Source organism: Corallococcus sp. bb12-1 (genome assembly GCF_026626765.1).
GTDB lineage: Bacteria > Myxococcota > Myxococcia > Myxococcales > Myxococcaceae > Corallococcus > Corallococcus terminator.
Map to the genome: position 1 here is coordinate 115344 of NZ_JAPNJZ010000036.1, position 99333 is coordinate 214676.

At 70.0% G+C, this 99333-nt stretch carries 54 protein-coding genes, 1 tRNA gene and 1 pseudogene (1 of these 56 cut by a window edge); 27 read left to right on the forward strand and 29 right to left on the reverse strand.

The features are described from left to right. Window positions 1-7014, reverse strand: the 5' portion of a protein-coding gene (locus tag OV208_RS40265; RefSeq protein ID WP_267579291.1) for a non-ribosomal peptide synthase/polyketide synthase. It extends 17040 nt beyond the left edge of the window; only the first 7014 of its 24054 coding nucleotides appear in the window; the start codon lies at window positions 7012-7014; its stop codon lies off the left edge, out of view. A 397-nt stretch (window positions 7015-7411) separates the two neighbouring features. Between OV208_RS40265 and OV208_RS40270 the strand changes: the two genes are divergently transcribed. Then, complete coding sequence (locus tag OV208_RS40270; RefSeq protein WP_267579292.1) at window positions 7412-9001, forward strand: MBL fold metallo-hydrolase; 1590 nt, start codon at window positions 7412-7414, stop codon at window positions 8999-9001. Window positions 9002-9069: 68 nt separating this feature from the next. On the opposite strand, the gene OV208_RS40275 is transcribed toward OV208_RS40270, so the two are convergent. Next, window positions 9070-10659, reverse strand: coding sequence for a S53 family peptidase (locus tag OV208_RS40275; RefSeq protein ID WP_267579293.1), 1590 nt, complete (start codon window positions 10657-10659; stop codon window positions 9070-9072). A 173-nt stretch (window positions 10660-10832) separates the two neighbouring features. Here OV208_RS40275 and OV208_RS40280 point away from each other — a divergent pair, with 173 nt between their 5' ends. From OV208_RS40280 to OV208_RS40295, 4 genes are read left to right on the forward strand one after another with little or no spacing between them, the layout of a single operon-like run. Next, window positions 10833-13019, forward strand: coding sequence for a TOMM precursor leader peptide-binding protein (locus tag OV208_RS40280; protein ID WP_267579294.1), 2187 nt, complete (start codon window positions 10833-10835; stop codon window positions 13017-13019). Between the two features lie 12 nt (window positions 13020-13031). Then, a complete protein-coding gene (locus tag OV208_RS40285; protein WP_267579295.1) occupies window positions 13032-14981 on the forward strand; it encodes a radical SAM protein in 1950 nt (649 codons plus the stop codon). A gap of 3 nt (window positions 14982-14984) precedes the next feature. After that, window positions 14985-16142: an amidohydrolase family protein gene (locus tag OV208_RS40290; RefSeq protein ID WP_267579296.1), complete on the forward strand. Its 1158-nt coding sequence runs from the start codon at window positions 14985-14987 to the stop codon at window positions 16140-16142. A 10-nt stretch (window positions 16143-16152) separates the two neighbouring features. Beyond that, window positions 16153-17547, forward strand: coding sequence for a SagB family peptide dehydrogenase (locus OV208_RS40295; RefSeq protein WP_267579297.1), 1395 nt, complete (start codon window positions 16153-16155; stop codon window positions 17545-17547). Window positions 17548-17587: 40 nt separating this feature from the next. Here OV208_RS40295 and OV208_RS40300 read toward each other — a convergent pair whose 3' ends face one another. From OV208_RS40300 to cysD, 8 genes are all read right to left on the reverse strand, one after another. Next, a complete protein-coding gene (locus OV208_RS40300; RefSeq protein ID WP_267579298.1) occupies window positions 17588-18004 on the reverse strand; it encodes a BMA_0021/BMA_0022 family TOMM bacteriocin in 417 nt (138 codons plus the stop codon). A 1-nt stretch (window position 18005) separates the two neighbouring features. After that, window positions 18006-22097: a TOMM system kinase/cyclase fusion protein gene (locus OV208_RS40305; RefSeq protein WP_267579299.1), complete on the reverse strand. Its 4092-nt coding sequence runs from the start codon at window positions 22095-22097 to the stop codon at window positions 18006-18008. A 48-nt stretch (window positions 22098-22145) separates the two neighbouring features. Continuing rightward, the gene (locus OV208_RS40310; protein WP_267579339.1) at window positions 22146-23942 is read right to left on the reverse strand and encodes an FHA domain-containing protein; all 1797 of its coding nucleotides are present in this window, start codon (window positions 23940-23942) and stop codon (window positions 22146-22148) included. A 60-nt stretch (window positions 23943-24002) separates the two neighbouring features. Then, window positions 24003-25088: an alpha-hydroxy acid oxidase gene (locus tag OV208_RS40315; RefSeq protein WP_267579300.1), complete on the reverse strand. Its 1086-nt coding sequence runs from the start codon at window positions 25086-25088 to the stop codon at window positions 24003-24005. Between the two features lie 25 nt (window positions 25089-25113). Then, window positions 25114-26184 carry a 4-hydroxyphenylpyruvate dioxygenase gene (gene hppD, locus OV208_RS40320; RefSeq protein WP_267579301.1) on the reverse strand — a complete coding sequence of 357 codons (1071 nt, stop codon included), beginning with the start codon at window positions 26182-26184 and terminating at the stop codon, window positions 25114-25116. 115 nt (window positions 26185-26299) lie between these two features. Next, window positions 26300-26851: an adenylyl-sulfate kinase gene (cysC, locus tag OV208_RS40325; RefSeq protein ID WP_267579302.1), complete on the reverse strand. Its 552-nt coding sequence runs from the start codon at window positions 26849-26851 to the stop codon at window positions 26300-26302. A 7-nt stretch (window positions 26852-26858) separates the two neighbouring features. Then, window positions 26859-28124, reverse strand: a complete 1266-nt coding sequence (locus OV208_RS40330) for a sulfate adenylyltransferase subunit 1 (protein WP_267579303.1) — start codon at window positions 28122-28124, stop codon at window positions 26859-26861. Then, window positions 28124-29029, reverse strand: a complete 906-nt coding sequence (cysD, locus tag OV208_RS40335) for a sulfate adenylyltransferase subunit CysD (protein WP_267579304.1) — start codon at window positions 29027-29029, stop codon at window positions 28124-28126. Before cysD ends, OV208_RS40330 begins: the two co-directional genes overlap by 1 nt. Window positions 29030-29246: 217 nt before the next feature. Here cysD and OV208_RS40340 point away from each other — a divergent pair, with 217 nt between their 5' ends. After that, entirely contained in the window at window positions 29247-30029 is a 783-nt protein-coding gene (locus OV208_RS40340; RefSeq protein ID WP_267579305.1) for a thioesterase II family protein, read from the forward strand. Here the strand turns inward: OV208_RS40340 and OV208_RS40345 are convergent. After that, complete coding sequence (locus tag OV208_RS40345; protein ID WP_267579306.1) at window positions 30026-30808, reverse strand: 4'-phosphopantetheinyl transferase family protein; 783 nt, start codon at window positions 30806-30808, stop codon at window positions 30026-30028. The two genes, OV208_RS40340 and OV208_RS40345, sit on opposite strands and share 4 nt — an antisense overlap. Window positions 30809-30899: 91 nt before the next feature. Here OV208_RS40345 and OV208_RS40350 point away from each other — a divergent pair, with 91 nt between their 5' ends. Both OV208_RS40350 and OV208_RS40355 read left to right on the forward strand, forming a co-directional pair. Next, window positions 30900-32105 (forward strand): phosphatase domain-containing protein, encoded by a 1206-nt coding sequence (locus OV208_RS40350; RefSeq protein ID WP_267579307.1) that lies wholly within the window; start codon window positions 30900-30902, stop codon window positions 32103-32105. Between the two features lie 73 nt (window positions 32106-32178). Then, complete coding sequence (locus OV208_RS40355) at window positions 32179-32694, forward strand: hypothetical protein (RefSeq protein ID WP_267579308.1); 516 nt, start codon at window positions 32179-32181, stop codon at window positions 32692-32694. A 521-nt stretch (window positions 32695-33215) separates the two neighbouring features. On the opposite strand, the gene OV208_RS40360 is transcribed toward OV208_RS40355, so the two are convergent. Further along, a complete protein-coding gene (locus tag OV208_RS40360) occupies window positions 33216-35696 on the reverse strand; it encodes a WD40 repeat domain-containing protein (protein WP_267579309.1) in 2481 nt (826 codons plus the stop codon). A gap of 280 nt (window positions 35697-35976) precedes the next feature. Continuing rightward, on the reverse strand, window positions 35977-37338 hold the full coding sequence (locus tag OV208_RS40365) for an IS701 family transposase (protein WP_267579310.1): 1362 nt from the start codon (window positions 37336-37338) through the stop codon (window positions 35977-35979). 183 nt (window positions 37339-37521) lie between these two features. On the opposite strand from OV208_RS40365, the gene OV208_RS40370 reads away from it, so the two are divergent. The 10 genes from OV208_RS40370 (at window position 37522) to uraH (ending at window position 53932) form a co-directional block, all read left to right on the forward strand. After that, the gene (locus tag OV208_RS40370; RefSeq protein ID WP_267579311.1) at window positions 37522-44673 is read left to right on the forward strand and encodes an RHS repeat-associated core domain-containing protein; all 7152 of its coding nucleotides are present in this window, start codon (window positions 37522-37524) and stop codon (window positions 44671-44673) included. Between the two features lie 208 nt (window positions 44674-44881). After that, window positions 44882-46129 carry a glycosyltransferase gene (locus tag OV208_RS40375; protein WP_267579312.1) on the forward strand — a complete coding sequence of 416 codons (1248 nt, stop codon included), beginning with the start codon at window positions 44882-44884 and terminating at the stop codon, window positions 46127-46129. Next, complete coding sequence (locus OV208_RS40380) at window positions 46126-47226, forward strand: hypothetical protein (protein ID WP_267579313.1); 1101 nt, start codon at window positions 46126-46128, stop codon at window positions 47224-47226. Before OV208_RS40375 ends, OV208_RS40380 begins: the two co-directional genes overlap by 4 nt. Before the next feature lie 32 nt (window positions 47227-47258). Further along, entirely contained in the window at window positions 47259-48383 is a 1125-nt protein-coding gene (locus tag OV208_RS40385; protein WP_267579314.1) for a hypothetical protein, read from the forward strand. Next, window positions 48380-49156, forward strand: a complete 777-nt coding sequence (locus tag OV208_RS40390) for a hypothetical protein (protein WP_267579315.1) — start codon at window positions 48380-48382, stop codon at window positions 49154-49156. The genes OV208_RS40385 and OV208_RS40390 overlap by 4 nt, the downstream gene beginning before the upstream one ends. Before the next feature lie 90 nt (window positions 49157-49246). After that, window positions 49247-50689, forward strand: coding sequence for an FAD/NAD(P)-binding protein (locus OV208_RS40395; RefSeq protein ID WP_267579316.1), 1443 nt, complete (start codon window positions 49247-49249; stop codon window positions 50687-50689). Continuing rightward, the gene (allB, locus tag OV208_RS40400) at window positions 50686-52032 is read left to right on the forward strand and encodes an allantoinase AllB (protein ID WP_267579317.1); all 1347 of its coding nucleotides are present in this window, start codon (window positions 50686-50688) and stop codon (window positions 52030-52032) included. The genes OV208_RS40395 and allB overlap by 4 nt, the downstream gene beginning before the upstream one ends. A gap of 27 nt (window positions 52033-52059) precedes the next feature. Further along, a complete protein-coding gene (gene alc, locus OV208_RS40405) occupies window positions 52060-53082 on the forward strand; it encodes an allantoicase (protein ID WP_267579318.1) in 1023 nt (340 codons plus the stop codon). Then, window positions 53079-53591: a 2-oxo-4-hydroxy-4-carboxy-5-ureidoimidazoline decarboxylase gene (gene uraD, locus OV208_RS40410; RefSeq protein ID WP_267579319.1), complete on the forward strand. Its 513-nt coding sequence runs from the start codon at window positions 53079-53081 to the stop codon at window positions 53589-53591. The genes alc and uraD overlap by 4 nt, the downstream gene beginning before the upstream one ends. After that, window positions 53588-53932, forward strand: coding sequence for a hydroxyisourate hydrolase (uraH, locus tag OV208_RS40415; RefSeq protein WP_267579320.1), 345 nt, complete (start codon window positions 53588-53590; stop codon window positions 53930-53932). The genes uraD and uraH overlap by 4 nt, the downstream gene beginning before the upstream one ends. An 18-nt stretch (window positions 53933-53950) precedes the next feature. On the opposite strand, the gene OV208_RS40420 is transcribed toward uraH, so the two are convergent. Both OV208_RS40420 and OV208_RS40425 read right to left on the reverse strand, forming a co-directional pair. Next, entirely contained in the window at window positions 53951-55600 is a 1650-nt protein-coding gene (locus OV208_RS40420; protein WP_267579321.1) for a Rieske 2Fe-2S domain-containing protein, read from the reverse strand. 247 nt (window positions 55601-55847) lie between these two features. Beyond that, window positions 55848-56909 carry a carbohydrate-binding protein gene (locus tag OV208_RS40425; RefSeq protein ID WP_267579340.1) on the reverse strand — a complete coding sequence of 354 codons (1062 nt, stop codon included), beginning with the start codon at window positions 56907-56909 and terminating at the stop codon, window positions 55848-55850. Window positions 56910-57313: 404 nt separating this feature from the next. On the opposite strand from OV208_RS40425, the gene OV208_RS40430 reads away from it, so the two are divergent. Continuing rightward, window positions 57314-58264, forward strand: a complete 951-nt coding sequence (locus OV208_RS40430) for a TerC family protein (protein WP_420715102.1) — start codon at window positions 57314-57316, stop codon at window positions 58262-58264. Between the two features lie 112 nt (window positions 58265-58376). Here the strand turns inward: OV208_RS40430 and OV208_RS40435 are convergent, their stop codons facing one another. The 7 genes from OV208_RS40435 to OV208_RS40465 form a co-directional block, all read right to left on the reverse strand. Next, the gene (locus tag OV208_RS40435; protein WP_267579323.1) at window positions 58377-58667 is read right to left on the reverse strand and encodes a hypothetical protein; all 291 of its coding nucleotides are present in this window, start codon (window positions 58665-58667) and stop codon (window positions 58377-58379) included. A 244-nt stretch (window positions 58668-58911) separates the two neighbouring features. Further along, window positions 58912-58983 (reverse strand) — tRNA-Val (locus OV208_RS40440). Between the two features lie 85 nt (window positions 58984-59068). Continuing rightward, window positions 59069-59353, reverse strand: coding sequence for a hypothetical protein (locus tag OV208_RS40445; protein ID WP_267579324.1), 285 nt, complete (start codon window positions 59351-59353; stop codon window positions 59069-59071). A gap of 19 nt (window positions 59354-59372) precedes the next feature. Beyond that, window positions 59373-59798: an SCP2 sterol-binding domain-containing protein gene (locus tag OV208_RS40450; RefSeq protein WP_120545340.1), complete on the reverse strand. Its 426-nt coding sequence runs from the start codon at window positions 59796-59798 to the stop codon at window positions 59373-59375. Between the two features lie 8 nt (window positions 59799-59806). Continuing rightward, the gene (locus OV208_RS40455) at window positions 59807-61429 is read right to left on the reverse strand and encodes an Hsp70 family protein (protein ID WP_267579325.1); all 1623 of its coding nucleotides are present in this window, start codon (window positions 61427-61429) and stop codon (window positions 59807-59809) included. Window positions 61430-61636: 207 nt separating this feature from the next. Further along, a complete protein-coding gene (locus OV208_RS40460; protein WP_267579326.1) occupies window positions 61637-63688 on the reverse strand; it encodes an ATP-dependent helicase in 2052 nt (683 codons plus the stop codon). 45 nt (window positions 63689-63733) lie between these two features. Then, on the reverse strand, window positions 63734-65419 hold the full coding sequence (locus OV208_RS40465) for a HEAT repeat domain-containing protein (RefSeq protein WP_267579327.1): 1686 nt from the start codon (window positions 65417-65419) through the stop codon (window positions 63734-63736). Between the two features lie 133 nt (window positions 65420-65552). Between OV208_RS40465 and OV208_RS40470 the strand changes: the two genes are divergently transcribed. Beyond that, window positions 65553-66428, forward strand: coding sequence for a CHAP domain-containing protein (locus tag OV208_RS40470; protein ID WP_267579328.1), 876 nt, complete (start codon window positions 65553-65555; stop codon window positions 66426-66428). 123 nt (window positions 66429-66551) lie between these two features. Here OV208_RS40470 and OV208_RS40475 read toward each other — a convergent pair whose 3' ends face one another. After that, a complete protein-coding gene (locus tag OV208_RS40475; protein WP_267579341.1) occupies window positions 66552-67742 on the reverse strand; it encodes a glycosyltransferase family 2 protein in 1191 nt (396 codons plus the stop codon). A gap of 155 nt (window positions 67743-67897) precedes the next feature. Next, the gene (locus tag OV208_RS40480; RefSeq protein WP_267579329.1) at window positions 67898-69040 is read right to left on the reverse strand and encodes a hypothetical protein; all 1143 of its coding nucleotides are present in this window, start codon (window positions 69038-69040) and stop codon (window positions 67898-67900) included. 385 nt (window positions 69041-69425) lie between these two features. Between OV208_RS40480 and OV208_RS40485 the strand changes: the two genes are divergently transcribed. After that, the gene (locus OV208_RS40485; protein ID WP_267579330.1) at window positions 69426-69953 is read left to right on the forward strand and encodes a hypothetical protein; all 528 of its coding nucleotides are present in this window, start codon (window positions 69426-69428) and stop codon (window positions 69951-69953) included. Window positions 69954-70057: 104 nt separating this feature from the next. Here the strand turns inward: OV208_RS40485 and OV208_RS40490 are convergent, their stop codons facing one another. Together OV208_RS40490 and OV208_RS40495 are read right to left on the reverse strand one after the other, a co-directional pair. Continuing rightward, window positions 70058-70444 carry a ComEA family DNA-binding protein gene (locus OV208_RS40490; RefSeq protein ID WP_267579331.1) on the reverse strand — a complete coding sequence of 129 codons (387 nt, stop codon included), beginning with the start codon at window positions 70442-70444 and terminating at the stop codon, window positions 70058-70060. A gap of 32 nt (window positions 70445-70476) precedes the next feature. Then, the gene (locus OV208_RS40495; RefSeq protein WP_120544862.1) at window positions 70477-71754 is read right to left on the reverse strand and encodes an aspartate kinase; all 1278 of its coding nucleotides are present in this window, start codon (window positions 71752-71754) and stop codon (window positions 70477-70479) included. 144 nt (window positions 71755-71898) lie between these two features. Here OV208_RS40495 and hutH point away from each other — a divergent pair, with 144 nt between their 5' ends. From hutH to OV208_RS40515, 4 genes are all read left to right on the forward strand, one after another. Then, entirely contained in the window at window positions 71899-73425 is a 1527-nt protein-coding gene (gene hutH, locus OV208_RS40500; RefSeq protein ID WP_267579332.1) for a histidine ammonia-lyase, read from the forward strand. Between the two features lie 254 nt (window positions 73426-73679). Then, the gene (locus tag OV208_RS40505; protein ID WP_267579342.1) at window positions 73680-74297 is read left to right on the forward strand and encodes a DUF4145 domain-containing protein; all 618 of its coding nucleotides are present in this window, start codon (window positions 73680-73682) and stop codon (window positions 74295-74297) included. 653 nt (window positions 74298-74950) lie between these two features. Further along, window positions 74951-75760 carry a DUF4276 family protein gene (locus OV208_RS40510; protein WP_267579333.1) on the forward strand — a complete coding sequence of 270 codons (810 nt, stop codon included), beginning with the start codon at window positions 74951-74953 and terminating at the stop codon, window positions 75758-75760. Continuing rightward, complete coding sequence (locus OV208_RS40515; protein ID WP_267579334.1) at window positions 75757-76461, forward strand: hypothetical protein; 705 nt, start codon at window positions 75757-75759, stop codon at window positions 76459-76461. Before OV208_RS40510 ends, OV208_RS40515 begins: the two co-directional genes overlap by 4 nt. Before the next feature lie 300 nt (window positions 76462-76761). On the opposite strand, the gene OV208_RS40520 is transcribed toward OV208_RS40515, so the two are convergent. From OV208_RS40520 to OV208_RS40530, 3 genes are read right to left on the reverse strand one after another with little or no spacing between them, the layout of a single operon-like run. Continuing rightward, window positions 76762-78102, reverse strand: a complete 1341-nt coding sequence (locus OV208_RS40520) for a hypothetical protein (RefSeq protein WP_267579335.1) — start codon at window positions 78100-78102, stop codon at window positions 76762-76764. Then, the gene (locus tag OV208_RS40525) at window positions 78099-80246 is read right to left on the reverse strand and encodes a hypothetical protein (protein ID WP_267579336.1); all 2148 of its coding nucleotides are present in this window, start codon (window positions 80244-80246) and stop codon (window positions 78099-78101) included. The genes OV208_RS40520 and OV208_RS40525 overlap by 4 nt, the downstream gene beginning before the upstream one ends. Next, window positions 80236-81642, reverse strand: a complete 1407-nt coding sequence (locus OV208_RS40530) for a hypothetical protein (RefSeq protein WP_267579337.1) — start codon at window positions 81640-81642, stop codon at window positions 80236-80238. The genes OV208_RS40525 and OV208_RS40530 overlap by 11 nt, the downstream gene beginning before the upstream one ends. Before the next feature lie 54 nt (window positions 81643-81696). On the opposite strand from OV208_RS40530, the pseudogene OV208_RS40535 reads away from it, so the two are divergent. Beyond that, window positions 81697-82001, forward strand: a pseudogene (locus tag OV208_RS40535) (DDE-type integrase/transposase/recombinase); the annotation flags it as partial. Window positions 82002-82388: 387 nt separating this feature from the next. Next, the coding region (locus OV208_RS40540; protein WP_267579338.1) for a non-ribosomal peptide synthase/polyketide synthase at window positions 82389-99333 on the forward strand (16945 nt) is incomplete at its 3' end.

Genomic DNA, 99333 nt, shown 5'->3' on the forward strand with positions numbered 1-99333 from the left:
CGCCGAGTCCTCCACCTGATACGTCAGGCGATCCGCCGGAGCCGACGGATCGATGGGCACGTACGCGCCACCGGCCTTGAGCACGCCCAGGAGCGCGACCACCATCTCCAGCGAGCGCTCCGCGCAGACGCCCACGCGCACCTCGGGCCCCACGCCGCGCTCCCGCAGGTGATGCGCGAGCTGATTGGCCCGGGCATCCAGCTCCCGGTACGTGAGCCGCAGGCCCTCGAAGTCCACCGCCACCGCGTCCGGCGTGCGCGCGACCTGGGCCTCCACCAGCCCGTGCAGCGTGGCGTCGGTCGGGTAGTCGCGGTGCGTGGCGTTCCAGTCCACCAGCAGCAGGTGGCGCTCCGCGACCGACATCAGCGGCAGCGACTTCACCCGCGTCTCCGGGTGGGCCACCGCGGCCGTCAGGAGCACGTCCAGGTGCTCCGCCCACCGCGCCACCGTCGCCGCGTCGAAGAGGTCGGTGTTGTACTCCAGCGTGCCGGTGAAGCCGGAGGCCGCGTCGGTGAGCGACAGCTTCAGGTCGAACTGCGCGCCCGCGCCCTCCTCCTCCAGCATCCGCAGCGACAGCCCGGGCAAGCGCAGCTCCGGCAGCGGATCCTCCTGGAGCGCCAGCATCACCTGGAACAGCGGCGACCGGCTCAGGTCGCGCTGGGGCTGCAACGCGTCCACCAGCTTCTCGAACGGCACCGCCTGATGCGCGTACGCGCCCAGCGTCGTCTCACGCACCTGCTGGAGCAGGTCCCGGAACGACGGGTTTTCCCCCAGCCGCGCCCGCAGCACGAGCGTGTTCACGAACAGGCCGATGAGCCCGTCCAGCTCCGCGCGGTCCCGCCCCGCGACCGGCGAGCCCACGAGCACGTCGTCCTGCCCCGCGTGGCGCGCCATCAACACCTGCCACGCCGCCAGCAGCACCATGAAGGGCGTCACGCCCTCGCGCCGGGCCAGCGCGCGCACGGCGTCCGTCAGGCCGGGCGACAGGTGCACCGGAAGGGTCGCCCCCGCGGCCGTCTGGACCACCGGACGCGGCCGGTCCGTCGGCAGCGCGAGCACGTGCGGCGCGCCTTCAAGCTTCGAGCGCCACCACGAGAGCTGCGCCTCCAGGGTCTCACCCTGGAGCCACGCCCGCTGCCACGCCGCATGGTCCGCGGGCTGGAGCGACAGCGGAGGCAGCGGCGACGCGTGCCCGGATACGAAGGCTTCGTAGAGCGCGGCCACGTCCCGCACCATCACCAGCATGGAGCCGCCGTCGGAGACGACGTGGTGCATGGTGAGCAGCAGCACGTGCCGCGTGGGCGCGCACTTCAGGAGCGTGAGGCGCAAGAGCGGCCCACGCGCCAGGTCGAACGGACGCCGCGCCTCCTCCGCCATCAGCCGCCGCACCTCCGCGCCCGCGTCTTCCAGCGCGGACAAGTCCTTGCCCACGAGCGGCATGCGCGAAGGCGCGGCCACCACCTGGAACGGCTGGCCTTCCGGCGCCACCAGCGTCGTGCGCAGCGATTCGTGCCGCTGCACCAACGCCTCGAACGCGCGCTCCAATGCGGCCACATCCAGCGCGCCGTCCAGCTCCACGGCCACGGGGATGTGGTACGCGGGATTGCCCGGCTCCAACTGTTCCAAGAACCACAGGCGCTGCTGCGCGAAGGACGCCACGAGCGCACCGTCGCGGGAGACGGCGCTCAGCGCGGGCCCCAGCACCCCGGCCTGCCCCAGAAGAAGGGCGTCGATGCGCGCCGCCAGCGCGCCCAGCGTGGACGCGTCGAACAGCTCGCGCACGGGGAGCTCGACCTGGAAGGCGGCGCGGACCGCGGACGACAGCCGCGTGGCCAGCAGCGAGTGGCCTCCGAGCGCGAAGAAGTCGTCGCGCAGCCCCACCGACTCCACGCGCAGCAACTGGCTCCACAGCCCCGCGAGCAGCACTTCCGTGGGCGTGCCCGGGGCGACGAAGCCGCGCTCCGCGCGCGGGGCCTCCGGTGCCGGCAACGCGGCGCGGTCCACCTTTCCGTTGGGCGTGAGCGGCAGCGCGGCCAGCACCATCACGGACGACGGCACCATCGACTCCGGCAGCAGACGCCGCGCGTGCTCCCGGAGCGAGGCCTCCGCCAGCGTCTGGCCCGGCTTCGCGACCACGTAGGCCACCAGCCGCGCGTCGCCCGGCACGTCCTCGCGCGCGACGACCACCGAGGCCGCGACGCCCGCGTGCCGCGCGAGGACGGACTCCACCTCGCCCGGTTCGATGCGGAAGCCCCGCACCTTCACCTGGTGATCCACGCGGCCCAGGAACTCCAGCGTGCCGTCCGTCCGCCACCGCGCGCGGTCGCCCGTGCGGTACAGCCGAGAGCCCGGTGCCCCGCCGAACGCATCCGGCACGAAGCGCTCCGCCGTCAGGTCCGGACGCCCCAGGTAGCCGCGCACCACACCGTCGCCCCCGATGAAAAGCTCACCGGGTACTCCCATCGGCACCGGCCGCAGGTGCGCGTCCAACAGGTGCAGGCCTGTGTTCGCCAGCGGCCGTCCCAACGACACCGTGCCGGAGCGCTCCGCCTCCACGCGATGCGTCGAGGACCACACCGTTGTCTCGGTGGGTCCGTACATATTGAGTAATACTGGAACCCGTGCCCGCAGGCGTGCCGCGAGCACGCCCGGAAGGGCTTCACCGCCCACCAGCATCTGCCCCAGCACGCCGAGCGCCTCCAGCGCACGGGGTTCCTCCACGAGCGCGCGCGCATACGACGGCGTGCATTGCAGGTGCGTGGCGGCGTGACGCTCCAGCGCCTGGGCGAGCGCGACAGGCTCCAGCCCCACCGGCGCGAGCACCACCTGGAAGCCGCGCGTCCACGTCCAGAGCAGCTCCAGCACGGAGATGTCGAACGAGATGCTCGTCACCGCGAGCCAGGTGCCCGAACGCGGCGACACGTGCGCGTCCATCGCGCGGAAGAAGTTCATCACCGTCCGGTGCGGCACCAGCACGCCCTTGGGGCGCCCCGTCGAACCGGACGTGTAGAGCACGTACGCGAGCGTCCCCGAGTCCGTCTCCCGAGGGGCTGCGTCCGGGAAGTCTCCGGCCGGCGACACACCCGCGTCCGAAGCCACGTCCAACACCAGCCGCTGACCCTCCGGCACGGGGAGCACGCCGTCCAGATGGCGCGGCCCCACCAGCACCCGCGCACCCGAGTCCTGCCACATGGACGCAAGCCGCTCCGCCGGGTACCCGGGATCCAACGGCAGGTAGGCCGCGCCCGCCTCCAGGATGCCGAGCAGTCCCACCGCCAGCTCCACCGAGCGGTCCACGCACAGGCCCACCACCGACTCCGGGCCCACGCCGCGCGCGCGAAGCTCCCGCGCCACGGCACGCGCCCGCTGTCGCAGTTCGCGGTACGTCAGCCGGGTGTCCCCGACGATGAGCGCCACCGCGTCCGGCGTGCGGAGCACCTGCACCGCGAACAGCGACGCGACAGTGGCCTCCGCCGGGAAGTCGGTGACGGGCCCCTGCGCCAGCGCCGACAGGTGCTTCGCCTCCGCCGCATCCAGGAGCGGCAACGCATCCACGCGGCGCGACGGATCCGCGACCGCGACCTGGAGCAGCACGCGCAGGTGTCCGGCCAGCCGGGTCACGGTGTCCGCGTCGAACAGGTCGCTGGCGTACTCCAGCCAGCCCTCCAGGCCCCGCGCGGACTCGGCCAGCGACAGCGTCAGGTCGAACATCGCCGTGCCGGTGTGGACCTCCAGCAGGCGCGACTGGAGGCCGGGCAGCACCGGCGCCCCCACCTGCGCGCCCTGCAGGATGAACATCACCTGGAACAGCGGCGTGTGGCCCCGGTCGCGCGCGGGCTGGAGCGCTTCCACCAGCTTCTCGAAGGGCACGTCCTGGTGCGCGTATGCCCCCAGCGCCGTCTCCCGCACCCGGCCCAGCAACTGCTGGAACGTGGGCGCGCCGGACAGCCGGGTGCGCATCACCAGCGTGTTGACGAAGAAGCCCACCAGCCCCTGGAACTCCGCGCGGCCGCGCCCCGCGATGGCCGTGCCCACGCTGACGTCGTCCTGCCCCGCGTGGCGCGCGAGGACGGCCTGGAAGCCCGCGAGCAGCACCATGAAGGGCGTCACCCCTTCGCGCACCGCCAGCGTCTTCACCGCGTCCGTCAGCGCCTTGTCCAACACCACCGGCAGGCGCTCACCGCGAACCTCCCGGACGACGGAGCGCGGCCGGTCCGTGGGCAGCTCCAGGAGCCGGGGTGCCCCCGTGAGCTGCTGCTTCCAGTACTTCAGCCGCGCGTCCAGCACCTCCCCGTCCAGCCCCTCCCGCTGCCAGTCCGCGAAGTCGGCGTAGCGCAGCGGCAGCGCGGGCAGGGGCGACGGCCGGCCCTCGCGTCGCGCCGCGTACAGCGCGGACAGCTCGCGCACGAGCACCGCCATCGACGCGCCATCCGACACCGCATGGTGCATCACCAGCACCAGCACGTGCGTGCTTGGATCCAGCGTCAGCAGCGTGGCGCGCACCAACGGGCCTCGCGCCAGGTCGAACGGACGGCGGGCTTCTTCCTGGGCCCGCAATGCCGCCGCCGACTCCCCTTCCGACACCGACAGGGACTCGAACGACACGCGCTCCAGCGGCAGCGCCGCATGCGGGGCGATGACCTGGAGCGGACGGCCGTCCTCCGCGCGGAACGTGGTCCGCAGCGCTTCATGCCGCTCGGCGAGCGCCGTGAGGCTCTCCTCCAGCGCGACCACGTCGAGCGCCCCTTCCAGCCGCACCGCCGCCGGCAGGTTGTAGGCCACGTCGCCCGGCGCGTACTGATCCAGGAACCACAGCCGCGCCTGGGAGAAGGACACCTCCCGGTCGCCCGTCACGTCCCGCCGACGCGGCGCGGTCCGTCCCGGACCCTGCGCTTCCCGGAGCGCGACAAGCTGCCGCGCCAGGGTCGCGATGCTCGGTCCCTGGAGCATCATCTCCATGGGCACCGTCAGGCCCGTGCCGGTCGCCACCGCGTCCGCCAGCTCCACCGCCGCCAGCGAATCCAGCCCGTAGCGCGTCACCGGCGCCTGGAGGTCCAGCTCCTCGCGCCGCACTCGCAGGTGCCGCGCCACCACGTCGCGCAGCCACGCCTCCAGCGCCTCCGCCGTTTCTGCGCCCGCCTTCGTCACCGGCGCCGAGGCCGGCGCGGTGCTCGCGCCCGACGAGGACCCGGAGCCTGTCGAACCGGGGCCAGGGCCAGAGCCCGGACCGGAGCCGGAGGGCGGCTCGGGCGGCGGCTCCTTCCACGCCATCACCTCCTGCAGCGTCCCGGTGAGGAACGCGGCGCGGCACGCATGCCGCTGCACCTTGCCACTGGACGTCTTGGGCAGGCTCCCCGGTTCGATGAGGACCACCGCGTACGCCTGCACCTCGTGCAGCTCCGAAAGCCGCTGCCGGATGACGCCGATCGCCGCGTCCGCCGCCTCGAACTGCTGGCGCAGACCGCCCAGCTTGCGCACGTCGATCTCCTGCACGACGACCGCGCGCTCCTCGCCCCCCACGTCCACCGAGAACACCGCGCCGCCCCCGGGCCGCAGCGCCGGGTGGCCCACCTCCACCGTCGCCTCCATGTCCTGGGGGTAGTGGTTGCGGCCGCGCAGGATGATCAGGTCCTTGCGCCGGCCGGTGACGTACAGCTCGCCGTCGGGCCGCAGGAAGCCCAGGTCGCCCGTGCGCAGGTACGGCGGGGAATCCTCATGGGCGATGCGCGCCTGGAACGTCTCGTGGCTGGAATCCTCACGGCCCCAATAGCCCGTGGCCACGCTCGGGCCGGACACCCAGATTTCGCCCACCCGCCCGGGCTCACGCCGCTCTCGCGTCTCCGGATCCACGATGGCGATGCGCTGATCCAGGATCGTCTGCCCACAGCTCACCAGCGTCCGGGCCCCCGCGTCGTCCGCGCGGGCCTCCTCCGCGCGGTGCTGCTCCAGCGCGCTGGCCGACAAGGTCATCGACAGCGGCGGCGCCGACTTCTGGCCTCCGGAGGCGATGAGCGTCCCTTCCGCCAGCCCGTAGCAGGGGTAGAACGCCTCGCGCTTGAAGCCGCTGGGGCCGAACGCTTCCATGAAGCGATCCAGCGTCTCCGGGCGGATGGGCTCCGCTCCGGTGAAGGCGACCTCCCAGCGGCTCAAGTCCAGCGCCTGCCGCTGTTCGGGCGTGCTCTTCCTCACGCACAGGTCGAAGGCGAAGTTGGGTCCTCCGCTGACGGTGCCCCCGTAGCGGCTCACCGCCTCCATCCACGCCATGGGCCGCTTGAGGAAGCTCAAGGGCGACATCAGCACCGCGGGGTAGTTCCCGAACAGCGGCTGCATGATGCCGCCGATGAGCCCCATGTCGTGGTACGGCGGCAGCCAGATGACGGCCACGCTGTCGTTGCGCGTCTCGAAGGCGTGGTGGATGAGCCCCAGGTTGTGGAGCAGGTTCCCGTGCGTGAGCATCACCCCCTTGGGGGTGCCCGTGGAGCCGGACGTGTACTGGAGGAACGCCAGCGAGTCGGACTTCAGCTCCGGCGCCTTCCAGGAGCCCGCCGCGTCCGCGGGCAGCGCGTCCGTCGCCAGCCACTTCACGCCCCGCAGCTCCGGGGCCTGCTCGAACAGGAACTCCGCCATCGACAGCACGAACGACGTCGTCAACACCACCGTCGCGCGCGCATCCTGGATGATGGCCCGGAGCCTGGGCAGCGTGCGCTCCAGCCGCGACGGATCCGGCGGATACGCGGGCACCGCCACCGCCCCAGCGGCCAGGCACCCGAAGAACCCCGCCACGTAGTCCAGCCCGGGCGGATACAGCAGCACCACCCGCTCCCCGGCCCCACCGTGCTCCTGCAACAAGGCGCCAATCGCCCGGGCCCGCTCGCGCAACCCCGCGAACGTCAGCACCGTCTCCTCACCCTCCTCCACGAAGGTGTAGAGCCGCCTCTCCTCCCCCTGCCGGGCCCTCTCATCAATGAGGTCCAGCAAGGTCGCGAAGGCCGGCCTGTGGCTCGCCAAAAGCATGATGGACTTCCTCTGGGTGATTGGCGGTGCTGGACCTGAACCGGGGGGGCACGGTCCGACCCACGCACAATGCGTCGAATTGTATCCGCAAAAAAACTCGGCGAGAAATGCGATGCCGGTGCTTCTTGATTTTCTCTAGGAACCTGTCTGCGAACTCAGAGACAACCCCGCGTTCCCCGGAAATGGATGATAGAAATCCCCCGCGTGAAACAGGAAAACAGAGAAGTCGTTGAGCCTGGCGGGCGGTTACCGCCTTGAAGTCACCGAGGGAATCATCAACATTGGCGGGACGCGAGCGCCTCCGGAGGAAGCCGGGTGCCTGCTCCCCCTCACTGGCAGCAACATCCCATCCGCTCCGGGTCAGGAAGTCCCTGGGCGGCACCCGCGAGACCTCTTCATGCTCGAGCGTCCCATGTACCTGAAGCCTGATGTCGCCATCGAGCCACTGTTCAACCAGTGGTACGTCTGGTGGTACCTGCTGTCGCCCGCGACGGCGCCGCTGTTCGTCTCCCGCCTGCACCTGAAGCTGATGCAGTCGTTCGTGGCGAACCCGGACGTGCACGTGGCCGCGCTCCAGAACCCGGCGCTGATGGGCGGCCCCTTCATCAACCACCCCGTGTCGCGCGTGGGGGACGTGAAGGCGCTGTTGGATCGCACCACGAAGGACCACGCGGACTTCCTGGCCTACACCAAGGCCCTGGCGGACCTGGAGCAGCTGCTCGCCAGCTCCAAGGGTGAGTCGCTGGAGCCGCTCTACGCGAAGGTGCCGGACATGCTCCGGGGCTACGTGGAGCTCACGTACGACCTGGCCCACCGGGCCAACGCCCGCATCATGGAGCCGCTGCTCTACCGCAGCAGCCTCTACAAGGAATCGTCGCAGAGCGTGTCGCTGATGCGCGTCACGGGAGATGCGCGCAAGTACGTCTTCAGCACGCCCCGGCTCGAAGGGGACACGCCGCTGTGGCTCCAGGTGCCCTTCCGGCACGAGGGCCTGGACGCCCTCTTCCGCATGCGCCACACGCCGGGCAACCCCGGGCAGGTGGCGGAGATGCTGGGCGTGCCGTCCTCCGCGGCGGACGCGTTCGCGGACCTCTTCACGGAAGTGGCGCCCCGCAAGCCGGAGCCCTACACCGGCCCGGGCGTGCGCGTGCGCTACTTCGGCCACGCGTGCGTGCTGATGGAGACGCGCGAGGTGTCCGTCCTCACCGACCCCGTCATCAGCTACGAGTTCCCCACCGAGCAGCCGCGCTTCACCCACGCGGACCTGCCGGAGAAGATTGACTACGTCCTCATCACCCACGGCCACGCCGACCACCTGATGATGGAGACGCTCATCCAGTTGCGTCACCGCATCGGGACCATCGTCGTGCCCCGCTCCAACGCGTTCTCGCTGGCGGATCCGTCGCTGCGCCTGATGCTGGAGAAGACGGGCTTCCGCAACGTCATCGAAATCGATGATCTGCAGGAGATCCGCATCCCCGGCGGGTCGCTGATGGGCATCCCCTTCATCGGCGAGCACAGCGACCTGTCCGTGCAGGCGAAGACGGCGCACCTGGTGAAACTGGGCGGCCGCGCGATGCTGATGGCCGCGGACTCCAACGCGCTGGAGCCCCGGATGTACGAACACCTCCAGGAGCTGGTGGGCCCGCTGGACGCGCTCTACCTGGGCATGGAGTGCGAGGGCGGCCCGATGAGCTGGATGTACGGCCCGCTGCTCAGCAATCCGCTGCCGCGCAAGATGGACCAGTCGCGCCGGCTCAACGGCTCCGACTCCGCGCGCGCCACGGAGATCCTCAACCACCTGAAGCCGCGCGAATCCTTCGTCTACGCCATGGGCCAGGAGCCCTGGCTGCGCCACGTCATGGTGCTCCAGTACGACGAGACGGCGCCCCAGATGATCGAATCCAACAAGTTCCTGGAGGTCTGCCGCGGCCGGAACATCCCCGCCGAGCGGCCCTTCCTGCGCATGGAGCGGATCCTCGAGTAGCACCGGGAGTCAGCCGGGAGGGGGCAGCCCGCGAAAAACCGCCGCCCCCTTCCGACGGCTCGCGTCCGTCAGGCCTCGCGGCCCTGGAGCTTGCGCAGGCCCGCGAGCAGCGCCTCGCCGTCCGGCGTGCCCAGGCCGGTGCAGGCGTTCCACACGGCCCCCTCGCTGGCGAAGTACGCGCCATTGCCGCCCTGGGTGATGCGGTTGACGACGCGCTCCCCCTGGCCGACCAGCGCGTACAGGCGGGGGTTGAGGAAGCCCACGCGCGTCCCCAGCCCTTCGTTGATGAGGGTGAGGAGCGCGGCCCACATCGGTGAGGCGGCGCTGGTGCCCGCGGCGACACCGCGCTGCCCCTTGAAGACGATCTGATAGCCGGTGTGCAGGTCGGCGTTGGCCGCCACGTCGGGCACGCCTCGCCCCGGCGTCCTCGACACCATCTTGAACACTCCGCTCTGCCAGGAGGTGTGCACCTGCACGGGCACGTTCATTCCGCTCTGGTACGCAGGCAGCGCGTTCATCGTGCTCACCCCGCCGCTGCTCGCGCCGGCCGACACCGTGAAGCCCAGGGCGCCCATGGACATGGCTTCCCCCAGGCGGTTCCACACCTGCTCGTGGACGATGCGGTCCCCGTCGGACTGGAGGGTCGTGCCGCCGCAGCCCAGCACCAGCGCGCTCGCGGCGGGATAGCTGGGGGCGGCCACGGTGATGGCGTCCGTGGGTGAACCGCCCTGCACGGGCACCTGCGAGCCCAGGTCCCCGGAGGCCGCGCACACGGTGATGCCCAGGAGCGCCGCTTCCTTGAAGAGCCGCTCGAAGGGTGCCTCCTCTTCCGGCTGGATGAGGGAGCCTTCGTAGAAGGACCAGCTGCTGGTCAGCACCGACGGCCGGTTCGTCCGGTCGCTGATCGCCATGGCGAAGACGCGATGGTAGTCGTCCAGCGAGTAGTCCTTGGAGCCCGCGTTGTAGACGACGACGCGCGCCTGGGGACACACCGCGGACACCAGCTCCACGTCCAGGGTGACCTCCGCGTTGGCGCTGACGCCCGCGCCAGGCGTGTTGGGCCCCACGTTCACCGGCGCCTCGCGCGTCACGCCCATCCAGGAGAGGTAGTCGGTGAGGTCCGAGGTCCGGTAGCCGCCCGTCAGTTCGATGATGCCCACGCACTGGCCCGCGCCCTGCGTCGGGGGATAGCGGTAGAGGCGCGCCACCTGCGCTGCCGGATACGAGCGCAGCCCGGACTGCGCCGGCTGCTCCACGGGGACGGGCAGGGACGCCGAGCTGTGGGTGACCCGGGGGCGCGTGTCCAGGCCGAACACCCACTCCACCACGCCGCGCAGGGAGCGCGGCAGCACCAGGCGCTTCGTGTGGAACAGGAACGACAGCTTGCCCTGCTGGTAGTGCTTGAGGTCCACACCGAAGGCCTTGCGGATCGCGGCGGGCGAGCCTTCCAGGCGCACGAAGCCCCGGTCGCGCTGCACGGAGAGCACACGCAGGCGGAAGGCCTTCGCGAAGCGCTCCACGGCGGCCAGGTCCTTCTTCGCCGTGCCGTACTTCGCCTCGAACTCCTCATGGGTGAGCGGACGGCTCGGGGGCACCGCGCACAACTGCTCCACCGTCGGCAGGGGCACGCCAGGGCGCAGCAGCAGCGTGACCTTCACGGGGCCCTCGAGGGCACGGACCCGGAGGGGAAGGGGCAAGGGGAAGGGAGACGCTCGCTCGCGCTGCGCCGGGGGAGGACGGGCCATGCGCGATTTTCTACCACGCACCTCTCCACGCCCCCCGCGGGTCGTATCCACCGCCACGCGTGACAGGTAGGCTCGCGTGCCCGCCCATGAACCGAGTCCTCCGCCTCAAGCCCCACCTGCGCGCCGAGGCGCTCGATGCGCGGCGCGTCTTCCTCGTCGGGGAGCGCGCCCAGTTCCTGCTGGAGGGCGTGGCGCACGCGAGCGTCGTGCCCCTGCTGGACGGCGAGCGCACCGTGGCCCAGGTCGTCGCCGCGCTGGAGGGCCAGGTCTCCGCGCCGGAGGTGCTCTACGTGCTGTCGCTCCTGGAGGAGCGTGGACACGTGGAGGAGGCGGAGGACGTGTTCGACGCGGAGGTCGCCGGCTTCTGGGAGTCGCTGGGCATCGACGCGGCGCACGCGGCCCGACGGCTGCTGGACACACCCGTCGCCGTGCGCGCCGTCGCGGGTGAGGACGCCGAGCGGCTGGTGGACGCCCTGCGCGACACCGGCCTGGACGTGCGCGAGGACGCGGCCCGCCACGTCCTGCTGGTGGACGACTACCTGTCACCTGAGGCGCTCGCACTCGCGCGAGCGGCCCGGAGCGCCGGGGCCGCGTTCCTTCCCGTGAAGGTCGTGGGCACCGCCTGCCATGCGGGCCCGGTGTTCGCCCCCGGAGATGGCGCGTGCTGGACGTGCCTCACCTCGCGACTGCGCGGCAACCGCCCCATCGAGCAGTACCTCGCGCGACGGAGCGCGGGGACACGACCCGCTCGGACCGGACTGCCGACGACGGCGCAGGCGGGGCTGTCCTTCGCGGCGACGCTGGTGGCGCGCTGGGTGGTGGAGGCAGACACGCAGGAGGCGCGGCACACGCGGCTGTGGACGCTCGACTTCGCCACCTGGAAGCTGGACTCGCACGCGGTGACGCGGCGTCCCCAGTGCCCGGACTGCGGCGACCCCACCTGGATGGCGACGCGTGCCCATCAGCCCCTGGAGCTGGCCTCGCGCCCCAAGCGCTTCACCGACGATGGCGGGCACCGCGTCCTCACTCCCGAGGAGACCTGGGAGCGCCACCGCCACCTCGTGAGCCCGGTGACGGGCGTGGTGAGCGACCTGCGCGCGGTGCCGGGGGACGCGCCGCTGGGCCACATCCAGTCCGCCCTCTTCCGCGTGTGTCCCTGGACGGACGCGCCGGCCTCCGACGACTTCCACCGCGTGGCCAGCGGCAAGGGCCGCACCGAGGCCCAGGCCCGCGCGGGCGCGCTGGGCGAGGCCCTGGAGCGCTACAGCGCCGTGTTCCAGGGCGACGAGCCCCGCGTCCACGCCACCGCTTCGTCCCTGGGAACGCAGGCCGTGCTCCCGGACGTACTCCAGCACTTCAGCGCCGCGCAGTTCGCGAAGCGGCCCGACGGAGCAACACCCCACCGCGACGCGCGCACCGCGGTGCCCCGGCCCTACGCGGATCAACCGATGGACTGGAGCCCCGCGTGGTCGCTCACGCACGGCGCGCGCCGGTACGTGCCCACGTCGTTCGCGTACCTCTTCGCGCCCACGCCCGCGCAGGGCCCCTTCTGCTTCTTCAACTCCAACGGGAACGCGGCCGGCAACTGCGTGGAGGAGGCCATCCTCCAGGGGTTCCTGGAGCTGGTGGAGCGCGATGCGGTGGCGCTCTGGTGGTACAACCGCCTGCGCCGTCCGCGGGTGGAGCTGCAAAGCTTCGACGAGCCCTGGTTCACGTCGGTGGAGGCGCACTACCGGACGCTGGGGCTGCGGCTGTGGGTGCTCGACCTCACGCAGGATCTGGGCATCCCGGTGTTCGCCGCGCTCGCGTGGTCCCCGGAGCGCGGGCGGGCCTGGGCCGGGTGCGGCTGTCACTTCGACGCGAAGCTCGCCGTGCAGCGCGCGCTCACGGAAGTGGCCCAGTGCTACGACCCGAAGGACACGTCCGCGTCGCCCTGGGACATGGGCGCGCACGCGGACCCCACGTGGCTCTTCCCCGACGAAGCGGCCCCGGTGCGCGTCCGCTCCGACTTCCCACGCGTGTGGCATGACGACCTGCGTGAGGACGTGACGGAGTGCGTCGCGCGTGCGGCACGCGCGGGCCTGGAGGTGTTGGTGGTGGACCAGGGGCGTCCGGATGTGGGCATGTCGGCGGTGAAGGTCATCGTGCCGGGCCTGCGACACTTCTGGCCCCGCCTGGGCCCCGGCCGGCTGTATGACGTGCCGGTGCGGATGGGCTGGTTGTCCGCGCCACTGACCGAAGCGCAGCTCAACCCCGTGCCCTTCTACTTCTGAGCGCTCCCCCGCGTGTCGCCCTCCCCTCCCAAGCCCCGCATCCTGCTCGTCCAGTGCGGACCGGACCGACGCCACGTCGACCGGGAGACGGAGGACTTCGACCCCGAGCGCGGACTGGTGAAGCGCGCGACGATGACGCCGCTGGCCTGCGCGACGCTCGCGGCGCTCACGCCCGACACCTTCACCGTGGACATCTGGGACGAGGAGCTGCACGGACAGCTCCGCGTGGACACGGAGCTTGAGGACTACGACATCGTCGGCGTGTCGGTGATGTACTCCGCGCTCACCTACCAGGCGCGCTTCCTGGGCGGCTTCTTCCGCGACCGGGGCGCCACCGTCGTCGCCGGAGGCCCCGCCGTATCCGCCGCGCCGGAGGACTACCGGGGCTTCTTCGACGCGCTCTTCGTCAACGAAGCGGAGCGCACCTGGCCGCGCTTCCTCGCGGACTACCTCCAGGGCGAATACGCGCCCGAGTACCGGCAGATCGACAAGCCCGCGATGAGCGAGAGCCCTCCGCCGCGCTGGGACGGCATCGCGGCGGACTTCCCGCGCTACGCCTGGGGCTCCGTGCAGACGACGCGCGGCTGCCCCTTCGACTGCTCCTTCTGCGACGTCATCTACCTGTACGGCCGCAAGCAGCGGCACAAGCCGGTGGCCCAGGTGCTGGACGAGGTGCGCGGCCACGCGGCGCTCGGCGCGCAGGGCGTGTTCTTCGCGGACGATGAGTTCATCGGCGACGCGGGCTACGCGAAGGAGGTGCTCGCGGGGCTGGTGCCCCTCAACCGCGCCCTGCCCCGCCCGCTGCGCTTCTTCACCCAGGTGACGATGAACCTGAGCCGTGACGCGGCGCTGCTGGAAGGCATGGCGGACGCCAACTTCTACACCGTCGTGCTCGGCATCGAATCCTTCGACCCCGCCGCGCTCAAGGAAGCACAGAAGCACCAGAACGTGCGCGCGGACCTCATCGGCGACCTGCTGAAGATCCAAGCGTACGGCATCGGTCCCCGGGGCAGCTTCATCGTCGGGTTCGACCACGACACGCCCGCGGTGTTCGACTCGCTGCACGCCAACATCCAACGCTCGCACCTGCCGTGGGTGGTGGTCGCGCCCCTCCAGGCGCCGCGCGGCACCAAGCTGTGGACGCGGCTGCGCGCGGAAGGCCGGCTCGCCACGCCCCGCAAAGCGCCCTCGCGAGACCGGGGCGCCATCGTGCTCAACGTGATGCCCCTGGGCATGACGCGGCCCCAACTGCTCGAAGGGTTCCGCGACCTGGTGGAGCGGCTGTCCACGTGGGATGCGGCCTGCGAGCGCATCCGGGGCTTCATCGCCGGCATCCAGCGTCCGCCCCAGGTGGTGGAGCCGGAGTGGCCGGAGGCCGTCACCGACCGCTTCCTGCGCGAGGCCACCGACGCGTGGGCCCTGAGCACCGACGAGCGCACGGCCGTGGGCGACACGCTGCGGGAGGTGCGCCGCACCGCGCCCACGATGCTGCCGCGCACGGTGTTCTTCCTCGCGCGCAACCAGAACGAGCGCCGCCGGCACGAGCGCCTCTTCACCGACTTCGACGCCGTGCTGGACGCGGAGCGCAAGGGCGACTTCATCCCGGACACGCAGCCCGTCTACGTGCCCGCCACCTTCGCCACCGCGATGCGCGACGTGTTCCCGGACCTGTACGTGCGCTTGAGCCGCGACCTGCCCGACCGCCGCGACGTGCCCGAGGCGTCACGCGAGGTGCTGGTGGACTTCGTCTCCCGCTGGGGCGAGGGCTTCCAGACGATTGAGCCGCAGCACCACGAGTTCCTGCGCGAGCTGTGCGACGCGGCGGTGGCGGCGCGCGGCGGACATCCCGGCGCCATGGAGGCCGACGAGGACCAGGCCCTGCGCGCCCAGGCCCGCCGCACGGGCCTGCTGGAAGCACTGCTCAAGGACGTTCGCGACGAGCTCGCGAGTTGGGGACGGTGAGCGATGCGTGACGGCCTTCCCATCTTCGACGCGGATCGTCACGTGGTGGAACCGCTCAGCCTGTGGGCGGAGCACCTGGAGCCCGCGCTGCGCAAGCACGCGCCCCGGCCGGGACGCCTCCCGGACGAGTCCCTCCAGGAGCGGCTGGAGCGGCTGGGCCCCCAGGGCCTGTTGCCCGTGCAGCCCCTGCCGGAGGTGGACGGCAAGCCGCTGTGGAACCACATGCCGGAGCGCGCCTGGTTGCAGTTCTCCGCGCGCTCGTACCAGCAGTTGGGCCGCAATGAACTCCTGGCGCGGCCGGACGTGTACCTGGCGGAGATGAACCGCACGGGCGTGGACCGGGCGGCGCTCTTCCCCACCTACGCGCTGCTGCTGGAGGGCTTCTGGCCGCTGGAGCCGCGCGTGGCCTCCGCCTTCGCGTCCGTCTACAACACGTGGCTGCACGGCTTCTGCGCGCTGAACCCCGAGCGCCTGCGCGGCGTGGGCCTCATCAGCCGGCACGAACCGGAGGCCATGGTGGCGGAGGTGCGGCGCGTGGCGGGCTTCGGCTGGGGCGCGGTGATGGTGCGGCCCAACCCCATTGGCGGCCGGCTCCTGTCCGACGCGGCCTATGCGCCGTTCTGGGCCGAGTGCGAGGCCCGCTCCATCGCCGTGGTGCTGCACGGAAGTGGACATGTCTACGTGCCGTCCGCGGGCGCGGACCGCTTCGACACGCGCTTCGCCAACCACGCCTGCGCCCACCCGATGGAGCTGATGATGGGGCTGCTCGCGCTCCTCCAGGGCGGCGTGCTGGAGCGCCACCCCGCCCTGCGCATCGGCGCGATGGAGGCCGGATGTGGCTGGTTGCCCTACTGGTCCTGGCGCCTGGACGAGGAGTACCGCGCCGTGGGTGCCGAAGTTTCCGCCACCATCCGACAACCTCCATCCGCCTACCTGCGCCAACACTGCTTCGTTACCCTGGAGCCGGATGAGCCCTACCTGCCTGACATGATGCGACATCTTCCGGAAGAGCGACTGTTGTTCGGAAGCGACTTCCCACATCTGGACCATGAGGAGGACGTGTTGGGTTCCCTGCTGTCCTTGCGTGACCGGATACCCGAAAGTCGTCTACGAAAGGTTCTCTGGGAAAACCCGACCCGGTTCTACGGTGGGGAACCGTGAGGCCGCTCGAATGAGATTGTCGCTCGCCGAAGGCGTCACGCTGCGTTGCCTCGAAGCGGAGGACGCGCGCGTGGAAGGTCAAGGTCGCTCACTGCGGCTGGGCCTGCTGGCCCCGGGTGTGCGCGCCGTCTTCGAATCGCTCGCGGACGGAGGCATCCAGGAGACGGAGGTGCCGGCCGCCGCGGGCTCGGATGCGTCGCTCGCGTGGTACTGGCTGGACCTGGCCGGGGATGGCGGCCTGCTGTCGTGGACGGTGGAGGAGCGCGGCAACCTGCTCATGACGCTGACGCCCGCCTCCGCGTCCTTCCTGCGGCGCCGTGCGACGTTCGACGCGCTGGTGCCGCTGCAGTTGTCCCGCTTCGCGCACACGCGCATGGCGGCGGGACACGCGGTGCTGGACTGTCCCACCGTGCACGCGACGGCGGTGCTGCATGACCGGCGCGTGGTGTCGCTCCTGTTCGACATGGCGCGCCCCACGCAGCTGGCGCGGCTCAACCAGTTCAACACCGGCATCGAAGCCGTGACGCTGCGGGAGCTGGTGCGCCTCTTGGCGGAGACGGGCATCCTGGTGCCGGACGGACTGGACGTGCCGGCGTCGGAGGCCACGCTCACCGCCCTGCGCCAGTGGGAGCCGCACGACCTGCTCTTCCACCTGCGCTCACGCGGCTGGGGCCACCAGACGCGCGCGGGCGCCACCTACCGCTTCCGGGGGGAATTGCCCAACCCGCCCGCCCTCAAGCCGTCCGTCGCGCAGGAGTCGGTGGAGCTGTACCGCCCGGACATGGAGGCGCTGCGCACCGGGGACATGTCCTTCACCGAGGTGCTGGAGAACCGGCGCAGCCTCCGGGGCCGGGGCGCCACCCCGCTCACGGTGCGGCAGTTGGGGGAGATGCTCTACCGCGCCGCGCGCGTGCGCGACGTGAGGAGCACGCTCGACGGCGACATCACCGACCGGCCCTACCCCGGCGCGGGCGCGGCGTACGCGCTGGAGCTGTACCCGCTCGTCGGCGAGTGCCAGGGCCTGCCTCCGGGCGTGTACCACTACGAGCCGCTGGGCCACCGGCTGGAGAAGCTGAGCGGCCCCACGCAGGAGTTCCAGGCGCTGCTGGACGAAGCGCGCTCGCCGGTGGAGCCCTTCGACAGGCCGGAGGTGTTGATGGTGGTGGCCGCGCGCGTGCCCCGGCTCGCGTGGAAGTACGAAACGCTGGCGTACTCGCTGGTGTTGCAGGACACCGGAGCGCTGGTGCAGACGCTCTACCTGGTGTCCACCGCGCTGGGCTTGCGGCCCTATGCGCTGGGACGCAGCGACCCGGACCTTTTCCAGCGCGTGGCCGGAGTGGACGGCTTCGCGGAGGCGTCCGTGGGCGCCTTCGCGGTGTCCGGAGGCTCGACGCCGGCCCCCTGAGCCCTTCAAGGGGCCAGGGGACGCGGGCGCCGGGCCGGGCTCAGCAGCAGGGGCTGCCGCAGCAGTGCGAACGGTTGTACGTGTCCGTGAGGCTGGACAGGGCGACGGCATGGTCCGCCACGTTGGCCGGCTTCTTCGGCAGGGGCAGCTCCACCTCCGCGCCGCCGAGCTTCCATTCGTTGGAGGCGGCCGCATCCGTGCCGGTGGCGGGGACGACCTTGAGCTGGATGGCGGCGGGCATCTCGAAGTCGAAGCGCTCCTTGAGCGCCCGACGGGGGTCGGCCAGCAGGGCCTTCTCGAAGGAAGGCTCCTTCCACGCCAGGGCGACGGCGCGCATCCACACCGACTGCCAGTCATTCACCGTGGCCTTCGCACTCATCCCCGGCGAGGACGGCTTGCGCGCCACGGGGCGGGCCTTGGTGGGCGCGGCCTTCGACTCCGGCTTCTTCTTGCTCATGTCAGCAGTCTCCACCCAGCGCCTCCAGCAGCGCGCGGGCCTCCATGACGGGCGGCGTTCCCAGCCCCTCGGTGAAGGTACTGTAGATTATCTGGAGCCGCTGCCGTGCCTCTTCCTGCCGACCCGACGTCTGGAGTAGGCGCGCCAGCGCGGTGACGGCCTGCAGCTCCAGCATCCGCGCGCCCTGCGCGTGAGCCACTTCCGCCGCCTGCCGGAAGCACGCCTCCGCGGACAGGGCCGTGCCCCCATCGCGCGCGAGCAGCACCCGGCCCTTGACCCGCAGCATCCTGGACTCGTGGTAGCCCTCACCCAGGGCCCGCGCGCGCTCCCGTCCGCGCTCCACCGAAGCGAGCGCCGCGTCCACGTGGCCCAGCTCCAGCTCCAGCTCCGCGAGCATGCCGTAGTACACCGGCTGATCCATCTCCGTGCCGAACGCCTCGCGCATCGCCACGCTCCGTCGCATGGCCTCCAGGTCCTTCGCCGCCCACCCGCGCAGGATGCCCACGTACGCGGACTGCTCCGCGAGCCCGTAGCGGTGCGACAGCTCCGCGTGCCGCGAGATGAGCCGCGTCACCTCCGCGCGGTCGCCGTGCTCCTGCGCCATGATCAGCAGGTAGATGAACGACAGGCCAATGCTGGTGCCGTGGTTCAGCTCCCGCCCCCACGCCACCGCCGCCTCGCCGTGCGCCTTCGCCTGGTCCGCGAAGCCCAGCAGCCATAGCGCCCGGCACAGCACCACCTCACCGCCCACGCGCGTGTCCTGCCCGTAGAGGATGCGGTGCATTCGGTGCGCGACCGGGTCGAACAGCGCGACGCACCGGTCCGCCTTCGCCTTGGCCTCGCCCAGGCGGCCTTCCAACAGCTCGATGTTGGACAGGATGGTGAGCGCCACCGCCTCCTGTCCCGCGTCCCCGGACGCCTGCGCCAGCGCCACCAACCTGTCCAACAGGCCGCGCACCCGGCGCTGGTCGCCGCCCAGGTGGTAGTAGATGGACAGCACCCACAGCGTCGGGGCCGCGTACGGGCTCTCCCCCACGGTGAAGAGCAGCTCCAGCGACCGCTCCGCCACGGTGCGCAGGTCCTGCGAGCGCCAGCCCTGCGTGGACATCAGCGCGGGTGCGAGCACGCCGTTGAGGCCCAGCTCCAACTGCGCGCGCTCCAACGGGTCGTCGATCGCGTCCAGCCACGACAGGCCCAGCCGGGAGAACAGGATGGCCTCCACGTAGGCGGAGCGGATGAGCGCGGCGAAGGCGGCCTTCTGCGCGTAGACGATGGCCTTGCGCTTGAGGTTGGCGCTCGCGAAATGGTGCGCGAGCAGGTCCGGCCGCTCGTTCACCACCTCCGGGAAGTGCTCCTCCAGCGCCACCGCCGCCTTCGCGTGCACCTGCTGCCGGTGCCGCTTGAGCATGGAGTCGTAGGCCGCGTCGCGCACCAGCGCATGCTTGAAGAGGTACACGGGCCCCTTGGGCCGACGCTTGCGGTGCAGCAGGCCCGCGCCCACCAGCCGCTCCAGGTCCGCGTCCAGCGCCTCGGGCGTCAGCGGGCTGAGGTGGCGCAAGAGCTCATGCGACAGCTCGCGGCCCAGCACCGACGCCACCTGCGCCGTCTCCTTGCTTCGGCCCAGCCGGTCCAACCGCGCGACGAGCAGGTCGCGCAGCGTGCCCGGCACCACGGGGCTGCCCTTGCCCACCTCCAACGCGAAGCGGCCCTCGCGCTGGACCAGCGCGCCGGACTCCAGCAACGTGCGCACCAGCTCCTCGATGAACAGCGGGATGCCGTCCGTGCGCGAGGCGATCTCCTCCAGCGCCTCGGCGGAGAGCGGACCGCCCGCGGCGGCGGCGGCCAGTCGCTCCACCTCCGCGCGCGCGAGGGCGCCCAGTTGCACCTGCATCACCGACGACGAGGGCCAGGGCGGCTCGAACTCCGGACGCGCGCTGAACACCGCGAACAGGCGCGACGACGACACCTCCGCCACCAGCTCCTTCAACAGCTCCAGCGTGGATGGGTCCGCCCAGTGCAAATCCTCCAGCGCCAGCACCACCGGCTGACGCTCCGAAAGCGCGGCGAGGAACGCGAGCAGCGCGTTGCGCGTCAGCTCCCGGTGCTTCAGCGGCGACACGTCCAGCGGGGCCCAGCGCTCCGGCGGCAGCGGCAGGGACAACAGCGGCGCGAACAGCGGCATCGCCTCCGCCAGATCGAAGCTGTAGCCGGACAGCAGCGCCTCCAGGCCCGTCAGCCGGCCCTCGGGCGACAGGTCGCGGTTCGGGTCCACCATCCGCGAGAGCAGGTCCACCACCGGGAAGTACGCCTGGCTTGCGCTGTCCGCCGTGCAGCGGGCCTCCAGCCACGTGTGGGGATCCACGCCCAGCTTGTCGCCCAGCTCACGCGTGAGGCGCGACTTGCCGATGCCCGGCTCGCCGGTGACGAGCACCGCCTGCCCCTGCCCCGTGCGCACCTGCTCCCAGCGCGACAGGAGCAGATCCAACTCCCGGGCGCGGCCCACCAGCGAGAGGGCGACCTCCGTGCCGCTCCACGTCGCGTCCGCGCCCTGGAGTACGAACGTCTCCAGGCCGGGGGGCAGCAGGTCATGGACGGGCGTGGGCCCGGGCTCCAGCGGGAAGTGCTTGCGCACGAGCTGCTGCGTGTCGCCGGTGAGGAGGATGGCGCCCGGGGGCGCGGACGTGCTCAGGCGGAAGGCCAGCTTCGGCGTGGTGCCCACCACGAAGCCCAGCCCGGACAGCGTCGGGTCCCGCTGCTCGCGCGACACCACGAGTCCCGTGTGCAGGCCCACGCGGATCTCCACCCGCGTGCCGCGCTCGGTTTCAATCGCGCGGCCCCGGCGCTGCACCTCCGCCACCATGTCCAGCGCCGCCTGCGCCGCGCGGCGGGCGTCGTCCTCCCGCGCCGCCGGATAGCCGAAGTAGAAGAGGACGATGTCGCCCAGCGCGCTGGCGATGTGGCCGTTGTAGCGCCGGGCGATTTCGATGCAGACCTCCTGCTGGGCGCCCAGCACATGGTCCAGCTCTTCGATGTCCACCGGGCCCGGCGCCGTCGCCGTGGCGGACAGCGTGCAGCACACCACCGTGAGCTGCCGGCGCTCGCCTTCCGCCCACCGGCGCGCGCGCGTGGACAGGGCGTTGGGCGTGCGGCTGCTCAGCTCCACCGTCGCCGTCTCCGCGTTGGGGGACGCGGGCTGGATGCGCACGGGCGCGGCCCGACGCGGCAGGTTGGACAGGTCCACCGCCTCCAGTTGGCGCAGCAGCACCTCCGCGGAGACGGTGCGCTGCGCGGGGTCCTTGGCCGTGGCGCGCTGGAGCAGCTTGCCCACCGGGTGCGCCGCGAGGAACGCGGGGAGGGGCACCGGCTCCGAGGACAGTTGCTGGAAGATGACCTCCGCGACGGTGGCGCCCTCGAAGACGCGCTTGCCGGTGAGGCACTCCAGGAACACCAACCCCCAGGCGTACAGGTCCGAGCGCGGCGTGGGCGCCTGGCCGCGAAGCTGCTCCGGCGCCGCGTACGACGGCGTGCCCAGCGATTCGTTGGTGGAGGTGATGCGCGGCTGCGGCTCCGCGCGCGTCAGCTCATCCGTCACCGACCCGATGCCGAAGTCCAGCACCAGCGCATTGCGGCGCGCGCCGGTGGGCACGACCATGATGTTCGCGGGCTTCAGGTCGCGGTGCACCACGTTCTGCGCGTGCGCGCACGCCAGCGCGTCCAGCAGTTGCAGCATCAGGTGGCGCACCTCCACCGGATCCAGCACGCCCTCTTCGGCCAGCACCTGCGCCAGGTTCTTGCCCGGCACGAACTCGAAGATGGAGTAGACAGCGCCGCCCTGCGCCCGCCCGGAGTCGATGAGCCGCACGATGTTCGGGTGGTGCATCTGCGCGCACAGCTTCATCTCCCGCTCGAAGCGCGCGCTGCGGCGCTCCACCGACTCCGGCGTCGCGCCCTCCGTCAGCCGCAGCAGCTTCACCGCCACGTTCTGGCCGGTGGTCACCTGCCGGGCCTTGTAGACGCGGCCGAAGCCACCTTCCCCCAGCTCCGACAAGAGCTCGTAGCGGCCCTCGAAGGCCTCCAGCAAGTTGGGATCCATGGGGTTCTTCATCGCGCTCCCGTGCCACGCACTGTTGCCCACCGCGTCTCAACCGCGTGCCGCGCCGGCCCCCTGCGAGGGCGCCAGCCGGACGACCTGTCCCCCCCGCCGAGGCAGGGTGATGACGAACTCCGTGAACTCGCCCGGCACCGTCTCCATGCGGAAGGTGCCCTGGTGTCCCTGCGCGATGATGTCATGGCTGAGTGACAACCCGAGCCCCGTCCCCTGCCCCGGGGGCTTCGTCGTGAAGAAGGGGTCGAAGATTCTCTGCGCGCTCGCCGCGGGGATGCCCGGACCATTGTCGCGCAAACGCACCTCCACCTGCTCCGGCCGGGCCAGGGTACGGACCTTGAGCACCGGCACGTACCCCGCCCCCTGTGCGGCCCACTTCTGGCGCATGGCGTAGAGCGCGTTGTCCACGACGTTGATGATGACGCGGCCCACATCCGCGCGCACCAGCTCCACGCTCGCCACGGCGGGGTCGTACTCCACGTCCAGCCGGACGGGCATGGGCTCGCCGCGCACGCCGCCCTGCCCCAGGGCGATGCTCTCAGCGACCAGCGCGTTCAGGTCCACCGACTCGCGAGGCCCTGGTGAGCGCCGCGCATGCTGGAGCATCCCCTGGATGAGCGAGTCCGCGCGCCGGCCGTGCTCGTTGATCTTCTTCGCGTTGGTGCGCAGGCAGTCCAGGGCTTCGTCCACGTCGCGTACGGAGGCAGCGTCCAGCGTCTCGCGCTGGGGCGCCATCACCTGGGCCAGGTCCTCCGTGAGGCCCACCGACAGGCCGGCGAAGTTGCTGATGAAGTTGAGCGGGTTGCGCAGCTCGTGCGCCATGCCGCCCACCATCGACGCGAGCGAGGCCAGCTTCGCGTCCATGATGAGCTGCATGCGCTGCACCGTCTCCTGCTCGATGCGGCGGTAGAGCCGGGCATTCTCCAGCGCGAGCGCCGCCTGTCCCGCGAACGCGACGAGGAAGTCCAGGTCGTCCTCGGAGAAGCGGTTGGGCGTGGAGAGGTTGTCCACGTACAGCACGCCCATCACCTCGTCCCGGGGCTTGAGCGGCACGCACATGGACGCGCGGATGGAGCTGAAGATGATGGACTCGGTCGCGTCCAGGCGGGGGTCGTTCACCGCGTCGGAGAACAGCGCGGCCACGCTGCGGCGCAGGACGAAGTCCACGATGTTCTGGCTGAAGATGGGCCCGCGCACGGGCGTGCCCTCCGCCGTCTTCGACACGCGCGGCTCCAGCTTCCCGCTCTGCTCATCCAGGAGCAGGATGACGCCCCGGTCCACGTGGAGGATTTGAAAGGCGAGGTCCAACACCTTGCCCAGCAGCGTGTCGAAGTCGTCCGTGACGGACAGCAGCTTCGCCACCTCCTGGAGGATGCGCAGCCGCTCCCTGGCGCGGGTGGCCGCGATCGCCGCCTCCGACGCGGACTGCTCCGGGCCAGGCACCGCCTGCACCAGCGTCTTCAACGGCACGCGGGTGAGCGCGCGCGTGAGCTGGGGACGCGGCTCGTCGGAGGAGGCCTCCCCCGGGGTGCCCGGCGCCACGGCCGGGGGCGCGTCGCGGGTGAGAAGGAAGACGAGCTCGCCCAGGGTCAGCGTGTCACCGGGGCGCAGCTCCTTGCGGCGGATCTGCTCGCCGTTGACGAAGGTGCCGTTCTTGCTCTGGAGGTCGGTGACGAAGAAGCGCCCGTCGGTGCGCTCGATGCGGGCGTGCTGGCGCGACAGGCTGCGGTGGGGAATGCAGATGACCTGATCATCGGCGCGGCCGATGGTGAGGGGCACGTCCCCCAGCGGATAGGACAGCTCATCCGGCTGCCCTGGATTGTAGACGAGCATCGGCAAGGCGGACCCCCTCCGGGGTGAAAGCCTAACCGAAAAGCCCCGCGGCCCACCGCGTCAGGGCGCGCGGCGCCGCAGCACGGACGCATCCAGCGACGCGAGCGTGGGCCGTCCGGAGAGGGCCAGGGCCAGCTCCAGCTCCTCGCGCAGCAAGGAGAGCAGATGTCCCACGCCCTCCTCTCCTCCCGCCGCGAGCCCCCAGTACACCGGGCGCCCCACCAGCACCGCCTTCGCGCCCAGCGCCAGCGCCTTGAGCACGTCCGTGCCCCGGCGGATGCCGCCGTCCACCAGCACCTCGCACCGGCCGCGCACCGCCGCCACCACCTCCGGCAGCGCCTCCAGCGGAGGCAGGGCCCCGTCCAACTGCCGGCCGCCGTGGTTGGACACGATGAGGCCGTCCACGCCCGCCGCCACCGCGCGCTCCGCGTCCTCCGCCGTCAGCACGCCCTTGAGGACCACCGGCAGCCGCGACACCGAGCGCACCCACGCCACCGACTCCCACGTCAGCGACGCGTCGAAGTCCCGCGCCGCGTGGGCCGCGATGCCCGACTCACCCGGCGCGCGCGTGGCCAGCGCCTGACTCACGCCGGTGTCGAAGTTGGCCGCGCGCACGTGGGCCGGCAGGCCGAAGCCGCTGCGCACATCCCGCATGCGCCGCCCCAGCCGGGGCGTGTCCACCGTGAGCACCAGCGCACGGTAGCCCGCGGCCTCCGCGCGGCGGATCAGCGCCGTCGTCACCGCGCGCTCGCGGAAGCAATACACCTGGAACCAGAGCGGCCCGGAGGCCGCGCGGGCCACGTCCTCCAGCGAGCGGCTGGCCATGGTGCTCACCACCATCAGCCCTCCGTGGGCCCCGGCGGCGCGCGCGGTGGCCTCCTCGCCGTCCGGATGCGCCAGACACTGGTAGGCCATGGGCGCCACGCCCAGCGGGTGCTTCAGCGTCGTGCCCAACAGGCTCACGGAGGTGTCGCAGCGGGACACATCCACCAGCACGTTGGGCCGCAGCCACCACGCGTCGAAGGCCCGCCGGCTGTCGCGCAGCGAGCACTCGTCATCACTGCCGCCGCACACGTAGTCGAAGACATCCGCGGGCAGCTTCTCGCGGGCCTGCTGCTCGTACTCGTCCAGGCACAGGGGACGCATGGGACTCCAGGGCGCGGGGCCCGGCTTACGCCTGGGCTCGCGCGTAGTCGCGCTCCACCGCCTCGAACAGCGCGCGGATGTTGGCCCCTCCGAAGCCGCGCGCTTCCTGGCGCTGGATGACCTCGAAGAACAGCGTCTGGCGGGGATGCGAGGACCGGGTGAAGGTCTGCAGCAGCGTCCCCCACTTGTCCCGGTCCACCAGGATGCCCAGCTCCCGCAGGGGCTCCAGGTCGAACGCCAGCGCGCCCAGCCGCGACTCCAGCCGCTCGTAGTACGCTGGCGGGATCTCCAGGAACGACAGGCCCTGCCGCAGCTGGCTCACGCACCCCACGATGTCCGGCGTCAGGAACGCCAGGTGCTGCACGCCCGGGCCCCCGTTGCGGCGGAGGAACTCGCCAATCTGGCCGGGGTTCTCCTTGGACAGCGGCTCCTGGAGCGGGAGGCAGATGCGCTCCGACAGGCTCTGCACCACCTTGGAGTTCATCCCGCTGGCGGCCGTGTGCACGACCTCCTGGTGGGACTGCCGGAAGCCGAAGACGTGCTCGTAGAAGCGCACTGTCGCGTCCAGCGTGCCCGGCTCCAGGCAGATGGCCAGGTGGTCCAGGCCGGAGAGCGGCTCGGAGTCCAGCAGCACCGGCGCCTCGCTCGGCACCAGGCCCGGCGGCAGGAACGCGCCCACCGGCGCGTCGGACTGGATGAAAGAGTGGACCAGGTCGCCCACCGTCGCCACCGTCGCCTGGAGCATGCGCCGCCCCGCGCCGTCCTTCCCCACCACCGGCTCGCGCAGCGGCTGGGCCCCGCGCTGCGTGACGTGCCCGAACGCCGCCACCGCGTCCGTCGTGCGCAGCGCGATGTCCCGGACGCCGTCCCCATGCCGCTCGACGAACGTGGACGGGGCATCCCCCGCCTCCAGCCCCTGCGTCAGCAAGAGCCGCAGCGTCCCCTGCTGCAACAGCACGGAACGCCGCCCCACGAGCCCCGTCTCCGGCCCGCCCTGCGCCACCCGCCGGAACCCCAGGTTGCCCATGTAGAAACCGGACGCGGTCGAGACGTCGGCGACGAACAGCTCAACGTACTCGATATCATCGAAAAACATGATTTAGACCCGTCCCGGTGAAATCAAAATTGCGTGGATGATAAACGAATCAGGGGAAGACGGGAATGCTATCCCAGCCCTCTGACACGTTTGATTCCGTCCACAGCGGATCCTCTCAGGCCCCGTTGGCCAGCAGTCCGCGCACCCTCAATGCACCGAGGATGCGCTCCACACCAGACGCCACCGTCTCAGCGTCGGAACGGACGACCACCTCGGGCGATTCCGGCGGTTCGTAGGGAGCCGACACGCCGGTGAAGTGGAGGATTTCTCCTGCCAGGGCCTTCTTGTAGAGGCCCTTGACGTCCCGGGTGATGAGCACGTCCAGTGGTGCGTGGACGTACACCTCCAGGAACGGGATGTCGGCCCCGGTGGCCAGGGCGCGCACCTCGTCCCGGGAGCTCCGGTACGGGGAGATGGCGGCGGTGAGGACCCCCACCTCGTGCTTCGCCAACAGGCGCGCCACGTAGCCGATGCGCCGGACGTTCTCCTCGCGGTCCTCGGGGGTGAAGCCCAGCCCTCGGGACAGGTGCGTGCGGACTTCATCCCCGTCCAGCAGCTCCACGCGCTGCACGGGCGCGAGGCAGCGGAGCACCTCCGTGGACAGCGTGCTCTTGCCCGCGCCGGACATGCCGGTGAACCAGAGGATGAAGCCTGGACGCGGTCGCATGGGCGGCCTACCTCTCCACGGCGGGGCCGTGGATCATCCCGGCGCCCACGGTGGCATTGCTGCTTTCGTCGATGAGGATGAAGCCACCGGTGCCCCGGTTGCGCCGGTACGCGTCGAAGAAGAGCGGCGCCGTCGTGCGCAGCGTGACGCGGCCCACCTCGTTGAGCTTCAGGCCGGGGCTCTGCTCGTCGCGGTGCAGGGTGTTGACGTCCAGCCGGTAGTGCAGCTGCTTCACCAGCGCGCGCGCCACGCGGGTGGTGTGCTTGATGGCCAGCCGAGCCCCGGTGTCGAGCACCGTCTGGTCCGACAGCCAGCACACCATCGCGTCGATGTCCTGTCCCACGGTGGGCGGGTTGCCCGGGCGGCACAGCATGTCGCCGCGGCTGACATCCAGCTCCTCCTCCAGCAACACGCTCACCGACATGGGCGGGAACGCCTCCGCCACCGGCCTGCCCGCGAACTCCAGCGCCTTGATGCGCGTGGTGAAGCCGGACGGCAGCACCCTCACCTCGTCGCCCGGCCGCATCACGCCGCCCAGGAGCTGGCCGGTGCAGGCGCGGTAGTCGTGGAACTTCTTCGCGGACGCGGGCCGGATGACGCCCTGCACGGGGAAGCGCAGGTGGATGAGGTCGCGGTCGGACGCGATGTGCACGTTCTCCAGGTGGTGCAGCAGCGTGGCCCCCTGGTACCAGGGCATCTTCGCCGAACGCGTCACCAGGTTGTCCCCGCCCAGCGCGCAGATGGGGATGAACGACAGGTCCGACACGTCCAGCTTCATGGAGAACTGGCGGAACTCCTCGCGGATGCGCTCGAAGACGCCCGCGTCGTAGTCCACCAGGTCCATCTTGTTCACGCACAGCACCAGGTGCGGCACGCGCAGCAGCGACGCGATGAAGGCATGCCGCCGCGTCTGCTCCAGCACGCCCTTGCGCGCATCCACCAGGATGAGCGCCAGGTCCGCCGTGGACGCGCCCGTCACCATGTTGCGCGTGTACTGCCAGTGCCCCGGCGTGTCCGCGATGATGAACCTGCGCTTCGCCGTGGCGAAGGAGCGGTACGCCACGTCGATGGTGATGCCCTGCTCGCGCTCGGCCTTCAACCCGTCCAGGTGCAGCGCCAGGTTGACGTACTCGTCCCCCCGCGCGTGGCTGGTGCGCTCCACCGCCGCGAGCTGATCCTCCCGGAGGGACTTCGTGTCGAACAGCAGCCGCCCGATGAGGGTGCTCTTGCCGTCATCCACGGAGCCCGCGGTCGCGAGCCTCAGCAGCTCCACTAGAAGTACCCCTCGCGCTTGCGGTCTTCCATCGCCGTGTCACTGAACCTGTCGTCGGCGCGGCTGGCACCGCGCTCCGTCACCCGCGACGCCATCAGCTCCGCGAGGACCTGCTCCACCGTGGACGCGGTGGACGCCACGCACGCGGTGCACGTCATGTCGCCCACGGTGCGAAAGCGCACGGCCTGCGTCGTCACCGTTTCGCCGGGCAGCGTGGGCAGGAAGGGCGATGCCGCCATCAGCATCCCGTCACGGAGGAACACCTCGCGCCGGTGCGAGGAGTAGAGGGACGGCAGCGCCACGCCCTCCCGCGCGATGTATTGCCAGACGTCCAGCTCGGTCCAGTTGGACAGCGGGAACACCCTCAGGTGTTCGCCCCTTCGGTGGCGGCCGTTGAAGAGGCTCCACAGCTCCGGCCGCTGGTTCTTCGGGTCCCACTGGCCGAACTCGTCGCGGAAGGAATACACGCGCTCCTTCGCGCGGGCCTTCTCCTCGTCGCGCCGGGCGCCGCCGAGGACGGCGTTGAAGCCGTGCTGCTCGATGGCCCCCAGCAGGGGCTGCGTCTGCAAGCGGTTGCGCGACGCGCGCGGGCCCTTCTCCTCCGTCACCCGCCCCGCGTCGATGGCGTCCTGCACGGACGCGACGATGAGCCGCGCGCCCAGCTCCGCCACGCGTTCGTCGCGATACTGGAGGACCTCCGGGAAGTTGTGCCCCGTGTCCACGTGCATCAGGGGAAACGGCAGCGGCGCCGGCCAGAAGGCCTTCACCGCCAGGTGCAGCATCACCGCGGAGTCCTTGCCGCCGGAGAAGAGCAGCACCGGCCGGTCCAGCTCCGCCGCGACCTCCCGGATGATGAAGATGGACTCGGCTTCCAACACCTCCAGATGTGAAAGCGCGTAGCTCACGGGCGCGAAAGGTAGCACAGCCGGAGCGGCCTTCCGGAGGCCCGCTCCCACCGGGAACACAGCGGATGCGACCCGTGAAAACAGGCGGTGAAACATCACCGTCCTACCTGTCAGGACGGCGGTGTCCCCGGGCATGCCCGGCCCGCGGTTGGCGGCCCCCACGCCGGGTGCGGGAAGCCGTTCCCGGACGGGGGCGCATGGTATAGACGGCCGCCCCATGCGAAGCGCGCCCCCTCCGAGTCCTTCCGCCCCTGATCGCTGGTTTCCGTCCCGCAAGCCGCTGCCGGAGCCTCGCCTGCGCCTGTTCTGCCTGCCCTTCGCCGGCGGGAGCGCCGCCATCTACACGCCGTGGGCCAATGCCCTGCCCGCGGGCGTGGAGCTGTGCGCGGTGCAGTTGCCCGGCCGCGAGCGGCGCCTGATGGAGCCGCCCTACAAGTCGCTGCCGGAGCTGATGGACGCGCTGATGCCGGTGCTGCTGCCGCTGATGGACCGGCCCTTCGCGCTGTTCGGCTACAGCATGGGCGCGCGCATTGGCCTGGAGGTGGCCCGGAGGCTGCGCACCCAGGGCGGTCCCCGGCCCCTGGGCTTCATCGCGGCCGCCGCGCCGCCGCCGTCCCACAACGATCGGGACCCCATCCACCAACTGGATGACGTGGGCTTCATCGCGAAGCTGCGCGACTACGAGGGCACGCCGGAGGAGGTCCTCCAGCACAAGGAGCTGTTGGAGCTCATCCTCCCCACGCTGCGCGCGGACTTCGGGCTCGCGTGGACCGGGGACGGAAAGGACACGGCGAAGTTGGACATCCCGCTGTCCGTGTACGGCGGCAGGACGGACAAGCACGTGGGCCCGGGGCTCATCGAGCACTGGCGCGACGAGTCCACCGCCGACGTGCGCATCCGCCAGTTTGACGGAGGCCACTTCTTCATCCGCACGCACGGGCAGCCGGTGCTGGAAGCCGTGCGTGAGGACCTGACGCGCTGGATGACGGCCGTCCCCTAGACGGTCACGAAGCTCGGCGGGGAGTCCCCCGCGAGCGGCACGGTGTGCTGCCAGCGCACGGTGAGCGCGCCCCCCCGGGGCCGGCGGAAGGCCACCGCCGCCTGATGGCGTTCGGACGGCTGGTGCTGCACGAACTGCCACACGTCCGGCACGTCCCCCATCCGGGGGTCGAAGGCGATGGCGGGCATCCGGCCCGGCACCAGGTCGAACGCGAACTGATCCAACGGCAGGGACAGGCCCGCGCCGCGCGCCTTGATGTACGCCTCCTTCAGGGTCCAGTACTCGAAGAAGCGCGCCCGCTGGCGCTCCTTGGGCAGGGCGCGCAGGGCCTGCACCTCCGTGCGCGCGAAGTAGTGGTCGGCGATCTCCACCGTCTCCCCCGGCCGCTGCGCGTCCTCGATGTCCGCGCCCAGGTCCACGTCGCGGCCCACCGCGATGAGCGCCATGCCGTCGGTGTGGCTCAGGTTGAAGCGCAGCCACTGCCCTTCCGGGCCGACGATGGCGGGACGGCCGTACGCGTTGGGGACGAAGCGCCACGCCTCCGGCGCGACGGGCGCGTAGCGCGACAGCGTCAGGCGCACCAGCGCGTGCGACACGAGGTACTGGCGCTGGTGGCGCTCGAAGTGGAAGCGCCGCTGCTTCTCACGCTCCTGCACATCCAGCAGGGGCAGGTAGGCCGCCAGGAGGCGCGGGTCGTCGATGCGCTCGGGTTCGACGAGCCAGACATGGACCTCGTCGGGCCGCAGCTCCAGGGGCTTGAAGGGGGAGGACGCCGTCATGCCCGGAAGGGAAGCAGGAACCACCGCGCATGTCACGGTGTACGCTTCGCGGACCAGGGGTCCATGCCGGGCCCGGACCGGGGGAGTTCCAGTGGATCTGTCCATCGCGACGACGAAGCTCCAGGCGCTGCGCAAGGACATGACCGGCCATACGGACCGGGACGACGAGCGCCGCATCCTCGACCTGCTGCGGGGCGCCACTGGCGAGGAGCTGAACTTCCTCCTGTCCAACGTGGACCTCGTGCGCCTGTTGTCGGACCTGGATGACCGGCTGGTGGGCCCGGACCACCACACCGAACTGTTGGAGCTGCTGTGCACGCACCGCGCGCCGGAGCTGTCCCTGCCGGTGCGCGCGTCGCTGGCCACCGCGCTCCAGAAGGGCGCCACGCGCGCGCAGGCGGAGCGGCGGCTGCGCGACCTGTTCCTCGGGCTCAAGGGCCGGGAATTGACCGCGTTCAAGAACCTGCTCGACGCGGGCGGCGAATACCACGACCTGCCCCATCTGGTGTTCGACGACGTGGACGACCCGGCCCTGCGCGCGGAGCTGCTCGCCCACTTCCAGCGCGAAGCGGAGGCTGTCCCCAGCGGTGAGAACAAGGTGCTGAGCGACATTGACGACACGTTCTTCGCCAACTGGGTGGACAAGCGCTACCCGTCCAAGACGGTGTACCCGGGCGTGCTCGCGTTCTACGCGGAGCTGGACCGGGGACCGGGCATCATCCCGGGCCGCTCCGGCGACCTCACCTTCGTGAGCGCGCGGCCACAGGATCCGCTGGGCCTCATCGAGAACGCCACGCTGGAGTCCCTGCGCGAGCGCGGCGTCCCGCTGGCGGTGATGCTCTCCGGCAGCTTCTTCCACCTCGTGGGCAACACGCGCATCGCGCAGAAGAAGTTCGAGAACTTCGAGCAGTACTCCCGCCTCTTCCCCGAATACGGCTTCGTCTTCGTGGGCGACAGCGGCCAGGGGGATGTGGAGTTCGGCGCCCGGATGCGCGCCGCCCAACCCCAGGCGGTGCGCGCCGTGTTCATCCACGACGTGGTGGCCACGCCCGAGGCGAAGCGCGACGAGTGGCGCGCCCAGCACGTCTACTTCTTCGACACCTATGTGGGCGCGGCGGTGGAGGCCTTCCACGCGGGCGTCGTGTCCCGCGACGGCGTGGACCGCATCGCCACGGCCGCGGTCGAATCCCTGGCGGCCATCACCTTTCCCACCCCGGCCCAACGACAGACACGGGAAGCGGAGCTGGCACGCGACCTGGCCCGGGCCCAGGCGCTGCCTCGCGCCGGATCTGTCTGAATATCGATGGACGGGTCGCGTCCACACCGGCGGCCCGATGTACTTCCTCCGGTTCCCGAAAGAAGATCGCCCCATGTTCCGTACGCTTGCCCTGACGTCCGCCGCCGCCCTCTGCCTCTTCTGCACCGCCTGCGACGGCGGGGAGGACGACGACACGAAGCCGGAGCTCAAGGACACGCGCTCCAATGTGTCGGGCGCCCACGCCGTCCAGTTGAACCTCATCGTGACCGGGGTTCCCGAAGCCACCGAGCCGATCGAGACCCTGCTCGTCGTGAGCGAAACGGCGAACTCCAAGACGGACCTGGGCTTCGCCGTGCTCGGCCTGGACTGCGACCTGACCGGAGCCATGACGGGCGAGTTCACCTTCAAGGTGAACCCCGGCTCCTGCGACCTGACGCTTCCCACCGAAGGCGAGGAAGGCGAAGCAGGGTCCTGCTCCGTCCAGCTCAACGTCACCCAGGGGACCGGCGGCCGGGAGTCAGGCGCGAAGATCCACGCCACCCTCTCCGGCACGTACAGCCTCGACTGCAGTGACGTCGTGCCCTTTCCCCTCTCCCTGCCCCTGACCATCGAAATCACGGGCACCTGAGGCGCTTGCACGGACGCAGGATGCGGGCTCACCCGGGCGGGGGCAGCACTGCCCGTCGCTCCCTGGTGCGTGGCGATGTGCAGCAGGGCCCGGCTGACGTCACCACGCCAACCCCTGCTCCCGCCACGGCAATGACTTCGAACGCGTCATGGGCTGCTACTCGAATCCCAGACACCGGATTCACGGCCCACCCAAGGTGAGACGGGAACAAACCCTCATCAATCCAGACACCGTGTTTCACAAGAGCCCGCACCCATCAATCCCTGTCACAATCACACCCCGCATTCCAGGACTGAACTCCTGTCCTTACCCCTAGTACTACTTGATCAGATGCGTGACGGCCCGAGAGGAGGAGCGCGGGCGTGGATGTGACGGAGGCAAAGCGGGCAGTGGCCGAGTCGCCGCAGCAGGATCAAGGCCGCGGTCCGCGGGGGAGGCTGATGCGCAGGGCCGCCGAGCCTCGTGTGTGGCTCGACGGCGTGGAGCGCCAGTGGCATCTGGGCTGCCAGTGACTCCGGGCCTCAGGCTCCGCCCGAGGCGTCGTGGAGCTTCAGCACATAGAGGAAGTCCGGGACGGTGAGTCCGCGCGCCACGACGAGCCTGTCACGCAGGATGATCGTCTCCTCCAGCGAGTCGTGGAAGCGCGCCAGGGGCGTGGTGTCCATCCGGCGATGGAACGCGACGGGCTCGTCGCTGAGCACCTCCCAGTAAGCGCGGCGCGTCACCTCATCGGGCTCCGCGTTACCATCGAGCACCTCTCTCGGCGCCCCCGTGGCGAGGTCGAAGAAGCGCGTCTTCTGGTCATCCGAGCGGGTGACGAGCACCTCCCCTTCCATGGCCACCAGGAACGGCAGCGCGGGGTGCTGTACCTCGTACATGAGCCGCCCCGTGTCCGCTTCATACAGGCGCACCCGGTCGTCCAGTGTGCACACGGCCACCCGCAGGCCATCCTCGGAGAGCCTCGCGGCGATGACCGGCTCTTCGGAGACCTGGAGCACGCGCCGGAAACCCGCGGTCAGGTCGAAGAGTTCGAGCTCACCCGAGGCCCGTCCCACCGCGATGCGCGGCACGCGCGCGGCCGCCGTGTAGGCCACCGCGGGCTTCATCAAGGCCTGCGTGTCGAGCACAAGCCGGCCCGTCTTCACGTCGTGCACCTGGAGCCGGGAGGGCTCTTCATGGCCCGACACGACGTAGGCGCCGTCCGGGGTGAACTCCACCATCGTGACAGGGGCCTCGGGGCCCTTGAGTGTGTGGAGCAACTGGCCATCGGCCACGCGCCACACTCGCACCACGCCCAGCTCGAACGTCCCCGCGAGCAGCGTCGTGTCCGGGGAGAAGGTCATGACCTGCTTCATCGTCATCTTCCTGGACGCATCCCGCCCCTCCAGCGGCTTCCCGGTCAGCTCCATCGTCGGTGCGAGGCGTGCCAGGTCGAACAACTGGATGCCCCGTCGCCACCCGTCCTCCAGGTAGCTCGTGACGGGATAGGCGGCCAGCGCGTCGTTCCCGCTGAAGCGCCAGGCATGCAGGTTGGATGCATTGGCCTCGGGCGGTGGCTCGCGTACGTGGCCCTGGGCATCGATGACGAGCATGCCATCCATCCGCATCGCGACGGCCAGGGCTCCCTCGGCCCGTCCCCACAGGTGCTTCACGCGGTGCTGCTCGGAGAGGAGTCTGGGGGGAGTGGGCGCATCGAGCTGGCTCAGCAGCACACCGCCATCGACGGCCGTCAGCGCGAAGTGCTTCAGGTCCGGCGAGAAGGCCGCGCCGCGCTCGTGCCCGTCCGATGAATAGGGACGCGACCACACCGAGGCGCCGTCCTTCACGTCCAGCACCTCCAGCCGGTCGTACCCCAAGAGGCCCAGCCGCGAGGTCCCCAGCCACTGCACGTGGGAGTAGCGCGAGCCCCCCTGGATGCCGCGCACCCGCTGCCAGGTCTTCGTCTCCGCCACGCCGACGTCGTCGAGGTCCGCCCACGCGAGCCACTCGCCGTCCGGACTGAAGGCCACGGTGCTCACGGAGCGCTGCGCATCCAACCGCGCCACCTGCTCGCCCGTGGCCACTTCCCACACGCGCACCGTGTCGTCCGACGCGCCCGACACGAGCCAGCGCCCCGAGGGATGGAACGCCACGCTCAGCACGGACTGCTGGTGCCCCTTGAGCGTGCGGACCTTCTCACCCGTGTTCAGGTCATACAGGTGGATGAGCCAGCCGAGGTTGGCCACCGCCAGCAGCGTGCCATCCGGGCTGAAGGCCACCGACGTCACCTGTCCCTCCTGACGGCGGAACAGGTGCAGGTGCTCTCCCGTCTCCACGTCCCAGACGCGCGCTTCATGCGCCCTGGAGCCCGAGGCCAGTTGCTTGCCATCCGGGCTCCACGAAATCCCGCGCACCTCCATCTCGTGGCCCTCCATCACCCGGAGTTGCTTGCCCGTCGCCACGTCCCAGACGTGGACGTTGTTGCCGTCGGCGTGCGAGCCGTCGGTGTACGAGCCGGTGGCGAGCCGCGTCCCCGTCGCATCGAAGGCCGCGCACAACACCTGGGACTCGTGCCAGAGGTACACGTCGGCACCCTCCAGCGCGCCACGCAGCGGCAGGAGGGACTCCACCCAGGGCGCGCCGCCGGAGGACTCGCGCTGCCGTCGCCACCAAGCCGCGAGCTGGTGGAGGTGCGCCTCCGGGTCGTCCCAGGGGCCCTGGCCCGTGACGGAGAAGTGCCGCGCGGCGTCTGGCGCGTCGTACCAACGCAGCCGGTTGTAGAGGCACTGGAAGATTGCCTCGGGGTGCTCGCGCAGGAAGTCCGCGTCGAGGGTGACGGCCTTGCGCAGCACGCCGAGCGTCCGAGGCCCCACGGTGGGGCCGTCCTCGTGCAGCACGCGCGTGTCCGCGGGCGTCCGGGCGAGCGCGTCGTCGAGCGCGGCGAGCAGCCCGTCCACCCCTTCGGCGTCGATGAGGGCTTCGAGGGTGGAGAGCTCGGTGAGGGATGCGAGGTCTTGGGGCATGGGGGGCCTTCGCCGCGAGGTGCGGGGGGACGCATTCTCGCGGCGACCCTCCGCCGGTTTCAATCGGCGAGTGCCCGGCGCGTCGCAGAGCTGGTGAAGGAGTTGGCCCGGGCCCAGGTGCGCCTCAAGCGAGCCGAGGCCCTGCTGGACCTGTAATAAAAGTATCGGACATGTGTCTCCAATGCGTGACGCTCGGAGCCCCGTCAACCGGGCTCCGAGCGCTCACTGCCTCGGGACTACAGTCGCGGCAGACACGACAGGCCGGGGACAGGCCCTAGTACTACTTGATCAGATGCGCGACGGCCCGAGGGGAGGAGCGCGGGCGTGGATGTGACGGAGGCAGAGCGGGCAATGGCCGATGCGGGCGAGCAGCAGGTGCTGAAGTCGGCGCCGCACCATGGGCAGTGTCCAGTGCGTCCTCTTCCGGGGGGAAAAGCGCTCGACGGAGCGCGAGGAAGCCGTGGGCCACCATGCAGAGGGTGGCGTGGTGGTGAAAGCCGCGCCAGCCGCGTCCCTCGTAGTGGTCCAGTCCCACCTCGCCTTTCATCTCCTGGTAGTCGCGCTCGACGCGCCAGCGCAGCTTCCACAGCCGCACCAGCGTCTTGAGGGGCGTGTTCGCCGGCAACGAGCAGTAGGCCAGCTTCGTCGGAGCCTTTTCCCCTTCAGGCCATTGCGCCAGCAGCCACACTTCTTCCGAGGGCGCCGCACGCTTCGCGTGACGCTCCGCCGTTCGCACCCGCACCGCGGCGAAGCGCGAGGACTGCTCACCCAGGCTGCCTTCGCGCCAACGCACCGTCTTCCATTGCTCCGGGGGCAACTGGCGCACCAGCGCTTCGAGGGGCCACGGCTCCACGCCCGGGGCCACGTAGCCTTGGCGCGGGCGTCCCCGGCGGCCTTCTACCCTGGGCGCGAGCACTGGCTGGGCGCCCGGAGGCCAGGCCGTGTGCGTGCCCGTCACGCCCACCAGGAAGTGCAGTCCGCGCTCGCGCACGCCCTCGCGGAACTCGCGGGCGCTGCCATAGCCCGCGTCCGCCAACACCACGTGCCGCCGCACGCCCCACGCCAGCGCGTCGTCCAACTGCCCCAGCGCGATTTGCCATTTCGTCTGGAACTTCACCGGCGCGGGTACCCCCACCGCCTTGCGACGCGTGCGGCTCTTCGCCCACGCCTCCGGCAGGTACACCCGCAGGGCCACGCAGCCGCTGCCTCGTTCTCCAGCCAGATGCAGGCTGACGGCCACCTGGCAATTCTCGGTGCGGCCCAACGTGCCCGAGTACTGCCGCGCCACGCCCACCGAGTGCTCGCCCTTCTTGGGAAAGCCCGTGTCGTCCACCACGTACGCTTCCACCTCGGGCAACTGCTGCTCCAGCTTCAGTGCCAGCCGGCCCCTCATCTGGGCGTCGCTCCACTCAGACACCGACACGCACTGGTGCAACCGCTGCCGCATGGCTTCCACCTGCGTGGCGTCCTTCACCAGCCGCGCCGCCATCGGCTCGGTGCTCTTGCGCACCCCCTCCAGCAGCAGGCCCGTCAGGTACCACTCCATCGCCCGCCGCCTCTCACTGCGGCCCATCCCCTCCACCATCGACTCCAGGTACTCGCGCAGCTCTTTATCCAGCTTGCGCATCTGTGCAGGGGTCATGACCTCGAACTCGATCACGCCCCTCGACTCGACGCAACTGACTGAGTAGCACCAGGGACTTCCAATTAAACTGATTTTACTGTATTGCCCCCGTTGGGGTCACCGTGAATGGTGAACGTGTAGGGCGTACCTGAGGGGGTACACATGCAACGGATGTCTGGAAGCCCGTGGCTTTGTTTCGCCATGGGCCTTGTGTTGGGGCTGTGGCCTGACCTGGGCTTGGCGCAGCTGGCGCCCACCGGAGGCCACTACGCGGCGCGTGCTTCCGACACCGGCACCTCGCCGGGCTCGGTCAATGCGTCGGGCGGCTACTCGGTCTCCATTCCGCTGGACCTGCCGGGTTCGCGCGGCGGCCTGCCCGTTCCACTGTCCATCGGCAATGGCGCCCGGGGCGTCGGCGCCGTGGGACTCGGCTGGGACGTCCCGCTCTCCTACATCCGCCGGGACATGTCCTTCGCCCACCGCAAGCCGCGGGTTGGCACGGGGGCCCCCACGGGTCGTGAGCAGGTCACCCTCTCCCTGCAGGGACAGACCCTGGAGTTGTTTCCCCAGCAGGTCTCCGCGGGGCCGCCGCAGGTGTTGCACTGGGGCGCGCGCAACGGCGCGTCCGACCTGCTCCTCAAGGAGGTGGACAGCACCTGGGTGATGTACGACGGCGACGGGCGGACCTGGACCTTCACCCAGCCCAACCTCCTCTTCGGTGCGGGCCTCTGGCTGCTGACGTCCATCACCGGCCCGGACAACACCGCCGTCCAGCTCACCTACGACGTCTCCGGCGTCGCCACGCCCGGCGCGGGCGTGGGCTACACCCTCGACCTGCGACAGGTGCTCTACAACAAGCACCCCCAGTCCAACTGCTTCAAGAACGAGCTCACCCTCAACTACGGCGCCCCGGTCTCTTCGCCTCTCTCGCTGTCCCTGCTGGGCACCAACGTCGTCCTGACGCGCGTGCGCACCCTGAGCACCCTGGACGTCTCCAGCCGCGCCACCTGCGCCAGCTCCCCCCAGCGGCTTCGCACCTATACCTTCGCCTACCAGCCCGACGCCGACACGCGGCAGCCCCGCCTCGTCTCCGTCTCCATGCTCGGGCGCCAGGGCACCGCGGAGCAGTCCGTCGCGCTCCCCGTCGCCTCCTTCACCTACGGCGTCGCCACCACCAGCGGCGCCCTCACCTATGCCAGGTCCGCTTCCATCCCGCTCCCCTCCGGCGTGGACTCCACGAAGCTCTCCAGCACCGGACGCGACGGCACCTTCCTGCCGCCGCTCACCTCCGAGGTCGGCTCCGCCACCTGGCAGAGCCTCACCGACGTCACCGGCGACGGCCTGCCCGACTTCGTCTACGCCAAGGGCGGCAAGCTCTGGGTCGCCCTCAACAAGCCCAACGCCTCTGGCGCCACCACCCTGGGCACCGTCAACGCCCAGCTCGCCGACGCCACCTTCGCTTCGGGCCCCTTCGAGTCGAGGAGCGCCACGGAGGTGCGCTTCCCCGGCAACCCCGCGGCCAACGGCAAGGACCGCGTCTGGCGTCAGGCCTTCGACATCAATAGCGACGGCCGCATCGACTTCATCGACGCCGGCGAGTCCCCGTACAAATGGGTCATCTACCTCAACACACCCGGCACCGGCCCCACGGGCATCCAGTGGCAGCGCCGCTCGTATTCCATCTCCGCCCTCTACAACCACCTCGTCGGTCTGGGCCACTCCCTCAGCAATGGCTACCTGCCTCTGTCCAGCCGCTTCAGCGGCCGTGATCACAAGAGGCGCCTGACCTGGAAGTGGAACGCCGGCATCACGCAATGGGAGCTCTACCCCCAGGGCTACCCGAACGGCGCCACGCCCGCCCTGGGCACGGTTTCGGATGCGCAGCCGGAGAAGACCTATACGGAATGGGAGGTGACGGACATCAACGGCGACGGCTTCCTGGAGTTCGTCTTCAACTCCTCGCCCGTCACCGTGTATTTCAACCCGCCGGGCGCCAATGGCACCGTGCCCAATCAAGTCATCTGGGGCGACTTCTCCGTCGACATGCGGCCCACCGCGCTCGGCGCGAACGAGGTCCAGGCCTTCTTCAATACCTATGGCGTGATGATCTCCGACGGCGTCACCGGCTTCTCCTCGCCCGTCACGCTCAAGTCGAACGCCGCCTGCGGCGTGGGCCTGTGGGTCACGACCAGCGACTCCCAGCTCGTCAAGTGCGGCCTCGCCGACGTCAACGGCGACGGCCTCCTCGACCGCGTGGAGGACTCCACGGTCTCGCTTGGCACCGGCAGCGGCTTCAGCGTCGCGACCCTGACGCTGCCGGGCTCCCTGTCCGTGCAGGAGAACGCCCAGGAGCGCATCTGCACCTGGCCCAATCCGGATCCTCCCTTGAGCACCCCCTACGGCTCCGGCCAGACCCAGGGGCTTCGCGACCTGACCGGCGACGGCATCCCCGACTACGTGGCCAGCGGCATCGTCAATTCGACCGTGCAATGGACCGTCGCCGTCGGCACCGGCGCGGGCTTCGCCCCGGCCGTGAACATCAGCGTGGTGGGAAGCGCCTTCTCCCTCTCCAACCAGACGGAGCGCTGCGACGGCCTGACGTCCAACACCACCAGCGGTCTCTATGACCTCAACGGCGACGGCAAGCCCGAGGTCGTCCGCCTCAACGGCACCAACCTGGACATCTACCAGCTCTCCGGCGGCACCCGCCCCGGCAAGCCCGAGGCCGGTCGGATCATCCGCGTGGGCAACAACCACGGCGCCCTCACCACCGTCGCCTGGCGCTCCGCCAAGGAGGATGGCACCACGAAGCACCAGGTGCCCTTCCCCGAAGTCGTCGTCTCCTCCGTGGTGACCGTTGGCGGCCTGGGCCTGGGCGGCACGCTGGCGGAGACCCGCTACGCCTACGGCGGCGCGGAGCTCGTCTACGACTCCGCGCTCCACACCTTCACGATGCCCGCCTATCAGCGCTCGGTGACCCTGAGCACCGTCACCGTCCTGGGCAAGAGCGAGGGCTACGCCACCCTCACGGACACCTACCCCCAGCCCGCCTTCGACAACACCTCCCCGGCCGTGCGCTTCGCCCGCTCCCTGCTGACGGGCAAGGTGCGCGACGTCACCACCGTCACCAGCTCCAGCCTGGACCCCTGGACGCTGCTGGCCACCGACCTGCCCACCTACGCCGGCCGGCTGAAGAGCACGCACGTCGAATGGGGCACGAAGTACTTCCCGGAGCCCGTCCCCGCCGGTACGCCCAACGAGGGCCTGGACTGCTTCGAGCTGGCCCATCCGCTCGACTTCCAGGCCTCGTACCTCGTCGTCAACGGCGGGTACGACGCCTGCCGCGCGCACGGCTTCGCCTACGAGCGCGTCACCGACACCTGGCGCGGCAGCGCGGCGCCGCCCTCCACGGCCAACGTGGTCACCCGTTCGGAGGCGACGGACGTGGACGACTTCGGCCGGTTCCTCAACGTCAAGCACGCCAACGACGTCTACCGGACCGACGACGACCTCTGCGTGGAGACGAAGTACGCCACGCCCACCGGCACGGGCGCTGTTCCTCGGGTGCTCCACGCGCCCAGGAGCCGACGCTACTGGACGTGCGACAAGACGCCCTATGTGACGTACGCCTCCGAGTCCTGGCTGTACGACGGCCTGGCCTCCGGCAGCGTCTCCCTGGGCCACCTCACCTCGCACCTGCGCGACCGGCGCGACCTCACCACCGGCGCGCTCCTGAACACGGTGACCGAGTACACCACCGACTACGATGCCGCTGGCAACCCCGCCACCGTCTCCCGCGTGCGCGAGGACGGCGCCACGCGCACCGTGAAGCTCATCCATGACGAGTTCGGGCTCGCGCCGATGGAAGAGCGGGTGGACGCCACGGGCCTGCCGACGCTCACCACCACCCTCCAGCGCGACCCGCTCAGCCTCGAGGCACTGCTCACGACCGACCCCAACCAGACCCGGTACGGCGTGGACCGGGACGGCTACGGGCGCAGGGTGCGCGCCACCGTGCAACCCCTGGATGGCGCCCTGGGGGTGATGTCCACCACGAGCTACCTGGGCTTCGCCGGAGCGGATCCGCTCGGCCGTCGCGTGGTGAGCAAGACCTTCACCGACCCCGTCCCTCCCGGCACCGAGGGCAGCGCCCTGGGCCATACCAGCACCACGTTCCTGGACGAGCTGGGCCGCACCCGCCGCACCGAATCCCCCCTGGGCAGCGACTACGGCACCGAGGTGATGATCAGCGGCGAGCGCACCTACGACGACCTGGGACGGGTGGTGTTCGAAGCGGACCCCCATCCCGCGTCGCAGAACGCCGCGACCGCCTACGGCACCAGCTCCTTCTTCAACCTGGATGGCACCCCGTCGTGCACCGTCCGGGGCAACGGCCCGCAGGCGTACACCGCCACGCCGAACCTGGGCACCGAGCTGCTTCCCACCTGCTACTCGCGCACGTTCGCGAACCACCTGGAGACCGTGTCCCTCCGGGACGCCGCGGCCCTGAGCGCCACCGCGCCCCAGGTGAACGTGGTGCGCTCCTCCACCCTGACGGCGGTGGGCCGGGTGCTGTCGCGGTCGACGACGAGATCCGGCACCCCGCTGGAGCACGCCACCTTCACCCATGACCGGCTGGGCCAGATGACCGGCATGACCCGCTACCTGGATCCCGTGGGACTCACGGGCCCGGTGACGTCGTCGTGGGTCCAGGACTCCTTCGGCCAGCGCCTCTCATGGCAGGAGCCGGACAGCGCTCCGCGGACGATGCGCTACAGCGACTGGGGCGAGCCCCTGGAGGTGAAGTGGACCGAGTCCATCACGGCCCCCACCGGCGAGCGCAGCCAGGTCTCCCAATACGACGCCCAGAGCCGTGTCACGCACACGGAGGAGCGCACCCGGGGCGTGACGGAGCAGGACACCGTCCACGACTTCCTCTACGACTTCGGCGGCAGCCCCACGTCCCTCGTCACCCCGACGAACGTCCTGGGACGGCTGGCGCGGACGAAGTCACCGCTGGGCGAGGTCTTCTACAGCTACGACCCCTTTGGCCAGGTCAACGCCCGCGTCTACACCGACGCGAAGGACACGTACTACGTGGAGAAGGCCGACCGGCACGCGGACGGCACGCTCGATACCTTCACGCTCCAGCTGCCCGACAACGGCTACGAGAAGGAGATGGCCTGGTATGCCTATGACACGGCCCAGCGGCTCATGTACGTCAAGTTCGAGGACCCGGGCACCAGCCGGGAACTCTACGTGGCGAAGTCCATCGACGCGTTCGGCCGGGTGCGCAATGCCATCCACGGCGGCGTGGTGGAGTTCGTAGGAGACTACGCCGACACGGGGCGCCGCATGACGCGCGGCATGACGCTCAGCTCCAGCTACGGCTCCCGCAGCGTCGGCATCGCCTCCTACGACGCCGTGGGCCGTGAGCTGGTGCGCACGGAGACGGTCAACGGCGCCTCCGTCGGGGTGAAGACAAACAATTATTACGACGCGCTCGGGAGGCTCGCGACCTCCAAGCGAGCCCAGGGCGGCACCTCGCTTGGGGACTGGCAGTACACCTACGACGCCCTGGGCAACGTCCTCACGCAGAGCGACCTGCTGGGCTCCGCTGACGCCGCCATGAGCTACGGCACCGTGGACCGCGACCGGCTCTGCCGCATCGGCTATGGCAACGGCGGGCTGGGCGGCACCGCGTGCAATGTCACCCATGACAGCTCCGGCAATGTGCTCAGCCAGCCCACGCGCACCGGCCTGCGCAATCTGTCCTATCTGCCCTCTGGCGACGTGCGCTCCATCTCCGCTCCGGAGGGCACCGCCACCTTCCGCTCCGGCCCCCTGGGCACCCTGCGGGAGCTGGACCTGCGCGTCGGTGGCAAGGACGCCCGGCACGAGTGGAAGTTCGGCGACTTCCTGGAGTTGAAGGAGCAGGTCATCGGCGGCAAGTCCACCCAGGTCCTCTCCCGCCACATCCCGGGTCCGGACGGCATCGTCGCCACCCGGCGGGGCCTCAAGAAGAACGACTGGGTCTTCCCCTTCGGAGAGCTGCGCGGTGCGCGTTACTCCGCCGACACCAACGGGCAGATCATCCAGGACGTGGACTACCAGCCGTTCGGCGAGGCGAAGTCCAGCGGCTCCGTGGCCCCGGGCGCCCTGCTCTACTCCAGTGCCCAGTGGAATGGCGGTGAGGCCCTGGAGTCACTGGGCGTGTCGCAGCTGGGCGCGCGCATCTATGACCCGGTCATCGGCCGCTTCCTCGGCCGCGACCCCCTCCTCGTGGTCCGCACCGCGGCCACCACCCATCCCTACGCCTTCTCGATGAACGACCCGGTCAACCGCGCCGACCCGACGGGCATGGATTCGGGGTGCATGGGCCAGGAGTGCCGGGGTCCTTCGGGCGGTGGCTTCCCGGACCAGCCGGGCGGCGGCGGCGGCCCCAGTACCATCAACAACCCGGGGCTGTACTTCCCCTCCGCGGGAGCGTCCGGCGGCGGAGCCGACCCCCAGGCGGCCGTCCGGCCCATCGCCTCCACGGCGTCGTTCTCCCAGGGGCCCCGCACCGCGCAGGGGGTCTCGCTGATGATCATGGTCCACACGGCCACCGGCATCGCCATGGACAACTCGTTCAACTTCGACGCGCTCGCGGCGTCGGGCGCCACGGTCGAGGAGACGATCAACCGGGTCGTGAACTCGCAGCAGGGCGCGGAGGCCATCGCCACCCAGGAGAACGGGTGGTTCGACCGGTGGTCGAGCTTCTCGCAGGGCATCGGCGATTCGCTCCTGTTCTGGTGCCCGGGCTGCACGGAGAACATGCGCAACAGCTGGGGCATCACCTCCGGCGGGGACAGTTGGCACTACGCGTGGGGAAGCGTCACCGGCATCATTGGAATGCTCATCACCCCGTCGCCGACGATGGTCATCAGGCCGCCCAAGGTCGACGTGGCCGCGGATCTCAGGCAGTTCGTCCGCATCAATGAGTTCAACCCGTCGCTCTGCAGGACCAACTGCTCGAGCGTGGTGACCGCCGTCGACTCCACGCTCGCGGGGACCCCGAGGATCGCTGTCGCCGGCCCGAAGACCGCGCTCACGGTCCTGGAGGGGCAGTTCGGCGGTTCGTTCGAGAGCATCGCGGGAAGGCAGGCCATCGAGAAGACCGTGACGGCCTGGGGTCCGGGCAGCCGCGGGATCGTGGCCGGGAGGCTCGCGGCCAACGAGCAGACGGGGCATGTCTTCAACGTCATCAACAAGGATGGCCGGGTCTATTTCATCGACGCCCAGATCCCCTGGAAGCCCAACGTCGTGGACTGGAAGAGCTACGACGGGTTCATGCTGATGCGGACGAACTGAGCTTCCTGTGATGCAGGGTGGAGGCACCGTCCTCCACCCTGCCCCGTTCCTGGCGGTCGCTGCCCACTTCCCGTCAGCCGGCTGCCCACAGGTCCCGGGCAGTTGGCGCGACGTGCGAGGGCCCCCAACCTTCCGGACGCTTCACATGGGTGGAGCGGCCGTCTGGATTGGTGTGGGCGTGGGCGTGGGCGTGAGGGGGGCGGGGCCGATGGAATTGTTTCCCATCCATTTGCTGTTCATCGTGGTCCTGATGAACCGCTACATCCTGGGCCCCTTCTTGCGGCGCCTGAAGGGGAAGCGGTTCGAACGGGTGGACGACACGTACCGTCCCCGGGTCGCGATCGTCGTTCCACTCTTCAACGAAGGCGAAGGCATCTTCCACACGGTGCGCGCGCTGCTGGAGCAGGACTACCCGCGCGAGCTGCTGGAGATCATCGTCGTGGATGACTGCTCCCGGGACGACAGTATCGCCTGGGCGAACAAGGCCGCCGAAGGGCACCCCAACGTCCGGGTGATGCGCAACCCGGAGAACATGGGCAAGCGCAAGGGCATCAACCGGGGCGTCCGCGCGGCGGTGGACGCGGAGATCATCGTCTCCGTGGACTCCGACGTGGTGGTGGACAAGAGCGCGGTGCGCCAGCTCATCCGCCGCTTCGTCCACCCGAACGTCGCGGCCGTGGGCGGTCGCACCTTCGTCACCAACCGTCATCAGAACTGGATGACGCGGATGATCGAGATCAAGTTCCACTTCGCCCAGCAGTGGCTGAAGGACCTGGAGCGCTCGTTCCGCCAGGTGATGTGCCTGTCCGGCTGCCTGACGGCCTACCGGCGCCACGTGCTGCTCCAGTTGGAGCCCATCCTGGAGGCGCGCGCCATCGCGGGCGTCCCCATCAAGTACGGCGAGGACCGCTTCCTCACGCGGCAGATCGTCAAGCACGACTACGAGACCGTCTACACGCTGGACGCGTTCTGCTTCACCGCGGCGCCCTCCACGCTGTCGGGCTACTTCTCCCAGCAACTGCGGTGGCGGCGCTCCAACCTGGTGGACCTGCTCTCCGGCCTGTCGCACGCGTGGCGCCTGCACCCGGTCATCACGGTGCACTACGTGTCGCAGCTGGCGCTGCTGTTGTCCTATCCCGTGGTCATCGTCCACAACCTCCTCAACGGAGAGTTCTGGGACATCCTCGCGTTCCACTTCCTGGTGATTGGCCTGCTGGGCTTCATCTACCGGATGGAGACGCGCCACCTTCCCGAGGACCGGCGCGTGCCCGGGGCGAGCTTCCTGCCCATGGCCCTGCTGATGCCGGTGACGTACGCGCTGTTCACCCCGCTGGCGCTGCTGACACTCGATTCTGGAAGTTGGGAGACGCGTGGCAGTCCCACGACCTCCCCCGCTGCCTCCCCCGCCCCCGCGAAGCTCACCACCACCACCGCAGGCGAGGGAACCCCGTCATGAACCAGCAGGTCGCCAACCGGCTGAACGCGCTCGCGGTGTCCGCCTACAAGATCATGGGGTCGGTGCTGCTGGCGTTGATCCTCGTGGGGCTCTTGTCCTTCCTGTCGGTGCAGGGCTTCTTCCTGTCCAGCAAGAGCTGGGTGACGCCCACCATCCTGTCGCCCACCGACCCCAACGTCCTGCAACTCAACGCGCAGGCGGCGCAGCAGGAGTCCGAACGCGACGCGCTCCAGGCGAAGCGACGGGAAGTGGCCAACCGCCTCCAGGAGGCCGAGCGCATCCTGAGCGCGGAGCGGTCCTTCCAGCAGCGCTTCGTCGTGGCCCTCAAGGGTGAGCAGACCTCCCGCGACCGGCTGACCCGGAGGCTGTCCGCGCTGCGCCAGGAGTACCTGCGCGCGGGCGGGGAGATCGCCGAATCCAACCGTGCGTACAGCGGCCTGGCGCGCACGCGCACGAGCGCGCTCTACGGCGCGAAGCTGATGGAGCGCGAGGGCGTGCTCACCATGAACCACCACCTGGCGCAGATGGCGCAGAGCAACCTTTCGCTCGCGCAGGAGACGGTGGACCTGGACATGCGGCTGGACACCCTCAAGCGCGAGCGCGAGGGGCTCACCGCCGCGGAGAACGGCCTGGGCAAGGACCCCACGGCCGAGGGCCTGACGACGGACACGCTGCTCCTGGAGCGCGAATACACGCAGTCGGTGCTGGAGCAGGCAAGAGCGGAGGCACAGCGCAAGAGCCTGGAGGCGGACCTTCATGCGCTGGACGACAGCCTGCGCCGCTTCGACCAGTTGCTGTTGGTGGTGCATGAGTCGCCGTACCTGAAGGCCGTGGAGAAGAACCTCACCGTGGCCTTCGTGCCGTACGAGAACCTGCCCAACGCACGCGAGGGCACCTCGCTCTACGCGTGCGCCCTCAAGGTCGTGTGGTGCCGCGAGGTGGGCGTGGTGGGGCCGGTGCTGGAGGGAGAGGTCTCCCAACAGCACCCCATCCGCCAGTACCACCAGCGCGGCGTGATGGTGGAACTCCAGCTTCGGGACGCGCCGAGCGCGCGGGAGGCGCTGCTGCACCTGGGCCGACCTCCCCTGATGTTGTGAGTCCCCCCGGGAGTCTGGAAATGGAGCGGCGGATGCGGAGAACCCTCGCATGTGGGGTCCTGGTGGGGATGTGGACGGGCGCGGCCCTGGCGGAGGAAGCGGTGGGCGACGTGCGGTCCCGGAGCGATCCCGCCCGGGGCTACTGCGAGCGCGTGCGGGGCACGTCGCGCGCGGAGGCCGCGTTGGAGTTCGCGCCGGAGGTGTTCGCCAGCATCGGCGCGGTGAACGCGGGCGACGCGCAGGGGGGCTCCGACGAGACGCCCCTGGGGTCGCCCAAGCTGCGGCTGACCGCGGGGCTGGGCTACGACTTCGTGGGCATCTACCGGGGCCGCACGCGGCGATCGCGCGCGGAGGCGGAGTGCCGCCGCTATCAGGCGCTCGCCGCGCTCCAGGGCGCCGTGCAGCAGGGGGCGAGGCTGGGGGAGACGGCGGCGCTGCAGGCCCGCGCGCGGGCCCTGGCGGAGTCCCTGCCCCGCGCGGAGACGCTGGTGACCGCGCTGCGCGACGAGCTGCGCGACGGCGGCGCCACGCTGGAGGAGCTCAACGCGGTGCAGGTGCGGTTGGATCATCTGCGCACGATGGCCCGCGACACCGAACAGGCGCAGGCGCGGATGGCCCTGGAGCCCGCGCTGGCGGAGGGCCAGGATCTGGGCGCGCTGCTGATGGCCTTCGAGTCCGCGGATGATCAGGTGGAGGCCCTGTCCGGAGGGTTGCGCAAGGCGAGTGCGTGGCGGCTGAGCGTGCGCGGTGGTTACGACGAGGTCTTCGACGTGGACCAGGACACGCCCCTCTTCGGGCAGCTCACGCTGGGCTACAACCTGGGCAACCTCTGGCAGGGCCGGGCCAACGCCCAGGCGCGTGAGGGCCGCCGGCAGGAGACGCGCGACGCGGTGGAGGGCGCGCCCCGGCAGGTGCGCCAGTTGCTGGGCGAGCTGCGCATCACGGAGCAGGGCGAACAACAGCGGCTGCGCGAGGTCTCCACGCTGGTGTCGGACCTGGAGGGGCAGCTGCGCGAGGTGGAGCAACTGGAGACGCGGCAGGTGCGCCGCTTCCGGGACTACCTGCTGTTGGAGCTGGCGCGCCTCAAGGCGGAGCAGGCGTACCTGGGGGCGCATCTGAAGACACTGCAATCACTGCTCGGCGGGGTGAAGTCATGAGCGAGGAGCGCCGTCGGTGGATGATCGCGCTGGGGTCGTCGGCCGTGTTGATCCTCTGGGCGGGCGTCCTGCTCCTGAGCCAGGGTGCCGGTAACGGCTCCCGCGACAGCGTGATGGAACCCACCGCCGTGTCCGCGCCCCCGACGGCCCTGCCTCCGCCCACGGAGGGCCTGGAGCCCATTGCCCTGGAGCGACTCCAGATCACCCAGGGGAAGGTGCTGGAGGTGCAGAAGGCCGCCCTGGGTGGGACGCGCTTCGGCATCGAGGTCCCGCGTCAGCGCGCTGTTTCTCCGGAGACCACGGGCGACGACGTGGGGCTGCGCTTCACCTGGCTGGGCATCACCGACCCGGTGATTCCGCTGGCCTCCGGCGTGGAGCGCCAGCAGGTGGGCCTCAAGCTGCGCGCGATGGACGGCTGCAATGTCATCTACGCCATGTGGCGCATCGCGCCGTCAGCGGGCATCGTCGTCAACTTCAAACACAACCCGGATGAACATGAGAGCGGCGAGTGCGGCAACGGCGGCTACATCACCGTCCGGCCGCGCTTCATGGAGCCCCTGGACAGGCTGGCGCAGGGTGAGCCGCACGTGATGCGAGCCCGCATCGACGCGGATGTGTTGACCGTATACGTGGACGGCAAACGCGTCTGGGAGGGAGTGCTGCCCCCTGATGCCCTCACCCTGGAGGGGCCCGCCGGCATGCGCACGGACAACGCTCGCGTGCGCTTCGAATTGCTCGTGCCTGGGGAGGCCGGGACCGCCTCGCGGCGCTGAAGCCCCCTGTCTCCGACAACGCTCGCAGGGGGTCGATTGGCCGTCCGCCCCCTTGCATGAAGCATCCGGGCATGGGTTGCTTGAGCCCTGATGCAAGACCGCGAACCGCTGGCCTCGCCGCCCCGTCCCCCGCATGGCCTGGAGGCGCTGGAAGATGCCCTCCGGCGCGACCTGGACATCCTCTCCTACCCTGCCCGCAGTTGGGTGCCCCCGCGCTCCACGCCGGACGGCCGCCGCATCCTGGACGTGCTCATCGTCGGCGGAGGCCAGAGCGGGCTGGGCGCCGCTTTCGGGCTGATGCGCGAGCGGGTGACCCACGTCCTGGTGCTGGATGACGGCAAGGACGGCTTCCACGGCCCGTGGAAGACCTTCGCGCGGATGATCACCCTGCGCACGCCCAAGTACCTGACGGGCCCCGACTACAACATCCCCAACCTCTCCTTCCGCTCCTGGTACGAGGCGCAACACGGCGAAGAGGGCTTCCGCCAGGTGGCCCTCATCCCGAAGGAGCTGTGGGCGGACTACCTGCTCTGGTACCGCCGCGTCCTGGCCATTCCCATCCGCTGCGGCACCCGGGCCGGCGCCCTGCGCTGGCGCGCGGACCTGGACTGCTTCGAGGTCCCCGTCACCCACGCCGGTGAAACGGAGACCCTGCTCGCGCGCAAGGTGGTGCTGGCCACCGGCATCGACGGCTCCGGCCGCTGGGAGGCCCCTCCGGAAGTGCAGCCCCTGCCCCGCTCGCTGTGGGCGCACACGCACGACCCCATCGACTTCGAGGCGCTGCGCGGCAAGCGCATTGGCGTGCTCGGCGCGGGGGCCTCCGCGTTCGACAACGCCTCCGTGGCGCTGGAGACGGGCGCGGGCCGGGTGGACCTGTTCTACCGGCGCAAGAAGCTGCCCAACGTCAATCCCTACCGGTGGGCGGAGTTCGTGGGCTTCCTGCGCCACCACGCCGACCTGCCCGACAAGGATCGCTGGCGCTTCATCCGGCAGATCATCGAGATGGGACAGCTCCCCCCCAAGGACACCTTCGAGCGCGCACGCCGCTCCTCCGCCTTCCACCTGCACGCGGAGAGCCCCTGGGTGGAGGTGAAGCAACAGGACGGTCAGGCCGTCGTGCGCACCCCGCACGGCACGCACACGTTCGACTTCCTCATCATCGCGTCGGGCTTCACCACCGACCTGTCGATGCGGCCGGAGCTGGCACAGCTGCACCCGCACATCGCGCTGTGGAAGGACCGCTTCACGCCGCCGGAGAATGAGCGACACGCGGACCTGCTGCGCCACCCGTACCTGGGCCCCTCCTTCGAGTTCCAGGAGAAGGAGCCCGGCACCGCGCCGTGGATCCACGGAGTGTTCAACTACACGTTCGGGTGCCTGCTCTCGCTGGGCTTCGGCGGCGCGAGCATCTCCGGCATGAAGTACAGCCTCCCTCGACTGGTGGGCGGCATCACCCGCCAGCTCTACACCGACGACAGCGAGCAGCACTTCCGGGCGCTCGCCGACTACGCCATGACGGAGTTCGAGCCGTGAGCACCTCCCTGACCGTGTTTCGCAGCGAGCGAGTGGTGACGCCCGAAGGCATCCGCGCCGCCGCGGTGGTGGTGCGCGACGGGCGCATCGAAGGCATCGACGCCACGGTGGACGTGCCGCGCGGCGCCCAGGTGGTGGACGTGGGGAGCGACGCGCTCCTGCCCGGCATCGTGGACAGCCACGCGCACATCAACGAGCCCGGCCGCACCGACTGGGAAGGCTTCGCCACGGCGACCGCTGCTGCGGCCGCGGGCGGCATCACCACCGTCGTGGACATGCCGCTCAACTCCATCCCGGCGACCACGTCCCTGGCCGCGCTGCGCACCAAGGCCGAGGCTGCGTCGGGACAGTGCGCCATCGACTACGGCCTGTGGGGCGGCGTCATCCCCGGCAACTCGGGCGAGCTCCAGGCGATGGTCGACGCGGGCGCCCCCGGCTTCAAGGCGTTCCTGGTGCACTCGGGCGTGGACGAGTTCCCCGCCGCCACGCGCGACGTGCTGGACGTGGCCATGCCCCTCCTGGCGAAGGCCGGCGTGCCCCTGCTGGTGCACGCGGAGCTGACGGACCACGAGCCGCCCTTCGCCGGGGACGTGCGCGCCTACGCCAGCTATCTGGCCTCGCGCCCGGCCGCATGGGAGGTGGACGCCATCCGGATGATGATCGACCTGTGCCGCAAGCACCGGGCGCCGGTGCACATCGTCCACCTGTCGGCGGCGGACGCTCTGGACGACATCGCGAAGGCGAAGGCGGAAGGCCTGCCCTTCACGGTGGAGACGTGCCCGCACTACCTGACCTTCAGCGCGGAGGAGATTGAAGCCGGCGCCACGCACTTCAAGTGCGCCCCGCCCATCCGCGAAGCGGAGAACCGCGAGCGGCTGTGGCGCGCGGTGGCAAGCGGCCTCATCGACCTGGTGGTCTCCGACCATTCGCCCTGCACGCCCGCGCTCAAGAAGCTGGAGGCCGGGGACTTCTCCGGCGCCTGGGGCGGCATCGCCGGGTTGCAGCTGAGCGTGTCCGCGGTGTGGACGGGCATGCGCGCCCACGGCCTGGGGCTGAACGTGCTGGTGGAGCGGATGGCTCGACGCACCGCGAAACTGGCGGGATTGTCGGAACGCAAAGGAGCCATCCAGGTGGGACGGGACGCGGACTTCGTCGTCTTCGCCCCGGAGACGCGCTTCAAGGTGGCCCCGGAGGACATCCGGCACCGGCACCGGCTGACGCCCTACGCGGGACGCGAGCTGGAAGGCCGGGTGTTGAGGACATACCTGCGCGGCCAGCGTATCTTCGACGCCACCGAGGGACTGACGGGCCCGCGCATCGGCCAGTGGCTGCCGCGCGGCTGAGCCGCCCCGTCCAGGAGAGGAACACCGATGCAAGCCGAAGCACCCGGGGCGATGCACGTCGCATTCGCCGACCTGATTGACCTGGCCGCCGCGAAGGTGGGCGGCAAGGCCCTGCTGGCCAACGACGAATTCTTCGCGCCCAAGGAAGCGATGCTGGAGCCCGGGCGCGGCGTCTTCATCGCGGACAAGTACACCGAGCGCGGCAAGTGGATGGACGGCTGGGAGACGCGCCGCAAGCGCGTGCCCGGCTACGACTGGTGCATCGTGAAGCTGGGCCTGCCCGGCGCCATCCACGGCATCGACGTGGACACCAATCACTTCATCGGCAACTTCCCCGAGTACGCCTCCCTGGAGGCGTGCGAGGTGGAGGGAGAGCCCTCCGCGGAGTCGCTGGCGGAGGACGTGTCGCGCTGGACGGAGCTGGTGCCCCGCTCGCGCCTGCGCGGCGGCTCTCGCAACCTGTTCGCGGTGGCCAACGAGCGGAGATTCACGCACGTTCGCCTCAACATCTTCCCGGACGGTGGCGTCGCGCGCCTGCGCGTGCACGGCATGGTGCTGCCGGACTGGCACGCGCTGAAGAAGGCGGGCCTCGTGGACCTGGCCGCGGCGGCGAACGGCGGCTCCGTCGTCACGTGCAATGATCAGTTCTTCGGCACGAAGGACAACCTCATCTTCCCGGGCCGCGCGGCCAACATGGGCGAGGGCTGGGAGACGCGCCGCAAGCGCGTGCCGGGCTTCGACTGGATCGTCGTGAAGCTGGCCACGCCCGGCACCCTGCGCCGCGCGGAGGTGGACACCCACTACTTCAAGGGCAACTTCCCGGACCGCTGCTCGCTGGAGGGCATCCACCTGGAGGAGCCGCTGCTGGACTTCGCCAACGCCACGCACCTCAAGTGGAAGGAGCTGCTGCCGCAGTCCAAGCTCCAGGCGGACCACTGCCACGTGTTCGAGAAGGAGTTGAAGGACGTGGGCCCCATCACCCACGTGCGCCTCAACATCTTCCCGGACGGCGGCGTCAGCCGGCTGCGTCTCTTCGGGGAGACAGCGTGACCACCGGGCTGGAGCGCCTGAACACCGCGACGACGGAGGATGCCACCCAGGCGCTCACCCGCTGCTGCGGCAGCCGGCGCTGGGTGGAGGCGATGCTCGCCGTCCGCCCGTTCCGCGACGCGGAGCACCTGTACGCGGAGGCCGCCACCGCCTGGGAGCACACCGGGCCGGAGGACTGGAAGGAGGCCTTCACGCACCACCCGCGCATCGGGGATGTCTCCAAGCTGCGGGAGAAGTACGCCTCCACCGCGCAGTGGTCGTCACAGGAACAGCAGGGCGTGGCCGCCGCGGACGAGCGCGTGCTGGAGGCCCTGGCCCAGGGCAACCGCGATTATGAAGCCCGCTACGGCTTCATCTTCCTGGTGTGCGCCACCGGGAAGAGCGCGGCGGAGATGCTCGCGCTGCTCCAGGGCCGCATGAACAACACCTCTGACGCGGAGCTCCGGATCGCCGCGGCGGAGCACGCGAAGATCACCCGCATCCGACTGGAGAAGCTCCTCGCGTCATGAGCACGCTCAGCACGCATGTCCTCGACACGAGCACGGGCCGTCCCGCCGAAGGGCTCACCCTCGTCCTGGAAGCCAGGGCCACGGGTGAATCCTTCCTGGAGCTGTCCCGGGGCGTCACCAACGCGGATGGCCGGGTGAAGGACCTGTTGGGCACGGCCTCCAAGCTCGCGCCCGGCGTCTACCGACTCACCTTCGACACCGGGGCCTGGTTCCAGTCCCGGGGCCAGAAGGGCTTCTACCCGTACGTGCAGGTGGTGTTCGAAATCGCCGCCACCGACGAGCACTACCACGTCCCGCTGCTCCTCAGTCCCTACGGCTTCTCCACGTACCGGGGAAGCTGAGGAGCGACGGGCCAGGACTCACGCGCGCGGCGGTTCGACGGGGGCCTTGTCGACGGGAGGCATGTCGGCCGGGACCTTGTCGCCGCCGCGGTCCTTGCGCCCGTGCTCCGGCTTGTCCAGCAGCGGCTCCGCGCAGAGCGAGGCGTTGTTCGTCTTGCAGGCGCCTTCGTTGTGCAGGTCGAACTGCCAGCGATGGCGCGGGCACACCACGTAGCGGCCCTCCTCCACCCAGCCTTCGGACAGGTCCGCGCCCTGGTGCGGGCAGAAGCGCTGGATGGAGAAGCGCTTGCCCCCCGCCTCCACCACGGTGCGCTCCTTGCGGGCTTCCGTGGCGCGGATGCCGTCGCAGAACTCGCGGATGTCCTCCACCTCCACGCCCAGGAAGCCGTGCAGCACGGGTTCGTACACGTCCGGATTGCGGCTCAGGCGCAGGCGGAAGGACAGCAGGAAGTCCTCCCAGTTCAGCTTGCGATCCAACACACGCACGATGTCGCCCGCGCTCACCTTCATCGCGTAGCGCGTGGTGTCTCGCAGCTCCGGCACCTCCTCCACCCGCCGGTGCTTGAAGTCCACGCGCAGCAGCCGCGTGGGTGCCTCCGTCAGCTCCACGTAGAAGGGCATGCCCACCCGGTCATGCAGGTCCAACAGGTCCAGCTTGCGCTGCAGCTCCACGTGCAGGCGGGAGAGGATGTCCTCCACCTCCTCGCGCGGCAGGTCGCGGCGGCGCTCCACGAAGAGGTGCTCCATGTCCTTCGCGTATGTCTCCAGGTACGCCTTGAAGTTGTCCGCCGTCACGCGCTCCGGCACCTGGGAGACGAACTGAAGCGTGCCCGCGTCCAGCACGTCCCCGGGCATGGGCTCCAGGTAGCGCGTGGGCGCGTCCGGCAGGCGCTTCTCCAGGAAGGAGAAGAGGGCCGGCGCGCGCGGGAAGATGTTCACGTCCTCGAAGTTCAGCGCATAGAGCGCCGGGTCCAGGAAGGCCGCCGGGCCCGCCGCGGCCATGTAGGCCCGGGGCTGCACCGCTTCCAGCGCGCGCGACACCGCCTCGAACTTGCTGTCGCGCTTCTTGCGCGAAATCTCCGCGTACGTCTCGCGCGGATACTCGTAGCAGGTGGGGTGCCAGATGGCGCCGGAGAACTGCGCGGAGAAGACGTCGATGGCGCCCTCCTCCGCGATGACCCGCGCCAGCCGATCATGCATCTTGCAGTCGTTGATGTTGAGGAAGCACTGGCCGTCGCCGCGCACCATCACGCCGGAGTCGCGGTTCGTCCCCTGCTCGGAGACGAAGAGCTTGATGTAGCCGCCCTTGATGGGGACTTCACGCGAGTCCTCACACGCGATGACGCGCTTGCAGCCGTACTTCGCGAAGAGCTCCTGCAGCTCCGCGCGCTTGAACTTCGGCACCAGCACGGTGAAGTCGCGCCGGGCCAGCGTGGCCAGGAACTCCGGGTCGAAGTGATCCTTGTGCTCGTGGCTGATGTAGAGGAAGCGCTCCTTGCCCGGCGTCTCCAACATCTCCCGCACGCGCGGCGCCAGGTGGTGGTTGCGCGGCAGTTGCATCCACGCCGAGTCGAAGGCCCCCTGAGGCGTCAACCAGGGATCCATGACGACGAGCGCTCCGGCGGTCTCCACCGCGAAGCCCGCATGACCCAGGAAGGTGATCCGCATGAATGTCATCCCCTCGGTTGTGTGGGAGGCGCTCCAGCAATCGCGCCCCGCGCCCATCGCCTCAGGCGGCAGGTGCCTTGGTGTTTGAGAGGCTGTGAACCCGGGCGGGCCCTGACCACAGGCTTCAAGGTGCGAAAAGGGTGTCGAGCGGCCCACAAGGGCATCGCCATGCGCACAAGAAAGGGAGGGAGGCCGTGTCCTGGGCCCCCCTCCCCTGATGACTACCGGACGCCGGGCCGCGACCGGGCTACGGCTGGATTTCCCGGACGCTCATCCACTTGAAGTCCACGTCGTTGGCGTTGTCCCACCGGAACGTCGCGATGGGGCCACCCCAGGTGATGGGCATCGCCCCCACGGAGCCGCCGCAGTGCTGCGCATCACCGCCCCAGGCCCCCGCGTCCGTCATGTCGTAGACCTTCTTCCAGGTGACCTTGTCGGCGTTCTCGTTGACGTAGAGCTCCAGCTTCACGGCCTCCGCGCCCTTCGGGTCCGGCACGTTGAGCATCACCGCCTTGAAGCCCACCCAGCGGCCCTTCAGCGGCGTGGTGGCGGGCTTGTACTGGCCCTGGTCGTAGGACACGTGCCACGTCTCCTTCTCGAAGCGCACGCGTCCGTCGTAGTGCAGGCCGCCCTTGTAGCTGCTGCCCTCGCAGCCATCATGGTCGTCGTTGTGCTTCCCGCCGCGCGCGTACCACGCGAAGTTGTCCTGGGCGTTGGAGGCCGCGTTGACCTTCACGAAGCCGGTCATCTCGATGTTCTTCCAGTCGTTCGCCGCCTGCATGTAGCCCCGGCTCGCGAGCACGTCCCGGTCATACGTGGCGATCTGCTTCGGGTCGTAGCCCGTGGACGGGTACGCGCTCATGCGCACCTGGGAGCTCTTCATCTTCCAGGAGCCATCCGCGTTGCGGGTGATGGTGCCCTGGGGGTTGAAGCGCGCATCCGCCTTCGCGTCCTCCGCGAGCGCCCACGCCTCTCCGCCCGCCTTCGACGGGTAGAGCATCGTCACGCCAAAGCCATCCACACCGCCAGGCGTGGGGGCGGGGGTGGTGGGCTCGGGGGTGGTGGGCTCTGTCGGAGTGGGAGCGGGCACCGTGGGGTCCGGCGGCGGCTCGGTCTGTGACGGCGTGGGTTCGGGCGTGCCCTCCGGTTCGGGGACCGGGGTGGGAGACGTGGGGAGGCCCGGGGCGGGCGTGGGGGTGGCGACCTCTCCGGTGGGGGTCTGCTCGGGCTCGGGGCTCGCGCCGCAGCCAACAGCATGGAGCGCCAGCAGCAGGGCGCTGGACGTGAAGACGAAGCGGTTGCGCATCAGGAGGGGGTGTCCTTGTGCTGGGGCCACGAGACGGGAGGGCCGCGACACGTCGCCAGCGGCCTCATCCCCACGCCCGGCACCTTGCGCTCGCGTGCCACGGAGGGGCCGAGCGCCTGGCGGGTCTCACTGGCCCGGTGAAAGCGTTCTTGGCCGGGGCTTTTGCAAACCCTGGCGTTCGTGAACACTTCCCATCCTTGCCCCAGCGGTAGCGGCCCCCGATTGCCCGCCTCCCCACGCCTTCCGCCTGCCTGCTTTCGCGATACTTCGCTTTTCCCGAAGCTTCGCGTCCGGATTCCCTATTTGCCGAAGAGTCGCCAGACCCCTATCTGAAGAGGGTTGGCTTTTCAGCCCCCCCTTTCCAGGTGAATGCCTTGGACTCGATACAAACCATTGGAAGCCCCCTCATGTGGGGTGGCTTCATCGCCTTTGTCTTCGCGATGCTCGCGTTGGACCTGGGCGTCTTCCACCGCAAGGCCCACGCGATCAGCTTCAAGGAGGCCGGTGCGTGGAGCGCGGTGTGGGTGAGCCTGGCGCTGACCTTCAACGGCATCCTCTGGTGGCGCTACGGCTCCGGGCCGGGGATGGAGTTCCTCACCGGCTACCTCATCGAGAAGTCGCTCTCCGTCGACAACATCTTCGTCTTCGTCGTCATCTTCTCCGCGATGAAGATCCCGGCGCTCTACCAGCACCGGGTGCTCTTCTGGGGCATCCTGAGCGCGCTGGTGTTGCGCGCGGCGATGATCTTCGCGGGCGTGGCGATGCTGGAGCGCTTCCACTGGCTCATCTACGTCTTCGGCGCGTTCCTCATCCTCACGGGCATCAAGCTCTTCCTCCAGCGCAACGCGGAGGAGCACCCGGAGGACGGCTGGCTCATGCGCACCGCGCGCCGCGTGATTCCCTCCACGCCGAACTTCGACGGGCAGCACTTCCTCACGGTGGAGAACGGCCGCAAGCTGGCGACGCCGCTCCTGATGGCGCTGCTGCTGGTGGAAGCGTCCGACGTGCTCTTCGCGCTGGACTCCATCCCGGCCATCTTCGCCGTGACGCGCGACCCGTTCATCGTCTTCACGTCCAACATCTTCGCCATCCTGGGCCTGCGCTCGCTCTTCTTCCTGATGGCCGGGGCGATGGAGAAGTTCAGCTACCTGAAGGTGGGCCTGTCCGGCGTCCTCATCTTCGTGGGCGCGAAGATGGCGCTGGTGGACGTGGTGCACCTGTCGCCCGCGGTGTCCCTGGGCGTCATCGGGCTGGTGCTGGGCACCAGCATCGTGGCCTCGCTGGTGAAGGCCCGCCACACGCCGCCGCAGGCGCCGACGCCGGACGGCGAGAAGCTCCCGTCCGCGACCAAGGCCTGAGCCGCGTCAGCCTTCTGGAGATTGCGAAGCTGTGGGTCCCATGGGGTGTGGGGCTCCAGGCCCGGGCCCCCGAAGCGCGTGGGGGCTCGGGCTGTTTTTTGTCCGCCGCCGCTCAGTGCGCCCGCGACAGCTCCATGAACTCCAGCCAGGAGCGGACGACGTGCTCGAACTCCTCCAGGGACAGCTCCTGGGAGCGTCCGGGGATGGTCTCCTCACTGTGGATGGAGGCCCGCACGGGGGACAACTCCAGGCTCCACGCGTCGCCGGTGACGTCCCAGCGATCGCGCTTGCCGTAGCGTACGGCGTTGAGGACGCGCAGCATCTTCTGCGCCCGAGCCGGCTCGAAGCCCAGCTCCTGGGCCAGGTAGTCCGCCAGCACGTCGTCCGGAGGAAGGCCGTTCACGACCGCACGACCCTGCTGATCCCACGTGAATCGCAATGTCCTGGGCACGCCCGTGAAGGTGACACAGCGGCTGGATCTTTCCCCAGACCCGCCGGTGTCGATTGCGCCGGAACCCGACACTGGAGGCCCCCTCGCGTGAGGCAGCCGACGGGGACCCCGTCCGGGAACCGCGCGTCAGTGTTGAGAGGTGGAAAAGCGAAAGGCCGTGAGTCCTTGTGGGACTCACGGCCTATTTCGTTTCGAGTGGGCGCAGCAGGGCTTGAACCTGCGACCCCTGCCGTGTGAAGGCAGTGCTCTACCACTGAGCTATGCGCCCGACTTCTGTGTGCCGCCGCGCCCCACCGCTGCGCAACGGACGCGGCGATAAGTGCCATTCGTCCGCGTGGGTGTCAACGCAATTTCTAGGAGGAGCCTTCCGACAGCGCGTCCAGCTTCTCGTCCAGCTCGCGCAGGCGGCGCTTGAGGCCCGCCAGCTGCTTTCCCACGGCCTTGAACTCGCTCTTGGGCGCGAAGTGCAGGGCCTTCATCACCTCGTCCTGCCCCCGGTCGAGCGCCTGCTTGCCGCGCTGGACCTTCCCGATGGCCTGGGCCACCGCCATGGCGCGCTTCTCGTCGCCCATGAGCTTCTCCATGGCCTTGCCGGAGAGTCCCAGTGCCTGCTTCTTCAACGTGTCCCGGATGCCCATGGCGGTGCGGAGTCCTTGGTCAGGTGCCGTCGGGGAACTCGGTCTTCAGGGAGGCGAAGACGCGGTCCGCGATGCCCTTGTAGCGCATGCGTTCGATGAGGGGTTGCAGGTCGCCCTTCATGGAGATGCGGCGCTTGAGCACGGCATCCACGGGATCGAGCGTGCCCAGCAGGAGCTGCTTCCAGACGGAATAGGGCGCGCGCGCCAGGTACACCGGCTCCAGCTCCTCCAGGTCGTCCGGATCCGACAGCACGCGGGCCTTCTCGATGCGGCAGTCCCCGGGGACGACGTGCACCACGAAGGGCTTCGCCAGCTTGCCCGGCTCCGCGTCAATGATGGCCCCGAAGTCGCCCTTCCAGCCCTTGCCGGCCATGGCGCACTCGGGATCCGAGTTGGTGAGCCGGACGGCCTCGTCCAGCCATTCCTTCGACGGAAACTTCGGCATCGCTTCCCCTACCCCCTGCGGAAGATGCTCTTGATGCTGGAGAAGAGGCCCCGGTCGTCATTCGACGCGGTGCTGGTGGAGGGGGCCGCCTGCGCGTTGCGCGCGGACACCTCCAACAGGGCCTTCTTCAACTGCTCCGGCGTGTCGCGCGTGGCCAGGTCCACCTTGCGCAACGTGCCGGTGTTGTCCTCCACCTGCACCTGGAGCAGACACTCCTCGGTGAGGCGGAAATCGATCTTCCGGCCCGCGGATGCGGCCGGCACGCGCACCGTGCCCAGGTACTCGTTGTCCACCATCAGGTCGCTGTCGCCCTGGTAGATATCCAGTTCGATGAAGGGCGAGCCCGCGTCCTTGGGCGGTGGCAGGCGGAAGCTCTTCACCATCGGGATGAGCGAGTTCTTCTCGATGATGCGCTTCACGCGGCCGTTGGGCATCGCGTAGCCAATGGGCATGGACAGCGCGTCCAGCAGCGTCACCGCGTCGATGCTGCCCAGCGAGTCGCCCAGCAGCGCCGCGCCCAGGGCCACGCACTCATCCGGGTGCACGCCCTTGCGCGGGGCCTTGCCGAAGTGGGCCTGGATCTTCTGCTGCACCAGCGGCATGCGGCTCTGGCCGCCGACGAGGATGATCTCGTCGATCTCCGAGCGGGAGATGCCCTTCTCCGCGAGCACGCGGTCGCAGATCTCGAAGGTGCGGTCCACCAGATCGCCCGTGAGGTTGTTCAGATAGTCGCGGGTGAGCGGGATGCGCAGGTCCATCGGCTTGCCCTTGCGCTCTTCGATGTAGGGCAGGTCGATGACGACGTTCGGAATGAGCGTCAGGTCGATCTTCGCCGCCTCGGCGGCGTTCTTGATGCGCTGCAGGGCGATGGGGTGGTCCGCGAGGTCGACCTTCGTCTCGTCGCGGAAGCGCTCCAGCACGTACTCCATGATGCGGTTGTCGAAGTCCGCGCCGCCCAGGAACGTGTCGCCGCCGGTGGCGAGCACCTCGAAGACGTTGCCAGCCAGGTGCAGCACGCTGACGTCGAAGGTGCCGCCGCCCAGGTCATAGACGAGGATCTTCTGATCCAGGCCCCGGTTGAAGCCGTACGCGAGCGCCGCGGCGGTGGGCTCGTTGACGATGCGCTTCACGTCGAAGCCCGCCAGCCGCCCGGCTTCCTTCACCGCGTTGCGCTGGTTGTCGTTGTAGTAGGCCGGGACGGAGATGACGGCCGCGTCGATGGGGCCGCCCAGGAACTGCTCGGCGATGGTCTTCAGCTGCGAGAGCACGAAGCTGGAGATCTGGGGCAGCGAGTACAGCTTGCCGCCCATCGTCACCGCGGCGTCCCCGTTGGGGTCCTCCACGATGTCGTAGGGGAAGTACCCCTTGAGGTCGTCCACCGCCTTCGAATGGAACTTGCGGCCGATGAGCCGCTTGGTGCCCCAGAGCGTGTTCTTGGGGTTGGTCACCATCTGGTCCTTGGCGACGCCGCCGACCAGGAGATCGTTCTTGGAAGAGAGCGCGACCACGGAGGGCAGGATGAGATTGCCGCGATCCGTGGGGACGATCTTCGGGATGCGGTTGCGCACGGACGCCACCAGGGTGTTGGTGGTGCCCAGGTCAATCCCGACGATGCGTGGTCTGTCCGCCATGAAGTTCAGCGAGCGCACGCCAGGGGGAGGCCGCGCCCGTTCTCACTCTCTAGCACGTCGGGCCGTTACGTGCGCGTTTCTAGGCGGATGCTTCCTCCCTGGCTGTAGTTCCGACCGGGCAGCACGCCAAGGGGCCCTGTTGCTGGCCGGGCACCGGGGGTTCGGGACCCGGTTCCAGGGCCCGTCGCCCCTCGGGGCAGGCCCTGCCTAGGGCTCCGGTTCGGGATCCGGTCCCAGCTCCCGGACGCGGATTGGCCCGTCGGGTTCAGGGGGCGGCAGCGTTTCGCACACCGCGTCAGGACCGACGGGCAGCTCGGCCAGGAAGCGCGAGGGGGTCAAGAGGAGGCGTCCGTCCTCCCGGGGCAGCGAGGTGTGGGGGTACACGAGCCAGAGCGCTTCGCGCGCCCGGGTGACGGCGACGTAGAAGAGCCGGCGCTCCTCCTCCTCGTCCTCGGGGCTCCGGGTGGCGAGTGACAACGGGAAGCGCCCGTCCACGAGGCCCAGGACGAAGACGGACCGCCACTCCAGGCCCTTGGCCTGATGGACCGTGGAGAGGGTGAGCACGTCGTCGGGCACTTCGCCATCCAGGGCCGCCTGCGCGGAGAACTCGGCGACCAGGGCGATGTCGGACAGGAAGCGGGGCACATCCTCGAAGCGCCCGGCGAACTCCTGGAGTTGGCGGAGGTCCTGGGCGCGCAGGTCGGCCACTTCGGAGGCGGCCGTGGCGTCCCGCGCCGCGAGCACGTCCGCGAGCAGGGCCCCCGGGCCTCGCGGTCCGCTGGCACAGAGCGTGGTGATGAGGGCCTGGAAGCGCTGGAACCCGGCCTGGGCCTTGCGCGGCACGTGGGCCACGACGTCCGGATGTGTCAGGGCCTCCGACAGGGGCAGCTCCGGGGGCAGCGCTCCCAGGGCGGTCCACAGGTGTTCGGTGCTGGCGGCGCCCACGCCAGAGAGCTTCCGCACGAGCCGCTTGAAGGCCATCTCGTCCGTGCGGTTGTGCACCCATCTCAGGTGCGCGAGCGCGTCCTTGATGTGGGCCTGTTCGAAGAAGCGCACGCCGGAGCGCACCCGGAAGGGCAGGCCGTTTCGTGCCAGCTCCACCTGGAGCTCCAACGAGTGCAGGTGGGCGCGGTAGAGCACCGCCATGGACTCCAGCCGCTGGCCCTGGGCGCGCAGCGCGAGGACGCGCTCGGTGACGAAGGCGGCCTGGCCCCGCACGTCGCGGGTGGGGACGACCTGGGGCATGGGGCCCGGGGCGCCGTCGGACACGAGGGCCTTGGGGAACTGCCGGGTGTTGTGCGCGATGACCGCGTTGGCCATCCGCAGCACCTGGGGCGTGGAGCGGTAGTTGCGCGTGAGCGGGTAGATGCCGCAGCCAGGGTAGCGCTGGGGGAAGTCGATGATGTTGGTGAACTCCGCGCCGCGGAAGCTGTAGATGGACTGGCAGTCGTCGCCCACGACGGTGAGGTTCTTGCGCTCGCCCACGAGCAGGTCCACGAGGTCGCCCTGGAGGCGGTTGGTGTCCTGGTACTCGTCCACGAGCACGCCCTGGAAGCGCGCCGTGAGCTCCGCGCGGATGACGGGATGCTCCTCCAGCAGGCGCTTCAGGTGCGCGAGCAGGTCGTCGTAGTCCATCAGGTGCATCTGCGCCTTGCGCTGCTGGAAGCGGCGGGCGGTGGCGAACACCTCGGGCGCGACGGGGAGCATCTGGGGGCGGCGTTCCACCAGCACCTGGGACACCGGCTGCTGGAGGTTCGTGGCCAGCGAGACCAGATCCAACAGCGCGTCCGGACGCGGGAAGCGCTTGTCGCTGCGCAGCTTGCGCTCGGCGAGGCACGTGGCCATCAGGTCGCGTGAGTCCTCGCGGTCCAACACCGTGAAGGCGGTGGAGAAGCCAATCGCGCCCGCGTGCTCGCGCAGCAGCAGGTGCGCGGCGTGGTGGAAGGTGCCGCCCATGAGCCGGCTTACGTCCGCGAAGCCGCCGGCCAGCTCCTCCACGCGGCGGAGCAGCTCGCGCGCGGCCTTGTTGGTGAACGTGAGCAGCAGCAGCGAGTCCGGGGGAACGCCCCGCTCCAGCATGCGCGCCACGCGGTACGTGAGCGTGCGCGTCTTGCCGGAACCCGCCCCGGCGATGACGAGCACCGGGCCCTCCCCTGCCTCCACCGCCGCGCGCTGCTCGTCGTTGAGCGACGCGTCCAGGTCCAGGCGCGGGGGCGCACTGGAGGGGACGGCGCGGATCAGCGGCGAGGGGGCGGTCATGGGGGGCAGCACTCTAACCGCCGCGACCGGGGGTGCCAGTCCGTCTCAGGGAGGGGTGGATCCAGCCAACCGGGAGGCCGCCACGGCCCGGACCTCCGGAGAAGGATCGCGCTCGCGGGCCAGCTCCAGGAGCAGCACGCCCACGGGCTTCGGCAACTTCGCGTTCGACGCCTGGAGCGCCTCGGTGCGCTCCTTCACGCCCTGGGACAGGCGTTCGGTCACCTGCTGATCCGCGCAGGTGCGGACGCCGGGGTGCTGCTGGCGCAGGATCAATTCCGCGTCCGCGAGCTTCGCCTCGGCGAGGCGCACCGCGTCCTGGGCGGTGCGCTCGAAGGTGGCCAGGTCCTCCGGGAACTCCGTCTTGACGGAGCGGGCGCGGGTGATGGCCTGGGCCGCGAACCGGGCGTCCACCACGGCCGCGCACAACTGCCGGGCAGCCGCGAGCGGAATCCCACCCTCCCCTGACACCGCCTCGTCCCGCGCGGTCGTCTGGGCCCACACCGCGAGCTGCCGGGCCGCCACCGCGGCGGAGAAGGCCTGGTGGCGCTGTTCGCGCAACTGCACCCAGCGCCAGAGCACCACCGGATCCGTGCCGCCGGATTCATAGACGCGCTGGTACTGGCTGGCGGCCTGCTCCAACTGGCCGCTCAGGTCCAGGAGCGCCGCGACGGAGAGGTACAGCTCCGGGCTGCTGGCGCGCTCGCGCAGGGACTCCAGCCGGACGGCGACCTCGTAGCCGGCCACGGGGGCGGGCAGCGCGGTGAGCACCGTGCGCAGCGACGTCATCGCGTTCTGGCGGATCAGCGGGTTGCGCGCCGTGCGCAGCGCCTCCAGGAGCGGATCCACCACGCGCACCGACACGTGCTGCCCCAGCTCCTCGGCCGCCTGCCAGCGGTCCAGCGGATCCGGCGCGACCAGGGCGCGCTTCAGGTCCTCCAGGTCGCGCAGGTAGTGGCCGGCCTGCATCGCGCGGGCGGCGGGCTCCGTGCGGGCCAGGGCACCCTGTTCGGCGCGGGCGCGGGCGAGGCGCGCGGGAAAGCCCGTCAGCTTCGGGCCCAGCGGGTGGAGCTTCACCTTCGCCTCGGCCTCGTCCACGAGCCCGGAGACGAGCAGTCCCTCCACTTCCAACTCCAACAGCCGGACGCGGGCCTCCTCGCGGTGCACGCCCGAGGCGAAGTCGCGCAGGTAGGCGAAGAGCTTCCCGGCGTCGGTGGCCTGGGCGTAGCTCTCGTCGTCCAGCTTCCGCTCCAGCTCATCGCGGGGCGTGCCTTCCGCCTGCCCCTTCAGGAGGGTCACCATGCGCGTCAGGTCGGTCGTGGTGCGCATGTCGCGCGATTCGGCCGCCTGCAGCATCGCCCGGGCCTCGTCCTTGTGGGTGCCGTCGGGGTGCTCCGAGAGGAACTGCCGCCACCCGGCTTCGGTGTCCGCCTGCTTCGCCGCGTTGAAGCGCAGGCCCTCCAGCAGGGACTTCACCACCCGCGTCTGCGGCGCGTCCGGGTACGTCTCCAGGAAGCGCTTGTAGGCGATGACCGAGTGCAGGCGCTTCGCCTCTTCGAACTCCAGCCCTTCTATGCGCCCCTCGGCCGTCGTCGCTTCGGGATCATCCGGGTACTCGCGCAGGAAGTCGCGGTAGGCCTGGACGGTGTTCTGTTCGCTCGCGCGCTCGAAGGACTTGTGCGAGCAACCGGTGGCCAGCAGGAGCAGGGCGAGGGCGCGGCGGAAGGTGGGCATCTCCTCCAGCAATACCCCACCCGCCCCCCGGCGAAAACCCGAGCCGTCCCGCCCGGTTGCCTGGGTGGTTTTTTTGACCACACGGGCCACCGGGGGGAGCCTGTGCCCCAGGACGCTACAGGGAGAGGTGGCCATGAGGCTGGGCGCATGGATGGCGATGCTGGCGATGACGACGGGCTGTGCGACCGGGTCCCCCGTGGGCGGCTGGGTGGCCTCCGAGTCAGTGCGCTACCACTCGGCCTCGCCGCCGGCTTTCCCCCGCGCCGCGCTGTCCGCGTCGGTGACACCGCGTGAGAGCCCCCGCCCCCCGGCCTCCGCCGAGCGTCCCGCGAAGGGCCGTCCGGACACGGGGACGAAGGGCACCTCAGTGGCGAAGGCCCCCGCGGCGAAGGCGCGCCCCGCCGTCACGCCCGCGAAGACGACCGCCGTGAGCCCTGCCCCCGTCGCCAATCCCCGCGAGCGCGTGCTCACCACGGCGCGCGCACTGGTGGGAGGGTCGTCGGTCCAGGTGAACGGCCGGCGCTATCCGGCGGACTGCACGGCGCTCATCGAGGCCACGTATGCGCAGGCGGGCCTGACGTTCCGGGGCACATTGAAGCCTGGGGACAACGGCGTCACCGCGCTCTACCGCTACGCCCGCGCGAATGGCCGCGTGTACACGGAAGGCCGGCCCGTGCCGGGGGACCTGGTGTTCTTCCGCGAGACGTATGATCAGAACCGCGACGGGCGCCGCAACGACGGGCTCACGCACGTGGGCCTCGTGGACAAGGTGGATTCGGATGGCACCGTGACCGTCATCCACCGGGTGAAGCGCGGCGTCGTGCGCTACCGGATGAACCTGGCGCGCCCCCACCTGCCCCGCGATCCGAAGACGGGCGAGGTGCTCAACGACATGCTGCGAAACCCCGGTCCCGGACAGACGCACGTCCTCACCGGGCAGCTCTTCGCCGCGTTCGGCAGCGTGCTGCCCGCTGGCACCGCGAAGCCCGTGGCGGTGGCGGCCCGGTAGCTCCCCTGCCCCGCGCGTCACGAAGAAAGCCCGTCGGTCACGACCGGGGCGCTTCCGGAACCAGCCGGAGCGCCGCCAGGGAGACCGACGGGCCTGCACTGCCTTCTTCAAGAAATCCGACAACTACGTGGAGGTTGGCACCCGGGCGGTGCGGTCCCACGCGGCGCGCTGCGAGTTGCGCAGGAAGCGCCAGAAGCCCACGGCGATCGCCATGTTCATGGTGACGAAGTAGTACGCCACGGACGCCACGCGCTTCGCGATGCCGCTCTTGAACACCTCTGATTTGCCCATGAACGCCAGGGCGTAGAACAGCGTCTGGCCCAGCAGCGTCACCTGGTAGAAGGTGCTGTCGAGCAGGAACAGGTTCGCCAGCAGCGCGGCCACCATCAGCGCGGGAGCGCACCAGCGCAGCAGCTTGTGCGACCAGAACGCGAACGCGGGGAAGCCCGCGGTGGGTAGCAGCAGCCCGGGCACCAGCTTGAGGCTCTGGAAGTTGCCCGCCGCGATGCGAGCACGCCGGCCGAACTCCTTGCCGTAGTCCTCGGTCGTCTCCTCGTGGGCGACGGCGTTCTCCTCGTAGTTGACCTTGTAGCCCGCCTCCATGATGCGCAGCGGAATCACGAAGTCATCCACGATGGTGGACGCGGGCAGCTGCGTGTAGAGCGAGCGGCGGATGGCGTACAGACCGCCGTTGGCCCCCACCACCGCGCCCCGCTTGCCCTCGTACATCTTGATGAGGGACTCGTAGCTCCAGTACGCGCTCTCCTCGTAGTCCTGCTTCGTGGGGTTGTAGAGGCGCAGCTTGCCGCAGACGGCGCCGACCTCCGGATCCTCGAAGTGGCGCACCAGCTTCCGCACCGCGTCCGCGTCGATCATCGTGTTCGCATCCGACAGGAGCACGATGTCGCCATGGGCGGAGGGGATGCAGCGGTTGAGCACCGTCGTCTTGCCAGCGCGGGCCGCGGGCGACAGTCGCACTCGAGGATCCGCGCACTTCTGCACGAGCCCATCCGTGCCGTCCGACGAACCATCCGAACCGATGAGCACCTCGAAGCGGTCAGCCGGGTAGTCCAGCGCCAGGCTGTTCTGGAGCTTCTGCTCGATGCAGCTCGCCTCGTTGTAGGCAGCCACCACCAGGCTCACCGACGGCAGCGGCCCGGCGGGAGCGCTCGCCCGAGCGGCATCTCCAGAGCGCATCCTCCGCGCGTTCTGGAAGACCTGCGCCATGCCCTCCAGGGCGAACAGGCTCAGGGGATAGAGAAAATAAGTGTGCACGAGTGCCAGCGCCGCGCACCAGAAGAAGACCTCCGCCATCGACCTACCCTCCGAACCCGAGTCCTCGACGAGCGTGGACTCAGCAAGGCCCGTGCCGTGGCCTTCAGGGGGCATCCGGAGCGGCGGAGCCTGCCCTCCCCAGGGTCGGACTGGAGTTTCTCCAGGGTGGCCGGGGAGGTGATCCGGTCAACGCTTCAGGGCTCGGGCTCTGGCGCGGGCTCGGTGATGGGATCCGGCGTGGGCACGCGGGTGGGCTCCGGCGTCGGCTCCGTGGAGGGAAGCTGGGTGAGCATGCGCTGGGCGAGTTCGTGCTTGCCGTTGAGGGCCAGGGTCTCATCCAGCAGCGTGCGGGCCGTCGTGGGATCGCCCTGGCGGAGGGCCAGTCGCGCGCCCAGGACATAGGCGCGCATGAGGCCACGGTCCTGCGAGCGCAGCCCCTCCAACTCTTTCGACACGTTCTGGAGGGTGCTCGGGGGAGAGCCCGAGCTGAGGGCGTACTCGGCGTGGGCGAGCAGGCTCCAGGCGGCGGTGAGCTCCGCCTGACGCAGGCGTTGGGCCAGGGCCAGCGCATCGGGAGCGCTGGTGACCGCGGCGTAGAGGGCCTGGGCCTTCAGGCGCGCGGCCACGGTCGCGGCGGGCTCCACTTCGGGGGCGGCGCGCACCAGGCCCATCTGGGCGTCGAGCTTCGTGCGGCGCGCGGCGATGGCCTCGCGCAGCGGCTCCTGTTCGCGTCCCAGCTCCTGCATCTGGGAGCGCAGCGCGTTCGCGCGGTTCTCCCAATCCGCCGGGGTCTTGCTGGCGGTGAGTTCGTCGAGCTGCGCCTGGAGCTGATCCGACTGGCTGCGCAGCCGGTCGAAATCCGCGTTCAGGTCGGCCAGTTGGAGGGTGAGCGCCACGGCGAGCTCGGCCTGGACCTCGGCGTACTTCGGGTGGGTCGCGGCGAGGGACTGGAGGCTCTGGATGGCCTGCTCGCGAGAGGCCGCATCATCGCGGCGCAGGAGCGCCACGGCGCGGTCCTTCTCTTCCACGGCCGCCGCCGGCATGGCGGTGTTGCGGTCGCGGAAGGCGGGATACGCCAGGTACCCGGCGAGCCCCAGGCCCGCGACCACCGCGAGCACGAGGAGCGCGCGCATCAGCGTGGAGGACGAGCCCTCCCCGGGCCCGTACTCGATCATCACCGGTTCGGACTTCGAAGCCCCGAGCAGCTCCGGAGGCGGGTCCCCACCGGGCTTGCGCGCCGGAAGGGGTCGCTCCAGTCCGCCGCCCAGCAAGGATTCACCCGTCGCGGCGGGACGCGATGGGACGGTCCGAGCGAACAGCGCCTCATCGTCGGGCAACGCGACGCTCGCCGTTGGAGCGGAGGTCGCCCACGGCTCGCTGTCGTGGCCCGCTGGAACAAGCTTGGACCGGGAGCCCGACGAGCCCCCCGACCAGGGCGAATCCGCCGAATCTCCCGAGGGCGAGATGTCACCAAAGGGCCGGGGCGGAGCCCGAGGAGAGACCGGCTCCGGAGGACCAGACACCGCGCCGAACGCCCGCGTTGAACCCGACGCCGCATCGAACGCACCCGAGGACGAAGGACCCGGCACCGCGCCGAATGCCCGGGTGGATCCACTGGCCGCTTCGAACGCGCCCGAAGGCGAAGTGCCTGGCACCGCACCGAATGCCCGGGTGGATCCACTGGCCGCTTCGCTTGACCCCGAAGGCGAAGGACCCCGCACCGTGCCGAACGCCGGGGTGGAGCCGACCGGCGCGGTCGAAGGCGAAGCCACGGGGCCCGGGACCGCGCCAAACGCCCGCGTCGCCCCCTGCTGCTGCGCGCCCATCGCCGACGACGGCACCGGAGGCATCCCCACGGAAGGCGCTGCCACCCCTGGGCCCCCTGCCCCGCCGGACGCCGGCCCCACGACCCCGAAGGCCCGCGTGTGGCCCATGGCCTGGGGAGGAGGCACGCCGGACGTGGTGGTGCTCACCGGAGGCCGGGGCGCGCCCGCGACGGGCGCGATGGTGGGTGGAGGCGGGATGACGCCGGACGAACTCAGCGGTCCGGAAGGCGGCGTCGGCTGCGGGACGAACGAGCCGGTGGACGTCGTCTGTCCCGCGAACAGCTGCGTGGACCTCAGACCGGCCGTGTCACCGCCAAAAACCTGGGTGGAGGACTGGGCACCCGTGCGGTCCACGCCGCCGCCAGCGGGCGGAGGCTTCGGAGCGGGCGGGACGGCCCCCTGTGGCGAAGCCATGAAGACGTGACCACATCGCGTGCACTGCACCGAAGCGCCGCCGGGCGGCAGGAGTCGGGCATCCAGCACGTACTGCATCGAGCATTGCGGGCAGGAGATCTGCACCGGCTGTGCTTACCACACGCTCCCATTGGCCGCCGCCGACTCCAGCACCGTGGCCGCCCGGAGGGTCTGCAACTTGGCGTCACCCACGCCGGGCACCGCGTCCACGTCATCCCAGTTCGTGAACCGCCCCTGCTCCTCGCGGGCCATCACCAGCCGTCGGGCGAGGTCACGCCCCACCCCGGGCAACAGGGCCAGCTCCGCTTCCGACGCGGAATTCAGATCCAGCTTGAGCCCCAGCGCGAGCGCCCGGGCCCCCGTGGGCACGGTCCCCGGCCCGCACGTGGCGAGGCCAGCCGGGTCCAACCGCACGGCCTCCGGAGGGCAGTCGAGCGAGGGCTTCGCGTCCGGCCAGCGTGCCCGGGCGACGAAGCCCAGGGCGAGCAGGCCCAGCGACACCACCGCGAGCGCGGACGTGCGCCCCGGCCGCCTCAGGCCTTCTGCCCGTGGAGAGCGTCGTTCTCGGACACGGTGGGGGTCTCCGTCACGGCGGGCGGCGCATCCAGCCCGAAGGCCGTGTGCAGCGCGCGCACGGCGAGCTCCGTGTACTTCGTGTGGATGACACACGAGGTCTTGATCTCGGAGGTGGAGATGAGCTGGATGTTGATGCCCTCCTGGGAGAGCGTCTGGAACATCCGGGCCGCGACGCCCGAGTGGTTGCGCATGCCCACGCCGACGATGGACACCTTGGCGATGGTGTCGTCCACCTCGACGCCGGTGGCGCCCACTTCCTGGGCCGCGAGCTTCACGACCTCATGGGCCTTGGCGAAGTCGGACTTGGCCACGGTGAAGGTGACGTCGGTGCGGCCGTCGCGCGACAGGTTCTGCACGATGAGGTCCACCACGATGTGCTTCGCGTCGAGCGCCCCGAAGAGCTTCGCCGCGGCGCCCGGCTGATCCGGCACGCCCACCACGGTGATCTTCGCCTCGTTCCTGTCGTAGGCGACACCTCGAACCAGCACGTCCTCCATGGATGCGTCCTCCTCGCAGACGAGCGTGCCGGGATCCTCGGTGAAGGAAGACTTCACCCAGAGGGGCACCTTGTACTTCATGGCGAATTCGACCGAGCGGATCTGCAACACCTTGGCGCCCAGGCTCGCCAGCTCCAGCATCTCTTCGTACGTGATGCGGTCCAGCTTGCGAGCGGCCGGGCAGATGTTGGGGTCGGTGGTGTAGACCCCATCGACGTCCGTGTAGATCTCACAGGCATCCGCGTTGAGCGCCGCGGCCAGCGCGACGCCCGTGGTGTCGGAGCCGCCGCGGCCCAACGTGGTCACGCTGCCCGTCTCGTCCACGCCCTGGAAGCCAGCGACGACGACAATCTGTTTCTTCGCGAGCGCGGCGCGGATGGGCTGGGCATCGATGCTCTTGATGCGGGCCTTGGAGAAGGTGCTGTCGGTGACGATGCGCACCTGGTGGCCGAGGAAGCTCACGGCCTCCCCGCCCTGCGCCTGGATGGCGAGCGCCACGAGGCCGATGGAGACCTGTTCCCCGGTGGCGACGATGACGTCCTGTTCGCGCTCGTTCGGCCGGTCGGTGATCTGGGCGACGAGTTTGAGCAGTCGGTTCGTCTCGCCGGACATGGCGGAGACGACGACGACGACGTCATGGCCGGCCTTCTGGGCGGCGAGGCAGCGTCGGGCAACGTTCTTCATGCGCTCGGTGTCACCCACCGAGGTGCCGCCGTACTTCTGGACGATAAGGGCCAAGGGGCTCACGACCTCCCTGCACGGACGGGCACGGGCTATATGGGCCCCGGGCCCCGGGTGTAAAGGGCCTCTGCCACCCTGCCGCGTTTCCGCTAGCGTTCCTGGCGAAACCGACTTCAAGCCGCCACTCCGGAGCACCCTGACATGTCCCGCCCCCGCCTCCTCATCGATGGTGACACCCTGAAGCTGGAGGAGATCCTCCAGGTCTCCCGCCACGAAGTCACCGTCGAGCTGTCGCCTGACGCCGAGAAGCGGGTGCAGGCCTCGCGCACCCTGGTGGACCGGGTTGCCGCCGGCGACACGCCGTCGTACGGCATCAACACGGGGTTCGGCACGCTGGCGGAGGTGCGCATCGACCGGAAGGACCTGCGGGACCTGCAGCGCAACCTCATCCTGTCGCACGCGTGCGGCGTGGGTCACCCGCTGCCGCTGCCGGAGGCCCGGGTGTTGTTGCTGCTGCGGTGCAACGTGCTGGCGAAGGGCTTCTCCGGCATCCGGATGGAGACGCTGGGTCTGGCCATCGACATGCTGAACCGGGACGTGGTGCCGGTGGTCCCCGAGCGCGGCAGCGTGGGCGCATCCGGAGACCTGGCCCCGCTGGCGCATCTGGCGTTGGTGTTGATTGGCGAGGGTGAGGCATTCTTCGAGGGCGTGCGGATGCCGTCGAAGCAGGCGTTGGAGAAGGCGGGCCTGAAGCCGGTGGTGTTGGAGGCGAAGGAAGGCCTGACGCTGATCAACGGCACGCAGGCGATGTGCGCGGTGGGGACGTTGTTGCAGTTGCGAGCGGAGATGCTCGCGGACGTGGCGGACATCGCGGGAGCGATGACGGTGGAGGGCCTGCTGGGAAGCCACAAGCCGTTCCTGCCGGAGATCCACGCGGTGCGTCCGCACGCGGGACAGAAGGCGGTGGCGGACCACCTGCGCCGGATTCTCAAGGGCAGCGAGCTGGTGGAGACGCACGTCAACTGCAGCAAGGTGCAGGATCCCTACAGCCTCCGATGCATCCCGCAGGTGCACGGCTCGGCGCGCGAGGGCATCTCCTTCGCACGGCGCATCCTGGAGGTGGAGGTGAACAGCGGGACGGACAACCCGCTGGTGTTCGCGGACACGGAGAACATCATCTCCGGAGGCAACTTCCACGGGCAGCCCATCTCCCTGGCGATGGACGTGATGGCGATGGCGCTCACGCAGCTGTCCAGCATCAGCGAGCGGCGCGTGGAGCAGATGGTGAACCCGTCCCTGTCTGGGTTGCCCGCGTTCCTGGCGAAGAACAGTGGGCTCAACTCAGGGTTCATGATTGCGCAGGTGACGGCGGCCGCGCTGGTGGCGGAGTCGCGGATCCTGAGCCACCCGGCGTCCGTGGATTCGATTCCGTCGTCCGCGGGCCGTGAGGACCATGTGTCCATGGGGATGACGGCTGCGCTCAAGGGGCGGCAGGTTTCGGAGTTCACGCGGTCGTGTCTGGCGATTGAGGTTCTGGTCGCGGCGCAGGCGCTGGACTTCCGTCAGCCGGTGAAGCCCGGCAAGGGCGTGCTGGCGGCGTATGAGCTGGTGCGCAGCAAGGTTCCGCACATGGACCGGGATCGCGAGCTGCACCACGACATCACTGCGGTCACTGCGCTGGTGGAGTCTGGGGTGCTTCGTGAGGCAGTGCGTTCGGCCACAGCATAAAAGCCCCAATAGGCTGTCTACAAGAACGCTAACAACAGCGTAGCATAAGCGAATCAACTGCTAGCTACTCTTGAAATCCCCGCCACACTGACAAGACAACCACCATGGCATTTGACCGCTCTCTCTGGACAACCACTTTTTACCAAGACGCTGCCCCCCCCTGGCTATGCCCCCGATGCACTTCAGGCATACTCAAGCCGGATCCAGAATCCTTCCGAGAGGAACAAACAGCGCAATCGCGCATCGATGAAGAGATGAACTCTGAAATCTGGGAGCCAGACTGGTACCAAGGCCGATTTTCTTGTCATTTGATATGCAACCAATACATCTGCAGAGAATCGGTCATCGTGGGAGGCAATGTCACACGGGAGCTCAGGCGCGATGAAAGCGGAGACGAATACTATCCCCATGTTTACGATCCATACTTTTTCTACCCAGCAACACCGCTCTTCCGCTGGCCAAGATCGTTGCCGGAGTCCATTCAACAGGAACTCATCTATTGCTCCTCTCTAATCTGGAATGACCCATCCTCTTGCGCCAATCGTATTCGAACCTGCGTAGAACTACTACTCACCCACCTCAAAATACCTCGGTCTCAACGAAGCAAGAAAGGCGACCTTGTTCCACTAAGGTTGCACCGACGCATTGAGCTATTCATGTTCAAGCAACCCGAACTAGGTGAGTCTCTCATGGCTATCAAGTGGCTAGGGAATATAGGCAGCCACGAAGGCGGACTAACAAAAACGGCGCTGCTAGACGGCATTGAACTTCTTGAACACGTGATAATTGAAATCTTCGAACAACGAACGAAGCGCCTCACCAAACTACGCAAAGAGATGGTAAAACGAAAAGGCCGCCCAAAACACACCTAACATTGCCGTGCCAGAAGTCAGCGATGGAGCGAATTCCAGGGACAGTGCACTCAGCAAGAAACCACCTGCCGCACATTCCATCCCCTACTGCCGCAGTTTCGACCTAACATCCCAGTTAAACAATGCAAAGATAAGTTATTTTTACGAAAGGAAGGCCGAGTAAAGGATCTCCATGACAAACTAACCGCAAAAAAGCGGTGAGCGAGGAGTCGAGGTCTCCCAAGCACCACTCGGCCAGATGAATCGAACATGGCGGCAAAGCCTGTCCCAGGACAACACCAATAACCAGAGCATGTTGAGCAAAGCGGCGATGGAGCAGGGAAAACATCCTCTTCGCCAGCCACGAAACCGCAGGGGGATAATCTCGCTGGACGCTACACCCACGTTGCCACCCGCGAAACTAGCGGCACAATCTCGAGGAGCACCTCGCCGATGCACTGCTGCGCGTCCCAATGCACCCGAACGCGCGCATCCGAGAATTGCTGCCGTACGAGGGGAAACGACTACGAGCGAGCCCCCCCCCCCCCCCCCGTAACTCCTCGCTGCCTCGCGTACCCAGCCATCACCCAAGATATCCGTCCACCATCGAACGTTCTGTCACCTCGCTGGTCTGATAGTTACAGCTCAACTGCTATTTGCAGTGGCCAGGAGGCTTGAAGATTTTCCTGTACCAGCAGAAGCTGTCCCTCATGTTCATGGACAAGCTCTTGCTTTTTGTCGAGGGGCCTACCGACGTCAAAATCGTCAACTGGCTTCTTGATGCTGCCGACTACCCACATAAGCAGCTTCACATCATCCCGATGGGCGGCAAGAAGAACATCGCATCACTGATTAAAAGCACCTCCACCAAGCAAAGAATCCGCTACGCAGTACTGATTGATCTTGATGAGACGGGTGTGGCCGATGCCGCAGAAAGGGCTCGCCAGCAGATGGGGCATCCTGCGGTCGACGTGTTCTGCGCCGTACCTGAAATTGAGGCATGGCTGTTCGCAGACAAGACTACGGCCCTAACACATGCACGTTCCGACGAAGCGCGCCTAATCCTCAGTCACGTACCTCTCCCGGAAGCAATACCGCATCCGCGCAAACTCGCACGCAGTCTGTTCGGCCCACCGGACGCATGGGACTTCATGCGCCAAATCAACATTGAGCACGCAGCCGCTATGTCTCCCTCAATGCGCACGTTTCTCGTAGGAATGGGGAAACTCCTGCAAATAGAGAAGCCCTCCATTATCAACAGCGTTGGACGCAGCATCAATCGCGACGTGCTCTCAGGCCTAATAAGTGAAATTGTTCCATCAGACACCGTAGTCTGGCACACCTCAACAGGAGCCTACACCGCAACCGAACTTCGTCATCACATCGAATCAGGCACTGAAATCGGCATGCGCTACGCCATCGATCTTCTCCGTGTTTCGCGCGACTTCCTAATGCGCAAAGCTATCCGAAAGACTGATACTTGATTATTTTTGTCCCTGCATATGACGACGCAACTAGTGCAAATCTCGCTGTGGCACAAGATCTTCAAGTCACAAAGAGCATCGCATGTCTAAATACCCACACAGGGAATGCCACGCCAGTTATCCCTCCACAAGACCACTGCCTACTTGCAAATAACGCCATACGCTCCGCACTAGTGACCGCGCTCAATAAATATCCGGATCCACTATTCGCCATGTCTCACGGAAAACCAGACTACCTCAGCGCCCAGCACGGCAAAATCGCCTTAAACAAATCCGACACAGCAGCACTAGGAAATCGCACTGTTTTTGCTTTTGCATGCCACACATCCGCCTCGCTCGGTCGCGACCTTGCACAGAGTGGCATCACTTGGTGGGGATACATCAAAGAAATCACCGCCCCAGATCAACAGTTCCCTATTCGCCCTCTCTTCGTTAAAATATTTTGCTACATCTACGACTCATTTTCCACCGCAACATCATCAAGCGCACGTCTTGCTATTATTCAAAACATAAAGCAACTCTGCGATTCCGCCGAAACAGAGATCGACGAACTCGCTGCGGCTGACAAATCGCTTGACGTACTTGAAGCACACCAAAGCCTTCGCGACATCTGGCTGGTTCTTCGAGTATGGGCTCCTCAAGCTGAGTCAGCCGAGCAGCACGCAAGTGCTCCGGATATTCTGCCCCGGTGGTGGTTCTAACGCAGAGAGCAGCTACACTGAAGGAAGGAGAAGCAGTGGCGGAACCACGCCGCGATCCTCGCAAGCGGAGTTGCCTCACCGTACTGGCAAAATCCTCAAGAGCGCGAGGTGCGAGCTTTCGGAACTGACGCTTCAGGTCCGCCCACCCACCACTCGATGGGATTCCAGTCGGGGTTGTAGGTGGGCAGGCACACCACGCAGACCCCGACATCTGCGACCGCTTGGCACACGCCCGCGACGTAACCGTCCGGCCGACAACGTGCCTGAACGATTCAAAGCAGTCGAATGCACGGCCCTCCATTACGGGCGGTGTCGCTCGACCTCCCGGTAGAGCTGAGTCAGTGAGTAGTCCAACAGCGAATGCCGGGAATCCAGGTATCGCTGGGCACGAACGAATGGAAGCCATACACGGTTGCCCACGCGGACCTGCGCTTCCTCCAGCTTCTTCCGCGGTATCCACTGGCCGCCCAGTCGCTGGACCAGGACCTCGCCCAGGTACGCGCCCACGGCGGGCATGAGTTGCTCGTCGATTTTCCACCGCTCGAAAGTCTCCGGAAAGTTCCGGTACCAGAGGTGGAAGTCGACGTCCGTCAACGATTCGGGGGTCGTTTTGAAGACCGATGGCACCTCGGTGTGCAGGATCGCCACGAGGTGCTCGGCGAGAGTCGCGTAGTGATCACGGGCGTCGGCCGGATCATGCACGTCCACAGGAAAGGCGGCATCCCCGGGCAGCCACTCTTCCGGCTCGGGTGGTGGGCTGGCGTTGAACTCAGCGATCTTCCGCTGGCGCTCGCTGATGATGCACGCGCCCGCTACACGCGAAAGCAGCGGTTCCAAATCCGGGTGGAAGCGTGGCTCCACGACGGCCAGGGTGGCGCTGCGGTCTCGCAAGGCAATCAACACGGTGTCGACGTCGAGATCTGGTCGGAGGTGCGCCAGTGCCCGAGCCTGGGCCTGACGTGACTCCTCACTGGCGAAGTCCGTGGCGGTCGGCCACGTCACCAGGAGGATGCCGCCGCCTGGGAGTTCCTCCACAAGGTGAGCGGGGGTGGACAGCATCCGCTCGCGCCCCACGGATTCCACCAACGCAGGCCCAAAGACGTTGAGCCAATAGACTCCATGGATTTTGTCGAAACGATCCTGAATGGTGATCCGCATATCGCGGCCAAAATTGGGGGCGCTGGACAACTGTTCGTCCGCGTGACTGTGCGCCACAGCGTAGGTCACGGGATACCGGGAAGCCCATGCACGAACCATGTCGATGAAGTCACGACACCGCGCCTCCTCCGCAAAGACCGATAGGGGTTGCAGCATGAACTGAACGTCCAACACGGGAGAGTTCGGCGAGAGCCAGGTACTCAACGTCATGTCCAACGCCGGCCACGTCGTGCGATACAGGCCGAGGGTTACGCCAACCTCGTCGCTTGCCTCCACGAATGTCTTCCAGAAATTGGAGCGGCTGTATCTCCGCTTGCGCTTGCCATGAATGACATTCGGCATCCACGAACCTGCGGACGCCTCCAGCGCCTGGAGGAAGACTTCGAGTTCGCGCTCAGCCTTCTCAAGCGGATCAAAAGTTCCCCGAAACGAGAACTGGAGTCGATCTTCCGCATTCGACTCGTATGGATCCAGGACTTTCATTCGAAGGAAATCTCCACTTCCTTGACATGCATCCGAACGCGTTCCGCGGCTGCGTTCAATTTATTGAATTTTTCGCCATAGACCGCGCCGCCCTCATAGATGAGACGGACCCGTTGAACCTGGACCTCCAGTCCATCGACTTCGGACTGGAGAGTGCGCCGACGGATGTTCAACGTCTCACCGTAATACCGCAGCGCAGCGCTCGCGTCCGCCTTCAACTGCGCCTCCAGCCCATTCGTCTCCAGCGCCCGAAGGTCCCTGCTCTTGAAGCTGAACGTCTCCACGCGGGGCGGCTGGCCCACGGTGGGCTCCATCTCGATGACGAGCACATCCGCGAAGCGGAGATCCGCCTTCGCCACGCCCACATGCGTTTCGATGCGGGGCTGGTTGAAGCCCTGGAGCCACTTGCGTTGTCCCCGTGGTAGCGCCGCATCCCTCCGCAGCTTGACCACCATGGCTCGCTCGAATTCCATCCCCTTGGCGAAGGACCCGCGCAGCCGGTGGTAGTCCCTCCAGGTCAGGGGCCCCTTCGCCTGCGCACCCTGCTTGAGTTCCGCGACCCGCCGCTCGAAGTACCCGACGTAGTCACCCCAGCGCGAATGAGCTTCGGCGCCCGGTTGCGGTGCCTCCAACGACGGACGCTGCTTCTCCAGCTCCCGCACGTCGGAGGTCAGGCGCCTTCCCGGCGCCTCCTGCTCCCACTGCGTCCAGCGGGCCTCCACCGCTTCCCGCTCGAAGCCCGCTGCTTCGTGCACCCGCGCGGCGACCGTGCTCGCTTCCTTCGCCCCTCCGCTCCTCCCCGCTTGAGGGCCTGGCCGCTCGCGACTCGCCTCCGCCAGCAGCGCCTGCGCTTTCGCCGCACTGCCCTTCGCCTCGTACAGCGCCAGCAGCCCGGCCTCTCCGGACTGGGCCGCGAACAGGGCATTCTCACGACCCGCCTGGAGGTATCGGAAGAGGTCGCGAGCAGCCTCGACTCCCAACTGCGATTGCAGCCGACCCAGCCCCCGCTTCAATCCCTCCGCGGACAGCGCCTCTGGCAGGAGTCGCGTCCCCGTCCCCCTTGCATACAGCGCCACCATCAGCGCGGCGGGCGCCAGCTCCCGGGTCGCCTGTTCGTACCTTCCCTGCGCCAATGACTGCGCCCCCTGCCCCGCTCCCGCCACCAGATGGAAGAAGCCCATCGGCACTCCGAACGTCAGGTGGTCGAAAGTCCCCAATGCCATATTTCCCGGCGTGAAGCGCTCCAGCACCAGCGCCCTCTCCACCGCGTCCAGGGCCTCCTGATACGGGGGCGGCAGGTGCCCTCGCTTCGCGCTGAACTCCGTGTACAGAGGCTCGGCGACGACAGGGATGGTGACGAGCGCGTCGCGGCCCGCGCGGCCCAACCCCCGCAGGACATCTCCGAACTGCTCGGTCCGCTCCGGGAAGTCCGACAGCTTCAGCCCCCGACGCTGCAACTCCTCGCGGACCGTGGGCATGCTTCCCAGCGTCTCACCGAGCTGCTTGTCGCGGGCCAGACGCTGGAGCACCTCGCGCAGCTCGTCGTCGAAGGCGGCGTGGACGAGGAAGAGGGCGAACACCTCCGCCAGGGGGACGCCGTACTTCTCCGTCGCGGTGACGAGGAAGCCCGCGCGTTTGCCATTGAGGACCTTGGACGCTTCCCCGTCCAGCGGACCAAGAGCCCCCAGCCGGACCGCATCCCAGTCCTTCAGCGACTCCACCAGCCGGGGCATGTCCACCCCTTGCTGCATCGCCACGAACTCCGCAGGCGAGGCGCAGGCCAGGAATGGGGCGAGCACCTCCTGACTGGAGGACAGGTCGGGCCAGCCGGATGGCCGCTCCTGGCCTCCGCAGGTGAACGCCTCTTCTCCGGCGGTCTCCTCCGGGCTCGTGCCACCGATGTTCGAGCCCTGCTCGCGCTTCGGCCCCCGTCGGCGGCCCAGCCGCTCGGAGGATCCAGGCTCCACCAACGACGGCGCTTGCTCGGCGACACCTCCCGCCGTGTTCCACAACACCTGCGTGGGACGCGGCCCATGGGCCCATGAATCCACCCCCGTCCGGGGCGGCAGCGTGACGCAGCCGGTGGTGAGGAGGAGGGCCAGGGACAGCAGCCCCCACGCTCGCGACAGGACTTCAGCGCACATGATCCACCCCCATCCCGACCGCGATGAAGGCCCCCGGGCGAAGCTTCCCCTCCGGTGTCGGGGTTAGCAGCGTGCCGCCCTGGCCCAGCGCGTACACCCTGCCCCCGAGGAAGCGCCAACGCCCTTCTCCCGAGGCGAGGTAGCGCGTCCCCGGCTGGCGCAGGCCCACCGCCATTCCTCGCAACGCCACCTCCACGGTCCGGTGGACGAGCTGCACGGCCATCCGCACATCCGCGTCCACTCGCCCCCAGGTGAAGGCCTCGGCGGAGAGGGAGAGGCGCAGGTGCCGCTGCAACAACTCCCCCAGGTGCACCGCGTCCCAGCTCACAATCACCTCGCCGAACGCGGAGGCGCCGTTGGGGAAGACCGCCTCCGCCAGCGCCTCTCCAGAGGCTCCCGCCACCTGGAAGCGCGCCAGTTCGTAGTCCGGACCGAAGTACCCCTGCCGGAAGCCTCCGCGCTGTAGGCGCCCCTCCAGTCGGGCCTGCAAGTCGAACGTCGGTGACACCGCGTCCGCGCCCAGGCCCGCCACCGCTCCCCACGCACCACCCGCTCCGGGGACTCCTCCCCACCCGGCGAACACCTGCGCCTCGAAGCCGCTGTCGCGCCCCCGTCGCACCACCACCACCGCCGAGGCATCCACATGCGCCAACGTCGCAAGCCGTGCCGTGCTCCCAAGCCGCGCCCCCTCGTGCACCGCCGAGAAGGACAGCGTGTAGCGGCCCGGCTGCGCGGACTGGCCGACGAGGACGTGCTGCACGTCCAACGCGACCTCGGCCCCCATCAATCGGGCCCCCAACACATCGGAGACAAATGCCTCGGTGTACAGGGGCCCCAGGGTTCCCGTCAGCACAGCTCCGGCTGGGTGATAGTCCGGATGGGTGCGATTGGAATAACGCCGCACCAGGTGCCCGGACAGCAAGCTGTAGCAATCCAGGGAGCCTGCCCACAGCGCCACCGGGGATGCGTCGCTGCCCAGCGAGAGGAGTCGCACCACCTGCCCCCAGTCCGACAACGAATCCCAATCCTCCGCGCGAACCCGGCCCGCCCCCACGCTTCCGCCCCACAGGCTCAGACGCACCGGAGCGCCCAGGTTGAGGCCGAAATCCTCACCACCGTCCACCACCAGGGTGGGCTCCAATTGCAAGAAGCCCTCATCCCGACCCGTGCCATGACGCGGCAGCAACATCAGCGTCGTGGCCTCCAGACGGGTGAGGAAATGCCACCGCCGCACCTGGAGCACGTCCCCGGATTCCGTTTCCAGCACAGGTGGTGGCACTCCCTCATCCGGAGGCGAGCCCTCTTCCATGTGCTCCGGCGGCAATTCGTTGTCAGCCCAGGAGGGTGCTGGAAGCAGCAACCACAACCACACGACCCAGCCTCGCTTCACTCGCATACGCACCGCCGGTGAGGGTTCCGGCGATGAAGCAAAGGACACACGTCTGACTTCGGCTGCCGCGCCTGGGCGAAGAGACCCGAGTCACAGCACAAGAAGGGCGACCGCGAGCTGACCGTGGGGGTGGCGACCGTGCCTCGGGAGAGCCGCGGCACCTACGGCAGTCCCCGCGTCCATGCGGGATTCCGCACCTGGGCGAGCGACATCACCTCCGTGTGGACCGCCGAAGGGGGTCTACATGGCCGTCGTGCTCGACCTCTTCAGCCGCCGCGCCGTGGGCTGGAAGCATGAGCGAACGCATCAACCGGCACCGGGTCCTCGCCGCGCTCAACATGGCGCTTACCGGGCACGCGCCACCTCCACCAGCGTCTTGCCCGAACGCGCCACCAGTGCCCGACAAGCCTCGCGGATCGCAGAGCGCGTAGGTGCCCTCTGGAGCCCCCTCGAACTCCGCGTCCAGTTCCTGGAGCACGTCGGCGTCCTACCCGTGGTGAAGGCACGCTGGGGCGCGTCCCGGCCAGGCGTCGAAGGAGCTGAGGACCTGTGACCTCCAGCGTCAAAAAGGCGTTTCAGCCCGGCCAGACGAGTGAGCAGGGCTCAGGAACACCACGAAAACATTGGGTCGCGGAAAGGTTGGACCTCCCGCAAAGCGAACTCTCCGTGGAATCGTTCCATTGTGACAAAAATCTGAAAAGCTGAATTATATTGGGCACATGTCTCAGTCTTCCCGTTTCGTCTCGGCTTCCATGTTTTCCCTGACTGATTTGTTGCGCGAGCGGGCTGGGACCCGGGCGGACGAGCGGCTCTACACGTTCCTGGAGGAGGACGGGACGGACTCGCCGATGTCGTATGGCGAGCTGGATCGGTGGGCTCGGCGCATCGGGGCGGCGCTGGAGGAGACGACCCCCGAGGGTGCCCGGGTGATGCTGCTCTACCCGCCGGGGTTGCAGTACATCGCGGGGTTCTTCGGGTGCCTGTACTCGGGCCGGGTGGCGGTGCCCGCGTACCCGCCGGATCCGATGCGCCTGGCGCGGACCCTGCCCCGGCTGCGCGCCATCATCGAGGACGCGCAGGCGACGGTGGTGCTCACCACGTCATTCATCGCGTCGTTCGCGGAGATGCTCTTCGAGCAGGCCCCGGAGCTGCGTGACCTCAAGTGGGTGGCCACCGACACGCTCCCCGAGGAGGCCGGCCAGGACTGGGAGCCCGCTCGGGCGGACTCCGACACGCTGGCGTTCCTCCAGTACACGTCCGGCAGCACGGGCACGCCCAAGGGCGTGATGCTCAGCCACGGCAACCTGCTTCACAACCTGGGGCTCATCACCGGCGCCTTCGAGACGCACGCCGGATCCTCGGGCGTCATCTGGCTGCCGCCGTACCACGACATGGGGCTCATCGGCGGCATCCTCCAGCCGCTCTACGTGGGCTTCCCCGTGGCGCTGATGTCGCCGCTGGACTTCCTGCGCCGCCCCATGAAGTGGATGGAGGCGGTGTCGCGCTTCGGGGCCACCATCAGCGGCGGACCCAACTTCGCCTTCGACCTGTGCGTGCGCAAGAGCACCCCCGAGGAGCGGGCCGCGCTGGACCTGAGCCGCTGGGAGGTGGCCTTCTGCGGCGCGGAGCCCATCCGTCCGGAGACGCTGGATCGCTTCAACCAGGCCTTCGGGCCCCAGGGCTTCAAGCGCGACGCCATCTATCCCTGCTACGGCCTGGCGGAGGCGACGCTCATCGTCTCCGGCGGCCTCAAGCGTGAGCCGCCCCTGCTGCGCTCGTTCGCCGCGGATCCGCTCGCACGCGGCCAGGCGATCGCGGACGCCGAGGCGGGCGCGCGCACGCTCGTGGGCTGCGGCACCACGCTGGCCGAACAGGTGCTGCGCGTGGTGGAGCCCGTAAGCGGCAAGCCCTGCCCGCCGGGCACGGTGGGCGAGATCTGGGTGGCGGGCGGCAGCGTGGCGCGCGGCTACTGGAACCGGCCGGAGGAGACGGCGCGCGCGTTCGGCGGCCAGGTGGTGGGCGACGAGGGCCGCGCGTACCTGCGCACCGGCGACCTGGGCTTCCTCCTGGACGGAGAGCTGTTCGTCTCCGGGCGCATCAAGGATTTGATCATCCTGCGCGGGCGCAACGTGTACCCGCAGGACCTGGAGCTGACGGTGGAGGGCTGCCACCCGGCGCTGCGGCCCGGGTGCGGCGCGGCCTTCAGCGTGGAGGGCGCTGGCGAGGAACGGCTCGTCGTGGTGCAGGAGGTGGACGCGCGCAAGCTGAAGGACGGCGCGGAGGTGGCGGCGCTCGTGCGCCAGCACCTGGCGGAGCAGCATGAGGTGCAGTTGCACGCGCTGGTGCTGGTGGAGGCCGGCAGCATCCCCAAGACATCCAGCGGGAAGATCCAACGGCAGAGCACGCGCGCGGCCTTCCTGGCCGAGGAGCTGGCCGTCGTCTGGGCGTGGAGCAACGCCCAGGAGCCTGTCGCGGCCGGGACGCGCGACGCCGAGGTGACGCTCACCCCCGAGGCCTCCGAAGAGGTCCTGGTCGACTGGCTGCGCTCGCGGCTGGCTCGGCGCCTGCGGGTCGCTCCCGAGGCCCTCTCACCCACCGCGCCCCTCACCGGCTTCGGCCTGGACTCGCTGGGCGCCATCGAGTTCGGCCACGAGCTGGAGACGGACACCGGGGTCGTGGTGCGCATGGAGGAGCTGCTGCGCGGACCCACGCTCACGGAGCTGGCCGGCTTGCTGCACACGCGGCGACGGGAGGGCGCGGGAAGGCCGGCGGGGATCCCCCGAACGGATGCGCCCGCTGCCCTGTCGCCCGCGCAGGAGCGCCTGTGGTTCCAGCACCGGCTGGCCCCGGAGGACGCGGCGCTGAACATCACCGCCACCGTCCAGCTGACGGGCGCGCTGGACGTGGCCGCGCTGGAGCGCGCCTTCCAGGACGTGGTGCTCCGGCACGAACCCCTGCGGACCACCTTCCACGCGCAGGGCCCTGACGGCGAGGCGCGGCTGGAGTCCTCTCGCGATGGCGCCTTCGCGCTGACGGTTCGCGACCTGCGCGCGCTGCCGGCCCTGGACCGCGAGCGCCAGGTGGCCGTGCGCGCCGACGCGGAGGCGCTGCGGCCCTTCGACCTGTCGCGAGGCCCCCTGCTGCGCGTCACCGCGCTGCGCGTGGAGGAGCACGAGCACGTGGTCATCCTCGCGATGCACCACATCGTGTCCGACGGCGCCTCCATGGGCGTGCTCGTGCGCGAGCTGTCCGCAGGCTACTCGGCGCACGCGGCGGGCCTCACGGCCCAGCTTCCCGCGCTGCCGATTCGCTACATCGACTTCGGCGCCTGGCAGCGCTCGCGCCTGGACGCGGGGGCGTTCGCAGGGGACCTGGACTACTGGCGCCAGCAGCTCGCTGGCGCTCCGGAAGTGCTGGAGCTGGCCGGGGCGCGGCCTCGCGTCGCTCGCACGTCCCGACCGGGGGATGGCGTGGCGGTGCGCCTGCCCGGGACCCTGGTGGACGGCGTGCGGGCGCTGGCTCGCGCCGAGGGCGTGTCCCCCTTCGTCGTGCTGCTGGCGGCCTTCAACCTGCTCCTGTCGCGCTACTCGGGGCAGGACGACGTGGTGGTGGGCACTCCCGTCACCGGGCGCGAGCGGCCGGAGACCCAGGGCCTCATCGGCTTCTTCGTCAACACGCTGGCGCTGCGCACCCGGCTGGCGGGACGGCGCACCTTCCGTGAGCTGCTGGCCCACGTGCGCGAGGTGACGCTGGAGGCCTACGCCCACCAGGAACTTCCCTTCGAGAAGCTGGTGGAGGCGCTACGGCCGGCGCGCGTCGCGGGCGCCACGCCCTTCTTCCAGGTCGTCCTCTCGCTGCTGCCGGATCCGCTGGCCGGGCAGGGCCTGCCGGGCCTGGAGCTGCGGCGGCTGGAGCGGGCGCCGGTGGTCGCGCAGGGCGATCTGCACCTGGCGCTGTCGGAGCGGGACGGCGGCCTGTCCGGGTGGCTGGAGTACGACACGGACCTCTTCGACGCCGCGACGGTCCGTCAGCTCTTCTCGCACCTGGAGGTGCTGCTGGGCGCCGCGCTCGCCACGCCGGACGCGCCGCTGGCGTCGGTGTCGATGCTGGATGCCTCCGAGCGCCGGAAGCTGGCCGGCGAGTGGAGCGGGGAGACCGGGGACGCGCCACCGGAAGCCCTCGCGCACCACGTGTTCGAGGCGCAGGCGCGGCGCACGCCCGATGTGGAGGCGCTCGTCTTCGAGGGCCAGTCGTTGACGTACCGGGCGCTGGACGCCCGCGCCAACCGGCTGGCGCGCGTGCTGCGCCGCCACGGCGTGGGCCCGGACGTCCTCGTGGGCCTGTGCTTCGAGCGCTCGCCGGAGTTCGTCGTCGGCCTGCTGGCCATCCTCAAGGCGGGCGGCGCGTACCTGCCGCTGGACCCCACCCTGCCCCCCCAGCGGCTCGCGTACCTCCTGGAGGACTCGCGCGCCCAGCGCGTGCTGACGGGCGCGGCGCTGAAGGACTGCCTGCGCGAGCGCGCGGACCAGGCCCTGTGCCTGGAGGACCTGGAGCTGGAGGCGGCGAAGGAGGCGGACACGACCCTTTCGGGCGACGCCGGGGGCCGCAACCTGGCCTACGTCATCTATACGTCTGGCTCCACGGGCCGGCCCAAGGGCACGCTGCTGGAGCACCGGGGCCTGTGCAACACGGCGCACTGGCAGGGCGAGGCGGCGCGACTGGGGCCGGGCAGCCGGCAGCTCCTGTTCTTCACGGTGGGCTTCGACGCGGCGGTGGCGGACGTCTTCATGGCGCTGCTGTCCGGCGCCACGCTGTGCATCGCGCCGAAGGAGAAGCTGACGCCGGGCGCTCCGCTGGAGGAGACGCTGCGCGAGCTGCGCATCAGCACCGTGGCGCTGACGCCCTCCGTGCTGGCCCAGTTGGAGCCGGCGCGGCTGCCGGAGCTGCGCACGGTGTTCTCGTGCGGCGAGGCGTGCTCGCCGGAGCTGGCGCGGCGGTGGGTGGACCGGGTGCGGTTCATCAACGCCTACGGCCCCACGGAGACGACTGTCTGCGCGACGCTCAACACCGCCGTCCTTCCGGAGCGCCCCACCCTGGGCCGGGCGCTGACGCACACGCGAGTGTATGTGCTGGACGCGGCGCTGGAGCGCGTGGCCAACGGCCTGCCCGGCGAGCTGTGCATCGCGGGCGTGGGCCTGGCGCGCGGATACCTCAACCGCGCGGACCTCACCGCCGAGCGCTTCGTGCCGGATCCTTTCGCGTCCCGGCCCGGTGAGCGGCTGTACCGCACGGGCGACCGCGTGCGGCGCCTGCCCGACGGGGGGCTGGAGTTCCTGGGCCGCATCGACGAGCAGGTGAAGCTGCGCGGCTTCCGCGTGGAGCCGGGCGAGGTGGAGGCCGTGCTGCGCGGCCTTCCCGGCGTGCGCGACGTGGCGGTGGTGGCCCGCGCGGACGGTCCCACGGGCCCGCGGCTGGTGGCCTACGTGGTGGCGCCCCCGGACGTGGTGCGCGAGCTGCGTGGCCAACTGGAGCCCCGGCTGCCGGAGTACCTCATCCCGTCCGCCTTCGTGCCCCTGGACGCGCTGCCGCTCACGCACCACGGGAAGCTGGACCGCAAGGCGCTGCCCGCTCCGGACGCCCAGCGCTCCCTGGCGGGCGCCTACGTCGCACCGCGCACGGACACCGAGCGCACGCTGGCCGCCATCTGGCGCGAGGTGCTGGGCGTGGAGCAGGTGGGCGTGCACGACGGCTTCTTCGAGCTGGGCGGCCACTCGCTCATGGCCACCCGCACCATGTCGCGGATCCGCGCGGCCTTCGGCGTGGAGCTGCCGCTGACCGCGCTGCTGACGCAGTTGCCCTCCGTGGAGACGCTGGCGCGGGTGGTGGACACCGCCGTCGCCCAGGCCGCCTCGGACGCCGGGGCGGGCCTCCTCGCGCCGCCGTCGCTGAAGCCCCGGCAGGACGCCGGGCCCGCGCCGCTGTCGCCCGCCCAGGAGCGCCTGTGGCTGGCGGATCAACGCACGCCGGGCTCGCCCATCTACAACGTGCCCGCCGCCGTACGGATGCGCGGTGAGCTGCACGTGCCGGCGCTGGAGCGCGGCATCACGGAGCTGGTGCGCCGCCACGAGGCGCTGCGCACCGTCTTCCGCGAGGTGGACGGCCAGCCGGTGCAGGTAGTCCTGCCCGCGCGGCCCGTGGCCCTGCCCGTCGTCGACCTGCGCGAGCGGCCCCTGGCCGACGCCGAGGCGGAGGCGCGGCGGGTGGCGCGCGACGAGGCGCTCCACGCGTTCGACCTGGCGCGGGGGCCCCTCCTGCGCGCGGTGCTCGTACGGGTGAGCGACACGCAGGCCGTGCTGTGCCTCACGCAGCACCACATCATCTCCGACGGCTGGTCCGGCGGCGTGTTCCTGCGCGAGCTGGCGGCGCTCTACGGCGCCTTCCGCGACGAGCGGCCGTCTCCCCTGCCCGAGCCGGCGGTGCAGTACGCCGACTACGCGGTCTGGCACCGCGCGTGGCTGGAGTCGGGCGTGTTGGAGCGCAACCTGGCGTACTGGACGCGGCAACTGTCCGCGCTGCCCACGCTCCAACTGCGCACGGACGTGCCCCGGCCCACAGGGGAGCGCCTCCACGGCGACGGCCGCCGCTACGTGCTGCCGGGAAAGCTGGCCCGCCAGTTGGAGACCCTGGCGCACCGCGAGGGCGCCACGCTGTTCATGGCCCTGCTCGCGGTGTTCAACGTGCTGCTCCAGCGCCACACCGGCCAGGATGACCTGGTGGTGGGCACGGACATCGCCAACCGCGACCACGCGGCCCTGGAAGAGCTGCTGGGCTTCTTCACCAACCAACTGGTGCTGCGCACGTCGCTCTCTGGCCAGCCCACGTTCCAGGAGGTGCTGGGCCGCGTGCGGCAGGTGGCGCTGGACGCCTACGCGCACCAGGACACGCCCTTCGGGCAGCTCGTCCAGGCGCTGCGCGCGCAGCGCTCGGGCACGGGGCAGCCGCTGTTCCAGGCGAAGCTGGTGCTGGAGAACGCGCCCATGCCCGCCCTGGCGCTGCCGGGCCTCACGCTGGAGGTCATGGAGGGCGAGGCCAACGGGCTGGCCCGCTGGGACCTGCTGCTCATCTTCACCCCGGAGGCACACGGGCTGAGCGTCGCCGCCGAGTTCAACACCGACGTGCTGGACGCGGCGCGGATGGACATGTTGTGGGAGCACTTCCTCCTGCTGGCCCGCGCCGCCGTGGACGCACCCGGGCAGCGGGTGGAGGCCCTGCCGCTGCTCACCCGCGCGGAGGCCCGCAGGCTGGCCGCGTGGAACGCTGGCGCACCCGCGCCCGCTTCCGCGCCGGACGTGGCCACGTGCTTCGAGCAGCGCGTGGCGGAGGCCCCGGAGCGTGTGGCGCTCGCGTGGGCGGGCGGGGAGCTGGGTTACGGGGAGCTGAACGCGCGGGCCAACCAGTTGGCGCACCACCTGCGCGCGCTGGGCGTGGGGCCCGGCCGCCGGGTGGGTCTGGCGCTGGAGCGTTCGCCGGAGCTGGTGGTGGGCCTGCTGGCCATCCTCAAGGCGGGCGGCGCCTACGTGCCGCTCGACGCGAGCCTGCCGGCCGAGCGGCTCGCGTTCCTCCTGGAGGACACGCAGCCGGTGGCCATCGTCACCCGCGAGGAGGTCGCGGACGCGCTGCCCGGAAGCTGGGCACAGCTCGTGTGCGTGGACTCGGACGCGGCCAGCATCGCGCGGCGGCCCACGGACAACCCGGGCCGCTCGGTGGACGCGGAAGCGGAGGCCTATGTCCTGTTCACCTCCGGCTCCACCGGCAAGCCCAAGGGCGTCCAGGTGCCGCACCGGGGCATCCTCCGGCTGGTGCTGTCGCCGGGGTACGTGAACCTGTCCCCGGACGAGACGCTGCTCCAGTTGGCGCCGCTCTCCTTCGACGCGTCCACCTTTGAAATCTGGGGCGCGCTGCTCAATGGCGCGCGACTGGTGCTGGCCCCTCCGGAGGCTCCGTCCGCGGAGGCGCTGGCGGCGCTGCTCGAGCGCGAGCGCGTCACCACGCTGTGGCTGACGGCAGGTCTGTTCCACCAGTTGGTGGACACCCGGCTGGACGCCTTCGCGCCGGTGCGCCAACTGCTGGCTGGCGGCGACGTGCTGTCCGCGCCGCACGTGGCCCGCGTCATGGAGACCCACCCGGGGTGCCAGGTCATCAACGGCTACGGCCCCACGGAGAACACCACCTTCACCTGCTGCCACCCGGTGCCCCGGGGCCAGGACCTGCGCGGCGGCGTGCCGCTGGGCCGGCCCGTGCGCGGCACCCGCGTTCACGTGCTCAACGTCCGGATGCAGCCCGTGCCTCCCGGCGCGTCCGGAGAGCTGTACGCGGCCGGTGACGGCCTTGCGCTGGGCTACCTGAATCAGCCCGCGCTCACCGCCGAGCGCTTCGTGCCGGATCCGTTCAGCGACGTGCCCGGGGCCCGGCTGTACCGCGTGGGCGACCTGGGCCGCCTGCGCGCGGACGGCGCGCTGGAGTTCCTGGGCCGCGCGGACCACCAGGTGAAGGTGCGCGGCTTCCGCATCGAGCCGGGAGAAATCGAAGCGGCGGTGCGGCGCCACCCGTCGGTGCTCGACGCAGCCGTGGTGGTGCACGTGCTGGCGGGCGAGAAGTCCCTGGTGCTCTACGTGGCGCTGGAGGAAGGCGCCCACTGGACCATGGAGGGCGTGCGCTCCTTCCTGTCCGACAAGCTGCCCGCGTACATGGTGCCGGCGGCGCTGGTGGTGCTGCCGGAGTTGCCCCTCACCGCCAACGGCAAGGTGGACCGCCGGGCGCTGCCCGCGCCGGACGGCGAGCGCCCGGAGCTGGGCACGGCCTACCAGGCCCCTCGCACGCCCACGGAGGCGCTGCTCGCCGCCGTCAGCACGCAGGTGCTGGGCGTGGAGACGGTGGGCATCGACGACAGCTTCTTCGACCTGGGCGGCGACTCCATCCGCGCCATCCAGTTCGTCGCGCGCTGCCGCGAACGGGGCCTGCACGTGTCCGTGGCCGCGCTCCTGGAGAAGCAGACGGTGCGCGCGCTGGCCGACAGCCTGGGCGAGTCTCCCGCCCTGGCCCCCGCGCCCGAGGCCGCCGCGAAGAGCGAGCCGTTCGCGCTCGTGTCGCCGGAGGACCGCGCGCGGCTTCCGCAGGACGTGGAGGACGCCTACCCGCTGGCGGCGCTCCAGGCGGGCATGCTCTTCCAGAGCGAGTTCAGCCAGGACTCCGCGCTCTACCACGACGCCTTCAGCTTCCACCTGGAGCTGGACGTGGACGTGGAGGCGCTGCGCCGCGTGCTGCGCGAGCTGACCGCGCGCCACGCCGTGCTGCGCACGTCGTTCGAGCTGGCGCGCCATGACGTGCCCCTCCAGCGTGTCCACCGCGAGGTGGAGCCACGGCTGTTCGTGGAGGACCTGTCGCACCTGCCGCGCGCGGAGCAGGACGCCCGCATCACCACCTGGACCGAGCGCGAGCGCACCCGGCCCTTCACCTGGAACGAGGCGCCCCTCCTCCGCTTCGCCTTCCACCGGCGCAGCGCGCGGACGGCCCAGTTCTCCGTGGTGTTCCACCACGCCATCCTGGATGGCTGGAGCTTCGCGTCGCTCTTGAGCGAGCTGTTCCCCCGCTACACGGCGGCCCTGCGCGGTGACACCCGCGCCGCCCCGCCCCCGCACGCGTCCTTCCGCGACTTCGTGGCGCTGGAGCAGCAGGCGCTGACCTCCGAGCAGACCCGGCGCTACTGGCGCGAACAGTTGGCCGCGATGCCGCGCGCCCGTACGCCCCAGCGCGCTGGCGGAGCTTCGGGCCCGCTGGGCCTGCACGAGGTGGCCCTGTCCGACGGCGCCTCCGAGGGGCTGCGCGCGCTGGCGAAGCGGGCCGGTGTGCCGCTCAAGAGCGTGCTCATGGCCGCGCACCTGCGCGTGCGCTCGGTGCTGGATGGCACCCCGGACGTGGTGACGGGCTTCGTGGTGAACGGCCGCCCGGAGGTGGAGGGCGGCGAGCAGGTGCTGGGGCTGTTCCTCAACAGCGCGCCCTTCCACCTGCGGCTGGAGGGCGGAAGCTGGGTGGAGCTGGCCCGGCAGGTCTTCGCCCGCGAACAGGCGATGTCGCAACACCGCCGCTACCCCATGGCGCGGCTCCAGCAGGAGGCGGGAGGCCGCCCCCTGTTCGATGTCCTCTTCAACTTCGTCCACTTCCACGTCTCCGAGGGTCTGTCCCAGCTGGAGGGCATCCGGCTGGTGGAGCCGTTCGAGGAGGCGTCCTGGCTGGACCTGCCGCTGGACACGACGTTCACGGTGAACACGCAGACCCACGCGGTGGAGCTGGCGCTGCGCAGCCACGGCCAGGACTGGGACGCGGCGAGGCTGGAGCGCATCGCGGGCTTGTACATGCGCACGCTGGAGGCCATGGCCCACCAGCCGGACGCGCGCTACGAGCGCGCCGTGCTGCTCTCGCCGGACGAGCAGCGGCAGGTGCTGCACGCATGGAGCACGGGGCCCCGGCCGGAGGTGCCCGCGGTGGGCGCCGCCGCGCTGTTCGAGGCCCAGGTGGAGCGCACGCCAGACGCGGTGGCGGTGGCCTCCGGCGAGGAGACGCTGAGCTACCGGGCGCTGGACGCGCGCGCCAATCAGCTCGCCCATGCGCTGCGCGAGCTGGGCGTGGGCCCGGAGGTGCGGGTCGCGCTGGCGCTGCGGCGCGGGTTCGACATGGTGGCCGCGGTGCTGGGCGTGCTCAAGGCGGGCGGCGCCTACGTGCCCATGGACCCTTCGCACCCGCGCGACCGGCTGGCCTACGTGCTGGAGGACAGCGAGGCGCGGGTGCTCGTCACCCAGTCGTCGCTGTTGACGGGGCTTCCGGACACGCGGCTGCCAAGCGTGTGCGTGGACACGCTGCCGTGGAAGGCGGAGGCCCCCTCGGGCCGCGCGCCCGTTTCGTCCGAGCAACTGGCCTACGTGCTCTACACCTCTGGCAGCACCGGCCGCCCCAAGGGCGTGATGGTGACGCACGGCGGGCTCGTCAACTACCTGCACTGGAGCCAGCGGGCCTATGACGCGGCGGCGGGCAGCGGTGCCCCGCTTCACTCGCCGCTGGGCTTCGACCTGAGCATCACCAGCCTGCTGACGCCGCTGGTGGCGGGCGGTCGCGTCGTGTTGGTGCCGGAGGGCCTGGCCGGCGAGGAGCTGGGCAACGTCCTGCGCTCGGGCAAGGACTTCGGCATCGTCAAGCTCACGCCCACCCAGCTGTCACTGCTGGAGGCGCAGCTGGGCGATGTGGACGTGGCCGGCCGCGTGCGGTGCTTCGTCGTCGGCGGCGAGGCGCTGACGGCGGCCACGGTGGCCTTCTGGCGCGAGCGCGCCCCCGCCACCCGCATCATCAACGAGTACGGCCCCACCGAGACGGTGGTCGGGTGCGCCACCTTCGAGGTGGCCCCCGGCACGCAGGTGGAGGACGCGGTGCCCATCGGCCGCCCCATCGCCCACACCCGGCTGTACGTGCTGGACGCGCACGGCGTGCCGGCGCCCGTGGGCGTGGCCGGTGAACTCTTCATCGGCGGGGACGGCGTCGCGCGTGGCTACGGCGGCCGGCCGGCGCTCACGGCCGAGCGCTTCGTGCCCGACCCCTTCTCCGCCCGGCCCGGCGCGCGGCTCTACCGCACCGGCGACCTGGCACGCTGGCGCGAGGACGGCGAGCTGGAGTACCTGGGCCGCGCTGACGACCAGGTGAAGGTGCGCGGCTTCCGCATCGAGCTGGGTGAAGTGGAGGCGGTGCTCGCACAGCACCCGGCCCTGCGCGAGGTGGCGGTCGCCGTGCGCGGTGAGGGCAACGAGCGGCGGCTTGTGGGCTACGTCGTCGCGCGAGAGGAGGCCCCCGACGCGCTGGAGCTGCGGCGCTGGCTGCTCACGCGGCTGCCAGAACCCCTGGTGCCTTCGGCCTTCCTCGCGCTGGAGTCGCTGCCGCACACGCCCAACGGCAAGGTGGACCGCCGGGCCCTGCCCGACATGGAGGCCGCCGGTGGCGATCCCCGCGCCTCCTACGTGGCGCCGCGCACCCCGGTGGAGGAGCGGTTGGCAGAGGTGCTGGCCCAGGTGCTGGGCCTGCCCCGCGTCGGCCGGGACGACGACTTCTTCCTGCTGGGAGGCCACTCGCTGACGGCCACCCAGGCCATCATCCGGCTCCGGGACGCGTTCCGCATCGCCCTGCCCGTGCGCGCGCTCTTCGAGGCCCCCACCGTGGCCCGGCTCGCCGAGCGCGTGGAGCAGGCCATGGGCTCCTCCAGCGGTGCACGCGAGGCGTCCGTCACTCGCATCCCGCGCGAGGGCGCCCTGCCGCTGTCCTTCGCCCAGCAGCGGCTGTGGTTCATGGATCAGCTGGAGCCGGGCAGCGCGTCCTACAACATCCCAGCGGCGCTGCGCGTGGAGGGTGCGCTGGACGAGGCCGCCCTGGCGCGCGCGTTCAGCGCCCTGGCGGAGCGCCATGAGTCCCTGCGCACCGTGTTCCGCGCGGAGCAGGGTCTGCCCGTGCAGATCATCCTCCCCGCTGGAGCGGTGCCGGTGTCCCTCGTGGACCTGAGCGGCCTTGCCCCCGCCGAGCGCGACGCGGAAGCCCGGCGCCTCACCGACGCCCAGGCACGGGCGCCGTTCGACCTGGCGCGCGGCCCGCTGATGCGCGTGGAGCTGCTGCGGCTGGATGCCCGCACGCACGTGCTGCTCGTCACCCTGCACCACATCATCTCCGACGGCTGGTCCACGGGCGTCCTCATCCGCGAGGTGGCCGCGCTCTACCAGGCGTTCGCGTCCGGCCAGGCCGTGCCGCTTGAGCCGCCGCGCCTTCAGTATGTGGACTACGCCGCGTGGCAGCGCCGCTGGATGGAAGGCACCGCGCTCCAGGACGGCATTGCGCACTGGCGGCGCGCGCTCACCGGCGCGCCCCCCCTGCTGGAGCTGCCCACGGACCGCCCGCGTCCGGCGGTGCGCTCCTACCGGGGCGCGATGCAGCCCGTCGCCCTGCCCCGCGCCCTGTCCGAGGCGCTGCGAGAGCTGGCCCTGCGCACCGGCACCACGCCCTTCATGGTGCTGCTCGCGGGCTTCCAGGTGCTGCTCTCCCGCGTGTCCGGGCAGGACGACATCAGCGTGGGCTCGCCCGTCGCCGGCCGCACGCGGCCGGAGCTGGAGGGGCTCATCGGCTTCTTCGTGAACACCCTGGTGCTGCGCACGCACGTCGCGGAGGACGAGCGCTTCGTGGACCTGCTGGCGCGGGTGCGCGAGGTCGCGCTGGAGGCCACCGCGCACCAGGAGGTCCCCTTCGACAAGCTGGTGGAGGAGCTGCGGCCGCAGCGCAGCCTGAGCCACCCGCCGCTCTTCCAGGTCCTGTTCGCGCTCCAGAACGCACCCGCCGCGGCGCTGTCCCTGCCCGGGCTGGTGCTGCGCGAGGAGGCCACCGAAAGCCAGGCGGCGAAGTTCGACCTGTCGCTGTCGCTGCGCGATGGAGCGGATGGCTTCCACGGCTTCTTCGAATACGACACCGACCTCTTCGACGCGGGCACCGTCGCGCGGCTGGGCAACCACCTGCGCACGTTGCTGGAGGGCATCGCGGCGCAGCCAGAGTCCCCGCTGTCGCGGCTGTCCTTGGGGGACGCGGCGTCCGTGCCGCCGTCCGTCACCACCGCCGACCCCGTGCATCCCGACGCGCTCACGCGCTTCGCGGCCTGGGTGGCGCGCACACCGGACACCGCCGCGCTCATCGATGGTGGGCGCGTGCTCACCTACGCCCGGCTGGACCACGCGGCGTCGGTGCTGGCCCAGCGCCTGATGGGCCCGCCAGAGCGCCCCGTGGCGCTGCTCCTGGAGCGTTCAGCGGCGCTCGTCGTGGCCCACCTGGCCACGCTCAAGGCGGGCCGTGCGTTCCTCCCGCTGGATCCGAATGCCCCCGCGGCCCGGCTCGCCACGCTGTTCGGCGAACTGGGAACGACCGACGTCGTCACCACATCCGACCTCGCGGAGCGGCTCCCCTCGGAAGCCCGCACGCACCTGCTGGACGCGGACGCGCTGGACGCGCTCCTCTCCACGGACGCGCCCCGGGGCGCCCTGCCCCCGCCCCATGCGCAGCAGCCCGCCTACGTCATCTTCACGTCGGGCACGACGGGCGTGCCCAAGGGCATCAACGTGCACCACGCGGCGCTCGCGAACCTGGTGGCGTGGCACCTGGAGGCCCTGGCGCTCTCACCCGGTGAGCGCACCACGGTCATGGCCACGCCCTCCTTCGACGCCTCCGTCCTGGAGATCTGGCCCAAGCTGGCCGCCGGCGCGACGCTGGTGGTGGTGCCCGAGGAGGTCCGCGCGACGTCCACGGAGCTGGCGCGGTGGCTTGCGGACGAGCGCATCCACCTGACGTTCCTGCCCACCGCGCTGGCGCAGCGGTTCTTCGAGGAGCCGCTGCCCGCCCACGCGGTGCTGCGCCACGTGGGCGTGGGCGGGGATCAGCTCCGCCAGCGTCCGCCCTCCGGCGCGCCCTACGTCCTGACGAACCTGTACGGCCCCACCGAGGCCACGGTGTTGGTGACGGCCGACACGGTGGTGCCCGCGGACGTAGAGCCGGGGCCGCCCACCATCGGGCGGCCCATCGCGGGAGACCGCGTCTACGTGCTGGACGCGCACCTGCGGCCGGTTCCCCAGGGCCTGACGGGCGAGCTGTACCTGGCGGGCGCGAGCGTGGCCCAGGGCTACCTGGGACAGCCCGCGCTGACGGCCTCGCGCTTCCTGCCGGATCCTTTCGGGCCGCCGGGGGCGCGCATGTACCGCTCCGGCGACCGGGGCCGGCTGCGCGCCGACGGACGGCTGGAGTGCCTGGGCCGCGTCGACTTCCAGGTGAAGGTGCGCGGCTTCCGCATCGAGCTGGGTGAAATCGAAGCGGTGCTGGGACGCCACCCAGCGCTCCAGGACGTCGTCGTCACCGTGGACGCGAACGGCGGCGATCGCCGGCTCGTGGCCCACGTGGTGGAGCGCGAGCCCGTGGCCCCGGCGCAGTTGCGCCGCTGGCTGCTGGAGCGGCTGCCGGAGTACATGGTGCCCGCCGCCTTCGTCGCCCTGGAGCGCCTACCGCTGACCGCGACGGGCAAGGTGGACCGCAAGGCCCTGCCGCCGCCGGGCGACGCGCACGTGGGCGGCACCGACGCGCACGTGGCGCCGGTGGGCCCCACCGAGGAGCTCATCACCGCCCTCTTCGCCCAGGTGCTGCGCCGGGAGCGGGTGGGCGCGCGCGATGACTTCTTCGACCTGGGCGGCCACTCGCTGCTCGCCACGCAGTTGGTGTCGCGATTGCGCGGCGCGTTCGGCGTGGAGCTGCCGCTCAAGGAGCTGTTCCAGGCCCCCACGCCCGCCGCGCTGGCGCGGTGGGTGGAGGCGCGCCGCCGCGACCCGGCGGAGGCGTCCATCCCGCCGCCCGCGCCCATGCCTCGCGACGGCCGGGTGCCCCTGTCCTTCGCGCAGCAGCGCCTGTGGTTCCTCGACCGGTTGGAGCCGGGCAGCGCGCTCTACAACCTCTCCCACGCGCTGCGCCTCACCGGCACGGTGGACGTGGACGCGCTGGGCCGGGCCATGGTGGAGGTGGTGCGCCGGCATGAAGTGCTGCGCACGACGTTCCCGTCGGAGCAGGGCGCGCCCTTCCAGGCCGTCACCGACGATGTGGCGCCGGTGCTGGAGCACGTCGTCCTGGACGGTCCGCCCGAGGACCGCGAGGAGGCGGCCCACAAGCGCTGCGCCCAGGAGACGCAGCGGCCCTTCGACCTCGTTCGGGGACCGCTGCTGCGCGCGGTGCTGCTCACGCTGGAGCCCGGGTCGCACGTCCTGATGGTGTCGATGCACCACATCGTCTCCGACGGCTGGTCGGTGGGCGTGCTCGTGCGAGAGCTGGGCGCGCTGTACACCGCGTTCCGGAGCGGAGCCCCGTCGCCGCTGCCTCCCCTGCCGTTGCAGTACGCGGACTACGCCCTGTGGCAGCGCCGGTGGCTGGAGGCTGGCGGCGTGCTGGAGGCGCAGCTCGCGTACTGGCGCACGCAGTTGGAGGGTGCCCCCCGCGCCCTGGACCTGCCCACGGACCGGCCCCGGCCGCCGGTGCAGACGCACACGGGCTCCAGCCACGCGCTGAAGTGGCCGGAAGCGCTGGCCGCGCGCGTGCGCGCCGTGAGCCGCGAGGAGGGCGTGACGCCCTTCATGACGCTGCTCGCGGGCTTCCAGGCGCTGCTCTCCCGGTACTCCGGACAGGACGACGTCAGCGTGGGCACGCCCATCGCCGGGCGCACGCGCCAGGAGACGGAGCCGCTGGTGGGCTTCTTCGTCAACACGCTGGTGCTGCGCACGCGCCTGGACGGGAACCCCACGTTCCGGCAGCTGCTGGCCCGGGTGCGGGACACCACGCTGGGGGCCTACGCACACCAGGACGTGCCCTTCGAGAAGGTCGTCGACGCGCTCCAGCCCGAGCGCGACCTGAGCCGCACGCCGCTCTTCCAGGTGATGTTCGCCCTCCAGAACAACACCCAGCCTCCCGTGGCGCTGCTCGGCCTGGAGGCCACGGCGCTGGAGACGGACCTGAGCGCCGCGCGGTTCGACCTGACGCTCACGCTGGCGGAGGTGGACGGCGCGCTGTCGGGCGTCATCGAATACAACACCGCCCTCTTCGACGCCGCGACGGTGCGCCGCGTGGAGTCCCACCTGCGCGGCCTGCTGGAGGCGGTGCTGGAGGATCCGGAGCGCCGTCCCGCCACCGTGCCGCTCCTGTCCGAGGCCGAGCGGCGTCAGGTGCTGGGCGACTGGAACGCCTTCCCGCGCGACTTCGGGACCGCGTCCGTCCCCGCGCTGTTCGAAGAGCGCGTGGCCCGCTTCCCGGACCACGTCGCCCTGGCCTTCGAGCAGCAGCGCGTGAGCTACCGCGAGTTGGACCGCCGGGCGAACCACCTGGCCCACCGGCTGCGCTCGCTGGGCGTGGGCCCGGAGGCACGGGTGGGCCTGTGCCTGGACCGCTCCGTGGAATGGGTGGTGGCGGTGCTGGCGGTGCTCAAGGCGGGCGGCGCCTGGGTCGCCATGGATCCGGATCTGCCGCGTGAGCGACTGGCGTTCATGGTGGCGGACAGCGGGGCCCGCGTGCTCCTGGTGTCGCCGCGCCTGTCGGACTGGCCCTCCACGCCCGGGCTCACCTTCCTGCCGCTCGCCTCCGACCCGACCGCGGTCGCGGACGCGCCTCCGGCCGCGGACATCGGTGACGACTCGCTGGCCTACGTCATCTACACCTCCGGTTCGACGGGGCGCCCCAAGGGCACGCTCCTGACGCACCGGGGCCTGCGCAACACGGCGCTCGCCGCGGTGGACGCCCACGGCTTCCACCCGGGCAGCCGCGTGCTCCAGTTCGCGGCGCTGGGCTTCGACGCCTCCGTGTGCGAGCTGTTCGCCACGCTGCTGGCGGGCGGGACGCTGTGCCTGGCGCCCCGCGAGGCGCTCCTGCCGGGGCCGCCGCTGAGAGCCGTCCTCACCGAGCACGCCATCACCGCCGTGACGCTCACGCCGTCGGTGCTCGCGCAGTTGGAGCCGGACGGCCTGCCCGCGCTGGAGACGGTCATCTCCGCGGGCGAGGCCTGCACCCCGGAGGTGGCGCGGCGCTGGGGCACCGGCCGCAAGCTGCTCA

Excerpts from the sequence above, each read along its gene's own strand:
- OV208_RS40270 (WP_267579292.1), top strand. The coding sequence starts at position 7,412 with ATGCTCGAGCGTCCCATGTACCTGAAGCCTGATGTCGCCATCGAGCCA.
- OV208_RS40280 (WP_267579294.1), top strand. The coding sequence starts at position 10,833 with ATGAACCGAGTCCTCCGCCTCAAGCCCCACCTGCGCGCCGAGGCGCTC.
- OV208_RS40290 (WP_267579296.1), top strand. The coding sequence starts at position 14,985 with ATGCGTGACGGCCTTCCCATCTTCGACGCGGATCGTCACGTGGTGGAA.
- OV208_RS40295 (WP_267579297.1), top strand. The coding sequence starts at position 16,153 with ATGAGATTGTCGCTCGCCGAAGGCGTCACGCTGCGTTGCCTCGAAGCG.
- OV208_RS40300 (WP_267579298.1), bottom strand. The coding sequence starts at position 18,004 with ATGAGCAAGAAGAAGCCGGAGTCGAAGGCCGCGCCCACCAAGGCCCGC.
- OV208_RS40305 (WP_267579299.1), bottom strand. The coding sequence starts at position 22,097 with ATGGATCCCAACTTGCTGGAGGCCTTCGAGGGCCGCTACGAGCTCTTG.
- OV208_RS40310 (WP_267579339.1), bottom strand. The coding sequence starts at position 23,942 with ATGCTCGTCTACAATCCAGGGCAGCCGGATGAGCTGTCCTATCCGCTG.
- OV208_RS40315 (WP_267579300.1), bottom strand. The coding sequence starts at position 25,088 with ATGCGTCCCCTGTGCCTGGACGAGTACGAGCAGCAGGCCCGCGAGAAG.
- hppD (WP_267579301.1), bottom strand. The coding sequence starts at position 26,184 with ATGTTTTTCGATGATATCGAGTACGTTGAGCTGTTCGTCGCCGACGTC.
- cysC (WP_267579302.1), bottom strand. The coding sequence starts at position 26,851 with ATGCGACCGCGTCCAGGCTTCATCCTCTGGTTCACCGGCATGTCCGGC.
- OV208_RS40340 (WP_267579305.1), top strand. The coding sequence starts at position 29,247 with ATGCGAAGCGCGCCCCCTCCGAGTCCTTCCGCCCCTGATCGCTGGTTT.
- OV208_RS40345 (WP_267579306.1), bottom strand. The coding sequence starts at position 30,808 with ATGACGGCGTCCTCCCCCTTCAAGCCCCTGGAGCTGCGGCCCGACGAG.
- OV208_RS40355 (WP_267579308.1), top strand. The coding sequence starts at position 32,179 with ATGTTCCGTACGCTTGCCCTGACGTCCGCCGCCGCCCTCTGCCTCTTC.
- OV208_RS40360 (WP_267579309.1), bottom strand. The coding sequence starts at position 35,696 with ATGCCCCAAGACCTCGCATCCCTCACCGAGCTCTCCACCCTCGAAGCC.
- OV208_RS40365 (WP_267579310.1), bottom strand. The coding sequence starts at position 37,338 with ATGACCCCTGCACAGATGCGCAAGCTGGATAAAGAGCTGCGCGAGTAC.
- OV208_RS40370 (WP_267579311.1), top strand. The coding sequence starts at position 37,522 with ATGGGCCTTGTGTTGGGGCTGTGGCCTGACCTGGGCTTGGCGCAGCTG.
- OV208_RS40375 (WP_267579312.1), top strand. The coding sequence starts at position 44,882 with ATGGAATTGTTTCCCATCCATTTGCTGTTCATCGTGGTCCTGATGAAC.
- OV208_RS40380 (WP_267579313.1), top strand. The coding sequence starts at position 46,126 with ATGAACCAGCAGGTCGCCAACCGGCTGAACGCGCTCGCGGTGTCCGCC.
- OV208_RS40385 (WP_267579314.1), top strand. The coding sequence starts at position 47,259 with ATGCGGAGAACCCTCGCATGTGGGGTCCTGGTGGGGATGTGGACGGGC.
- OV208_RS40390 (WP_267579315.1), top strand. The coding sequence starts at position 48,380 with ATGAGCGAGGAGCGCCGTCGGTGGATGATCGCGCTGGGGTCGTCGGCC.
- OV208_RS40395 (WP_267579316.1), top strand. The coding sequence starts at position 49,247 with ATGCAAGACCGCGAACCGCTGGCCTCGCCGCCCCGTCCCCCGCATGGC.
- alc (WP_267579318.1), top strand. The coding sequence starts at position 52,060 with ATGCAAGCCGAAGCACCCGGGGCGATGCACGTCGCATTCGCCGACCTG.
- uraH (WP_267579320.1), top strand. The coding sequence starts at position 53,588 with ATGAGCACGCTCAGCACGCATGTCCTCGACACGAGCACGGGCCGTCCC.
- OV208_RS40420 (WP_267579321.1), bottom strand. The coding sequence starts at position 55,600 with ATGCGGATCACCTTCCTGGGTCATGCGGGCTTCGCGGTGGAGACCGCC.
- OV208_RS40430 (WP_420715102.1), top strand. The coding sequence starts at position 57,314 with ATGTGGGGTGGCTTCATCGCCTTTGTCTTCGCGATGCTCGCGTTGGAC.
- OV208_RS40445 (WP_267579324.1), bottom strand. The coding sequence starts at position 59,353 with ATGGGCATCCGGGACACGTTGAAGAAGCAGGCACTGGGACTCTCCGGC.
- OV208_RS40450 (WP_120545340.1), bottom strand. The coding sequence starts at position 59,798 with ATGCCGAAGTTTCCGTCGAAGGAATGGCTGGACGAGGCCGTCCGGCTC.
- OV208_RS40455 (WP_267579325.1), bottom strand. The coding sequence starts at position 61,429 with ATGGCGGACAGACCACGCATCGTCGGGATTGACCTGGGCACCACCAAC.
- OV208_RS40460 (WP_267579326.1), bottom strand. The coding sequence starts at position 63,688 with ATGACCGCCCCCTCGCCGCTGATCCGCGCCGTCCCCTCCAGTGCGCCC.
- OV208_RS40465 (WP_267579327.1), bottom strand. The coding sequence starts at position 65,419 with ATGCCCACCTTCCGCCGCGCCCTCGCCCTGCTCCTGCTGGCCACCGGT.
- OV208_RS40470 (WP_267579328.1), top strand. The coding sequence starts at position 65,553 with ATGAGGCTGGGCGCATGGATGGCGATGCTGGCGATGACGACGGGCTGT.
- OV208_RS40475 (WP_267579341.1), bottom strand. The coding sequence starts at position 67,742 with ATGGCGGAGGTCTTCTTCTGGTGCGCGGCGCTGGCACTCGTGCACACT.
- hutH (WP_267579332.1), top strand. The coding sequence starts at position 71,899 with ATGTCCCGCCCCCGCCTCCTCATCGATGGTGACACCCTGAAGCTGGAG.
- OV208_RS40505 (WP_267579342.1), top strand. The coding sequence starts at position 73,680 with ATGAACTCTGAAATCTGGGAGCCAGACTGGTACCAAGGCCGATTTTCT.
- OV208_RS40520 (WP_267579335.1), bottom strand. The coding sequence starts at position 78,102 with ATGAAAGTCCTGGATCCATACGAGTCGAATGCGGAAGATCGACTCCAG.
- OV208_RS40525 (WP_267579336.1), bottom strand. The coding sequence starts at position 80,246 with ATGTGCGCTGAAGTCCTGTCGCGAGCGTGGGGGCTGCTGTCCCTGGCC.
- OV208_RS40530 (WP_267579337.1), bottom strand. The coding sequence starts at position 81,642 with ATGCGAGTGAAGCGAGGCTGGGTCGTGTGGTTGTGGTTGCTGCTTCCA.